The organism is Rhizobium sp. L9 (genome assembly GCF_002531885.1).
Classification (GTDB): Bacteria; Pseudomonadota; Alphaproteobacteria; order Rhizobiales; family Rhizobiaceae; genus Rhizobium.
The window spans coordinates 1-115,343 of the sequence record NZ_NWSZ01000007.1; the positions used below are offsets into that span (position 1 = coordinate 1).

Here is a 115,343-nt window from a genome sequence, read left to right on the forward strand (position 1 = left end):
ATGTTCTTCACGTAGTCGGCATGGCCGGGGCAGTCGACGTGCGCGTAGTGGCGGGCCGGCGTCTCATACTCGACGTGCGCCGTCGAGATCGTGATGCCGCGCGCCTTCTCTTCCGGAGCCGCGTCGATCTGGTCGTACGCCTTGAACTCACCGAAGTACTTCGTGATCGCTGCCGTCAGAGACGTCTTGCCGTGGTCAACGTGGCCGATCGTGCCGATGTTGACGTGCGGCTTGTTGCGCTCAAACTTACTCTTTGCCATTTGAATGCTTCCTGTGAACGAAATGGTGGCCCCGGCGAACCGGTTTAGTGCCGCCGTTTAAGGCTTTCGGCGAAATTGCGCAAGACTTAATTGCAGACGCCAATCTTGGCGTGACAGCGCATATGGGAGACAATTCGCCGCCTGCAAGGCGATTCGCCGCGGCCCCTCCAAAAATCGCTGGAATCTCAGAGAAAATCGCACGGATCACCAAGGATGAGCCGCGGCCGCCGGCATTGACATCCCTCGCCTGCGGCAATGGCGGCCGGCGTCTCCGCCACGGCTGGAAACAGCGCGCGTGACGATCGCGACTGCGATCGCGTCAACTGGCTTTAAGGGAGACTGGAGCGGGTAGCGGGAATCGAACCCGCGTATTCAGCTTGGAAGGCTGCTGCTCTACCATTGAGCTATACCCGCGGGATGGTCAGATCCGATGACGAATGGTGGAGAGAGTTGGATTTGAACCAACGTAGGCTGAGCCAACGGATTTACAGTCCGTCCCCTTTAACCACTCGGGCATCTCTCCAGTTTTTCGTCCGGATCTTGAAGACCAAGTTCGTCAGGCTTCGAAGCGTTGCCGCCCGTCGTCTGCGCCGCGTATATGACCGGAGCATTTCCGTCTGTCAACACGATGACAATGGAAAAAACACGAAAAATTTCATTCGCCGCCGAAAGCCGGCATATGAAAGAAAGCCTATGCGGCAGCGAACGCCATGGCTATAAAGCCGCATGAGCAAAGACAACAAATCCGGCGGCAAGGCCGCGACAGAGCCATCCGCCAAGGATACGCACTACGCCAATCTGAGGCGCGCCCACCGTGACGCCAAGCGCGAACGCGGCGAGATCCCGACACCCCAGCCACAGAAGCGCCGGCGTGGAGCTGAGGACTGGAAGCCGCCGGCGCTCGCGCCCGACCAGGTATATCTCTATGGCCTCCATACAGTGCGCGCCGCTCTCGACAATCCGGAGCGCAAGAAGATCAAGCTGTTTACGACACAGAATGCGCTCGCGCGCCTGGAAATCGACGTCGAGACGCTCGGCATTCCCTTCGAAATCGTCTCGCCGCACGAGATCGACAAGGTGCTGGGTCCCGAGGCGATCCATCAGGGCGTCATGCTGGAAACGCGGCCGCTACCGATGCGCCGGCTCGAAGCGCTAAAGGACAGCCCTCTCCTGCTCGTGCTCGATCAGGTCACTGATCCGCACAATGTCGGCGCGATCATGCGCTCGGCCGTCGCCTTCAATGCCGGGGCCGTTATCACCACCCAGAGACATAGCCCGACCGAGTCAGGCGTGCTCGCCAAGTCCGCCTCCGGCGCCCTGGAACTGATACCTTATATACAGATCACCAATCTCGCCGATGCACTCGGCGAATTGCACAGGCTCGGCTTCTCCACCATCGGCCTCGATTCGGAAGGGCCGGCGCCGCTCGAAGGCACCTTCTCAGGCGATAAGGTGGCGCTGGTGCTCGGCTCGGAGGGCAAGGGGCTCAGGCAGAAGACACGCGAAACCGTCAACGCGCTTGCCCGCCTCGACATGCCGGGCGCAATCAAATCGCTGAACGTCTCGAATGCAGCGGCGATCGCGCTTTATGCGGCGCGGCTCTATCTGAAGCCATAGGTGGGCCAACAAGCGACCAGCTCAATTCAAGCGACCGCAGTCATCGCGCCAGGGGGAAGTGTCATGATCCGTTTCGTCGTCCGGCTTTCGGCTGCGGCAGCAGCCCTCCTTGCTTGTGGCCTGGCCCAGGGCCAGGAGATCGATGCCGATATTGTTAAAATGCAGGCCGGGACCTATCTCTTTGCCCCGCAAGACGGCCGCGCGGGATGCCGGATGACGCTTGAAACCGGTACGGCGATCGGCGGCTATTCGCTCTCTGGCCAGGAGTCTTGCACTACGCCACTGCCGGCGCTCGCCGAGTCCTATGCCTGGAATTTCGACGGCAATGGCGGCCTCATTCTGATCGATGCGATGCGCAAGGTCATCGCCCGTTTCGTCGAGAACGAGGGTTCAGCGATGAAAACGGAAGACGAAACACCGCTCCTGCTGATCTCGGCACCCGATGGTGTCGATCACTTGCCGACCTTCAGGAGCCTTGCCGGGACATGGGCAATGCAAAGACCGGGCGGCGAAAAGCTCTGCAGCGTGACACTCGACGGCACCGTCGATACGGACGGCCATGCACCCCTATCGCTTTCCGGAGACTGCGCCGCCAATGTCGCCGGGCTCAAGCTCACCATATGGGATATCGATGGTTTCGGGCTGACGCTGATGAGCCATGACGGTTCGTCGCTCAGCTTCGACATGCGCGCCGACGGCAATTTCGACAAGTCCAGAGAAGAAGGCGGCAAGCCACTTTCGCTCGTGCGCCACTGATCCCGGCGCATGGCTCGAGCCGGAGAAATCCACTTTTTGCCTTGGAATGACCTTCTGGAGCATTATGATCGGGCGGCGATCGATCCGTAGCGACCGGTCATAAGCAAGAAGGAGCGATTCCCATCATGGCCATTCGACCGCTGATTTTCGGTATCCTCTTCATCGCGGCCTTTGTGGGAATCATTCTCAGCATCATTTGGGTGGACACGTCGCATCCCGTTCACCAGGCCGATCCCTTGTCGCCGACGGCGCCTGGCCCCGCGACGCCGGGGCCGGTGCAATAGGCCGAGAGGAACGCGGACGGCAATCGCGCGTTAATCCCCGATCGAACGAGGATTGAACGCTTATGCGCATAATGATCGTCATCGTCGCCGTCATGGTCGCCTCGGTGCTCAGCATCGCGATGATGTCACCTTCCGGTGCCGGACAGACCGGTAATGGCGACAGGATCGAGGCCAAAATCAACGAACCCCTCGCGCATTGAACCGGAACGACGGGTAGCTGAGACCGACTGTTCTTCAGCTGCAATAGAACCAGGGCATGTCGCGATCATATTGGCACCACTCGAGGGAAATGGCTGCGGTCAGCAAATATGCGCGAACTTCATGGCTGGTTCCTCATTGAGGATGGGGAGACACTGCGCCGTCGCGGCTGAATTGCCGCTGAAACAGTCCTTCGGACGGGGTTCATTAAGGAAAAACGCGCCGGAGCATTATCGAAACCAGTCCGCCTTCGTTCTCAACGAAACTACGACGCGACAGTCTTCGCTTGGCCGCTCTCTTCGGCTCGCCGAGCCGAAGCTCACGAGCGTAGGCTGGTGCCCCCGGCAGGGTTCGAACCCGCGACCCCCTGATTACAAATCAGGTGCTCTACCAACTGAGCTACAAGGGCAATAGCTGCCCAACTAACAGATTCTGCGATCCTGTAAAGGAAAATCCGTGGGAGCGCCGACAAGTCTGCGTGTATTCAAAACGCCTTGTCTTGCAAAACGGCCTTGTCGCAACTGCCATTTATCCTTTAGCTAGAGCAGCTTCACAAAGGGCATTGTATGGGCCGTTCATTCCAGACGCTTTCCTTTATCGCCTCGCCGACGATGGAGGCGCTCGCAGCGCGCGAAGAGCTGATTCGCATCTATGGCGACGTGCCTCAGGACAAGGCCGATGTCATCGTCGCACTGGGCGGCGATGGCTTCATGCTGCAGACGCTGCACAGCACCATGAATTCGGGCAAGCTGGTCTACGGCATGAATCGCGGCTCGGTCGGCTTTCTGATGAATGATTACAGCACGGAACGGCTTCAGGAGCGTATCTGCGTCGCCGTCGAAAACGCCTTCCGCCCGTTGAAGATGACGACGGCCAATGCCGACGGCACGAATTCCACAGCGCTCGCCATCAACGAGGTTTATCTTTTCCGTCAGTCTTATCAGGCCGCCAATCTGAGGGTGGTGGTCGACGGGCGCGTACGTCTGGAGGAGCTGATCTGCGACGGGCTGATGGTGGCCACCCCAGCGGGATCGACGGCCTATAACCTTTCCGCCCATGGCCCCATCCTGCCGCTCGAGGCGCCACTGCTCGCCATGACGCCGGTCAGCGCTTTCAGGCCGCGGCGCTGGAGGGGCGCCCTGCTTCCGAACAAGGTGACTGTCGACATCGACGTGCTCGAACCGGTGAAGCGGCCGGTGAATGCGGTGGCAGACAATACGGAGGTCAAATCGGTGCTGCATGTCCGCATCGCCCAGTCGGAGCATATGACGGCGCGTATCCTCTCCGATCCGGACCGCTCCTGGTCCGACCGCATTCTCGCCGAGCAGTTCAAGGATTGAAATGATGGCAATGCGCCTGACATTGATGGCGACGGTTTTCCTTGCTGGATGCTCGGCCGCGATCGCCGCTCCCGCGCAGGACGTCATCCTGCCGGCTTCTGTGATTTTCGCGACCAGCACCGGCTACTGGGAGGATGACGGCAACGCACCTAATGTCGAGCGGGCGCCCACCGCTGCCGAAAGCGTGTCCGCCCCTCAGCAAAAGCGCCACGGCTATTACAAGCTCTTTGCCGTGCGTCAGCCGGACAGGACATCGAAAGTCTATCTTCAGCAGATTGCCCAGACCGAGACCGGTCCGGCGATTGCCTCGACCATCGAGCTGCAGGAGATCAGCGACCTGAAGCCATACGTGACCGATATCCGCCCCGAAAACTCGAGCGGCATCATCAAGCAACCCGGCCTCTTCGCTACGATCTATCTAAAGACCGATCCCGCAGCCGAGCCGGACGGCTGGACCGTGCTGATTGACGAACTCGGCGACATCACCATCGAGAAAGCGACCAATTGAGCAGCGAGACGCTGTTCGCACAGGCGAGGAAGATGAAACTCGGCTTTCGCGAGGGCATCCTCTATGACGACCGGAGACTGGACTGGGACGCAGCCGGTCCAAGGCCCGTCCGCTGGTCGCTATGGTATCCGGCTGCCGATAACGCCCAGGAATGCGAGATCCAGGAGAGAAGCTGGTTTCGGAAGGCGGCGGTCGCTCGCGACGCACCGATTCGGCCCTCAGACAGGCCTTATCCCCTCGTCCTGCTGTCACATGGCACTGGTGGATCTGCGGCCGGACTGGAATGGCTGGCGCGACGCCTGGTCGATCGCGGATTTGCAGCGCTCGGCGTCGATCATCACGGCAATACAGTGAGCCCTACCGCGCCGAAGGTTTTGCCTGTCTCTGGGAACGGGCGCCAGATCTGAGCTTGATGCTCGACCGCTGTCGCGACTGGCTTGGCCATCTTGCCGGTCGGATCGATGCGGACCGTGTATTCGCGGTCGGATTTTCGGCCGGAGCCTATAGCGTCATGTTGCTTCTCGGCGCCGTCACCCAGTTCTCGCAGTTCGAGCCGTCACGGCTGAAGCCGGGTGGTCCACGCGGCCCGAGGGAATTTCCCGACCTCGCCGATCATATTCCCTCACTGCTTCGCACCAGCGATGTTTTTCGCGAATCATGGTCCCGCATGTCGCGATCCTATCGGGACGACAGGATCACAGCGGCGGTCCTCTGCGCGCCGGGTCGCTCCGTTCTCAGCTTCGGCGCCGAAAGCCTGAAAGCTGTCGTGGCGCCCGCTCTTATCCTTGTCGGCGATGCCGATAAGGCGGCACCGGCTGAGGAATGTTCTTGCTGGCTGCATGAGCGCCTGACACGCAGCGCCCTGAAAATCCTCGACGGCGGCCTCGGGCATTATATCTTTGTGCCGGAGGGAACCGGGCTCGGCATGGCCTTTGCCGCCGAGCTCTTCACCGATCCGCCAGTCATCGAGCGGGGGGCCGTTCATGACGAGATTGCCGCTCTATCGGCGGCGCTGTTTCATGGCGGCGATGGCGGCGCGATAGGCTGAACAAAGAAAGGCCCGTTTCCAGGGCTTTCTGATTTCCAAATGCTGATTGTCAGTCGACATCCTCGACGACCGCATCGGCGGCGCCGCTGATGCGGTGGGCAAGGGCCGCTTCCATGAATTCGTTCAGATCGCCGTCGAGCACGTCATCCGGAGCGGTGCTGGCGACGCCTGTGCGCAGGTCCTTGACCAGCTGGTAGGGTTGCAGCACGTAGGAGCGGATCTGATGACCCCAGCCGATATCCGTCTTGGAAGCGGCTTCGGCGTTGGCGGCCTCTTCGCGCTTCTTCAACTCTGCTTCGTACATCCGGGCACGCAGCATTTCCCAGGCCTTGGCACGGTTCTTGTGCTGCGAACGTTCCTGCTGGCAGGCCACCACGATCCCGGTCGGGATATGGGTGATGCGCACGGCCGAGTCCGTCGTGTTGACGTGCTGGCCGCCGGCACCTGACGAACGATAGGTATCGATGCGGCAATCGCTTTCGTTGATGTCGATGTTGATCGAGTCGTCGACGACCGGATAGACCCAGATCGACGAGAAGGACGTATGGCGCCGCGCATTGCTGTCGTAGGGGGAAATGCGCACCAGACGATGTACGCCCGATTCAGTCTTCAGCCAGCCATAGGCATTGTGGCCCTTGACGAGCAGGGTGGCGGACTTGATGCCCGCCTCTTCGCCGTCATGGACTTCGAGAAGCTCGACCTTGAAGCGCTGGCGTTCCGCCCAGCGGGTGTACATGCGCAACAGCATGTTGGCCCAGTCCTGGCTTTCGGTGCCGCCGGCGCCGGAATGGACTTCGAGATAGGTGTCGTTGCTGTCGGCCTCCCCGGAGAGCATCGCCTCCACCTGACGGCGCGCGGCCTCGGCCTTCAGTGCCTTCAAGGCATCCTCGGCCTCTTTGACGATGCCTTCGTCGCCCTCTTCCTCGCCGAGTTCGACCAGCTCGACATTGTCTTTCAGCTGCTGTTCCAGCTGCCGGACGCCGTTAATGCCGTCATCGAGCTGCTGACGCTCGCGCATCAGCTTCTGGGCCTCCTGCGCATCGTTCCAGAGGTTCGGATCCTCTGCCTTGTTGTTCAACCAGTCCAGTCGTCTTATTGCCTGGTCCCAGTCAAAGATGCCTCCTCAGCAGGGTGATAGCCTGCTTGGTTTCATCGACCACGTTTTCGATTTCCGCTCGCATTTTCCTGCTTCTCTGTAACGGTCTTCTTCAAGTGCTGGTGACATAGAGACGCCTGCCGCGGATGTAAAGAGCCGGGGCGGGTTTCCAAAACTGGGTGAAGACTCAGAAGAGTCCTGGCGTGCCGGTCTGAACGGCCTGGTTGGCTTGCGGCGAGGTCTTCAGGATCTCCTCCGGCGCCATGGTGCTGTCCATGCCGATGACGGAGAAGCTGTCGGCAGGTCCGGTGCCGGGCTTGAAGGCCTCGACGATCGTGTTCGGATCGCCGTCGGCGGCGGCCATGCCGGTCTTGCGGTCGATCGGGATCAGGTTCATGCCCTGTGGAATGACGAACTTCGATTCCGGCATGTCCTTGACGGCGGCCTGCATGAATTCGTTGAAAATCGGGGCGGATAGACCGCCGCCGGTGCCGCCGCGGCCGAGCGGGGCCGGCGTATCGAAGCCCATATAGAGGCCGGCGACGAGATCCGGCGTGAAACCGACGAACCAGGCATCCTTTTCGTCATTGGTGGTGCCGGTCTTTCCGGCGACGTCGCGACCGCCGAGATCAATCTTGCCGGCGGCGGTGCCGCGCTGGATGACGCCCTGCATCATCGAGGTGATCTGGTAGGCAGTCATCGGGTCAAGGACGGTTTCGCGGTTGTCGACGACATTCGGCTCTTCCTGGTTCTGCCAGTCGCCGGCATTGCAGCCCTCGCAGAGGCGCTCCTCATGCTTGAAGATCGTCTTGCCATAACGGTCCTGGATACGGTCGATCAGGGTCGGCTTGATCTGCTTGCCGCCATTGGCAATAACCGAATAGGCCGAGACCATGCGCAGCACTGTCGTGTCGCCCGCGCCGAGCGACATCGAGAGAACCGGCAGCATGTGATCGTAGATACCGAAGCGTTCGGCATATTCGGCAACGATATTCATGCCGAGATCGTTGGCGAGTCGCACCGTCATCAGGTTGCGCGAATGCTCGATGCCTGAGCGCAGTGTCGACGGGCCGCCGACTTCGCCGCCGTAGTTTTCGGGCTTCCAAACCTGGCCGCCCGAGACGATCTCGATCGGCGCGTCCATGATGACGGAGGCCGGCGTATAACCGTTATCCATCGCCGCGGCGTAGACGAAAGGCTTGAACGAGGAGCCCGGCTGGCGCATCGCCTGAGTGGCGCGGTTGAATTCGGACTGGCCATAGGAGAAGCCGCCGACCATGGCGAGCACGCGGCCGGTCTTCGGATCCATGGCGACAAGCCCGCCCTGTACCTTCGGCGGCTGGCGCAGACGGTAGGAGGTCGACGCGTCGTCACCGAGCTTCTCGACATAGACGACATCGCCCGGGCTCAAGACACCGGCCGGCGATTTCGCCGTCTTTCGGGAGCCATCCGCCGAACGGTAGGCCCATTGCATGTTCTTGGCGTCGATGGTGCCGCGCTGACGGTCCGCCGCAACCTTGCCGCTCCCGTCCTTGGCCGGCTGCAGGCCGATATCGACATTGTTATCGGACACGGCGAGGACGACGGCGAGCCGCCATTCCGGAACGTCGGTTAGCGCGGGAATATCGGCAAGCGCCTTGCCCCAATCGCCGCTGGAGTCGATCTGCTTAATGGCCCCATGGAATCCACGGCGCTCGTCATAGGTCACGAGGCCATCCTGCAGCGCCTTGCGGGCGGCGAGCTGCATTTGTGGGTCGAGCGAAGTGCGCACGGAAAGGCCGCCCTCGTAAAGAACCTTCTCGCCATATTGATCGATCAGCTGGCGGCGCACGGCTTCGGCGAAGTAATCGGACGCGAAGAGCGAGGGACCGTTGCTGCGGGCGGTGACGCCGAGCGGCTGCTTCTTGGCTTCCGCGCCGTCGCTCTGGCTGACATAGCCGTTCTCGACCATGCGATCGATAACCCAGTTGCGACGCTCGAGCGCCGCCTCAGGATGGCGGAACGGATGATAATTGGCCGGGCCCTTCGGAAGCGATGCCAAATAGGCGGCCTCGGCGACAGTCAGCTCCGTAACCGACTTATTGAAATAGGTCAGCGCCGCGCCGGCGATGCCATAGGAATTCATCCCGAAGAAAATCTCGTTCAGGTAGAGTTCGAGAATCTTGTCCTTGCTGTAGGCCTGCTCGATACGAAAGGAGAGGATTGCTTCCTTGATCTTGCGGTCGATCGTCTGGTCCGAGCTCAAAAGGAAGTTCTTAGCCACCTGCTGGGTGATTGTGGAGGCACCGACGGGACGGCGGCCCGAGCCGAAATTCTGCAGGTTGACGAGGATTGCGCGGCCGAGACCGGTGAGGTCGACGCCCGGATGGTTGTAGAAATTCTTGTCCTCCGCCGACAGGAAAGCGGCTTTCACGCGGTCGGGAATGGCCTGGATCGGCAGGAAAAGACGCTTTTCTTTGGCATATTCGGCCATGAGAGCGCCGTTGCCGGCATGGACGCGGGTCGTCACCGGCGGCGCGTAGCTGTTCAGTACGGCATAGTCCGGAAGATCCCTGGCGACATTGGCGAGATAGATAGCAATACCCGCCGCAGCGACCAGAAACAGGACGCAGGCCATTCCGAAGAAATATCCAAGAAGTCTAAGCATATTTTCAGCTACCGGTCTCTTCGATCCGCAATCGGCGCAGACGCAACGATTGCACAGATCGAGACAATTTGCACGTTGCGCGCGGCTTACTCCATGAGCGCTACCGCCACAAGCCGATTCCGCGCCTCAAGCTAGGAAACATAAGCCGGAGTAACGGCGCGAATGTGAGCAAAATAGGGCTCGGCCCGCCGCAATCGTCGCCGCGGCAGCGTTTCATTGGGACTGTCACATCCAAGCAACGCCCTTGCCCGCCGACAAGCCGAAGCACGGCGTTCAGAACGAGATTCATCTGATGGGTCCAAGTCTCTGTTTTCATGGATTTCGCCAGAGCGAACTATTAGAATCTTTGGGCGGCGCTCTTATCCGCCATTCGCCACAACGCCGGTACGGTATCGCTTCACCGCCTCGGTCAGGAGATCGGCGATCCTGGTTCGCCAGGTTTCGTCGAGCAGCAGTTTTTCGTCTTCAGCATTCGACAGGAATCCGAGCTCGAGCAGGATCGACGGCACGTCGGGGGCCTGCAGCACGCGGAAGCCGGCGTGGCGGTGCGGATTGTTGATGGTGCCGACCTGGTCCTTGAAGGAATTCAGCACGCTTTCGGCCAGCGAGATCGAAAAGGCCTGCGTCTCGCGCCGCGTCAGATCGAGCAGGATGTCGGCGACCTCGGGCGGCTCGGCGACTACCTCCTTGCCGGCGATCTGGTCGGAAAGGTTTTCGCGCTCGGCAAGATCGGCTGCGAGCTTGTCCGAGGCCTTGTCCGAAATCGTATAGACCGTTGCGCCGCGGATATCCTTCTGTTTCAGCGTATCGGCATGCAGTGAAATGAACAGGCCGGCATGGTTCTGGCGGGCGATCAGCACGCGCTGGGAGAGCGACAGGAACTCGTCGTCGCTGCGCGTCAGGAACGCCTTGATGCCCGGCTCCTTGTTCAGCCGGTCGGCCAGAGCCCTGGCGAAGGCAAGCGTCACCTGCTTTTCCTCGGTCTTCGTATCGACGCCGATTGCGCCGGTATCGATGCCGCCATGGCCGGCGTCGACGGCAATGACGAAATCGCCGGGGGCGGCTTTCTCCGGCGCCGGAATGGCGCTCGTCGTCTGAGCCGCCTCGGTCCGATCATCCCACGATTGTGTCTTCACCAGTTCGGCAAAGGCCTCCTTATCGATCATTTCGGCGTCGAGCACCAGGCGATGACCCCTGCCCGCCTCGTCGGCCTGCACCTTGGCGAGCGAGAGCTTCACCGGCCTTGCCGCTGTCAGCACGATGCGGGCGCTCTCCTCATCCATCTTGCCGTAGCGGATATCCTTGAAGAGGCCGCGAGCGGCCAAATCCTTCCCCGGGAAACCGAAGGCGGTGGCCGGCAAATCGACGACGATCCGCTCCGGATTGGCGATATAATGGACGGAGAAACGCGGTTCGCGGTCGAAATCGATGACGATGCGCGTCCTGGCGTCATCGCCGATGATGCGCGCCCCATAAGCGAGCAGCGGATCCTTCGTCTCGGCCGAACCCGCGAGGCCAGGCAGGAGGCAACCTGCAATGAGCACCGCCGTCTGAACCCGCCTTGCGAATGTCGATCGCCGCGTTGCGGACTGCGCCGCGATCCGAGCCCTCTTAAACAATAAACCGTCACACCCTATTTGTAACCGCGATGGACCTGATATGGCCGGATCGACGCTCGATAGCGAGACGCCTTGCGACCTGCCGAATCGCGGTCACTTGCCCCCAGTTTCTATGCGATTCGAAATCCATCAATATTATGGCACATTTGGCTTTTCCCTTGCTATTGTGACAGAGAAAACATACAACGCATTTTAGGGTAGAAGTGTTGACGGGATAGAGTCGCCGCAAGGGCTGCCAGCCAGATCTGGACCTGGCGCCACATCGGTCATCGTCCGCCGTCTCATGCGCTTCAACCCGGGAACTGGATCCTGATTTTCCGGCTTCTGTCGGAACTTCATTGGTGGATCAGCCACCACGCTCTCAGGGAGCAACCCTCATCGGACCCGAACCGGGTCTTCGTATTTGTCGATCACGCTTGGTTGTTGATGGTTTCGCAGCAGGTTTTATCTGAAGTGTACAGGCCCCGGACCGAAACGGTTCCGGCTGCGGTCTGGCTGCTGCTCTTCCCTTCGCGTCAAGCGCGACTTTCAATATCCGGCGCGGCCACGGTGGACCGCATTCTTTCTGTTTCAACAGCAGTCGGGAATGCGCTCTCGCGGCCACGCCGAGGAGCACAGCTTACATGGCAGACAAAATGCTTATCGATGCGTCTCACGAGGAAGAGACGCGCGTCGTTGTCGTTCGCGGGAACCGCATAGAAGAATTTGACTTCGAGTCGCAGCACAAGAAGCAGATCCGCGGCAATATCTATCTTGCAAAGGTAACGAGGGTCGAGCCCTCGCTGCAGGCCGCCTTCGTCGATTACGGCGGCAACCGGCACGGCTTCCTAGCCTTCGCCGAAATCCATCCCGATTATTATCAGATACCGCTCGCCGACCGTCAGGCACTGCTTCGGGCCGAAGCCGAGGAGCATCGCCGCGACGAAGACGTCGAACACGTCGAAACCGCACCGGTCGTCGATCTTTCGACCCAGGACCAGCCGGATGTCGGCATCGTGCCGGCAGAGGCACCGGCTGCCGTAACGAAAGAGGCCGCGGCGGAAAAGGTTGCCGTAACGGCAGAGGCGGCAGCATCGCCTGAAGCCGCCGAGGAAGCGCCAGCCAAGAAGGCAAGGCCGCGCCGGAGCCGCAAGAAGGTTGCCGAAACGACCGCGACCGAGGATGCCGTTCCGACTGACGTCGAAGCCGAAGGCGCTGCAAGCGTCGACAACGACGATGACGCCCCTGCCGGCGGCACGATGGCCGCGATGGTGGAAACCGACACGATCTCCGAGGACATCGACACCAGCAAGCGTCGCCACGATGACGACGATGACGACGATGATCACGGTGAAGAGGAAGTCATCGAATCCGTCGGCGCCGAAGACGCGATGGAAGAAGTACCGGACCGCGTGCAGCGCAAGCCGCGCAAGCAGTACCGCATCCAGGAAGTCATCAAGCGCCGCCAGATCCTGCTGGTGCAGGTCGCCAAGGAAGAGCGCGGTAACAAGGGTGCCGCTCTCACCACCTATCTCTCGCTTGCAGGCCGCTATTCGGTTCTGATGCCGAACACGGCGCGCGGCGGCGGCATTTCCCGCAAGATCACCAATCCGCAGGACCGCAAGCGCCTGAAGGAAATCGCCCGCATGCTCGAAGTGCCGCAGGGCATGGGCGTCATCCTTCGCACCGCCGGTGCGAACCGCACCAAGGTCGAGGTCAAGCGCGATTTCGAATATCTGATGCGCCTGTGGGAAAATGTCCGCACTCTGACGCTGGCGTCGACCGCTCCCTGCCTCGTCTATGAAGAGGGCTCGCTGATCAAGCGCTCGATCCGCGACCTCTACAACAAGGATATCGGCGAAATCATCGTTGCCGGCGAGGAAGGCTATCGTGAAGCGAAAGACTTCATGAAGATGCTGATGCCGAGCCATGCCAAGGTGGTTCAGCCCTACCGCGATATCCACCCGATCTTCTCGCGCTCCGGCATCGAGGCCCAGCTCGACCGCATGCTGCAGCCGCAGGTGACGCTGCGTTCCGGCGGCTACCTGATCATGAATCAGACGGAAGCGTTGGTTTCGATCGACGTCAACTCCGGCCGCTCGACGCGCGAACACTCGATCGAGGACACCGCGCTGCAGACGAACCTCGAAGCCGCGGAAGAAATCGCCCGCCAGCTTCGCCTGCGCGACCTCGCCGGCCTGATCGTCATCGACTTCATCGACATGGAAGAGAAGCGCAACAACCGCGCCGTCGAGAAGAAACTGAAGGAATGCCTGAAGAACGACCGCGCCCGCATCCAGGTCGGCCGGATCTCGCATTTCGGCCTGCTCGAAATGTCACGCCAGCGCATCCGCGCTTCCGTTCTTGAATCGACGACCCAGGTCTGCTCGCATTGCGGCGGCACCGGCCACGTCCGTTCGCAGTCCTCCGTCGCCCTGCATGTGCTGCGCGGCATCGAGGAATATCTGCTGAAGAATACGACGCACAACATCACCGTGCGCACCACGCCCGACATCGCGCTCTACCTGCTCAACCACAAGCGCCAGACGATCGTCGATTACGAAGCGCGCTTTGGCGTAGCGATCATCATCGATGCCGACGGTTCGGTCGGCGCACAGCACTTTGCGATCGACCGCGGCGAGCCTGTCGAAAACCCAGTCAAGATCGAAAGCCTCTTCAACTTCGCAGCCATCCCCGAGGATGAGGACGACGACATCGTCATCGAGGCTGATGAGGACGAAGACGAAGAACTCGAGGAAAAGGCTGCCGCGACCGAACGTCCCGCTGCGCGTTCGGAAGGCGAAGGTGAAGGCAACCGCAAGCGCAAGCGTCGCCGCCGCCGTCGTGGCCGCAACGGCAATGCCGAGCAGCCGGCAGCCGCTGCAGGCGAAGCTGGCGACGAAGAGGAAGATGGCGACGATGAGGGCGCTGAGGGCGACGAAACCGCCGCCGCTGCACCCGAGAGCCGCGCCGAAAACGAGGAATCGCAGCGCCGCAAGCGCCGTCGCCGCGGCAAGCGCGGCGGTCGCCGCAATCGGGAGGACGGCTCCGAGCTGACGGCCAATGAAGCCGGCGAAGGCAGCGGCAGCGAGGATGAAGACGACGGCATTTCGGATGACGTCGCTCCAGGTGAAGCCGCAATTGTCGAGACGGTTCCCGAACAGGCCGGCGAGAGCCAAGCTGTAACGGCTGCCGTCGAGGATATGGCCGTCATCGCCGAAGAGGTAAAGCCTTCCCGTGGCCGCGGCCGCCGCAAGCCCGCCGCAGCGCCGGTCGAAGAACCAGTAGCGGAAGCAACACCCGCCGTTGAAGCCGAACCGGAGGTGGTCGAAGCCTCCGCCGATCTCGCAACGCCCGCCCAGGAAGAAGCAAAGCCGGTTCGCGCCAACCGCGAATCCAATATTTCTTCCTCAGAGCCGACGGTGAAATCCGCCCGTACCGAAAATGGCGAAAGCGACGAAGGCAAGCCGAAGAAAGCCGGCTGGTGGCAGCGCCGTGGCTTCTTCTGAACGCTGATTTTCGGACGTAAATGATGAGATCCGGCTGCGGCGACGCGGCCGGATTTTCGTTTATGGCGGCGGCATCAGGATCGACTTTCAGCAAGGCAGCGCGAGTACGTGTATTACTGAGATCACACACATGGGATGCGACCGTGCGAACGACTCTGGATATCGATAGGGGCTTGCTCGAAGCGGCAATGGCCGCCACGGAATTGGCGACGAAAAAGGCCACGATCGAACAGGCCTTGCGAAGCCTCGTCGACAGGCACCGTCAGAAGAATGCGATCGAAGATCTCGCAATGATCGGCTGGGAAGGCGACCTCGACGAGATATGTCAATATCCCCCGCTGACAATCAGGCGGCCGGGGGATAGAGCAGATCGACGATGTAGCTGGCGTCGAAGCGGGAGTCGAGCATGCCGTAGGTGGAGCGCCAGCCTCCAGCCAGGCGCGTCTCTATGAAGGCATCGGCAATGCGCCCTGCCCCGAGCCGGTAGAGCTCGGCGGCGCCGGCGGCAAGAGCCAGCTGCTCGACGAGCAGGCGTGCCGCGCCCTCGTCCTGTTCGCTGAGGGCGATTGCGGCGCGTAGCACGTCGATCGTTTTCTTCCCGGCGGGGCCGAGATCGCGAGCGAGGCCCGCAAAAACCGTTTCGAACAGATCCTTGCCACGGTTGAGCACGCGCAGCACATCCAGCGCCATGACGTTGCCGGAGCCCTCCCAGATGGCATTGACGGGAGCCTCCCGGTAATGACGGGCGATCGGCCGCTCCTCGATGTAACCGTTGCCGCCGATGCATTCCATCGCCTCGTAGATCAGCGCGGGTGCGATCTTGCAGCACCAGTATTTGGCGACGGGAGTCATGACGCGGGCATAGGCCGCTTCTTCGGCATTGCCGCGGGCCTTGTCGAAAGCATCGGCAAGACGGAAGGACAGCGCGGTGGCGGCCGCGACATCGAGCGCCATGTCGGCCAGCACGCGCGTCATGATCGGCTGATTGACGAGCATCCTGCCGAAGACGCTGCGGCCGCGCGTGTGATGCACGGCCTCGGCCAGCGAGGCGCGCATGATGCCGGAGGAGGCAAGTGCGCAATCAAGCCGCGTCAACGTCACCATGTCGAGGATGGTGCGGATGCCGGCATCCGGGCCGCCGAGCAGGAAACCGAAGGTATCGGTGAACTCCACCTCTGAAGAGGCGTTGGACCGGTTACCGACCTTATCCTTCAGTCGCTGGAACTGCAGTCCGTTCGCTGACCCGTCCTCCAGCAGGCGAGGCACGAGGAAGCAGCCCATGCCCTCCTTCGTCTGCGCCAGCATGATGAAGGCATCGCTCATCGGAGCCGACATGAACCATTTGTGGCCGGAAAGCCGGTAGATGCCTTCACTGACCTTTTCGGCAGCACTGCGGTTGGCCCTGACATCGGTGCCGCCCTGCTTTTCGGTCATGCCCATGCCGATCGTCACCGCAGACTTCTGCATAGCGGGCCGGTTGGACGAATCATATTTGCGCGACAGGATCTTCGGCGCCCAGTCCTTCTGCACCGCAGGGGACGCCGACAGCGCGGCCACCGAAGCGCTCGTCATCGTCAGCGGGCAGAGATGGCCAGATTCCAGCTGTGCCGTCAGGTAAAATCGCGCGGCGCGGACCTTGTGGCCAGCGTCCTTCGCCTCGATATCGGCCTGCGGATCCCAGACGGAGGAATGCAGGCCGACCGACATGGAGCGACGCATCAGCGCGTGCCAGGCGGGATGGAATTCAACGACATCGAGACGTTCGCCGCGCGGACCATGGGTGCGCAGCTGTGGCGCCCCCTGGTTTGCCATGCGCGCCAGCTCCTGTGCCTCCGGCGAGGTGACGTAGCGGCCGATATTTTCCAGATCTTCACGGATGCCGCGCGGCAGGGCCGCCGTCAGATCGACAATCAGAGGATCGGATCGATAGGCATTGATGCCGGACCACAGGCTCGGCTGGTTGAGTTCTGCGAGTTTGTCGTCAGTCCGGTTTGCGGAGGTCATTGTTCGCTTCTAGTGCAAGAACCCGGCAAGGAAAACCGGAAGTTATGATTCGCTTCATTCTGCTCTATCGGAATTCGGGCGAAAATGCATGGGGACATAAGCCTTTGCCCACAGCGCGTGCTTGCCCCGGCGGGCGGCACTCATTATAGACCCGCAAGAGACAGCAAGAGGCAGGGTCATGGTCTTTTTCCCCCACCGCCACCTCATTGGCATCAAGGGCCTCACCGAGCAGGATATCACCTATCTTCTCGACAAGGCGGACGAAGCCGTCAAGATCAGCCGCCAGCGAGAAAAGAAGACGTCGACGCTGCGCGGACTGACACAGATCAACCTCTTCTTCGAGGCATCGACCCGCACACAGGCCTCCTTCGAGCTTGCCGGCAAGCGGCTTGGCGCCGACGTGATGAACATGTCGGTCGGCAATTCCTCGGTGAAGAAAGGCGAAACGCTGATCGATACGGCGATGACGCTGAATGCGATGCGTCCGGACGTGCTGGTGATCCGCCATTCAAGCGCCGGTGCGGCCGCGCTTCTAGCCCAGAAAGTCTCCTGCTCGGTCGTCAATGCCGGCGACGGGCAGCACGAACATCCAACCCAGGCGCTGCTCGACGCGCTGACGATCCGCCGCGCCAAGGGCAAGCTTTCGCGGATCACCGTAGCGATCTGCGGCGACGTGCTGCACTCGCGCGTGGCGCGCTCCAATATCCTGCTGCTGAACGCGATGGGCGCACGCGTGCGCGTCGTCGCGCCCGCCACGCTGCTGCCCGCCGGCATCGCCGAGATGGGTGTCGAGGTGTTCCACTCGATGAAGGAAGGATTAAAGGACGCCGACGTCGTGATGATGCTGCGGCTGCAGCGCGAACGCATGTCCGGCGCCTTCGTGCCGTCGGTGCGCGAGTATTATCACTTCTACGGACTCGACGCAGAAACGCTGAAAGCAGCGAAGGACGATGCGCTGGTCATGCACCCCGGGCCGATGAACCGCGGCGTCGAGATCGCCTCCGAGGTGGCCGATGGTCCGCAGAGCGTCATCGCCGAACAAGTGGAAATGGGGGTCGCCGTGCGCATGGCCGTCATGGAGACGCTGCTCGTCTCGCAGAACCAAGGTCCCCGAACCGACGGAATGATGGCATGAGCAACTCGATCGTCCTCAAGAATGTCCGCATCGTCGATCCCTCGCGCGATCTCGACGAGATTGGAACGATCATCGCTAAAAATGGCGTGATTCTTGCCGCCGGCAGCGGGGCGCAGAACCAGGGCGCGCCGGAAGGCGCCGTCGTGCGCGACTGCACCGGCCTCGTGGCGACCCCCGGCCTCGTCGATGCACGCGTCCATATCGGCGAGCCCGGCGGCGAGCACCGCGAGACGATCGCCTCGGCGAGCCGGGCGGCGGCAGCCGGCGGCATCACCTCGATCATCATGATGCCGGACACCGATCCCGTCATTGACGACATCGCGCTGGTGGAATTCGTCAGGAAGACGGCGCGGGACACGGCCAGCGTCAACGTCTATCCGGCAGCCGCCCTCACCAAGGGTCTTGCCGGCGAGGAGATGACGGAGATCGGCCTTTTGATGCAGGCGGGCGCCGTCGCCTTCACCGACGCCCATTCCAGCGTCCCTAACACACAGGTGCTGCGCCGAATCATGACCTATGCGCGCGAGTTCGGCGCCGTCATCTCCTGCGAGACCCGCGACAAATATCTCGGCGCCAATGGCGTCATGCATGAGGGACTTTTCGCCAGCTGGCTGGGGCTCTCCGGCATTCCGAAGGAAGCCGAGCTGATCCCACTCGAACGCGATCTCAGGGTGGCAGAGCTGACGCGCGGCCGTTATCACGCCGCGATGATCTCCGTGCCGGAATCGGTCGAAGCCATTGAACGCGCCCGGGGCCGTGGCGCCAAGGTGACCTCGGGCATCTCGATCAACAATCTGGCGCTCAACGAGAACGACATCGGCGAATACCGCACCTTCTTCAAGCTCTATCCGCCGTTGCGCCCGGAGGATGACCGGGTCGCGATGGCCGAAGCGCTTGCGAGTGGCGCGATCGACATCATCGTCTCCTCGCACGACCCGCAGGACGTCGACACGAAGCGCCTGCCGTTCGCAGAAGCGGCCGATGGCGCAGTCGGATTGGAAACGATGCTGGCAGCGGCCCTCAGGCTTCACCATGGCGGCCAGGTCGGCCTGATGCGGCTGATCGACGCCATGTCCACCCGCCCGGCACAAATCTTCGGCCTTGAGGCCGGCACGCTGAAGCCGGGTGCTGCGGCCGATATCACGCTGATCGATCTCGATGAGCCTTGGCTTGTCGCTAAAGACATGCTTCTCTCCCGCTCGAAGAATACGCCTTTCGAGGATGCACGCTTCAGCGGGCGAGCGGTTATGACCTACGTCTCCGGAAAGCTTGTCCACGCAGTTTAAGAATCGACACCATCGCCGTTCATCCCCAGAGGGAAAAGGGCCGGACTTGAGGATAGCCACGGAGGGCTGAGGGGGCACATGTTATCCAATCTCATGTCATGGCAGATCACGCTGCCGATCGCACTTGCGGCTGCCGTCATCGGTTATCTCCTCGGCTCAATCCCCTTCGGCCTGATTCTCACCCGCGCCGCCGGCCTCGGCGATGTGCGCAGCATCGGCTCCGGCAATATCGGCGCGACCAATGTGCTCAGAACCGGAAATCGCAAGCTCGCCGCGGCAACCCTGCTGCTCGACGCCTTGAAGGCATCGGCGGCAGCCTGGATCGTCGGCTATTTCCTCGGTGAAGAGGCCGCGATCATCGCCGGCTTCTTCGCCTTCATCGGCCATCTCTTCCCCGTCTGGATCGGCTTCAAGGGCGGCAAGGGTGTCGCCACCTATATCGGCACGCTGCTCGGCGTCGCGCCGATCATGGTGGTGCTCTTCGCCGCCATCTGGCTGGCGGTCGCCGTCACCACCCGCTATTCCTCGCTGTCGGCCCTTGTCGCCATGCTCGTCATTCCCGTTGCCTTGTTGATATTGGGCAATGAAAAGGTCGCGGCCGTCATGGCGGTCATGACGCTCATCTCCTACTGGAAGCACAAGGCGAATATTTCGCGCCTGATGGGCGGAACGGAAAGCAAGATCGGGGCGAAGTGATAATGGATGCGCGGAGCGCGGGATCCACAGGCACGGTGCTCAGCGAAAGGCAGAGGATTGCCTGGCTGCGCCTGATTCGTTCCGACAATGTCGGCCCTGCAACTTTTCGCGATCTCATCAATCATTTCGGTTCGGCCGAAGCGGCACTCGCGGCGCTGCCAGAGCTTTCGGCGCGCGGCGGCGCGACACGGGGCATCCGCATTGCCAGCGAAGCCGAGGCGCACCGGGAACTGGAGGCGGCGCATCGTTTCGGCGCCCGCTTTGTCGGCATCGGCGAGCCGGACTATCCGCAGGCGCTGAAACAGATCGACGGTGCACCGCCGCTCCTTGCCGTCAAGGGCGCGCTTGCCGCCGCCAAACGACCGGCGGTCGGCATCGTCGGTTCCCGCAACGCCTCGGCCGCAGGCGCCAAATTCGCGACGATGGTGGCGCACGACTGCGGCCGGGCGGGTTATACCGTGGTCTCCGGTCTGGCGCGCGGCATCGACACGGCAGCGCATCGGGCAAGCCTCGGCACGGGCACGATCGCCGCCCTTGCCGGCGGCCTGGACAAGCCCTACCCGCCGGAGAATATCCGTCTGATCGAAGAGATAACCGCCGGCAACGGCCTGGCGGTGAGCGAAATGCCTTTCGGCTGGGAGCCCCGCGCCCGCGATTTCCCGCGCCGGAACCGGCTGATTGCCGGCATTGCGCTCGGCGTGGTGATCGTCGAAGCGGCGATGCGCTCGGGCTCGCTGATTACGGCACGCCTCGCCGGCGAGTTCGGCCGCCTGGTGTTTGCCGTGCCGGGCTCGCCGCTCGATCCGCGCTGTCACGGCACCAACGGCCTGCTCAAGGACGGCGCCTCGATCGTTACAGAACCTGCCGATGTCATCGAGGCCTTGGCGCCGCTTGCGCAACTCGACCTCTTCCCTTTGTCGACGGTGGAGGAGCCGGCACGCGAGAGCAGGGCAATAACGATGCCGCCCGGCGATGCGGACCGGATGCGTGTCATCGGCGCGCTCGGACCGACGCCTGTCGAGATCGACGACGTCATCCGCCACACCGGCCTATCGGCATCCGCGGTTTATCTCATTCTCCTCGAACTCGACATATCAGGCAGGCTGCACCGGCATCAGGGCGGTTTCGTCTCGCTTTCCAATTGACGCTTGCGCGGTACGAGGGGGCGGCTTGCAAACGCAGGAACCGCCTGTCGAAAACGATAGCTCTACAGCCAGAAGTTAAATTCCGTTGCGAATCGTGTTCTGATTGCACCAGATGCAGGAGGTAAAATTGTAGCAAACCCCTTGACCGCAGCGATTTCCCTGTCCATGTCGGAGGGCCAGTATCCAAGTTGCGCTGCGTGTTGCGCTGGCTCCCACGCCGGCGTGGCTGTTTTTTAGAGAATCATCATGAATGTTGTAGTGGTGGAATCGCCTGCCAAGGCCAAGACGATCAACAAGTATCTGGGTTCGGGATACAAAGTGCTCGCCTCCTTCGGCCATGTGCGCGATCTGCCTGCCAAGGACGGCTCCGTTCTTCCCGATCAGGATTTCGAAATGCTCTGGGAGGTCGACGGTGCTTCGGCCAAGCGGATGAAGGACATCGCTGATGCGGTGAAGTCTTCCGACGGGCTCTTTCTCGCGACCGACCCTGACCGCGAAGGCGAAGCGATTTCATGGCACGTCCTTGACATGCTGAACAAGAAGCGGGTGCTGAACGGCAAGTCCGTCAAGCGCGTCGTCTTCAATGCAATCACCAAGAAGGCCGTCCTCGATGCGATGGCCGATCCGCGTGATATCGACGTGCCGCTGGTCGACGCTTATCTGGCGCGCCGCGCGCTCGACTATCTCGTCGGTTTCAATCTTTCGCCGGTTCTGTGGCGCAAGCTGCCGGGCGCGCGTTCGGCCGGCCGCGTCCAGTCGGTCGCGCTTCGTCTTGTCTGCGATCGCGAATCCGAAATCGAGCGCTTCATTTCGGAAGAGTACTGGAATATCTCGGCGCTGCTGAAGACGCCGCGCGGCGACGAATTTGAGGCAAGGCTGGTTTCGGCGCATGGCAAGCGGCTGCAGCCGCGGGCGATCGGCAACGGCGAGGATGCGGCCCGGCTGAAGGCATTGCTCGAAGGCGCCAGCTATGTCGTCGATACGGTCGAGGCAAAGCCGGTCAAGCGCAATCCGGGACCGCCGTTCACCACCTCGACGCTGCAGCAGGCCGCCTCCTCCAATCTCGGCTTCTCCGCCTCACGCACCATGCAGATCGCCCAGAAGCTCTATGAGGGTGTTGATATCGGCGGCGAGACGGTCGGTCTCATCACCTATATGCGAACCGACGGCGTACAGATGGCCCCGGAAGCGATCGGTGCTGCGCGCAGCGCCATCCTCGACCAGTTCGGCGAGCGCTACCTGCCTGAGAAGGCGCGCCTCTATTCCACCAAAGCGAAGAACGCCCAGGAGGCGCACGAGGCGATCCGTCCGACCGATTTCTACCGCTCTCCTGACCGCGTGCGCAAATTCCTCGATGCCGACCAGATCCGGCTCTACGAGCTGATCTGGAAGCGCGGCATCGCCAGCCAGATGGCGTCGGCCGAGATCGAGCGCACCACGGCCGAAATCACCGCCGACAATAAGGGCGAGAAGGCCGGCCTGCGCGCCGTCGGTTCGGTCATCCGCTTCGACGGCTTCATCGCCGCCTATACCGACCAGAAGGAGGACGGCGAGCAGAGCGATGACGGCGACGAGGATGGCCGTCTGCCGGAGATCAATGCGCGCGAGACGCTCGCCAAGCAGAAGATTAATTCGACCCAGCATTTCACCGAGCCGCCGCCGCGCTATTCGGAAGCCTCGCTGATCAAGAAGATGGAAGAGCTCGGCATCGGCCGTCCCTCGACCTATGCCGCCACACTGGCGACACTGCGCGACCGCGACTATGTGACAATCGACAAACGTAAACTCATCCCGCAGGCCAAGGGCCGGCTGGTGACGGCTTTCCTCGAAAGCTTCTTCACCAAATATGTCGAATATGATTTCACCGCCGACCTCGAGGAGAAGCTCGACCGGATTTCCGCCGGCGAATTGAACTGGAAGCAGGTGCTGCGCGATTTCTGGAAGGACTTCTTCGCGCAGATCGAAGACACGAAGGAACTGCGCGTCACCAACGTGCTCGATTCGCTAAACGAGGCGCTGGCGCCGCTCGTCTTCCCGAAACGCGAAGATGGCGGCGACCCCAGAATCTGTCAGGTCTGCGGCACCGGCAACCTTTCGCTGAAGCTTGGCAGATACGGCGCCTTTGTTGGCTGCTCGAACTATCCGGAATGCAACTACACCCGCCAGCTCTCCTCCGAAAATGGCGGAGAAGCGGAGGGTGTCTCGCTCAACGAACCGAAGAGCCTCGGCACCGACCCGACGACAGGCGAGGAACTGACGCTCCGTTCCGGCCGCTTCGGTCCCTATATCCAACGCGGCGATGGCAAGGAGGCCAAACGCGCCTCGTTGCCGAAGGGCTGGAAGCCTGAGGATATCGACTATGAAAAGGCGATGGCGCTGATCTCGCTGCCGCGCGATATCGGCAAACACCCAGAAACGGGCAAGATGATCTCCTCGGGCATCGGCCGCTACGGGCCGTTCCTCCTGCATGACGGTTCCTATGCCAATCTGGAAACCGTTGAGGATGTCTTCTCCGTCGGCCTGAACCGCGCCGTGACACTGATTGCCGAAAAAGCCAACAAGGCGCCGGGCCGGGGCGCGCGCGGTACGCCGGCGGCGCTGAAGACCCTCGGCGATCATCCCGAGGGCGGCGCCATCACTGTTCGCGACGGCAAATATGGCCCCTATGTCAACTGGGGCAAGGTCAACGCCACGCTGCCGAAGGGGAAGGATCCGCAAGCGATCACCATTGAGGAGGCGCTTGCGCTGATCACGGAAAAGGCCGGCAAGGCTCCCGCGGGCAAGGCGGCCAGGGGGAAAGCCAAGCCGAAGGCGGCCGCCGCCGAAGCCAAGACAACCAAGACGGCCGCCAAGCCGAAGGCAGCGAAGGCCAAGGCGCCCGCGAAATCGAAAAAGAGCTGACGTGAGCAGGACACCGCGCGACAGAACGAACCTCGCGGGCAAGCGCCCGGGCAAGATCGGCCGTGCCGGCAGGGATGCTTCCGCTGTCGAACCGCTGAACATCGTCCATGGCACGCTGCCCTCGCGCGAAGTGATCCTGCGTTTCATCGCCGATCATCCGCAGAAGGCTTCCAAGCGTGAACTCGCCAAGGCGTTCGGGCTGAAAGGCGACAGCCGCGTCGAGCTCAAGCACATGCTGCAGGAACTCGAGCAGGAAGGCATGCTGCAAAAGAGCCGCAAGTCGCTCATTCGTCCCGGCGCTCTTCCGCCCGTCACCGTTCTCGACATCACGACGCGCGACAAGGACGGCGACTTGATCGGCCGGCCGGCGGAATGGCCGGAGGAGCAGGGTGTGGCGCCCGCCGTCGCCATCCGCCAGCAATCGCCCGCAGGCCGCCAGGGTAAGGGCAAGGCACCCGTCGCCGGCCTCGGCGACCGAATCCTGGCGAAGATCTTCCCGGCCGTTGATCGCGGCGGGCCGGCTTATACGGCGCGTATCATCAAGGTGATCGACAGGCGCCGCGGTGCGGCGATGGGCGTTTTCCGCAGCGCGCCGGGCGGTGGCGGCCGCCTGTTGCCGATCGAACGGCGCGGCGAAGAGATGGTGATCGATCCCGACTTCACCGGCGGCGCCAAGGACGGCGACCTGGTCGAGATCGAAGTCGCGCGCCTCGGACGCTTCGGCCTGCCGCGAGCCAAGGTCCTTTCCGTCGTCGGCTCGGTCGGCTCGGAAAAGGCGATCTCGATGATCGCGATCCATGCGCACGGCATCCCGCATGTCTTCCCGCCGGCCGTGATCGCGGAGGCAGAAGCCGCAAAACCAGCGACGATGGCGCATCGTGAAGACTGGCGTAACATGCCGCTGATCACCATCGATCCGGCCGACGCAAAGGACCATGACGACGCAGTTTACGCCGAAGTCGATCCCTCGCCCGACAATCCTGGCGGCGTCATCGTCACCGTCGCGATTGCCGACGTCTCCTGGTATGTCCGCCCCAATTCGCCGCTCGACCGCGAAGCGCTGAAGCGCGGCAACTCGGTCTATTTCCCCGATCGCGTCGTGCCGATGCTGCCGGAGCGCATCTCCAATGATCTCTGCTCGCTGAAGGAAGGCGTCGACCGGCCGGCGCTCGCCGTGCGCATGAGCTTCTCGGGCGAAGGCCGCAAGATCGGCCATACCTTTCATCGCATCATGATGAAGAGTGCCGCTAAGCTCTCCTATCAGCAAGCGCAGGCGGCGATCGACGGAAGTCCGGACGACAAGACCGGACCGATGCTCGAGGCGATCCTGAAACCGCTCTGGCACGCCTATGGGGTGATGAAGCGCGGACGCGACCGGCGCCAGCCGCTGGAACTCGACATGCCGGAGCGCAAGATTCTGCTGAAATCAGACGGCACCGTCGACCGGGTCTTCGTGCCGCCGCGGCTCGATGCGCACAAGCTGATCGAAGAGATGATGATCCAGGCGAATGTCTGCGCCGCCGAAACGCTCGAGAAGAAGCGCCAGCCGTTGGTCTACCGCATCCATGATGGTCCAACGCTTGCCAAGCAGGAAGTTTTGCGCGAGTTCCTGGCGACACTCGGCATCTCGCTCGCCAAGGGCGGCAATGTGCGCGCCAACAGCTTCAACGGTATTCTGGCGAAAGCGGAAGGTACAGCGCATCAGACCATGGTCAATGAGATGGTGCTGCGCTCGCAAAGCCAGGCGATCTACAGTCCCGAGAATATCGGACATTTCGGCCTCAACCTGATGAAATACGCCCACTTCACCTCGCCGATCCGCCGCTACGCCGATCTCATCGTGCATCGCGCGCTCGTCGGTTCGCTCGGTTTCGGCGAAGGCGGCATCACTCCCGACGAAGAAGCCTCGCTCGACGATATCGCCGCCGAAATCTCGACCTTCGAGCGCCGGGCGATGGCGGCCGAGCGCGAGACCATCGACCGGCTGATCGCCCATCATTTGAGCACCCGCGTCGGCGAGGAGTTTACCGGCCGCGTCTCCGGAGTTACGAAGTCCGGGCTCTTTATAACCTTGCCGGACTATGGCGCCGACGGTTTCGTCCCTATATCTACGCTCGGCACCGATTATTTCATCTATGACGAGGCGCATCAGGCACTGTCGGGTGAAAAGACGGGCCTCGGCTATCGTCTTGGCGACAGCGTCACCGTGAAGCTTGCGGAAGCAATCCCGCTTGCCGGGGCCTTGCGCTTCGAGATGCTGAGCGAAGGACGCGAGATGCCGACGGCAGTGCGTTCCTTTCATAAGGCCGGCCGCCGCAACAGCGGCCAGGTCGGCAAGAAACCGGGAACGCGTCGCCCGCGCGGACGCCGCTAAGCCGCTGTGCCGAAAGCAGCAATGGTCCTATTGCGACGCTTCATGCTTTCTGCCTGAAAGAGGAAGATGCAATGAACACACCGACCGATCCGGTCGCCCGCTACAGGAACGGAGCCGAAGCCGAGCGTCCGCTCGGGCGTTCCATCATGCGCGGGCTGATGAACCGCTGCCCGGCCTGCGGCAAAGGCAAGCTCTTCCGCGCCTTTTTGAAACCGGTCGATCATTGCGCCGCCTGCGGCGAGGCGATCCATCACCATCGCTCCGACGACCTGCCGCCCTATATCGTCATCCTGGTCCTCGGCCACGTCATCGTCGGCGGCTACATGCTGACCGATCTGACCTTCGTGTTGCCGGTATGGGTCCATCTTGCCATATGGGCGCCGATCACGGTCATCGCCGCGCTCGTCTCGATCCAGCCGATCAAGGGCGGCGTCATCGGCCTGCAATGGGCGCTGCGCATGCATGGTTTCGGCGGCGAGAGCGAAAGTCCCGATGATTACGAGCTTCCCCGCCGGCCGGATTGAGCGCCTTCACCTTCCAGACATATTTAGCGTGTAGTGCCAGCGCTCCACCGACACGCGGGAGTCAACGATCTTTCAACGACTTGACATGGTAAGCTTTTCTTGTCTGAACAGGCTTTACATTCCGCAGATCACATCGGAAATACTGCGAAACGCCGCCCGTCACCTGGATTTGGCACATCTGTGTCCCTTCTCTGTGAGACGAGAGGTCGATTCGCCCGCGCAGCTTTCTAAGGATGGATAAATGTCTCAGCCGAGAACCGGCACACCGGGCGATGTCGAAGAAATCCATTGGCCTTCTCTGGTGGCAGCCATCTCGTCCATTTCAGCCGTCGGCATAGCAATCGGTCTCGGACTCCCGCTTCTCAGCATCATCCTCGAAAAACGCGGCATCTCGTCTACGCTGATCGGGCTCAACACGGCGATGGCCGGGATTTCGGCGATGGCCGCGGCCCCTGTTACCACAAAGCTCGCTCATAAATACGGCGTTGCGCCGACGATGCTCTGGGCGGTGCTGATTTCGGCGCTGAGTGCACTCGGCTTCTATTATGCCCAGGATTTCTGGATGTGGTTTCCGCTGCGTTTCGCCTTCCATGGCGCAACGACGACGCTGTTCATCCTCTCCGAGTTCTGGATCAACGCCGCCTCGCCGCCATCCAAGCGCGGCTTTGTGCTTGGCATTTATGCGACCGTGCTTTCCATTGGATTCGCCGCAGGACCCCTGCTCTTTTCGATACTCGGCAGCGACGGCATCTTTCCCTTTCTAGTCGGCGCGGGCGCGATCCTGCTTGCCGCCATTCCGATTTTCATCGCCCGTGACGAAAGCCCGGTGCTCGAGGAAAAGCCGGAATTGCATTTCATGCGCTACGTCCTGCTGGTGCCGACAGCGACGGCTGCCGTCTTCATCTTCGGCGCGGTCGAAGCTGGCGGGCTGTCACTTTTTCCGATTTTTGCCGTGCGCGCCCATTTCACCGAATCGCAGGCGGCGCTGCTGCTCACGATGATGGGCGTCGGCAACGTCATCTTCCAGATTCCGCTCGGCCTGCTCTCCGACCGCATCCGCGACAAGCGACCGCTTCTGGCAGGGATGGCGCTGATGGGCTTTGTCGGCTCGATGACGCTGCCGATCCTCGTCAACAACTGGCTGCTGATGGCCGGGATCCTGCTCTTCTGGGGCGGCTGCGTCTCCGGCCTCTACACGGTCGGCCTCAGCCATCTCGGTTCGCGGCTGACGGGCTCCGATCTGGCTGCGGCCAATGCCGCCTTCGTCTTCTGTTATGCGGTGGGAACCGTGGCTGGGCCGCAGGTGATCGGCGCAGCAATCGACGTCGCCGGAAATAATGGTTTTGCATGGGCGATTGCCGCTTTCTTCGGTCTTTATGCCCTACTTTCCGGCATCAGATTGATGTTCGTTCGAAAACGGACTTGACTTTTCGGGCGGGATTCGTAGTTTCGCGCCAGAATTTGCCGTGGAGCCCATCCGGCTTCCACGGCTTTCATTTTCTTAAAGGCAGGACGACCATGGCCAAGGCTACAACAATCAAGATCAAGCTGCTGTCGACAGCCGACACCGGTTTCTTCTACGTCACCACGAAGAACAGCCGTACGATGACGGACAAGATGACGAAGACGAAGTATGACCCGATTGCTAAGAAGCATGTCGAGTTCAAGGAAACCAAGATCAAGTAATCACTTGGCCTGACGGATTTCAAAAAGCGCGCGCCTTCGGGTTGCGCGTTTTTTATTGTCCTGGGACCGCCTTGGAAAATGATAGCGCAAACAGACAAACGCCGCCCTTCCATCTTCGGGAAGTGGCGGCGCTTTCTTGAAAGGGGGTCGGCCAGCATGCAAAACGGCACGAGGAACCGTTATGACTTGCCTACTAGCCGACCGACCCCACGACCCAGGAGATGCGGCGGACCTGAGCATCATGGGGTATCGACAGCTCCTCTGCGGAGCGCTTCTTTTATGAGCCGATAATTTGCGCAGAAATGAAAGAAAATCAACAAATTCTTAATGATGAATTTTCTGAGCTTGATTCTATGGTTAAAAGTCCAGTTTTGGAACATACAAAGATTTGACGGCTCTGCTTGACGGCTAAGCCTAATGACGTAGGGCTCGAAGAAGTTCGACAATATAACTTAATAACTTAAGCAGCCCCTCCCCCTACGTGAGGTGATGCCGCCACACTTTATTTGACCCTGTTGGAGGCGGGCATTTTTTATAGTCTTCATTTCATTTTTGGCTGTGCCGCGGCATTCAGGAGACTGTCGCGCCGCACCATATCCACAGCAACGCCGGGAGTCCATTTTTGGGCTACCGGGCTGCTAAATTTGGGCCCGCGTCGCATAGGCGAAAGTTAAAAATCGGTAACAAATCGCTTACCGCTGTGGAAAACCGCAAATGGCGCGTATGGCGTCCGAAGTGATTCGTCAGGCAGCCGCTGCGACCACGCGATTGCGGCCGGTATTCTTGGCCTCGTAAAGAGCAAGATCGGCCTGCTTCATCAACTGGTCGGGGGTCAACACCGCGCCGATGCGCGAGGCGATGCCGAAGGACGCGGTGACGCTCAGGGCCTCACTTGAGCGCTTCAGCATGAAGGGAGCGCTTTCGACAGCCGCGCGCAGGCGCTCGGCGACGGCTGCGGCAACTTCAGGCGAGGTGTCCGGCATCACCACGACGAATTCCTCCCCGCCGTAACGGCAGGCGAGGTCGGCGCCGCGGATGGTTGAACGGACGCGGTTTGCGAATTCGCGCAGCACTTCGTCGCCGCCGTCATGGCCGTATGTGTCGTTCACCTGCTTGAAACGGTCGATATCGGTGATCAGCACCGAAAGCGGCCGGCCCCGCGCCATCGACCGGTTGAAGAGCACGTTCAGGTGATTGTCGAGATAACGTCTGTTGTAAAGGCCAGTCAGTGGATCGGTCACGGCAAGCTCGATCGTCTGCTTGACGCTGGCGCGCAGACGATCGTTATAACGCTTGCGACGGATCTGCGTCAGGCTGCGGGCGACGAGCTCGTTGGGATCGACGGGGCGGATGATGTAGTCGTTGACGCCGAGATCAAGCGCGCGGACGACCATGTCGTCGGTGCCCTGCTCGGTGATGATCAGGATCGGGAGGAAGCGTGTGCGCTCCAACGAGCGCAGTTGCGAGCAGAGCCGAAGCGGATCATAATCGTCGAAATTGGCATTGACGATGACGAGATCGAACGCGTTCTCGGCCGCCTCGAAGAGGGCGGCCTGCGGATCGGAGAGCGCAAGCACATCGGCGATGGGCTTCAGCGCCCTGACGATGCGCTCTTGAGAATTGGCGCGGCCGTCGACCAATAGCACCTGGCCGGCCTCGTCGCCACGGCCTTCGGCTGCCCGCATGAGGTCGCCCATGCCCATCGTATGAGCGGTGTCGGCGCGGATGCGCAGTTCGTCACTCAACGTCTTCAGCCGCAGCAGGCTCTTCACCCGCGAGATCAACTGCAGATCATTGACCGGCTTGGTGAGAAAATCGTCGGCGCCGGCCTTCAGACCGCGTACCCGATCGGCCGGCTGGTCGAGTGCGGTGACCATGACGACTGGAATATGGGCGGTTTTCTGACTGGCCTTCAGCCGCTCGCAGACCTCGAAGCCATCAATACCGGGCATCATGATGTCGAGCAGGATCAGGTCGACCTGATTGCGCTCGCAGATCGCCAGCGCTTCGTGACCGTCGGCCGCGGTCATCACGTCGAAATACTCCGCGAGCAGCCGCGCTTCAAGCAGCTTCACGTTGGCTGGAATATCGTCAACCACCAGTATTCGCGCGGTCATAACGGTCTTTCCGATGCGTCAGGCATCGCCCAGATAGGTCTTGATCGTCTCGATGAATTTCGGAACCGAGATCGGTTTGGAAACATAGGCCTCGCAGCCGCCCTGGCGGATCCGCTCCTCGTCGCCCTTCATCGCGAAAGCCGTGACGGCGATCACGGGAATCACATGCAGCTCGTCGTCTTCCTTCAGCCATTTGGTGACTTCGAGGCCGGAGACCTCGGGAAGCTGGATATCCATGAGGATGAGGTCGGGGCGATGCTTGCGCGCCAGATCGAGCGCCTCCATGCCGTTTCTCGTCTGAATCGTGGTATAGCCGGACGCCTCGATCAGGTCGCGAAAGAGCTTCATGTTGAGCTCGTTATCTTCTACAATCATTACCTGTTTGGGCATGACAAGCTGTCCCTACGTCCGTTCGCGCAGTCGTTCGTCCCATGAGAAATGCACATGCGGATGAATAGCTCCGTGAAACCGATAGCTCACGCTAGCGGTATTTGGTTGAAGAAAAGGTAACTTACCCCTCAAAATGCAAAGCAACTTCAAGACTTCGAAACAACAGGCGGCCGACCCGCACGAGACGGCGATCGCCGTGCTCGGCTGGATTGCCGCCGATCCCGACATGTTCGGCCGCTTCCTCGCACTCACCGGCGTGGCGCCCGAGCAGGTGCGCAACGCAGTCAACGATCCGGGTTTCCTCTCAGGCATGATGGACTTCCTGATGAACCACGAACCGACGGCGATGGGCTTCTGCACGGCGAGTGGCCTCAGCCCGGAGACGGTGACGGCCGCCTGGCGGCATTTCTCCTCGCCGGGGCTCGATTCGGGAGAATACTGAGCGTGACAGAGTTCGATGTTTCGCACATCCGGCTCGGCGAGCGGCCGCTGATCGTCTGCGACGTCGACGATGTCGTCCTGCGGTTCATCGACCCCTTCCAGCTTTTTCTTCAGAGCCAGGGTCACGCGTTTCTGCCGCGCTCGTTCAAGCTTCACGGCAACATCGTCTCGAAAGCGGACGGCACGGAGATCGGGGACCAGCAGGTCAGCCGGTTGATCGAGGAATTCTTCGAGGCGCAGGAGCTGTGGCAGACGCCGCTCGACCGCGTAGTCGAAACGCTCGACCGGCTTTCGCGAGAGGCCGATGTCCTGTTTCTGACGGCCATGCAGCCGCGGTTCCAGGAGCAGCGCCGTCGCCTGCTCGACAGGATGGGCCTGCTCTTTCCGCTGCTTGCCAGCGAAGAGCCCAAGGGGCCGATCGTCCACGCCTTGCATGCCAGCCGCTCCCTTCCCGTTGTCTTTATCGACGATATGGCGCGCAATCTGCATTCCGTCAGGGATCACGTCGCCAATTGCCTGCTCATTCACCTGATGCCGGATTCGCCCGTCCATCGTTTCGCTCCGGCGGCAGCCGACGACATTACCCGCGCCACCGATTGGGCGCATGCGGCCGAGCTGATCGAGGCCCACTTCCTTTCCGGCACAATCAACCGCGGAGTTCCAGCCGCATGAGCGGACGGCCGTCCCTGCGTCTGGCAATCGTCTCGAAACCGGCTGCCTCGAAGATTGCCGTCGAGCCGATGCAGAGCGTCACCGATTTCGACTGCTTCGCATGATCGATCGGGCAGGCTTCGAGCAGCCGCGCGCCCTGGCGCCGGGCATGGTCGATCGCGCCGGCGAGCAGGCGATGACTTAATCCGCTGCCGCGCAGTTTCGGCAGCAGGAAGAAGCAGCTGACAGCCCAGATAGAGGGATCACGCGCATCATCCTCCTCCAGCGGCCGCGAGACGGTGCGCGGTGAATTGAACTGCGGCACGTCGTGGCGCGGCCCGACCTGCACCCAGGCGACCGGTCCGCCATCGGCATAACAGATGATCCCCGGCGGCGGCCCGGCCCCGATCCGTTCGCGCATATGCGCCTTGCGCTCGTCGGCCGTCATCGTCGTCCTCACCGCATGCGGCAAGCGCAGCGCGACACACCAGCAATTATAAAAAGCGCCCTGCGGGCCGAACAGAGTCTCGAAGTCGCCCCACCGGTCTGCCGTCACCGGCTCGACACGAAGATCTTTATCCAAAGGCAAAGCTCCCGTCCTCTCTTGTGATTCATAAGCTTAAGGCGTAGTGTCGCGCCGTTCAACCTTTGTTCTCACCATGACGCCCGCGCCTGACAAGACACCCGGCTTCTGTCGCGACTGCCTTGCCGAGCAGAAGGGTGAGGCGCGTCGTTGCCTATCCTGCGGCAGCCCGCGTCTGGTGCGCCATCGCGAGCTCTATCGACTGACACTTGCGCATATCGATTGCGACGCCTTCTACGCGGCGGTCGAGAAGCGTGACAATCCCGAACTTGCCGACAAGCCGGTCATCATCGGCGGCGGCAAACGCGGTGTCGTCTCCACTGCCTGCTATATCGCCCGTATCCACGGCGTGCGTTCGGCGATGCCGATGTTCAAAGCGCTGGAGGCATGCCCTCAGGCCATCGTCATACGCCCGGACATGGAAAAATATGTCCGGGTCGGGCGCCAGGTGCGCGCACTGATGCAGGAGCTGACACCGCTGGTGCAGCCGCTGTCGATCGACGAAGCCTTCCTGGAGCTGGGCGGCACGGAGAGGCTGCATCACGATCCACCGGCGCGTACGCTCGCCAAATTCGCTCGCCGCATCGAAAAGGAAATCGGCATTACCGTATCGGTCGGGCTTTCCTATTGCAAATTCCTCGCCAAGGTCGCTTCCGACCTGCAGAAGCCGCGCGGCTTTTCCGTCGTCGGCCGTGAAGAAGCGGTGGAATTTCTGGCGCCGCGTCCCGTCACCACCATCTGGGGCGTCGGCAAGGCCTTTGCTGCGACGCTGGAGGCGGACGGCATCCGCACCATCGGCCAGCTACAGCAGATGGAGGAGAATGACCTGATGCGCCGCTACGGCAGTATCGGCCAGCGCCTTGCGCGGCTCTCGCGCGGCATCGACGACCGCGAGGTGCATCTCAACGACGCCGCCAAGAGCGTTTCGGCCGAAACGACCTTCTTCGACGACATCTCGCGCCACGACGATCTGGTGCCGATCCTGCGCAACCTTTCCGAAAAGGTTTCCTGGCGGCTGAAGAAAAACGATATCGCCGGCCGGACGGTGGTGCTGAAGATGAAGAGCGCCGACTTCAAGACGCGCACCCGCAACCGCAAGCTCGAGGACCCGACCCAGCTTGCCGACAGGATCTTCCGCATCGGGCTCGAACTTCTCGAAAAGGAAACGGACGGTACGAAATTCCGCCTGATCGGCATCGGCGTCACCGATCTCGGCGATGCCACCCGCGCCGATCCGCCCGATCTGATCGACCGGCAGTCAGGCCGGCGGGCGGCGGCCGAAGCGGCGATGGACAAGCTGCGCGACAAGTTCGGCAAGAATACGGTCGAAACAGGCTACACCTTCGGCAGCGGCAAGCGCGATCACTAGAACATCTCGCGGTGCGCGCTTGTTAGAGATGCAAAATAAAAGCAATACCTTAGACCAAACAGATCAAACTTTGATTCATCCGGCATGCTTTGCCTTTTATGTATGCGTGTCGTCAGCGCGGAACCGCTGCACCGTTCCCGGCAAGCCGATGAGTCCTGGGTTTAAAATCTTCCTTAAACTTCGTCTCATAATGTGCCGGGCCAGTATTGCGTATGGTTGGGTATCATGTTCTCGCGTCTCGTCTTCGGCCTCGGCTTGCTGTCGGCCACCGCACTCGTGCACCCTGCTCTTGCCGCGGATGCACGAACGCTGCAGATCTTCGTCTCGAAGAACAAGCAGTCGCTTGTGGTTTATGACGGCACCGACGTCGTCGCGACCTCGAAGGTCTCGACCGGCAAGGACGGCCATACGACTCCGAGCGGCATTTTCTCGGTGCTCGAAAAGCAGAAATACCACGAATCCAACCTCTATTCAGCCGCCCCGATGCCGTTCATGCAACGGCTGACATGGTCCGGCATCGCGCTGCACGAATCCAATTCCGTGCCGCGTTATCCCGCCTCGCACGGCTGCGTACGCATGCCCGGCGCCTTCGCAAAAATGCTCTACCGAATGACCGAGCCCGGCATTCCCGTCATCATCAGCGACGACGAATTGGTGCCGCAGCCGATCGACCATCCGAACCTTTTCCGCCCCGATGCGCCGGCAGCGATGCCGCTCCTTTCGGATGTCGAGCTGCGGCCCTCCATCCCCGTCAGTCCCGGGACACCGGTGCAGGTGGCGATGAACGACACCGCCGCAATGCCGATGCCGGCGGCATCGCCGGTTACCGCGCCGGAGGTCCAGCCGCCGTCCGAGCCGATCAGCATGCTCGTCACGCGGCGAACGCTGCGCGAAACGGTGATCGACATTCAAACGATACTCAATCAGCTCGGCTTTTCCGCCGGCAGTCCGGACGGGCTGCTCGGTCCGTCGACCGTGCAGGCGATCAACGCCTTCAAGATGCTGCGGCCGACGGAATTTGCCGGCGACAGGAGCCTGGTCTCCGACAGACTTCTCGCATCGGTCTATTCCGCAGCCGGCAAGGGCGAGCCTCCGAACGGCGTCATCATGGTGCGGCAGGCCTTCAAGCCGATTTTCGAAGCGCCGGTAACGATCGCCGATCCGGGATTGGCGCTCGGCACGCATTTTTTCACGCTGCATGCGGTCGATGAACAGGCCGGAACGGCGGACTGGTTCGGCGTCACACTCAGCAACAACCTCTCCCGCGAGACGATGAAACGACTCGGCATCACCAGCCAGGAAAGCTCCATTGTCATGGGCAAGCCGATTGCCCTTTCGCTGAGCCGCATCACGATCCCCGACGAGGCCCGCCGCAGGATCGACGCACTGATCGCGCCCGGCTCGACGCTGACGATCTCCGACACCGGCCTTGGCCGGGAAACCGGCGAAGGCACGGATTTCATCACGATCACCCGTGGGTGACGAGATCAACCGGGTCGATCAGGATCAACTGGGTTGATCAGACAAGCTCGACGTCAACGACGCCGGGGGCGGCGCGAAGAGCGGCAGCAATCTCGGGGGTGATGCGGTATTTCTCCGGCAGCGCCACTTCCACCTCGCGTTTGCCCCCCTCCTTGATGACAATGAAGGAAACCAGACCGTCACCCTTAGCATTCAGATGGCCGGCAACCATCTTCAGCGGCCCGGAATCGCGGACATAAACGCGCAGCGCCTTCTGCATCTGCAGCGACTTTTCCTCAAGCGACTGGATCGTCTGGATGCGAAGACCGATACCTTCCGGCCGCTCCTCACCGGTTGCTGTCAGGAGGAAGGATTTTCCGGACTCGAGCACGTCGCGATACTGGTTCAGCATCTCCGAAAACAGCACCGCCTCGAACTGGCCTGAAGAATCGGAAAAGACGATAATGCCCATCTTGTTGCCGGTGCGGGTCTTGCGCTCCTGCTTGGAGATGACGGTTCCGGCAAGGCGTGCATTGGCGGCGCCCTGTTTGATGGCCGCTGAAAACTCGGCGAAAGTCTGCACACGCATCTTCTGCAGGATGTTGTTGTAGGAATCGAGCGGGTGGGCCGTCAGATAGAAGCCCAGCACCTGGAACTCCTTGAGCAGCCGCTCCGATGCCAGCCAGGGTGAATAGGGCGGCAAGGAGATCTTCTCCGGGCCCGAGTTTAGTGCGCTGCCGAAAATGTCCGATTGGCCGCTCAGCTTGTTTTCCTGGGCGCGCTGGGCATAACCGAGGATGCGGTCTAGGCCGGCGGAAAGCTGGGCGCGGTCGGTGCCGAAACAATCGAAGGCGCCGGCATAGATCAGGCTTTCGAGCACGCGACGATTCACCTGGCGCGGATCGATGCGCAGACAGAAATCCTCGATGCTGGCAAAAGGCTTGTCGCCGCGCACCTCGACGATGTGGTCGACGGCGGATTCGCCGACGCCCTTCAAAGCGGCGAGCGCATAATAGATGCGGTTGTCGCCGGTCTCGAAATGTCGGAAGGATGTCTGCACCGAGGGCGCAATCACCTCAATGCCCAAGCGCTTGGCGTCCTGCCGGAAATCATTGACCTTTTCCGTATTCGACATGTCGAGCGTCATCGAGGCGGCGAGGAACTCGACCGGATAATGCGCCTTCATATAGGCCGTCTGGTAGGAGACGATGGCGTAGGCGGCGGCGTGGGACTTGTTGAAGCCGTAGTTCGCAAATTTCGCCAAGAGTTCGAAGATGTTGTCGGCCTGCGGCTTCGAGACGCCGTTCTTGACAGCGCCGACGACGAAGCGTTCGCGCTGCTGGTCCATCTCCGCCTTGATCTTCTTACCCATGGCGCGGCGCAGAAGGTCGGCTTCGCCAAGCGAATAGCCCGACAGGACCTGGGCGATCTGCATCACCTGTTCCTGATAAACGATAACGCCCTGCGTTTCCTTGAGCAGGTGGTCGATCATCGGATGGATCGATTCCAGCTCTTCGTCGCCATGCTTGCGAGCATTGTAGGTCGGAATGTTTTCCATCGGGCCCGGGCGGTAGAGCGCCACCAGCGCGATGATGTCCTCGATGCAATCCGGTTTCATGCCGATCAGCGCCTTGCGCATGCCGGCACTTTCCACCTGGAACACGCCGACCGTCTCGCCGCGCGACAGCATCTCGTAGGTCGGTTTGTCGTCGAGAGGAATGGCCGCAAGATCGACTTTGATGCCGCGCTTGGCGACGAAATCGACGGCGACCTTCAGCACCGTCAGAGTCTTCAGGCCGAGAAAGTCAAACTTGACGAGGCCGGCCTGCTCCACCCATTTCATGTTGAACTGGGTGACCGGCATGTCGGAGCGCGGATCGCGATACATCGGCACCAGCTTGGACAGCGGCCGATCGCCGATGACGATACCGGCGGCATGCGTCGAGGCGTGGCGATAAAGCCCTTCGATCTTCTGGGCGATGTCGAGCAGGCGCGCCACCACCGGTTCCTTCGCCGCCTCCTCCTGCAGCTTCGGCTCCTCTTCGATCGCTTTAGAGAGCGGCGTCGGATTGGCCGGATTGTTCGGCACGAGTTTGCAGATCTTGTCGACCTGACCGTAGGGCATTTCCAGCACGCGGCCGACGTCGCGAAGTGCGGCGCGCGCCTGCAGCGAACCGAAGGTGATGATCTGCGCCACCTGCTCGCGCCCATATTTCGCCTGAACGTAACGGATCACCTCTTCGCGACGGTCCTGGCAGAAGTCGATGTCGAAGTCAGGCATCGAGACGCGTTCCGGATTGAGGAAGCGCTCGAAGAGCAGCGAGAAGCGCAGCGGGTCGACGTCGGTGATGGTCAATGCATAGGCGACGAGCGAACCGGCGCCCGAACCGCGACCGGGACCGACGGGAATATCATGCTGCTTGGCCCACTTGATGAAGTCGGAAACGATCAGGAAGTAACCCGGGAAGCGCATGCGCTCGATAACGCTGAGCTCGAACTCCAACCGCTCGCGGTAATCCTTTTCCTCGTAACCCGGCGACATGCCGAGGGTGGCAAGCCGCATGTCCAGCCCTTCCACCGCCTGGCGGCGCAATTCGCCCGCCTCGGCGCGTTCGGCCTCCTCGGCATCGTCGGTGGCGCCAGTGAAGCGCGGCAGGATCGGCTTTCTTGTCTTCAACACGAAGGAGCAGCGCCTGGCGATCTCGATCGTGTTCTCAAGCGCTTCCGGCAGGTCGGCAAAGAGCTTGGCCATCTCGGCCCGGCTCTTCAGGTAGTGATCCGGCGTCAGGCGAAAGCGACTGTCGTCGGAGACGATGGCGTTATGCGCAACCGCCATCAGCGCATCATGGGCGTCGTAATCGTCGCGGGTCGGAAAGAAGGCCTCGTTCGTGGCGACGAGCGGCAGGTCATGCGTGTAGGCAAGCCTGACGATCTTCTGCTCGTGCCTTTTGTCGTAGGTGCCGTGCCGCTGCAGTTCGACATAGAGTCTGTCGCCGAAGAGACGCTTCAGCGCAAGCAGCCGGGCTTCCGCCTGGCCGGGATGACCTTCCCTGACAGCCGCGTCGACCGGTCCGGTCAGGGCGCCGGTCAAGGCGATCAGACCTTCCGTGCCTGCCTCTCCCAGCCAGGAGGCTCTGACATGTATGGCCTGGTTGCTATCGCCGCCGAGATAGGCGCGGCTGACGAGATCGACCAGCCTTTCATAACCGGCCTCCGTCGCGGCAAGTAGAACGATCGATGGCAGCTTGATCAGGGCCTGCTGACCGCCGCGCTTCTCACTTTCCAATCCGTCTTCCATGTCGATGGAGACCTGACAGCCGATGATCGGCTGCAGGCCCTCGTCCATTGCCTTCTGGGAGAATTCAAGGGCGACGAAGAGATTGTTGGTGTCGGTAATGGCGATCGCAGGCTGACTGTCGCTGGTCGCCTTGTAGAGGATCTTCTTCAGAGGCAGCGCACCCTCAAGAAGCGAATAGGCGGAGTGGACCCTCAGGTGGATGAAGCCCGGCGTGCCGCCGGTCGCCTCACCCATTGAACCCTTTTCCGTCTCCGCCATGATATGCCTTCCCAATCAGCCGAAATGAATCGGATGCATTGTCGGCATTGAGGGCAATGATGTCCAGAAGAAGACCCGCTTGCGAACCGCATGACTGCCATGCGATCCCCTGAAAACTTTAGATCGCGATGACGATCAGCGAGAAGCTGGCAACGAACATTGCGATGGAGGTGAATGCTGCGATATCACGGATCATGTCAGTCATCTGGCTCTCCTTTACTCGTTATGTTTTCAATCTGTTCCATCTATGTTCCTATGTCAACAGGAATCTTTTCCTTTGCGCTTGCGTTTGAAAATGCCGGCTCCGGACTGCGAATCGAACCTCGCTTTCGGCGCTGGCTTTGAACATGCTCCGCGACCGGCTCGACATCGCCTGCCGAACGGATCCGTACAGCGCATTCGATGTCTGATGAACCTGCCCCAAGGCGATCGAGCGATGCACTCTTTTGTTCTTCTTATGTTCTCACCGTTCTGCTATATCCGTATCAGATGAGGCAGGAGGAAGATGATAATGCTCGACACCGTGATGCTGAACGACTTCATCGTAGAGGCGAAGGCCGCGACCTATGTCGGCGGTGGTGTGCCTCGCCCGCCCTGCCGGCCGGGCGCTCACGATATCGGCTACGAGCGCGGCGACTGGTCCTATCTCGACAGCTACTTCGGCGGCACCGATTTCGCCGGCCAGGAAGTGGTGTGGTTGGCCGGCGAACCCGTCTGGGTGATGAATTATTTCGGCCGCGTCGTCGCGTCCGATCTGATCGACGGCAGTGCCGCCGGAACGGTGATCAAGGCGGCGCTGTCGGCAATGTATCGGGAGGGCCGCTTTCTTGGCGGAATGGAATTCGATCATCCGTTCGGCCGCTATGTCGACCGCAGCGAAGGCGGCTGCGAGGGATTCAGCGGCCAGGAATGCATCATGGTCGAGGAGCGGAAGGCCTATGTGCTCGATTATCGCGGTGGGCTGGTTATTCTCTGATGTCCGACCAGGAGGTCGGCGAGATCAGCCCCTCATCCGCATGCCGGCACCCTTTCCCCGCTTGCGGGGCGAAGGGAGATGGCCTTACCCCTCCGTTCCCCACCTACCTCTCGCTGGGCAAGTCCCCTCGCCCCGTTTACGGGGAGAGGGTTAGGGTGAGGGGCAGGTGGTCAACCAAACAGCCATGGATAGCCGTCTCAAAAGTCGACGATCTTGCCGTCCGAAATCGTGACGCGCCGATCCATGCGGCCGGCAAGTTCATGGTTGTGGGTGGCTATGAGGGCGGCAAGGCCGGATTGGCGCACCAGCGCCTCCAGCGCATCGAAGACGTAGCTTGCCGTTTCCGGATCCAGATTGCCGGTCGGCTCGTCGGCAAGAAGCAGCGTCGGCGCATTGGCGACGGCGCGGGCGATCGCGACGCGCTGCTGTTCGCCGCCGGAAAGTTCAGCCGGGCGATGCGAACCGCGATGGCCGATGCGCATATAATCGAGAAGCTGGCCGGCTCGCTCCCGGGCCTCCTTCCAGGACAGGCCGGCGATCAGCTGCGGCATCATGATGTTCTCAAGCGCGGAAAATTCCGGCAGGAGGTGATGGAACTGATAGACGAAGCCGATCTCGCGTCGGCGGATCGCCGTGCGCTTCTCATCGGAAAGGCCATCGCAGGCAAGGCCGTTAATGGTAACCTCGCCGCCGTCGGGATGCTCGAGCAGGCCTGCGACATGCAGCAGGGTCGACTTGCCTGTGCCGGAGGGGGCGACAAGGGCGACGATTTCCCCTTTAGACAGCGAGAAATCCGCACCCTTCAGGATCGTGAGCAGCGTATCGCCCTGCCCGTAATGGCGCTCGACGCCGGTAAGCTTGAGGACGACGTTGCGGTTCATGAATGCGGCATTCCTTATTCGTAGCGCAGGGCCTGCACCGGATCGAGCCTGGAGGCGCGCCATGCCGGGAAGATGGTGGCGATGAAGGAGAGGCTGAGCGCCATGACGACCACCGAGATCGTTTCGCCGATATCCATCTCGGCCGGCAGCTGGCTGAGGAAATAGACCTGCGGATTGAAGATCACCGTGCCGGAGATCCAGGAGAAGAACTGGCGGATGGATTCGATATTGACGCAGACGAGAACGCCGAGCAGCACACCGGCAAGGGTACCGACGATGCCGATCGCCGCCCCGGTCATGAAGAAGATGCGCATGATGGCGCCGGCGCTGGCGCCCATGGTGCGCAGGATGGCGATATCGCTGCCCTTGTCCTTCACCAGCATGATGAGGCCGGAGATGATGTTGAGCGCCGCCACGAGCACGATCAGCGTCAGGATCATGAACATGACGTTGCGCTCGACCTGGAGTGCGGAGAAGAAGGTCTGGTTGCGCTGACGCCAGTCGGTAAGGTTGATCTGGCGGCCGGCCGCCTCTTCCACCTTCGGCCTCAGGGCGTCGATATCATCGGGATGATCGACGAAGAGCTCGATCGACTGCACCAGCCCAGCGGCATTGAAGTAGAGCTGCGCTTCCTCGAGCGGCATGAAGATGATCGAGGAATCGTATTCGGACATGCCGATCTCGAACAGGCCGGAAATCTTATAGGATTTGACGCGCGGATTGACGCCCATCGGCGTGATGTCGCCTTCCGGCGAGGTCAGGGTAATGAGGTCGCCGACGCGCAGACCCAGCTGATCGGCCATGCGGGTGCCGATCAGCACGCCCTCGCCAGAGGCATAGCCCACCATGTCGCCGGATTTGATGTTGTCGGAGATTGTCTTGAGTTTCGTCAGGTCTTCGGCGCGGGCGCCGCGCACCAAAGCGCCGGTGCTGCCGCCAGCCTGAGCGGAGGCAAGCACCTGCCCTTCGACCAGGGGCAGCGCCATCTTGACGCCCGGCACCGCCGCGAGTTTGGCGGTCAGGTCGGGGTAATCGGTAAAGGGGCCATCGACCGGCTGCACGATCATATGACCGTTGATGCCGAGGATGCGCGAGACGAGTTCGGTGCGAAAGCCGTTCATGACTGCCATGACGATGATCAGCGTCGCAACGCCGAGCATGATGCCGACGAAGGAGAAGCCGGCAATCACCGAAATGAAGGCCTCCTTGCGGCGGGCGCGCAGATAGCGCCACGCCACGAGGCGCTCAAAGGTGGAAAATGGCTTGCCAGCCGGACCCAAGCCGGATTTTGAACTCCGGTCCACTGCTGCCTCTGCCATTTCGCCTCCGTTTCCTTAAGCCACGAACCTGTTGATCGCCGCTTCGATGGTCATCGTTTCACGGGCGCCGGTCTTGCGGTCCTTCACTTCGACCTCGCCGTTCGCGACCGCACGCGGGCCGGCGATGATCTGGACAGGTACGCCGATCAGGTCGGCGGTCGCGAACTTCGTGCCGGCCCGGTCGTCGGTGTCGTCATAGAGCACATCCTTGCCGGCCTTTTTCAGCGCGGCGTAGATCAGCTCACAAGTATCGTCGCAGGCCTCATCGCCCGCCTTCATGTTGATGACGACGACATCGAAGGGTGCGACCGATGCCGGCCAGATGATTCCGTTGTCATCATGCGATGCTTCGATGATGGCGGGAACAAGGCGTGTCGGACCGATACCGTAGGAACCCATGTGGACGAAGTGTTCCTTGCCGTCGGGCCCCTGGACTTTCGCGCCCATCGGCTCGGAATATTTCGTGCCGAAGTAGAAGATATGGCCAACCTCGATGCCGCGGGCGGAAAGGCGCTCGGCTTCGGGAACGGCGTTGAAGGCAGCCTCGTCGTGCATTTCCGAGGTGGCCGCGTAGAGCGAGGTCCACTTGTCGAAGATCGCCTTCAGACCTTCGACGCTGTCGAAATCAGTGTTTTCGCCGGGAATATCGAAACCGACGAAGTCCTTATGGCAGAAGACTTCGGATTCGCCGGTATCGGCGAGGATGATGAATTCATGGCTTAGATTGCCGCCGATCGGGCCGGTATCCGCGCGCATAGGGATGGCGCGAAGGCCAAGCCGATCGAATGTTCTGAGATAGGCGGCGAACATCTTATTATAGGAATGCTCCGCCCCTTCGCGCGTCAGATCGAAGGAATAAGCGTCCTTCATCATGAATTCGCGCGAGCGCATGGTGCCGAAGCGAGGCCGGATCTCGTCACGGAACTTCAGCTGGATGTGATAGAGATTGAGCGGCAGGTCCTTGTAGGATTTGACGGAGGAGCGGAAAATATCCGTCACCATCTCCTCGTTGGTGGGGCCGTAGAGCATCGGCCGGTCCTGGCGATCCTTGATGCGCAGCATCTCCTTGCCATAGGCATCATAACGGCCGCTTTCCTGCCAGAGCTCGGCCGATTGCAGGGTCGGCATCGAAAGCTCAATGGCGCCGGCGCGGTTCTGCTCCTCGCGGATAATGGCGTTGACTTTGTCGAGCACACGCTTGCCGAGCGGCAACCAGGAGTAGATGCCCTGAGACTGCTGGCGGATCATGCCGGCGCGCAGCATCAACCGATGGGAGACGATTTCCGCCTCCTTGGGGTTTTCCTTAAGGATGGGCAAGAAGTAGCGAGACAGACGCATGGCGATTCCGGAGCAGTTGAGATCCCACTGGCGAGCGGAATCGAAGATACTTGTGAATGTGGGAGCGTTCATAGCCGCTTCGCGGCGGGAAGGAAACCCGCAACTGCTGTCGGCCGCCTCCCGGACACGCATGTTCGCACCCGCAAAATGAAAGGGCGTAAAAAAGCGCGTGTTTATAAGGACTTGAACGAAAATCTTGTCAACAGAAAAATTTTGCTAGGGTGTAGCAAAAATGCAAAAAAAGCTAATGACAAAGCCCAATCTTTGAGCTAGCTTTAGCTCACAAAACAGGCAAGAAGCTAAATTCTTGCTGTACTCGCGGTCAAGTCTTGGGAGGATCAGATCTTAGGCGCGCTCGTCGCAGCCCCGGCAACGGTTACAGATCACGCGATACTTAAAACAAGGCTTCTGGCCTTGTTTTTTTTTGGCTTTTCGCCCTCTCCTCCCATTCAAACTCCAGACAGCTTCCGTAAGGGGAGCATCTCATTCCGTTAGGCGAGCTCTCTGACGCGCCAGCATGACGCCAATATGCGAGCTCGATTTCCATGATAAGATTTGCATATGCTCAAACTTTGAGCAAAAGCTATCTCAATAGAAGCTAGGCCCGAGTTGTGGAAGGGCATCGAAGCCCCAGCCGAAATAGGTGTCGCAGACATACCAAATGCCATAGATCAGCGCCGAGATCAGCGTCGTCAGCGAAAAGACGAAGGCGGCGCGAAAGCGGGTGGGCGCGCTTGGCACGGTGCCGAGCACGATATCGTCGTCTTCCGCCTGGGTGCGCAGCCCGATCGGCAGAACGGCGAACAGCGTCATCCACCAGATGATGAAGTAGACGGCGAATCCCTGAAGGAAGGTCTGGAGCATTATCTTTCCCGGTGGTGTCTTGCCGACAGAACGCGTGAAGCGCAGTGCCGCTTGGAGCTGGCGCACTTATACGGCGGAATAGCGTGCAACTCAAAGCGAAGGAAACATTTCGCCTTCTTCGGGTCATTCTGCCGCAGCGAAATCGTGTCCGATTGTATTTGATTTAGGCCTGTTCGAGTTCGATCAGCGTGCCGAAGAAATCCTTGGGATGCAGAAAGAGCACCGGCTTGCCATGCGCGCCGGTCTTCGGCTGGCCGTTGCCAAGCACCCGCGCGCCGGCGGCGACCAGCCGGTCACGGGCGAGGATGATATCGTCCACCTCGTAACAAATATGATGCATGCCGCCGGACGGGTTCTTTTCGAGGAAAGTTGCGATCGGCGAGTCCTGCCCGAGCGGCTGCAGCAATTCCACCTTGGTGTTCGGCAACTCGACGAAGACGACGGTGACCCCGTGTTCCGGCAGAGGCTGCGGCTCAGATACCGCGGCCCCCAGCATGTCGCGATAAGCGGCCGTCGCCGCTGCGAGGTCGGGAACGGCGATGGCGATATGATTCACTCGGCCGAGCATGGTCAGACCTTGGTGACGAAGGCGGTGACAACGGGCTTTTTGCCCCAGGCGTGATTTGCGGCTGCGCGGATGGCACGGCGCACGGCCTCCTGCAGCATGTCGATATCCTTGCGGCGGGCACGCGGAATGCTTTCGATGGCGCTGATCGCCGCATCGTAGAGCGTATCCTCCATCTCCTCGCCTTCGTCATCATAAACCGGCAGGCCGATCGAGACGAGGTCGGGATCGCCGAGGATGTCATAACGCCCGTCGAGCACGATGCTGACCGCGACATGGCCGACATAGGAGAGTTTCTTGCGCTCGCCGATACCCATTTCGTCGAAATCGCCGATCAGCAGGCCATCCTTGTAGATGCGGCCATGCGGCGCTTCCGCGATCACCTCGACCGGGCCTGGCGCCAGCCGCAGGATATCGCCATTGCGCACCCGCGGCACGATCGCGATGCCGGACTGCTCGGCCAGCTCCTTATGCGCCGTCAGATGCGTCGCCTCGCCATGCACCGGCACGACGATTTTCGGCCGGGTCCACTCATACATCCGCTGTAACTCGTTGCGGCGCGGATGGCCGGAGACGTGGACGAGCGCCTCGGTATCGGTGATGATATGCACGCCCTGCTCGACGAGGCCGTTCTTGATGTCCTGAATCGCCTTCTCGTTGCCGGGAATGGCACGCGAAGAAAAGACGACGATATCACCTGCCGCAAAGGCCACATTGCGCATCTCGTCACGGGAGAGCTTGGCAAGGGCCGCCCGCGCCTCACCTTGGCTACCGGTCAAGATGACGACGACCTTGTCGCGCGGGATATAGCCGTACTCCTCCTCGGAAATGAAAGGTTTGACCCCTTCCATCAGGCCGATGTCACTAGCGACATCGACGACGCGCTTCAGCGAACTGCCGAGCAACAGCACTTCGCGGCCGGCCGCCTCGGCAGCCTCGGCTACGGTGCGAATACGCCCGACATTGGACGAGAAGGTCGTGATCGCCACCCGGCCCTCGGCATCCTCGATGATCTTGCGCAGGCTTTCCGACACATCCTTCTCGGACGGTGAAACACCGTCGCGCAGGGCGTTGGTGGAATCGCACATCAGCGCCAGCACGCCCTCGTCGCCAAGCTGGCGGAAGCGTGTCTCATCGGTCAGAGGCCCGAGCGAAGGCTCGTGGTCGATCTTCCAGTCCCCCGTATGGATGATGTTGCCGGCCGGCGTGCGGATCATCAGCGACATCGGCTCCGGGATCGAATGGTTGACGGCCACACCTTCGATGCTGAACGGGCCGACATTGATCGTGTCGCCTGCCTTGAACGGCGTCACCGGCACTTCGCCGATCGTTGCCTTCTCGAAGTTGCGTTTGGCTTCAAGCAGACCCGATGTAAAGGCCGAGGCGAAAACCGGAACATTGAGGCCCGGCCAGAGATCGGCGAGTGCCCCGTAATGGTCTTCATGGGCATGGGTGATGATGATTGCCTTGAGATTCTTTCGCTCGCTGGCAAGGAAGCGGATATCGGGCAGCACGAGGTCGACACCCGGCAAGTCAGGTCCGGGAAAAGTAACGCCGCAATCGACCATGATCCACTGGCGATGCTCGGGCGGGCCGTAGCCGTAAAGGGCAAGATTCATCCCGATCTCGCCGACGCCGCCCAGAGGCAGGAATACCAATTCGTCCTGTTTCGCCATAATTTTCGTTTTTTCCGCTATCTAAAAAACACATCACCGGCGGCAATAGACATGATCGTGCCAGCGCCGGTATCGAGCATCAACAAGCCATTATCATCAATCCCGGCGAATTGTCCGGAAATCGACCGGTCCGGTAAATTGACCGTGATCTTTTCCCCGATGCCACAGGCAATGGCGCGCCAGCGCGCGGTGATCTCGGCAATGCCGCGGCCCTGATCCCATATTTCGAGCACATCCGCCATCGCCGCGAAAAGATGAGCGAAAAGTTCCTCCGGCGAAGCCGCGCTCGCATGCTGGCGCAGGCAGGTGACGGGATAGAGCGGATTGTCCGGCATGACCGAGACATTGATGCCGATGCCAACGATCAGCGCATAACGGCTATCCGGCAGCCCCTCGCCTTCGACCAGGATGCCGCAGGTCTTCTTTCTGCCGATGAGAATATCGTTCGGCCATTTGACCTCAAGCGGTTCGCCGCCGGGGGGCAGTACCCTGCGGATGGCCTGGTGAACGGCAACGGCAACCGCCAGCGGCAGCGAGCCGAGGCGCTCCATCGGCGCCGGGTCGATCAGCAGAAGAGACGCGTAGAGATTGCCGCGTTCGGAAACCCAGAGCCTGCCGCGACGGCCGCGGCCGCCGGTCTGCCTCTCGGCCGTCACCCAGAGATTGCCGGGATCCCCCGCCCGGGCTCGGGCGAGGCATTCGCTGTTGGTGGACGATGTTTCCGACAGAGCCTCATGCCTGATATCGCCGAGCGATATCCGGCGTCGTCCGTCGGAGGCCATCAGAAGAGCGTCGCAGCGGCAAGCTCTGCCGCGCCGCCGATCGGGCCGCCGATGAGCACATAGGCGGTGACGAAGAGACCGGAGAGACCGAAGACCAGACGCAGGGCGCTGGAGACACGGGCGAATTCGCCGGTCGCTTCATCGAACCACATCAGCTTGATGACACGCAGATAATAATAGGCGCCGACGACCGAGGCGAGAACGCCGATGATGGCAAGCGCATAAAGCTTGGCTTCGATCGCAGCAACGAAGACGAAGTATTTGGCGAAGAATCCGGCGAGCGGCGGAATGCCGGCGAGCGAGAACATCAGCGCCGTCAGCACCACAGCCATGAACGGGTTGGTTGTGGAAAGGCCGGCGAGATCGTTGACGTTTTCGACGACGGTGCCGTCCTTGCGGCGCATCGACATGATGATCGCGAAGGTGCCGAGCGTCATGATCATGTAAATGACCATGTAAAGCATGACGCCGGAAACGCCGGTCTGGTTGCCGGCGGCAAGGCCGACCAGCGCATAGCCCATGTGGCCGATCGAGGAATAGGCCATCAGCCGCTTGATGTTCTTTTGGCCGATCGCGGCAAAGGAGCCGAGCAGCATCGAGGCGATCGAGATGAAGACGACGACCTGCTGCCAGTCAGCCAAGACCGGCTGAAAGGCGGTGATGACCATGCGTGTCATCATCGCCATAGCGGCAACCTTGGGGGCTGCGGCGAGGAAGGCGGTAACCGGCGTCGGCGCGCCTTCATAAACGTCCGGCGTCCACATGTGGAAGGGAACGGCCGAGATCTTAAAGGCGATGCCGGCGAGGATGAAGACCAGGCCGAAGATGAGGCCGAGCGAACGCGCGCCTTCAACCGAAAGCGCCTGGGCGATCTCGGCGAAATGGGTATGGCCGGTGAAGCCGTAGACCAGCGACATGCCGTAGAGCAGCATGCCGGAGGACAGCGCGCCGAGGACGAAATATTTGAGGCCGGCTTCGGTCGACTTCAGGCTGTCGCGGTTGATCGCGGCGACGACGTAAAGCGCCAGCGACTGCAGTTCCAGCGCGAGATAGAGCGAGATCAGGTCGTTGGCCGAGATCATCAGCAGGATGCCGAGGGTCGCAAGCACCAGCAGAACCGGGAACTCGAACTTGTCGAGCTGATTTTCGCGGGCATGCCCCATGGTCATGAACAGGGCGACCAGCGAACCGATGAGCGCCACCAGCTTCATGAAGCGCGAGAAGCCGTCAGCCATATAGACGCCGCCGAAGGCGAGGCCTTCCGCCGGCACAAAGAGCAGCCACAGACCGGATGCGAGCAGCAGGACGATGGCAAGGCCGGTGACGGCAAGGCCCGACCGCTCGCCTGAGAAGACGCCGACCATCAACAGGACCAGGGCGCCGACCGCGAGGATGAGCTCCGGCGCGGAAAGATGCAGACTGAGGAGAATTGTTTCAGCGGTCATGTCCGATAAGTCCCGTCATCATTTCATAGACAGCGCAACATTCTGCGCTGCGTGCACGGCGGCCGTGTAGTTGTTGACCAGCAGATCCACCGAGGCGGCCGTCGCATCGAAGACCGGAGCCGGATAAACGCCGAAGAAAATGGTCAGCGCGACCAGCGGATAAAGAATCAGCTGTTCGCGTCTCGAAAGATCGAGCAGCGCCTTCAGCTTTTCCTTCTCCAGGGCGCCGAAGATCACCCGGCGATAGAGCCAGAGCGCATAAGCGGCCGAGAGAATGACGCCAGTGGCGGCAAAGAGCGCGACCCAGGTGTTGACCCGGAAGACGCCGATCAGCGTCAGGAATTCGCCGATGAAGCCAGACGTGCCGGGAAGCCCGACATTGGCCATGGTGAAGACCATCATCGCCACGGCATATTTCGGCATGTTGTTGACGAGGCCGCCATAGGCGTTGATCTCGCGGGTGTGGGTACGGTCGTAGACGACGCCGACGCAGAGGAAGAGCGCGCCGGAGACGATGCCGTGCGAGAGCATCTGGAAGATCGACCCCTGAACACCCTGCATGTTGGCGGCGAAGATGCCCATGGTCACGTAGCCCATATGCGCCACCGAGGAATAGGCGATCAGCTTCTTGATATCATCCTGCATCATTGCCACCAGCGAGGTGTAGATGATGGCGATGACCGACATGGCGAAGACGAGCGGCGCGAAATAGTCGGAGGCGACCGGGAACATGCCGAGCGAGAAGCGGATGAGACCGTAGCCGCCGAGCTTCAAGAGCACACCGGCCAGGATCACCGAACCTGCCGTCGGCGCCTGAACGTGGGCGTCCGGAAGCCACGTATGGACCGGCCACATCGGCATCTTCACCGCGAACGAGGCGAAGAAGGCAAGCCAGAGCCATGTCTGCAGCGCCGGCGGGAACTTGTAGGCAAGCAGCGCGGTGATGTCGGTCGTGCCGGCCTGCCAGTACATCGCCATGATGGCGAGCAGCATCAGCACCGAGCCGAGCAGCGTATAGAGGAAGAACTTGTAGCTCGCATAGACACGGTCCTTGCCGCCCCAGACGCCGATGATCAGGAACATCGGGATGAGGCCCGCTTCGAAGAAGACGTAGAAGAGCACGATATCGAGCGAGACGAAGACGCCGACCATCATCGTTTCGAGGATGAGGAAGGCGATCATGTATTCCTTCAGGCGCTTCTCGATCGAGAGCCAGCTCGCGAGCACGCAGAAGGGCATGAGGAAGGTCGACAGAATGACGAACAGCATGGAAATGCCGTCGACGCCGACGTGGTAGCCGATGCCGGTGCCGAGCCAATCATGCTTTTCGAGCATCTGGAAGCCGGGATTGGCATTGTCGAAGCCGATCCAGATGAAGAGCGAGACGACGAAAGTGAAGACGGTGGTGATCAGCGAGATCCACAGCACGTTCTTCCGGCCGCTTTCGCTGTCGCCATTCATCAAGAGCAGGAGCACCACACCGACGAGCGGCAGGAAGGTGACCGTTGAAAGAATAGGCCAATCGGTCATCAGAAGGAACTCCCGAGCATCATCCAGGTAACGAGCGCCGCAATGCCGAGCAGCATGGCGAATGCATAGTGATAGAGGTAACCGGTCTGCAGGCGGACGACGCGGTCGGTGACGGCGACAACGCGGGCTGCCACGCCGTTCGGGCCATAGGTATCGATGACGCCGACGTCACCCTTCTTCCACAGGAAGCGGCCAAGCGCCCTTGCCGTGCGGACGAAGAGGAAGTCGTAGAGTTCGTCGAAGTACCACTTGTTGAGCAGGAAGTGGTAGAGCACCCGGTGCTGCTTGGCGAGGACGCGCGGCGTCTGCGGCGAGCGGATATACATGTACCAGGCTATGACGAAGCCGATCAGCATGGCGATGAACGGGCTCAGGCCCACGAGCGCCGGCACATGGTGGAACTCCTCGACCAGTTCGTTCTCGGCGCCGGTAAACAGCGCGCCCTTCCAGAACTCGGCATATTCCTCGCCGTAGAACCGGCCTTCGAAGATCACGCCCGCCAGCACCGCGCCGATCGCCAGGAGATAAAGCGGCACCAGCATGACCTGCGGCGATTCGTGGACGTGGTGCATGACCTCGTGCGAAGCGCGCGGCTTGCCGAAGAAGGTCATGAAGATCAGACGCCAGGAGTAGAAGCTGGTGAACAGAGCGGCAATGACGAGCAACGAGAAGGCAAAGCCCGCGACCGGCGAATGCGAGGCATAGGTCGCCTCGATGATCACGTCCTTGGAGAAGAAGCCGGCAAAGCCGATCGGCGTGAAGGGAATGCCGACGCCGGTGATCGCCAGCGTGCCGATGATCATCATCCAGAACGTTACCTTGATGTGTGGCCGCAGGCCACCCATGTAGCGCATGTCCTGCTCGCCATCGACGGCGTGGATGACCGAGCCGGCGCAGAGGAAGAGCAGCGCCTTGAAGAAGGCGTGCGTAAAGAGATGGAAGATCGCCGCGCCATAGGCCCCTACCCCCAGCGCCACGAACATGTAGCCGAGCTGCGAGCAGGTGGAATAGGCGATGACGCGCTTGATGTCGTTCTGGACCAGGCCGACAGTTGCCGCGAAGAAGGCGGTGATCGCGCCGATGACGGTAACGACGGTCAGTGCGTCGGGCGACAATTCGAAGAGCGGCGACATGCGGGCGACGAGGAAGACGCCGGCGGTGACCATGGTGGCGGCATGGATGAGGGCCGAGACCGGGGTCGGGCCTTCCATCGCGTCCGGCAGCCAGGTGTGCAGCAGGAACTGCGCCGACTTGCCCATCGCGCCCATGAATAGCAGCAGGCAGATGCCGGTCAGCGCATGCGCCTTGTCGAGCTGCATGCCGAAGAGGTTGAGGATCACTTCGCTCGCCTCGCCGCCGCCTTCATGCGGGGCGAAATTCGATGCATTAGCGAAGATCGTATCGAGGTTGATCGAGCCGAACAGCACGAAGACGCCGGCAATGCCGAGCACGAAACCGAAGTCGCCGACGCGGTTGACGATGAAAGCCTTCATCGCCGCGGCCGTCGCCGAAGGCTTCTTGAACCAGAAGCCGATCAGTAGATAGGAGGCGAGACCGACGCCTTCCCAGCCGAAGAACATCTGGGCAAGATTGTCGGCTGTCACCAGCATCAGCATGGCGAAGGTGAAGAGCGACAGATAGGCAAAGAAGCGCGGGCGATGCGGATCGGTATGCATGTAGCCGATCGAATAGATATGCACCAGCGTCGAGACCGTGTTGACCACGATCAGCATGACTGAGGTGAGCGTATCCACGCGCAGCGACCAGGAGACATCGATGCCGCCGGACTGGATCCAGCGCAGCACCTCGACCTTGATCGGCCCGCCTTCAAGATGGCCCATGCCGACGTTAAAGAAGACGATCCAGGAGAGGATGCCGGCGACGATCATCAGGCCGCTGGTGACATATTCCGAAGCCTTGGCGCCGATGGCGCGGCCGAAAAGGCCGGCGACGATCGCGCCGATCAAGGGAAGAAAGACAATAGCCTTATAGAGGAACATGAGCCACTCAGCCCTTCATCATATTGACGTCTTCGACCGCGATCGAGCCGCGGTTGCGGTAGAAGACAACGAGAATTGCAAGACCGATCGCCGCTTCGGCAGCCGCGACCGTCAGAATGAACAGCGCGAAGACCTGACCGACAATGTCGTTCAGGAAGTGAGAGAAGGCGACCATGTTGATGTTGACAGCAAGCAGGATCAGTTCGACCGACATAAGGATGACGATGACGTTCTTCCGGTTGAGGAAGATGCCGAAGACGCCGAGCGTGAAGAGGATGGCGCTGACCGTCAGGTAATGGGAAAGTCCGATGACCATGTTCTTTGTTCCTTGACCTGCCTTTAGACGCCCTGCCCGGGCTTGACCGACACCACCTCGACGGCGGTGGCGGGCGTGCGGGCAACCTGCCTTGAGATATTCTGCCGCTTGATGTTGGTGCGATGCCTCAGCGTCAGCACGATCGCGCCGATCATGGCGACCAGCAGCACCAGGCCGGCAATCTGGAAGAAATAGACGTAGTTGGTGTAAAGCACGTCGCCGAGAGCGGCCGTATTCGTACGCTCGCTGAGCGCCGGGATCGGCATGGCGACTGACTTGGCGATATCAGGCGAGATGACACTGCCGCCGATCACGACGATCAACTCGGCCGCCAGGATGATCCCGATCAACCCGCCGATCGGCGCATATTCGAGCACGCCTGCCCTTAATTCGGTGAAGTCAATGTCGAGCATCATCACCACAAAGAGGAAGAGGACGGCGACGGCGCCGACATAAACGACGAGCAGGATCATCGCCAGGAACTCGGCGCCGAGCAGCAGGAACAGGCCGGCCGCGTTGAAGAACACCAGGATCAGGAACAGAACCGAGTGAACCGGGTTCTTCGCCCAGATGACCATGAACGCCGACGCCACAGCGACAAAGGCGAAAAGATAGAAAAATAGAGCCTGCAGACCCATGTTGGTGCCTTTTTCATCTTCCCCCGGGCAGCCGGGAGTTTCCCTGCCCGATGAAGCTTCGCGGCACTCGCCGACAAAGCTCCTGTACATATTGACCGCGACAGGAGCGAGCGGCTCCATCACAGCATTTCAGATATCAATCAGCGATACGGCGAGTCGATCGCGATGTTGCGGGCGATTTCACGCTCCCACCGGTCTCCGTTATCGAGAAGGCGCGCCTTGTCGAAATAGAGCTCTTCGCGGGTTTCCGTCGCAAATTCGAAATTCGGACCTTCGACGATCGCATCGACCGGGCAGGCTTCCTGGCAGAAGCCGCAATAGATGCACTTCACCATGTCGATGTCATAGCGCACCGTGCGGCGTGTGCCGTCGTTGCGGCGCGGACCGGCCTCGATGGTGATGGCCTGGGCAGGACAGATCGCCTCGCAGAGCTTGCAGGCGATGCAGCGTTCCTCGCCGTTGGGATAACGGCGCAGCGCGTGCTCGCCGCGGAATCGCGGGGAGACCGGGCCCTTTTCGAAGGGGTAATTGATCGTCGCCTTCTGGCGGAAGAAATAGCGCATCGACAGAAAGAACGCGCCGAAGAATTCCTTCAGGAACAGCGAGTTGATGGAGCTGGACAAGCTTGCCATCTTCAACCTCCAATTTTGCCGGAAACGAGAGCAGGCATCATTACGCCCATCCCATCAGTTTCAGCACGAATGCAACGATAATCACCATAGCGAGCGACAGCGGCAGGAAGACTTTCCAGCCGAGACGCATGAGCTGGTCGTAGCGGTAGCGCGGGACGAAGGCTTTGACCATCGCGAACATGAAGAACACGAAGCATGCCTTCAGCATGAACCAGATGATGCCAGGGACCCAGTTGAGGATCCAGATATCGACCGGAGGCAGCCAGCCGCCGAGGAAGAGGATCGTCGTCAGCGAGCACATCAGGCAGACGGCGGCATATTCGCCTAGCATGAACATCATGTATGGCGAGGAGCCGTATTCGACCATGAAGCCGGCGACAAGTTCCGACTCCGCTTCCGGAAGGTCGAAAGGCGGGCGGTTCGTCTCGGCGAGCGCCGAGATAAAGAAGACGATGAACATCGGGAACAGCGACAGCCAGTGCCAGTCGAGGAACGAGGCCGGCAGGCCGAGCATGGTGCCGAGGCCATTGTGCTGCGCATTGACGATGTCGGTCAGGTTGAGCGAGCCGACGCAGAGCAGAACGGTGACGATGACGAAGCCGATCGAGACTTCATAGGACACCATCTGTGCGGCCGAGCGCAGCGCCCCGAGGAACGGGTATTTCGAATTCGAAGCCCAGCCGCCCATGATGATGCCGTAGACTTCGAGCGAGGAGATCGCGAAAATATAGAGGATGCCGACATTGATGTTGGCGATCACCCAGCCGTCGGCGAGCGGCACCACCGCCCAGGTCGACAGCGCCAGAAGCACCGTAACCAGCGGGGCCAGCAGGAACACGGCCTTGTTGGCGCCGGCCGGAATGATCGGCTCCTTGAAGACGAACTTCAGAAGGTCGGCGAAGGACTGGAACAGGCCGAAGGGACCGACGACGTTCGGACCGCGGCGCAGCTGCACCGCCGCCCAGATCTTGCGGTCGGCAAGCAGCACGTAAGCGATGAAGACGAGCAGGCAGACGAGAAGCAGCAGCGACTGACCGATCATGATGATCCCCGGCCAGACATAGGTTGAGAAGAAAGAATCCATGAGTTCCTGCCCTTACTCTGCCGCGACTTTGAAGTTGTTGCGGGCCAATGCCGAGCACTCGGCCATGACAGCCGAGGCGCGCGCTATCGGGTTCGTCAAATAGAAGTCTTTGACCGGCGACGCAAACCCTGACTTGTTCATCTTGCCGGCTTTTTTCGCGACTGCGGCAATTTGGGCGCTATCGGTTCCGGCGATCTCGTCGATGGCGGCGAAATGCGGGAAAGCGGCATAGAGCCGGCCGCGCAGCTCGCTCAGCGAATCGAAGGGAAGCTTCTTGCCGAGCACGTCCGACAGGGCGCGAATGATCGCCCAGTCCTCGCGGGCATCACCCGGCGCAAAGCCTGCGCGGTTGCCCATCTGGACACGGCCTTCGGTATTGACCCAGGTGCCGGACTTTTCGGTATAGGCTGCGGCCGGTAGGATGACGTCGGCATGGTGGGCGCCGTTATCGCCGTGCGAGCCGATATAGACGGTGAGCTTGGCCTTCTTGGCGGTGAAGTCGAGTTCGTCGGCGCCAAGCAGGAAGAGCACGTCCATAGCCGTCAGCATCTCGGCGGCGCTGACGCCCTTGGCACCGGGTACGAAGCCGAGGTCGAGGCCGCCGACGCGCGAAGCGGCAGTGTGGAGGACGGCAAAGCCGTTCCAGCCGTCGACGACCGCACCGACCGAACCGGCAAGCTTGGCGGCACTTGCGAGTACGCCGGCGCCATCGCTGCGCGACAGCGCGCCCTGGCCGATGATGATCATCGGCTTGGCGGCGTTCTTCAGGACGTCGGCGAAGGCATGACCGCCGTCGACCAGATCCTTCAGTGTGTCAGGTCCGCCGCCGAGATAGTCATAGGTGTAACGCAGTTCACTGGGCTCGCCGATGACGCCGATCGGGAACTTGCCGCGGCGCCAGCGCTTGCGGATGCGGGCATTGAGGATAGCCGCCTCGAAGCGCGGATTGGCGCCGATGATCAGCAGCGCGTCGGCCTGGTCGATGCCAGCAATTGTCGGGTTGAAAAGGTAGCTGGCGCGGCCGAGCGACGGATCGAGTGCCGTCCCATCCTGGCGACAGTCGAGATTGGCCGATCCCAGCGACTTCACCAGTTCGGAGAGCGCATACATTTCTTCGACGGAAGCGAGGTCGCCCGCGATCGCACCGATCTTGTCACCCGAGGTGGCGCTGACAGCAGCCTTGATGGCGCCGAAGGCTTCGGCCCAGCTCGCCGGCTGCAGGCGGCCGTCGCGGCGGACGTAAGGCCGGTCGAGGCGCTGCGTCTTCAAACCGTCCCAGATGAAGCGGCTCTTGTCGGAAATCCACTCTTCGTTGATCGCCTCGTTGACACGCGGCAGGATGCGCATCACTTCACGGCCACGGGTGTCGACGCGGATCGCCGAACCGACGGCATCCATGACGTCGATCGACTCGGTCTTGTTCAATTCCCAGGGGCGCGCGGTGAAAGCAAAGGGCTTGGACGTGAGCGCGCCGACCGGGCAGAGGTCGACGACGTTGCCCTGCAGTTCGGAGGTCATCGCCTGTTCGAGATAAGTAGTGATCTCGGCATCCTCGCCGCGGCCGATCAGGCCGAGCTCGGAAATGCCGGCAACCTCGGTGGTGAAGCGGACGCAGCGCGTGCAATGGATGCAGCGGTTCATCACCGTCTTGACGAGCGGGCCGATATACTTGTCCTCGACGGCGCGCTTGTCTTCCTGGTAGCGGGAGGTGTCGATGCCGAAGGCCATCGCCTGATCCTGCAGGTCGCATTCGCCGCCCTGGTCGCAGATCGGGCAATCGAGCGGATGGTTGATCAGCAGGAATTCCATCACGCCTTCGCGGGCCTTCTTGACCATCGGCGTGTTGGTGAAGACCTCGGGCAGTTCGCCATTCGGGCCGCCGCGGATGTCGCGCACGCTCATGGCGCAGGAAGCCTGCGGCTTCGGCGGGCCGCCCTTCACCTCGACAAGGCACATGCGGCAGTTGCCGGCAACCGACAGGCGTTCGTGGAAGCAGAAGCGCGGAACTTCGGCGCCGGCATCCTCACACGCCTGCAATAGCGTGAAATGATCCGGAACTTCGATCTCGTTGCCGTCAATCTTCAGTTTTGCCATCGTCGCTCAGTCCTGTTTCCCGTTTGCCTGAAGGCGGCAAACAAACCTGTTTTACAACATTCTCTTTACCGAGCCGGATCTTTCGTCCTGCTGGCAGCCGATGTCGCCCAAATTGTCTGTCGCGCGTTCCAGACGCGGAACCCGCACCGGCATCTGCAGCGTGAGGCCCCCGCCCCCTGCGCCGATCCGCCCTATCTCCGGCCGGTTGCACGGCCGGGCAGTTCATTTCCTTCTGCGGCCCCGCCCGACCAGAACCTTCGCCTGACCAATCCAGTCGTCGCGCGCGATGCGGCCGTTAAGGCCGAGCTCGGCGTCGAGCCGGGCGATATCCTCGTCGGTCCAGGCGGCAATATCGGCGAAGCCGCGAATGCCTTTGGTGTTCAACACCTGCTCCAGCTTCGGGCCGATGCCGGCGATCAGCTTGAGATCGTCGGCCTTTGCAGTCCGCTGAGCGGCTTTTGCATTCACAGCCGGCTTTGGCCGGCTCGCCGGCACCGGTTCGGCAGCCGGCTTGACGACTGTCAGCCTCGGCCCAGCCTTCCGCTCGACCGCAGGATTGTCGGCCGCGGGCTTGCTGAAAGCCTTGACGGCCGGGCGGATATTTTTCGGTCGGATATCGACTGCGGGCGCCGGTTCGTCGGGCGGCGTGTCATCAAGGGCTGCGGCGAGTTTGCCCGTCGTTTCCAGAGCGCCCTGGAAGGCTCCGAAAAAGGCGCTCGCCATCTGCGTCGAGAGGCCGAAACCGATTGCCGTTGCGGCGGCAAAGGCTGCGGCAGGGTGCGCCATCAGCGGATGCACAGGCATTGCCTGCGCGTTTTCCAGCATCTCGGCGGCAAGACGGCCGAAGCCGGCCGCGAAATCAGCGGTCTCTTCCTTCTTCCCACTCTTGGATGCCTTGTCCGTCATGATTACTCAGCCGCCTCCAAAACCGCCCCGTGGTCGAGCGCACTTGCCGTATACTGGTCGATGCGCTTTTCGATCTCGGGGCGGAAGTTACGGATCAGGCCCTGCACCGGCCATGCGGCGGCGTCGCCGAGCGCACAGATGGTGTGGCCTTCGATTTGCTTCGTCACCTGGAACAGCATGTCGATTTCGCGCTTCTGGGCATTGCCCTTGGCCATGCGCTCCATCACGCGCCACATCCAGCCAGTGCCTTCGCGGCAGGGCGTGCACTGGCCACAGCTCTCATGCTTGAAGAACGCGGAGATGCGGGCGATCGCCTTGATGACGTCGGTGGACTTGTCCATGACGATCGCGGCGGCCGTGCCGAAGGAGGAGCCGACACCGCGCAGGCCGTCGAAATCCATCGGGCAATCGATGATGTCCTTGGCCGGAACGATCGGGCAGGATGCGCCGCCCGGAATGACGGCGAGCAGGTTGTCCCAGCCGCCGCGGATGCCGCCCGCGTGGCGGTCGACCAGTTCGCGGAATGTGATGCCCATTTCCTCTTCGACGGTGCACGGCTTGTTGACGTGGCCGGAGAGCATGAACAGCTTGGTGCCGACATTGTTCGGACGGCCGATAGAAGAGAACCAGCCGGCGCCGCGGCGCAGGATCGTCGGCGCGACAGCGATCGATTCGACGTTGTTGACGGTCGTCGGGCAGCCGTAGAGACCCATATTGGCGGGGAACGGCGGCTTGAGCCGCGGCTGGCCCTTCTTGCCCTCCAGGCTCTCGAGCAGCGCGGTTTCCTCACCGCAGATATAGGCGCCGGCGCCGTGATGGACAAAGATGTCCATGTCCCAGCCGAGCTTGTTGTTCTTGCCAAGCAGGCCGTAATCATAACATTCGTCGATTGCCGCCTGTAGCGCTTCACGCTCGCGGATATATTCGCCGCGCACATAGATATAAGCGGTATTGGCGCCCATGGCGAAGCTCGCGACGACGCAGCCTTCGATCAGCGTGTGCGGATCGTGGCGCATGATATCGCGGTCCTTGCAGGTGCCGGGCTCCGATTCGTCGGCATTGACGACGAGGTAATGCGGGCGGCCGTCGCTTTCCTTCGGCATGAAGGACCATTTGAGACCCGTGGGGAAGCCTGCGCCGCCGCGGCCGCGAAGGCCGGAGGCCTTCATCTCGTTGATGATCCAATCGCGGCCCTTTTCGAGGATCTGCTTGGTGCCATCCCAGTGGCCGCGGCTCATCGCGCCCTTCAGGGACTTGTCCTTGAGGCCGTAGATGTTGGTAAAGATGCGGTCTTTATCTTGTAACATGCTTCACCTCTTACCGCGGCTTCTTGCCGAAGACCTTGATATATTCCGCTTCGCCGCCCTTGGCGAGCGCCTTGGCCTGCTTGACCCAGTCGTCACGCTCGATGCGGCCGCGGAAATTCAGGTAGCCATCGACCCATTCGCGCTCGGCCTTCTTCCAGCCTGCGACCTGCGAGAAGGTGAAGATGCCGATTTCATTCAATGTCGCCTCGATCTTCGGACCGACGCCGGAGATCATCTTCAGGTCATCCGGTGCGGCGGGCTTTTCGATGCCGGCTGGACGGTTCTTGTCGGTCAGGCTGGGCTTGGCCGCTGGAGCGGTTTCGGCCTTGGCCGCAGCAAGCGCCGGCTCGGCAGGCGCCGTGCCGGAAACCGGCTGCTGCGCGGCTGCCTTGGCATTCTTCGCTGCTGCCTTCGGCGCCGTCGCCGGCGTCTTCAAGGCGGCATTGGTCTCGGCATCGGTGCTCTTCGGGCGGCCGGCCTCGGAGGGCGGGACCGGCGCGCCGTCGACCGGTGCCGACACGGTTTCGGTATCGGCCTTCTTGGCGCGTGTCCTTGCCTTCGGCTCTTCCGTCGTCAGCGAGGTCGGGCCGCCTTCAGGTGCTGAGAATATCCGGTCGATCTGGGTGCCCGGCTTGATGCTCGCGCCATTGCCGGCGGCAAAGGTGTCGATGATCTCTTCGAGGCGCTCCGGCGTCAGGTCTTCGTAAGTGTCCTTGCCGATCATCACCATCGGGGCGTTGACGCAGGCGCCAAGACATTCGACTTCTTCCCAGGAGAGCGTGCCTTCGGCATTGCGCTCGAAGGGGTGCGCGTGGATCTTGCTCTTGCAGACCGACATCAGCGCTTCCGAGCCGCGCAGCATGCAGGGCGTCGTGCCGCAGACCTGGACATGGGCGCGCGTGCCGACAGGATGTAACTGGAACTGCGTATAGAAGGTCGCGACCTCGAGCACTCTGATATAGGCCATGTCGAGCATGTCGGCGATCTTTTCGATCGCCGCGCGCGTGACCCAGCCGTCCTGTTCCTGCGCCCGCATCAGCAGCGGAATGACCGCCGACTGCTGGCGGCCGGCGGGGTATTTCTGGATCGTCTTGTCCGCCCAGACCGCATTTTCATCGCTGAAGGCGAATGCGGCAGGCTGAAATTGATCTTCGGCTAATCGACGAACGGACATTCTTCCTCACGCCTTGTCAGTTTAGGGTTCCACACCGCGAAGCGGTCAAAGACTGCATTTCGCAGGCATAGGCCGACTGGTCTTTCTGCATAAATACGACGAATTTGCTGCCATTCGGAATGGCGGCCTTGATCTGATAGCCCTTGGACAAAAGCTCGCCCATGGACGATTGCTGCCCCGGCGGCGTCACTTCCTTATGACCCAGCGGCGTGCCGAGGGTGTCGGCCTCCTGGGCCGAAACCCCGGATGCCGCAAGAAGAATTGCGACGGCCAGCGGCAGAAGCTGCATCAGCGGTCCACCTCGCCGAAGACGATATCGAGCGAGCCAAGGACAGCAGCGACGTCGGCGAGCTGATGGCCGCGGCACATGAAGTCCATCGCCTGCAGATGGGCGTAACCCGGAGCGCGGATCTTGCAGCGATACGGCTTGTTCGAGCCGTCGGAGACGAGATAGACGCCGAACTCGCCCTTCGGCGCCTCGACGGCGGCATAAACCTCGCCGGCAGGCACGTGGTAGCCTTCGGTGTAGAGCTTGAAATGGTGGATCAGCGCCTCCATCGAGCGCTTCATCTCGCCACGCTTCGGCGGCACGACCTTGCCGTCGATCGACGAGAAAGGACCGGTCTTCGCATCCGAGAGCAGGCGATTGACGCACTGCTTCATGATGCGGACCGATTGGCGCATCTCGATCATGCGGATCAGGTAGCGGTCGTAATTGTCGCCGTTCTTGCCGATCGGGATGTCGAATTCGAGATCGGAATAACATTCGTAAGGCTGGGCGCGACGCAGGTCCCAGGCAGCGCCCGAACCGCGCACCATAACGCCGGAGAAGCCCCAGGCCCAGCAATCTTCCAGAGAGACGACGCCGATGTCGACGTTGCGCTGCTTGAAGATACGGTTGCCGGTCAAAAGGTCGTCGATGTCGTCGAGCGCCTTCAGGAACGGATCGCACCAGTCGCCGATGTCCTGCACGAGCTTTTCCGGCAAATCCTGGTGGACGCCGCCGGGACGGAAATAAGCCGCATGCATGCGCGAGCCGCTGGCGCGTTCATAGAACACCATCAGCTTTTCACGCTCTTCGAAGCCCCAGAGCGGCGGTGTCAGAGCGCCGACGTCCATGGCCTGCGTCGTAACGTTCAAGAGATGTGAGAGGATGCGGCCAATTTCCGAGTAGAGAACGCGGATCAGCTGACCACGGATCGGGATCTGGATACCGAGCAGCTTTTCCACGGCCAGCGCATAGGCATGCTCCTGGTTCATTGGCGCGACATAGTCGAGGCGATCGAAATAGGGCACCGCCTGAAGATAGGTCTTGGTCTCGATCAGCTTCTCGGTGCCGCGATGAAGCAAGCCGATATGCGGATCAACCCGCTCCACAATTTCGCCGTCAAGCTCCAGGACAAGACGAAGAACGCCGTGCGCCGCCGGATGCTGCGGTCCGAAATTGATGTTGAAGTTACGGACGTTATGTTCTGTCATTTGCAAGGCGCTCCGCTATTGCAGGCATCAGCCAGTGGGCAATAGGCAATAATGCAGTGTTTAGTTCTCACGTTCGTTCTGTCCATCCTGCAGGCGGCGAATGAGCGACCGCAGCATCTTTCCTACTTCCGTGATCAAGGAAAGCGCCAACTCGGTCTGCGACACCGTGGCTATTCCTACTCGCGCCGAGAGTATCAGATGCGTCTCCAATTCCTTCAGGGATCCTTGGGCGATTTTCAAATGGTGCACATACGCCCCGTTGCCTCGCGCCCGTAACCTTCCGCTATGTTTGCCGCGATGGACGCTGCTGAACGTCTTACCTGTGAGGTAAGGCCATAAATTTCCTCTTTGGGAAATTCTTTGGTGAGGCCGTAACATTCAACCGCGAGATCCATGGAGCGCTGCCACACCGTAAGATCCTGATAGGAATTAATCGCCGTTGCTATTCTCCCTTGTCACTACTGCCTATTGGCTTCTGCCTAATGCCTAAGAACTACTGTTTCGCCTTCTCATCGCCGGGGAGCACATATTCCGTGCCCTCCCATGGCGACATGAAGTCGAAGTTGCGGAATTCCTGCTTGAGTTCCACCGGCTCGTAAACGACGCGCTTCGCCGCGTCGTCATAACGAACTTCGACGAAACCAGTGGTCGGGAAGTCCTTGCGCAAAGGATGACCTTCGAAACCGTAGTCGGTCAGGATGCGGCGCAGGTCCGGATGGCCGGTGAAGAGCACACCGTACATGTCCCAAGTCTCACGCTCGAACCAGTCGGCGCCGGGATAGATGGGGCAAGCAGAGGGAACCGGCGTATCCTCGTCGGTCGCGACCTTGACGCGGATGCGCAGGTTCTTCTTCGGCGACAGCAGATGATAGACGACGTCGAAACGCAGTTCGCGCTGCGGCCAGTCGACGCCGCAAATGTCGATCAGGTTGACGAAACCGCACTTGGCGTCGTCACGCAGAAAGGTCAGGAGCGGGATCAGGTTTTCACCCGTCGCCGTCAGCGTCAGCTCGCCGTACTTCATCTGCGAGGCGACGATCAGGTTGCCGCGCGCTTCGCCAAGATAGGAGGCAAGCTCAGTCAGGGCTTCACTCATATGCCTTGTCCTTAACCCTTAGCGTTCGATCGTGCCGGTGCGCCGGATCTTCTTCTGCAGCAGAAGCACGCCGTAAAGCAGTGCCTCCGCCGTGGGGGGACAGCCCGGCACGTAAATATCGATCGGCACGACACGGTCGCAGCCGCGAACAACCGAATAGGAATAGTGATAATAGCCGCCGCCATTAGCACAGGAGCCCATCGAGATGACATAGCGCGGCTCAGGCATCTGGTCGTAAACCTTGCGCAGAGCCGGCGCCATCTTGTTAGTCAGCGTGCCGGCGACGATCATCACGTCGGACTGGCGCGGCGAAGCGCGCGGCGCAAAACCAAAGCGCTCGACGTCATAACGCGGCATGGAGAGCTGCATCATTTCGACAGCGCAACAGGCAAGACCAAAGGTCATCCACATCAGCGAGCCGGTACGGGCCCAGTTGATCAACTCGTCCGTCGAGGTGACGAGGAAACCCTTGTCGGCGAGTTCGTTGTTGATCTCGCCGAAAAATGCGTCGTTGCTGCCGATCGGCTTGCCAGTCGACGGATCGATGATCCCCTTCGGCTGCGGCGCGACGAGCGGCTGGTTGCTCACAGGGGTCACTCCCATTCCAGGGCTCCCTTCTTCCATTCATAGATAAAGCCGATGGTCAGCACGAGGAGGAAGACCATCATGGACCAGAAGCCGAACCAGCCGATGGCGCCGAAGGAAACGGCCCAGGGGAAGAGGAAGGCGACCTCGAGGTCGAAGATGATGAAGAGGATCGACACGAGGTAGAAGCGGATGTCGAACTTCATGCGGGCGTCGTCGAAAGCGTTGAAACCGCATTCGTAAGCCGAGAGCTTTTCCGAATCGGGCGCTTTGAAAGCCACGGCGAACGGCGCAATGAGCAGCGCCAGGCCGATAACGAGCGCAATGGCGATGAAGATAGCGATCGGAATATAGGAACTGAGCAGTTCAGTCATCATGTTCATCCTTGCTTGCCGGAGGCGCCAGGCGGCGCATTTGGGCAATTGCCCGACAAGCGAACGTGCGTTGCAACAAGCCGTGGTTAGCGCAGCCGACGCCGCGGCGCAAGACTTTTACAGAGGCAATTCGACGCGTCGCGGGCGGACATTATCAAGCAGATGCAACGATGTCGCGACAAATCCGCAGAAGTCGATTCAAGCTGCATGCCTGACCCCTGGAAACTGCATGGCTTTCGGAAGAGAATGGCGCGAGTGACGGGGCTCGAACCCGCGACCTCCGGCGTGACAGGCCGGCACTCTAACCGACTGAGCTACACCCGCGCATGACGGACGGAAGAGCCGGACGGCGGCGACTGAACGCCTGCTTTGAAATGGCGCGAGTGACGGGGCTCGAACCCGCGACCTCCGGCGTGACAGGCCGGCACTCTAACCGACTGAGCTACACCCGCACTTTATTTCAAGCAATCCGGATGCCTTCGCACCCTCACCAAAACGGCTGGCCGTTTCGATGAGCGGCTAACTACGGGGTTCGCCTTTTAGTGTCAAGCAGGTTTGGAGACAAAACCATGACAGTCGTTGAATTGTTTCGGCAAAGCCGCTGCAGGAAGAACGGAAAGCCGGCAATTCCAACCTCCGCAGCCGTAGCGAGGCACGATCGGAGCCGACAGCGCAGGCAAAATGCATAAGCCCGCGGCTCCCCCTCCCCTTTATCCACAGGCCGACCGAGCCCGTTCGGCAGCGCAGACGAGCAGACCACCGCCAAAAAAATCAAAAATTCTTCACAAACACTCTTGCGGTTTTGCCGCGATCCGCATAGATCACGGCCACCAACGCAGCAGGCCAATCGGCTTCGCCAGCGATGGGCGATTAGCTCAGTTGGTAGAGCGCCTCGTTTACACCGAGGATGTCGGGAGTTCGAGTCTCTCATCGCCCACCATTTTTCCTCTTGAGTTTCGAAGAGTAATGTCGAGCCGCAGTGATCTGCCGCGGATTGGCTCAATGCAGCTATCTGCCTCTGCAGAAGCTGTCTTACATGAACGCGATCCGACATTCGGCAAGACATTCCGGCACAGCATAGCTGTCCGGCAGGTCAAATGCGGCGCCGTCTGGGAAGCCAGGTTCCACCAAAACGGACTACTCCAGCCTCCGCGCACCTTCTATTGGGCGAATGGATGAGGGCGGGCAAAAATGAGACTATTCGTCGCCCGGAAGTCTCGCGCTTGAAGGCTTACCGCGCCGGGGGGTATTATGAGAACTCTATGCTCCGCATTGACGCTGTGCATTGCGATTGCCCTTTGCACGCCAAGCTCCATCTATGTCAGCCTGCCCGGATACGCCTTCAAGACGAATCCGAAATGCCAGCGCCACGTACCGAAGACGAAGTTTGACAGAAGGTGCGACCAGCCGATACTGGGCTTCAAGGACTTTACGCCTCCGCTTGTGACCGTCCTCGGGATCTGAAGATCCTGCTCGGCTGCCGGCAAATCATCCCTTCGCCAACTCCTGATCCACCGCCGAAACCAGCCGCGAATCATCTGCCGTCACATCGGGCGCGAAGCGGGCGGCGACTTTGCCGTCGCGGCCGATCAGGAATTTTTCGAAATTCCAGAGAATGTCGTCCTCGTCGCCGCCTGATATCCCGTGGGCATTCAGGCGTTCGCGCATCGGACCCTCGCCCGTCGTCTTCACGCCTGATTTGGTCAGCTGCCGATAGAGCGGGTGCTGGGCCTCGCCCTTGACCGACATCTTAGAAAAGATCGGGAAGGTGACGTCGTAGGTGGTGGTGCAGAAATCGAGGATCTCGGCGTCCGTGCCTGGTTCCTGGCCTTTGAAGTCGTTGGCGGGGAAAGCGGCGATGACGAAGCCGCGCTCGCGCTTTTCGCCATAGAGTCTTTCGAGCCCCTCATATTGCGGCGTGAGCCCGCATTTCGAGGCGACGTTGACAATCAGAAGCACCCTGCCCTTGTATTCATTCAGCGTGGTCTGTCGACCATCCACCGTCTTGACCGGAATATCCAGCACATTGCCCGTCATGGGAACCTCCAATTGGCACGGATCGTTCCGGGAGCTTAGCAATATCGCCGTCATTGTCATCAGGGTGAAGATCAACTCGGCGTCAGCATCCCGGCGTCGCCGTTTGGCGACACCGGGATAGCCCGTCAGGCGGGCGAGGTTTCCCGTACGTCATCGAGTAGGAAATGGACGACGAGATAATCCGTCTTGTAGTGGCGGCCGCTGTCCGAGACGGATTCGACGCTGCCACCATCCTTTGGATGCCAGGGATGATAATGAGGGTTGGTGGTGATGAGCGTGATGGCCTTGCCGGCGAACGGTCCTTCGCCCAAGCGGAAGCGCATCTCGGCGAGCGGCCAGATTCGCTCGTAATCTTCCATGGCGATGCGCGCCTTCAGCGCTTTCCGGTGCAGCGGCTCGCCGGCGCCTGCTTCTGCGGATGATTCCAGCATCACTTCTTCGGCATGGGCAATGATGGCATTGAACTCTTCGGGCCACATCCGTCTCATGAAGTCGCTCCTCCCAGGGCTCTTTCGTCATTCACAGGCGAAACTTAACCTTTTGTCCGCAAGAAGCAAATTCTTGTCATGCCGTTGTCATCCGCCTCGGCTGCTCCTACGTTCCCCTCGAACCGCACCAGGGCCGTCAGCCGCCCCAATCCCGAGATCAAAGATGAAGACACGTGAAGAAAGGCAGGCGCTGCGGGCGAGCATGCCGCGCACCCCGCTCAGCGCCCATCATATAGAAAACGCCCGGCTGCTGCCGGATCGGGGCGAACTGCTCTACCGGATCCCGAATGGCGGCATCGGCGTCGAGGTGGGAGCGGCCTTCGGCGAGTATACGGCGGAGATCCTGGAAAAGAATCGCCCGGCCCAGCTTTATCTCATCGATCCCTGGTCGATGGATCGCTACAGCTCCGGGCTCGACGCGATTCACACGAATTTCGCGGCCGAGATCGAGGCTGGCCGGCTGCACCTGATGCAAGGCACATCGCTCGACAAGCTCGCCGAATTCGAGGATGACTTCCTCGACTGGGCCTATATCGACACCGATCATTCTTTCGAGCTCACCTGGCAGGAGCTCCTGCTCTGCGAGAGGAAGGTGAAGCGCACAGGACGCATTGCCGGCCATGATTTCTGCACCGGCAACACCGTCAAACCGATCGTCTACGGTGTCGTCGAGGCGGTTGCGAAATTCTGCAAGGATTATGGCTGGCAATTCGAATTCCTGACGGTCGAATCACACGCGCATTTTTCCTATTGCCTGAAGCGCCTTTGATCAGTTCACGCCTTGCCGGAATATTGTTCGTCGCTGACCTTTTCCATCCAGTCGACATGGCTGCCGTCCAATGCCTCGTGAATGGCAATATGCGTCATCGCCGTGTCCGGGCCGGCGCCGTGCCAGTGTTTTTCGCCCGGCGCAAACCAGACGGTGTCGCCGGCGCGAATCTCGCGAATCTCCCCGCCCCAGCTCTGGGCAAGGCCCTTGCCTGAGGTGACGATCAGCGTCTGGCCGAGCGGATGCGTGTGCCAGGCGGTGCGGGCTCCGGGTTCGAAAGTGACGGAGGTTGCCTTCACCCTTGCCGGCGTCGGCGGCTCGATCAACGGATCCTGCCGAACGGCGCCGGTAAAATAGTCGGCCGGCGGCTTCGTCGAGGGGCTGGAGCCAGCGGGTTTGATCTCCATGATCGTTCCTTTCCATCCATGCTGTTGAAGCTTTACGGTGCGACGATATTTGATCGAGGCGACCGATCAAGACCAGATCGGCAATTGCCGCGCAGTTGCCCGCCTGATAGGCCAAAGCGTTCATAACCTAGGGAGATGTTCATGAAACACCATGCGTTTGGCCGCATGCCGTTCACCGTTACCAATGTCGGCTTCGGCGCCTGGCAGATCGGCGGCTCCTGGGGCGATATCAGCGAGGCGGATGGGCGGGCGGCGCTGAACGCCGCGCTCGATGCCGGTATGACGTTCGTCGACACGGCGGATGTTTACGGCGACGGCCGCTCGGAAAAGATCATTGCCGATGTCCTGAAGACGCGCGGCGGCGAGCGCCCGATGGTCGCAACCAAGGTAGGCCGCCGCCTCAACCCACATGTCGCGGAAGGATATACCAAGGCCAATCTCGAAGGCTTCATCGACCGCAGCGTCAAAAACCTCGCGGTCGACAGCCTCGATCTCGTGCAGTTGCACTGCCCGCCGCGCGAGGTGCTTTACCTCCCTGAGGTCTTCGAGGGCCTCGACGCGCTGCAGAAGGCCGGAAAGATCAAGGGTTATGGCGTTAGCGTCGAAAAAGTCGAGGACGGGCTGAAGGCGATCGAATATCCCGGCGTCGTCAGCGTCCAGATCATCTACAACATTTTCCGTCAGCGCCCCGACCATCTGTTCTTCGAGGAAGCACGTCGCAGGAATGTGGCGATCATTGCGCGCGTGCCGCTGGCAAGTGGTCTTCTCTCCGGCAAGATCAGCCGCGAGACGCAGTTTGCCAGCGACGACCATCGCAATTTCAACCGCCACGGCGAAGCTTTCGACGTCGGCGAGACCTTTGCCGGCGTACCTTTCGAGGTCGGGCTGCAGGCGGTCGAGGAAGTGCGCAAGCTGGTGCCGGCCGGCGTCACTATGGCCGCCTTCGCGTTGCGTTGGATCCTGATGGCTGAAGCCGTTACTGTCGTCATCCCCGGCGCCCGCAATGCCGAACAGGCGAGAGCCAATGCGGCCGCAGCCGATCTCGCGCCGCTCTCGCCCGATGTCATGGTGGCGACGCGCGAGATATACAATCGGCTGATCGCCCCGCATGTGCATCAGCGCTGGTGAGGCTGGAGCGAGTCGCTTTTATTGAAGGCTGCAGCGAGCCGAGGGCCCCTCATCTGGCTGCCGCCACCGACCGGGGTCGAGCCACCAGTTTCGACCCGTCCTCCGGACCCCCGCGAGCGGGGCGAAGGGATATGCCGCACGTGCTTCCTTCACCTCGACGTTGCGCTTGGCACGTCCCCTCGCCCCGTTTTAACGGGGAGAGGGTTAGGGTGAGGGGCAGCTTTCAGTTCGTGGCACTCAGTTCCACCGGAAAGAACAAGGTCTCGCCGGAAGAGTCGCTCACACCGTCATTATCGGTGACAGCGTAAGGCTTGCCGGAGGCGTCGAAGGTGAAGCCTTCGAGCTTGTCGAGCACATAGCCGTTCGTCACGGTCTTGAGTTCGTCGAGGAAGTCGTGTGCTTCGGTCTTCTTCACGACCGGCAGTTCGGCCCCGAGTTTGGCTGGCTTCAGTTCCGAGATCGCCACCTTGTAAAGCTTCTTCAGCCTGGCGCCGTCGCCGACGAGGTTGTCGCGCTCGATGATGTAAACGTTATCGCCGTGGGCGGAGATCTCGGACAGGCCGACCCAACCGCTTTCCGTCTTGTCGAGGGGATAGCGCACGGCGCCCCATTCCTTTTTCTTCGGATTGTAGGAGACGAGCTTGACGAAGCCCTTCTCGTCGTCACCCCACTCGCGCTGGACGACCATCCACAACGTGGCATCGTCGCCGGTGCCGACAATGGTGACACCCTCGAAGCCGTAGCGAATTTCGTTGGCGGCGAGTTCCCTAGGCAGAGCAATCTCGGCCTTGATGTCGCCCTTGGCATTGACGTTGTAGAGCGCATGCGGGACGAGGCGCTCGCTGTTTCCTTCCGAGGCGAGCCAGAAGGAGCCGTCGGCTGCTACCGCGATGCCTTCGATGTCGAGCTTCTGGGCCGGAGCGCCGTCACGCTTGACGACGAGGGCGTCGGTGATGACGGCCGGCTTCTTGGTTGCGTCGATCGTGTAGATCGTCGGCTGCGAGCCCAGAAAGCTGTCGCTGACGGCGTAGAGCATGCCCGGTTTGCCGGGAACGGCGGCAAGACCCGAAAGCGCTGCGAAACCGATCGGATTGCCGTCCTTCTCGGCGGAGACGATCTGTGGATAGGCTTTTTCGCCTTCCGAGCGCTCGTAGATCATCACGTGCGAGCGCACCCCGCCGTCCTTGCCGAGATCGAGTTCATTTGCGGTCGCAAAGAGATTACGCTGGGGGATAGCGACCCCGCCTTCCGGCGAAATGCCCGACGGCAGAAGCTGCACGAGTTCGGGGTCGGCGCCGGTATCCTTATAGACGCCGACGACCGAGGCGCGCTCGGCAAGCAGGAAGAAATACTGGTCATCGCCGAACTTGGCGGCTTCGAGGCCTTCCGGCTCGACGCCCTTCGATCCCGAACGGCTTTCCGGATAATGGCCGATATGGGCGACGGCGCGTTCGAAGGATGCGCCCGATTCGTAGAGGACCTTGCCCGTCTTGTCGAAGATGGTGAAGCCGCGCGAGCCGCCCTGATAGTCGCCTTCATTGGCGACGACGAGGCGGTTGTCGTCCAGCCACTTCACGGCGTCCGGCTCGCGCAGCACGCCCTTCGATTCGCTCCAGAATTTCAGAGCACCGTCGCGCTTCGTGTCGATGCCGGAGAGATCGACGCTGCCGGCGGTAAAGTGGGTCTTCACCTGAGCCGTGTTGGCGTCGATGATGACGATCTCGTTGTTTTCCTGCAGCGTTAGGGCAATTTCATTCAGGCCGTTGAAAGCGACGAATTCCGGCTCCGGATCTTCAGGGGCAACACCGGCGAGACCATTCAGCGCCACATGCTTGATGGTGCCGCAGTCGACGGTGCCGTTGTTGACCTGGAAAACGGCGAGCTCGCCGGCCGGCATCTGCGGGATCTTGCCGTCATTGACCTCTTCGTCGCGTTCGTTTTCGATCGCGATGGCGCCGAGCGTCTTGTCCTTGTTGAGGGCAATCGAATCCGGCTGGCCGCCGAGATCGCAGGTGTGCTCAATCTTTTTCGTCGCCACGTCGACGATCGCGAGGCGGCCGGAGGGTTTGGCCTTGCTTTCGGAAGTGTTGACGGCAACAAGCGCCTTGCCGGCGCTCGAGGTGACCGATGTCGGTTCGCCGTCCATCATCATCGCACCGTCGGCCTTCGGGGCCCTGGCGTCGGTAATGTCGATGAAGCCGATCGCACCGAGCGGGCTGTCGCTATAGATCAGCGTGTTGCCGTCGTCGGTTGCGGTGATGATTTCCGCGGATGTCGGCGAAAGCTTGTCCTTGTCAGCAGGCAGGTTCTGGGCGACCGGGAAGGAGGCGATGCGGTTGAAAACCGGTTCGGCCGCGGCCTGGACGGCAACGGATGCGAGAAGAACGGCAGCGAGCGCTGCCTTGCGCGATAAAATTGTCATGAAATCCCCCAATGTCGAAAGATCGAACAGAGGGGTTTTGCGGGACTGCCATGACAGAGACATGACAGCCCGCGCGTTTTCAGAGATCGGCGTCAGGCCGGCCGACTTTCCCGGCGCATCTCGTTTCGCATGATGAAGAGCGACGCTGAAAGAATGAGCGCGGCGCCCAGCCAGAGATAACCGGCCGGCGCATAACCGAAAAACAACCAGCCGGCGAGCACGTTCAGCGGCAGCTTCAGATCATCGAATGGCTGGACATAGGCGGCGTCGGCACTGGCATAGGCTAGGGTCAGCAGATATTGCGCCACGACCGTCAGGAGGCCTGCCAGAAGGAAGAGCGCGAGTGTCGTGCCTGTCGGTACGGCGAAGCCCGCCGCAAGTGCCAGACCGCCGTTGATCGGCGTCAGCAGCACCAACAGCCAGACGGTGATGGTCTCTGGCCTCTCGATACCGGTCAGGCTCTTGGTGATAAGCGAGGAGGCACCCCAGAGCAGCGCCGAGAGCACCGGCAGGAGCGCCGCCCAGGTGAAACTATCAGACCATGGCTGGAGGATGATCATCGCGCCAGCAAAACCGACACCGGTCGCTGCCCAGCGGGCCGGGCCGACGCGCTCACCGAGGAACAGGCGGGCGCCGAGAATGATGAAGAAGGGCGAGGTCATGACCAGCGCGATCGCCTGCCAGATCGGCACTGAGGCAAGACCGGAAACCCAGGCCTCGACACCAAGCGCAGCAAAGAGGACGCGCACGACGTGTCGCCGGGGATAGTCCGTACGCATGGCCGAAAGGCCTGATTTGCGCATGAAGGGCAAGGAGAAGAGGAAGGCGAAGGCATATTGCCAGAAGGCTGCGGAGGCCGGCGGAAAGGCGAGCTTCATGGTCAGCCACTGGGTGACGACGTTGAGCAGCGAGAAGGCGACGCCTCCAAGCACCATGAAAGCAGCGCCGGCAACGGCGCGAGATTGCGAGACTGCAAGGGAATTCTGATTCATGTCTTCCATCCGGAACTACAGCGCCGCGCGTCTTTCCAGACGCGCAAAAGACGCTCTAGCGCTTTTAATTGCTGCATAGTTCATCCTTAAATCGATTCCGATTTAAGGAATTATGCAGGCGACCAACATAAATCAGGACGCATGAGGCGACGGCGCGCAGAGGCCGGCAGTCCCCTGCCCGCTCACGGCCATGCTCATTCTCTTTCTTCCGGACTATACCGTCGGCTCCGGAATCGCACCGGATCTGCTGCCCCCTTCCCCGGCCGAAGCTTGAGAAGGCGCTCGCGGGCTCGGGCCACAGCCCTTACCGCCGGTGGGGACATTCACCCCGCCCTGAGAACAGCATCGTTCGTAAAACAAGGCGCTGCCTACGGCAAGCGGCAAAACAAAAGGGGTCCGGCAGCGCCGAACCCCTCGAAATCCTGCTCAGCCGTTCTCGTTTACGACTGCCGGACGATCAAATCAGCCGTTGACGGCGTCCTTCAGGCCCTTGCCGGGCGTGAACTTCGGCACGTTGCGGGCTGGAATATCGACTTCAGCGCCGGTCGACGGGTTGCGGCCCTTTGTTGCAGCGCGATGAGAAACGGTGAAGCTGCCGAAACCAGCGAGGCGGATATCGCCCTTGTTCTTGAGTTCGGCCTGGACAACGTCGAAAACCGCGTCAACAGCGGAAGCCGCGTCAGACTTCGTCAGTCCTGCCTTTTCGGCCACTGCGGACACGAGTTCATTCTTGTTCATGTTTCCACCCCTTTCTAAATGGTATGAAACGACTCAAATCTAAGCTAGGCGCAGAATAGGTTTCATCAGGCCCGCCGGGAACCCAAAAGCCCTGCAAATCAAGGAAAAGCAAGCGTCTCCATGACGTTTTCACAAAAAAGGCTGGCGTTTCCGCCAGCCTTTTTGCGTCTTTTGCTTCAATCGGGCATAAATGTGGCAAACGCCACTCAATGCGCGATCGTTGCGCCCGTATCATCGAGGCCTTCGACCGACGTGATGACGGGCGTTTCCACCGTGCCATCCCACTCGATCGGCTCCGGCCGACGGATCAGCGCATGCTTGATCACCTCGCCCATCCGCGAGACCGGGATGATCTCCATACTGTTCTTCACGTTATCCGGAATCTCCGCCAGGTCCTTTGCGTTTTCTTCCGGAATCAGCACTTTCTTGATGCCGCCGCGAAGCGCTGCCAGCAGCTTTTCCTTGAGACCGCCGATCGGCAGCACCCGGCCGCGAAGGGTGATTTCACCGGTCATGGCCACATGCTTGTTGACCGGGATGCCGGTCATGATCGAAACGATGGCGGTTGCCATGGCGACACCGGCCGACGGGCCATCCTTCGGCGTCGCACCTTCCGGCACGTGCACGTGGATGTCGTTCTTTTCGAACATCGGCGGTTCGATGCCGAAATCGACAGCGCGCGAGCGGACGTAGGAAGCCGCCGCCGAGATCGATTCCTTCATGACGTCCTTCAGATTGCCGGTAACCGTCATGCGGCCCTTGCCCGGCATCATCACGCCTTCGATGGTCAGCAGCTCGCCGCCGACTTCCGTCCAGGCAAGGCCGGTCACGACGCCGACCTGATCCTCGCCCTCGGCTTCGCCATGGCGGAAGCGCGGGACGCCAAGATAGTCGGCGATGTTGGCGGCCGTCACGTGAACGGACTTCGTCTTGCCCTTGATGATCTCGGTGACCGCCTTGCGGGCGAGCTTCATCAATTCGCGTTCGAAGCTGCGGACACCGGCTTCGCGGGTGTACTGCTGGCTGATCGCCATCAGGGCATCGTCGCTGACCGAGAATTCTTCCGGCTGCAACGCATGTTCCTTGATAGCCTTCGGCAGCAGGTGCCGCTTGGCGATCTCGCGCTTTTCATCTTCGGTGTAGCCGGCGATACGGATGATCTCCATGCGGTCCATCAGCGGTGCAGGGATGTTCAGCGTATTCGCGGTCGTGATGAACATCACATCCGACAGGTCGTATTCGACTTCCAGATAGTGGTCCATGAAGGTCGAGTTCTGCGCCGGATCGAGCACTTCGAGCAGGGCCGAAGACGGATCGCCACGGAAATCCATGCCCATCTTGTCGATTTCGTCGAGCAGGAAGAGCGGGTTGGACTTCTTCGCCTTCTTCATCGACTGGATGACCTTGCCGGGCATCGAGCCGATATAGGTGCGGCGGTGACCGCGGATTTCGGCTTCGTCGCGAACGCCGCCGAGCGCCATGCGGACATACTCACGGCCGGTCGCCTTGGCGATCGACTGGGCGAGCGAGGTCTTGCCGACGCCCGGAGGGCCGACGAGGCAGAGGATCGGGCCCTTGATCTTGGTGGCGCGAGCCTGCACGGCGAGATATTCGACAATGCGTTCCTTGACCTTGTCGAGACCGAAGTGATCGGCCTCAAGGATCTTCTCGGCATTGTTGAGGTCGGCCTTGATCTTCGACTTCTTGCCCCACGGAATGCCGAGCAGCCAATCCAGATAATTGCGCACGACCGTGGCTTCCGCCGACATCGGGCTCATCTGGCGCAGCTTCTTCAGCTCCGCCTCCGCCTTTTCACGGGCCTCCTTGGACAGCTTGGTCTTGGAGATGCGCTCTTCCAGTTCGCTCATCTCGTCGCGGCCTTCCTCGCCGTCACCGAGCTCCTTCTGGATCGCCTTCATCTGCTCATTGAGATAATATTCGCGCTGGGTCTTCTCCATCTGGCGCTTGACGCGCGAGCGGATGCGCTTTTCGACCTGCAGCACCGAGATCTCGCCTTCCATGAAGCCGAGAGCCTTTTCGAGACGCTGCTTGACGCTCGTCGTCTCCAGCATCTCCTGCTTCTCGGTGATCTTGATCGACAGATGCGAGGCGACCGTATCGGCGAGCTTGGAATAGTCGTCGATCTGGCTGGCGGCACCGACCACTTCCGGCGAAATCTTTTTGTTCAGCTTCACATAGCTTTCGAATTCGGAAACGACCGAGCGCGACAAAGCTTCCAGTTCGACAGGATCGTCATGGGGCTCCTCGAGCACATGGCCGAGCGCCTCATAGAAATCCTCACGGCTCGTATAAGTGTCGATCTCGGCGCGGGCGCGGCCTTCAACCAGAACCTTGACGGTGCCATCAGGCAGCTTCAGCAGCTGCAGCACGTTTGCCACGGTGCCGACATTGTGGATCGCCGAAGGGTCCGGATCATCGTCGCTGGCGTTGATCTGCGTCACCAACATGATCTGCTTGTCCGAGCCCATGACCTCTTCGAGCGCACGGATCGACTTTTCCCGTCCGACAAACAGCGGCACGATCATATGCGGGAAAACCACGATGTCACGCAAAGGCAGAACAGGGTAGGCAGTGCTGCTCGCTACAGACGTTTTCTTCGTCATTTTTTATCCTTTCCATCGTCCCGTTACCGGGCTCTTTGCACGGCCGCTTGGGATCGGCCGGCACTCTCACTTGGCCTACAAGTGGAGGTTCTTACTATGCTTTTCAAGCCACGCTAACGCCCGCGTTCCCCGTATATGACAGCTTCGTTACAACGGAACACCAGCACTATGAAACGCGTGGCTGGACCGGCGCTTACCACTTCCGACCCGGCTAAATACAACGCCAGCAATACACTCACGGAATCACTGCATCATTGCAAGCACCGCCCCTTGCGCAACATCGGCAAAGGCAAGCTCCAGTTCCCACCGGCAAAATACTAACAGCGCCTCGCATGGTTTTTCAAATAGAAAGGGGCTCGCCCATGGCAAGCCCCTTAAAATAACGGTGCGAAAACCATAAGATTACGCGGAAGCGTTGGCTTTTTCTTCCTGACGATCGGCATAGATGTAGAGCGGACGAGCCGAGCCGCGCACCACCTCCTCCGAGATGACCACCTCGCGCACGCCTTCCAGCGTCGGCAGTTCGAACATCGTGTCGAGCAGGATCTTCTCCATGATCGAACGAAGGCCGCGGGCGCCGGTCTTGCGCACGATCGCCTTGCGGGCGATTTCACGCAATGCATCCTCGTGGAAGGTGAGTTCCACATCTTCCATCTCGAACAGCCGCTGATACTGCTTGATCAGCGCGTTCTTCGGCTCGGATAGGATTTGGATCAGCGCGTCCTCGTCGAGATCCTCGAGCGTCGCCAAAACCGGCAGACGGCCGATGAACTCGGGAATGAGGCCGAACTTGACCAGATCTTCCGGCTCCAGTTCGCGCAGGACTTCGCCGACGCGGCGATCGTCCTGAGCTTTCACAGTCGCGCCGAAGCCGATCGAAGTCTTCTCGCCGCGGGCGGAGATGATCTTGTCGAGGCCGGCGAAGGCGCCACCGCAGATGAACAGGATGTTCGTCGTGTCGACCTGCAGGAATTCCTGCTGCGGGTGCTTGCGGCCGCCCTGCGGCGGAACGGAAGCGACCGTGCCTTCCATGATCTTCAAGAGCGCCTGCTGCACGCCCTCGCCCGAGACGTCGCGGGTGATCGACGGATTGTCGGACTTGCGCGAAATCTTGTCGACTTCGTCGATGTAGACGATGCCGCGCTGCGCGCGTTCGACGTTGTAGTCGGCCGCCTGGAGGAGCTTCAGAATGATGTTTTCGACATCCTCGCCGACATAGCCTGCTTCTGTCAGCGTCGTCGCATCCGCCATGGTGAAGGGAACGTCGATGATGCGGGCGAGCGTCTGGGCCAGATAGGTCTTGCCGCAGCCTGTGGGTCCGACGAGCATGATGTTGGACTTCGCCAGCTCGACTTCGCCGTTCTTGGAGGCGTGCGCCAGGCGCTTGTAATGGTTGTGAACGGCGACCGACAGGATCTTCTTCGCCTGCCGCTGGCCGATGACGTATTCATCGAGGACCTTGATGATGTCCTGAGGCGTCGGGACGCCGTCGCGGGACTTGACCATCGAGGACTTGTTCTCCTCGCGGATAATGTCCATGCACAATTCGACGCATTCATCGCAGATGAAGACGGTCGGTCCGGCAATCAGTTTCCGGACTTCGTGCTGGCTCTTTCCGCAGAACGAACAATAGAGGGTGTTCTTGGAGTCGCCGCCGTTGCTGCCGCTGACCTTGCTCATATCACTTTCCTTCCAGCACGCCGCATTTCAAGGCGAAATCGCGGTCCACTCTATCAGCTCCTGGCGGCACTCCGTTTCCGGAGCCTTTGCCGAGAAGGGCTTCAGGGGCTACAAACCGGTCCCAATCAACCATGTCAGGGTTCCGGTGGCAACGAATTCCCCTTCGAATGCCAAATGCTATGTCATAAAAATTCAACATAGCATTAATAGTTACTATTAGCGTCTTCGTCGCCAGTTGAAAGCCTTGTTCGATCACAAATGAGATAGAACTGTGGCGAGGAAAACACCATCCCAATTAATTACTAGGCCTGCTCGCCTTCCATCTCGAGGCGTGATGTCAGAACCTTGTCGATGACGCCCCAGCCCTGGGCCTCGTCCGCATCCATGAAATGGTCACGATCGAGCGTCTTTTCAACTTCCTCGTAGCTGCGGCCGGTGTGCTTGACATAGACCTCGTTCAGCCGGCGCTTCATCTTTAGGATGTCGCGGGCGTGGCGCTCGATGTCCGAGGCCTGGCCCTGGAAGCCGCCCGAGGGCTGGTGAACCATGATGCGGGAATTCGGCGTGGCGAAGCGCATGTCTTTATGGCCGGCCGCCAGCAGCAGCGAACCCATGGACGCGGCCTGGCCGATGCAGAGCGTCGAAACCGCCGGTTTGATAAACTGCATAGTGTCGTAGATCGCCATGCCCGCGGTGACGACGCCACCGGGAGAATTGATGTAGAGAGCGATTTCCTTCTTCGGGTTTTCCGCCTCGAGGAAGAGAAGCTGGGCGCAGACGAGCGTCGCCATGTGATCCTCGACGGCGCCGGTCAGGAAGATGATGCGTTCCTTCAACAGACGGGAATAGATGTCGTAGGAGCGTTCACCGCGGTTGGTCTGTTCGACGACCATCGGCACGAGGGCCATTGCGGTATCAACTGGGTTTCTCATGTGCGTCCTTTGTCAACGTCATGCCGGCACGCCGGGAATCAAAGAAAATGTCTTATCCCTACATAGAGTGTCCCTGCCCTCCTCTTCAAGACACGCATTGGGATAACGTTAAGAAGACGGGGCAGGGCCCCAGGGCTTGGGCGCCGACAGCCTCTTTCTCGCAAACTCCGGTCGGCCGCGAGCCCTCGATGTCGTCTCCCCTCGCTTTTCTCCATGACAGAATGAAGGAACTCCATTCGACAGCGCTCAAGCACGTTTACCCAACGGAAAGCCTATCGCCAGATACCGGCCGAAAATCATGCCGCAGTGCAACGACATTAAGGAAGTGGCGAGCTTCCTCCGCAAGAATGCGGGCCAACAGACAAGGTCGACGGGCAAGGGGTTGCTGCCGTGTTCAATATCGCTACAGGTCTCGCCATCTGGTGTTCGGAGGCCATGACGCTCGCTCTGGTGCTCTTCGTCGCCTGGCGCCACAATGTCAGAAATGAAGCCTATCTCTATTGGGGCCTGGGCTTCTTTCTGACTGCCATAGGCTTTGCGATGATCTCGCTGCGCAGCGAAATCCCCAGCCTGTTTTCCATCGAGGTGGGCAATGCCATCGCGCTTCTCGGCCAGAGCGCCTGGGTGGCGGGTTTTCTCGCACTCGACCGCAAGAAGATGGAATGGTGGGCTCTGCTGCCGCCGGCAATCTGGCTGGCCGGGGTCTTTCTGCCCTGGGTCAACACTGATTATTCCAACCGCGTCGTGCTCTATAATCTCGCTTCGGCGACGGGTGCCACGGCATTGGCCATGGCGGTCGCCGCCGGCGACATTCGCCGCGAGCGCACCCGCACTAAGCTTATGGGAGTGTTCGTCATCCAGGGCTGCCTGTGTTTCGGCTCGGCGCTGACGATGGCGGTTACGCTGCCAAGCGATATCGATGCGACCAATCTCGGCGGCGTCTCGGCCATGGCAAGCGCCTTCCTGCTCACCATCGCCTTCGCGCTTACCTGCCGACTGGTGATGGAGCGCTCCGAACGGCATCTGCGCGCCATGACGCTGACCGATTCCCTGACCGGCGTGCTCAACCGCCGTGGCCTGCTCGGCTATTTCGAGTCAATCCAGGAGAGAGCCCATAGCGAGCAGCGGGAGGTCGCGGTGATCCTTTTCGACCTCGATCATTTCAAGCGCGTCAACGACCGTTTCGGCCATCAATCCGGCGACGCGGTGCTCACCGCCTTCGCGCGCATGGCCCGGCAATATATTCCAAACAACATCTTCGGCCGCATGGGCGGGGAAGAATTCGCCGCCTTCGCAGCCGTCGCGGATCAGACGGAAGCCGAGGCGATCGCCGAAGCGATCCGTACCGAATTCTGCCGCCTTCCCGTCAGCACTGGCGAAGCAATCGTTCCGGTCACGGTGAGCATCGGCATCGCGCTCGCCTCCTCGATCGAAGCCAATATCGACAAACTGATCTCAGCCGCCGACCGGGCTCTCTATGCGGCCAAGGCCGCCGGCCGCAATTGCACGGTCACCTTCGGCGAAGAGGAAGCGGCGGCTCCAGCGCCAGCCACGCCGAGCACCACCGCTGGCGAACTCGTGCCCACGGTCGACGACCAGGTCGAGGCGCTGCGACGCATGGGCACGCTGTCACGGGCCGGTTAGCCGCAAGTCTGAAACAGATTCATTCCCCAGGCTTATACAAAAATCTCGATATGGTCAGCGCGTCTGATCGGGCGTGCCCGGCTTCCGCCGGCCTTTCTCTCCCGCATCTTTTACAGGTCGGAGAAATCCGTTAAGCCCCAACGCATGACCATACCGCCCTTTCTCTCGATCGATCGCGCCAGCCGCCATGTCTCGCTGGATGCTCGCAACCCGGCCTTCTATGGCAATCCGAACGCCGTCTATGCGGCTCTTCACGCCCACTGCCCGACCTTTTACTGGGAGGAGCAGAAACAGTGGTTCTTCACCGGCTACGACCATGTGAACGGACTGTTGCGCGACCGCCGCTTCGGCCGGCAGATCCTCCATATCGCCAGCCGGGAGGAGCTAGGCCTCGCCGAGCCGATGCCGCATCTTGAAAGTTTCGATCTCTCGGAACGTTACTCCCTGCTCGAGCTGGAACCGCCGGAGCACACGCGTCTGCGCACGCTCGTCAACCGCGCCTTTGTCTCCCGCCATGTCGAGAAGATGAAGCCGGAGCTTGTCGAGCTTGCCAATCGGCTGATCGACGGCTTTGCGGAGAAGCGCGAAGTCGAGCTGCTCTCGGCTTTTGCCGACATCATCCCGGTGACGATGATTGCCCGCATGATCGGCATCCCCGAGGATATGGGGCCGCAGTTGCTCGCCTGGTCGCATGCCTATGTGCGCATGTACATGTTCGGCCGCACACGCCAGCAAGAAGAAGAGGCCGAACGGGCGGCCAGAGAATTTTCCGACTATGTCAGAGGGGCAATCGCCGAACGCCGGGCAGAGCCTCGCGATGACCTGCTGACCCACATGATCCGCACGGAGCACAAGGGCCAGTATCTCACTGAAGAAGAACTCATTTCAACGACGATCGTGTTGCTCAATGCCGGCCATGAAGCGACAGTGCACCAGATCGGCAACTCCGTGCACACCATCCTCAACAGCGGTCGAGATCCGGCAGAACTCTTCCGGGACGATGCGGCGACGGAGCGCACCATCGAGGAGACCCTGCGCATCTGCGCGCCCGTCCACATCTTCCAGCGCTGGGCGCTCGAGCCCGCGGAGATCGATGGCGTCTCCTTCCAGCGCGGCGACAAGGTAAGCCTCATCCTCGCCGCCGCCAATCTCGACCCGGCGAAATTCACCGATCCCCTCGCCTTCCGGCCCGACCGCAACGAGGCGCCGAACCTCTCCTTCGGCGCCGGCATCCATTTCTGCATCGGCGCGCCATTGGCGCGGCTGGAACTTAACGTCGCGGTGCCGATCCTGTTCGAACGGCTTCCCGGCCTCAGGCTGGCAAAGACGCCCCTCGTCAAGGACGTCTATCATTTCCACGGGCTCGACCGCCTGGATCTCCGGTGGTGATCGGCACAGTATCCCAGATCGGCCGAAGTTCCGCCCAGCCTGCTGCCGCGATCTCGCGGCATTACGCTGCCTGTTCTTGAAGCCTGCTGGATATGTCGAGCGCCGACATCGGTTTTCCGATCAAATAGCCTTGCAGCTGGTCACAGCCGGCCTCCCGCAAGATCGCCGCCTGACGGCTATTCTCGATGCCCTCCGCCGTAACGGGAATCTGCAGAGCGGTCGCCAAAGAGATGGTCGCCTTGAGAACATCGGCGCCATTCGAGGCCTGGTCGAGAGCGGAGACCAGCGAGCGGTCGATCTTCATCCGATCAAAGCCGAACTGCCGCAATGCGCCGATGCTTGCATAGCCGCAGCCGAAGTCGTCGAGCGCGAATTTGATACCGACCTTTTTGAGGTGATCTATCGACCGACGCGCCTGATCCGGATTGGTCATGAGGACGCCTTCGGTGATTTCCAACGTCAGCCGCCTCGGATCGAAATCGAGTTCCTGCAGGAGGGAGATCACGTCGGCGGCAAATTCCGGATTGCAGAGCTGAACCGGCGAGACGTTGACGGACAGGGCCATACCTGGCCAATTTCTGGCGTGCTCGATCGATGTTTTCAGCATATGACTGCCGAGCGCATCGATGAGGCCGCATCTTTCGGCAAGGGGAATGAAAATTTCCGGACTGATATTTCCGGTCGCAGTCCGCCAGCGGGCGAGCGCTTCAAGACCGGTCACCGCGCCGGTCGTCGCAGAAACGAGAGGCTGGAATACGGCTTCGATCGCGCCATTGCTGATCGCACTCTTCAACAGAGCTTCCAGTTCGGCGATCCTTTGGCGCTCCCGATCCAGTTCGGGGTCATATTCGATCGCCCGGCCTTTGCCATTTTCCTTGGCGCGGTAGAGCGCCATATCAGCCCTGCGCAAAAGCTCCAGCGGCTCAATGTCTTCGTCACGGGCAGCAGCGCCGATGCTCGCTCCAACCTCGATCGTTCGCCCTTCAATTTTGAAGGGTTCGGCAAAAAGCGCCAAAATCGTGTCTTCTATCTCGTGACGCGGAGCAGTGCCGATCTGGACAAGAGCGAACTCGTCCCCCCCTAACCGAGCCGCAGCAACGACTTCGGGATGACAGGCGATCAGCGCCTTAGAGACCATCCGTATCAAATCATCCCCTACCGCATGGCCCCAGGCGTCATTGACCGCCTTGAACCCATCGAGATCGACCAGATAGAGCCTGGGCAGTGAAAGGTCCGAGCCTTCGAGGTCTTCCAACATGCAGAGAAGCCCATGCCTGTTCAGGAGGCCGCTCAGACTATCGTGATTGGCTTCGAAAATCGCTGCCTGCGCCAGTTGACGCAGACGCCGCGCCTCGGATGCGCCCACCAGCAGAACGCCGGCCAGGAATAGCACGAGGATGATGGTAGCGGCAGCAACAAAGGGATAGACCTGTTGGAACACAGCGCTTCCCGGCGCTTTGCTCGGCCAGACGAGATGGCCGATGACACCGCCCTTCATGTCCGTGATCGGCATGTTGAGCAGACCTGGCTCGGGCGCTGCGGCAAGGCGCAAGCCCTCGAGTTCGTGTTCGTTTGACAGCGTATTGAGAACGTCCGAGTTGAACTCTTTGTAAAAGCTCAGCACGCTGAGCTTCGGAAGCTCGCCTTCTTTCTCGAAAGGCTGGATTGGCTGTGATGCGATGACAGCGATGCCGGTTTCCGTCTTAATGAAATTGACCACCGGCGCCTGTGGGAAATCGATGGCCGTATTGATCTGCCGGTAGAAAGCTTCGCCGAAAAAGGCGCTTGGCTGGAAGGGCTCGCCTTTGGCATAGGCCGAGACGATCGACGAGCGATCGGGACCGGTCACGATGGCACCGTCATAGAGCGGGTAATCCTCGCTGGTCTTTCCCCAGTTCTCATAAGCCCAATCCGCGGCTCCGGGAGTTGCGATCGCCTTATAGGCATCATCCCATACGGCGTTGTCGGTTGTCGTCGCGCTCAGGCGGCTGACAAAGGCTGCGATCGCTGCGCGTGAGGCGCGACTGGCCCTGGCATCGTCGATTTCGTTCGCCGATCGGGTCATCGAGGCCACGACGTGGGCCATGAGGCCGGTCAGAACGAGCGCGACGACAAGGAAGAAAACGGTGGTCGCAATGATGGAAGACGTTTGGGTCCGAACGTGCCTGCCCGCAAGATTCGACGACATGCCAATCCCGAAAAGATGAATTTCAAGGCCATGTCTATAGTGACGGCAGGAGACATCATGTCCGCAATGCGCTGCAGATAAGGTCTAGCACTTGACGATTTAGGTTCGATTAATAGGCAACATCAAATGCCTTTTATCGGCGGAGGGGAAGCGGTTATTGCAGGAGAAACGGGTCACAATCGCAGCAAAGCGGGACAGGCCCGCCAACGTGAGAGTCGGCTCTGAGCCGCTGTTCAGACCTTGATCACATAGTCCTTGCGAGTCGTTTCAACGACTTCCCAGGTTCCCTTGAAGCCCGGTCTCAAGATCATCCGGTCACCCGCCTTGAGATGAACCGGCTCACCGTCGTCCTCCGTGACGATCGAATGGCCTGACAGCAGGCTGAAATATTCCCACTCCTCGTAGACGATCCGCCATTTGCCGGGTGTTGCCTCCCAGATTCCGGAATAAAGACCGCCGTCGATCTCCTCCAGATTCCAGGTGCGAAATTGCGGATCGCCGGAGACGATCCGAGCGGCCTCCGGGGCGCCGAACTCGGGTTCGACGCCATCGATGTTGAAGGTGATGAAATTCGCCGCAACCATCATAAACCCTCCGTCGCCAGTGTCTTTCGCGGCAAACGTCTGCGCGCGAATGTTCGAAATCTTTGCAACTTGTCTCTCGTCGCACAGGGCATTGACCGCCCTTGGGAACTGAGCCCTTTCCCATCACCTTCAGCGACATTTGTGAAGATCGCGGTTAGAATTGACGGCAATGCTTTCAGTTCGTGAGAATTTTGCCTGCCTTGGCAGCGGTCGTATCTGACGCATGCCAGGCTGACAGAAGCCGCTTGAAAGAGGGGCTATCTTGGCGCGGCTGAGCGCAGGTCCGGTCGCCGCTCTGTCACTCCGAGGGGGACAATTGTCAGAGCAGCGATACCCGCTTCATGGGCTGCAAGCAGAAGCGCCTCGCGGAATCGTTCCGGGCTAATTTTGCCGGTAATTGCATCGACACAGGCTTTTACGGCAGCGACGTATTCCTCGCCGTCATCAGAAGGCCAATCGTTGATCAGGAGATGTGCCGCATCGCCGAGCGTCCGGACGATCTTGCGTGTTGCCGGACCGCGCAAAGCAAGCGCGACCGGCGTGAATGCCCCTGATGTATTCCAGCACATCGTCCCCGACCCCTCAAGGCATGGTTACCGCAATCCTAACCGCGCAACATACGCTTGTTTTCTGAAATTTGGAATTGAAAACTGAGCAATAAAACTGCTTCACCGTGAAGTAGCGGGAACTAAAGAAAAGGGCTCAAGGCCTCCTATCCGAGCGCCCTGAGGCTCGGCAGCAATTGTTCCGACCGATTTGCAACTGGTCGCCACCGAAGCGCAGCCGCTCAGCGTTTGGCACGAAGCCCACAGCCGTCATGATGATCCAGTCAGTTCCTGCGGGTGCTGGTCACTCTGACATAATAGCCGTCGGGGTCGACAAGGCGAAAATCGCGCAGTCCCCAAGGCTGCATGGCGAGGGCGGAAAGCGGCCAGCCGCTCTCTTCCGCCTTGCGATAGGCATCCTCGACATCAGTGACCTTCAAGACGATCTCGACCCTGAGGCCGACCCTGTTGCCAATTTCGCCGCGTAACGGATGATCGCTCGAAAGGACGCTTCGCGAATTAATCGCGATAACGGCGTCGCCGTTTCTCAGCGTTGTATATTCCGTGCTCGCCGAGCCCTCGACTTCAAAGCCCAGGACTCGCTGGTAGAAATCAATCGATGTCTGAGGCGTTTGGACAAACAACTCCAAAGTCAGGTGCAACTGGGCCTCCCTCTCTATGCTTTTAGCAGAACAAGCAGATGAACGCCGCACTGGAACGGCCAAACTTCAACTGTCTGGTCCGGATCAAACAGGCTACCGCCGCAATTCGCAAAGGGCTCGTTCCGCTCCCTGTTCCAGCGTCAGGTTCGATGTGAGAATTTCGCAGCCGTATGCCGCTGCTTCATGCCGTAAGGCGGCCCAGTTCATCATATCCGGATTTGCCAACTCAGGCTGGCCTCGATCAATCGAAAGGCGCCTGGCTCGGGCCTCGTCGTCGCAATCGATCAAGAGAAAGGAATGCGAACCGATCCCGGCACGTTCGGCAGCTTCGGCCAGAAAGGAAAAGCGCGCCTGGTCCTCAAACAGGACGCTGCGCCCCTTTGTCAGGAGCGGCGACAGTGGAGCCATCCATTCGAAAACGGCCTCTCTCTGCCATCCTTCGACAGAGCCGAATTGATCAACCATCTCCTCGACGGGCGGAACGCCGATGCGGTCCTGGTAAAAGACGTCGATCTCTTGCCCATGCAGCCGCTCAACAGCTTCGGCGATTGTCGTTTTTCCGGCCCCCGATGCGCCAGTGAAAATGACGACAGGCATGATTGCTCCATCCGCGGCAGTCAGCAAAAGGTATCAGCAAGGTAGCGTCGGTCGTATTCCAAAGATCGTCGGGCCGACATTACGACGTCCGCCGCGAAGGCGAGCGAGAGCCGCCTCTTCAACGGACGCGGCACTTCAAAGGCGAAACGCCTTAGATCGTTCATCGAGCGCGCCGGCGTCTTCAGTCGCGAGGCTATTGCGCGAACTCTTGGACTACCGCAGCACCATCGTCACGTGAGCAGGCGCTGGAGGCCCTCGGTCAAGAACTGAGGCGACCCGCCAAAATACGAACAAGTCGCGTGACCTAACTCCGCCAATCAGAGAAGCACCATCTATCGCCTATTAGACTTTGTTACTGGTCTCGTATCCGATTTCGAGTGCGCTGAGATTTGCGATGTTCCCATGCCTCGGAGCGATTAATGGAGGGCTGCGGGCGCAGGCGCGATCAGGGGGAACCGCGCGATTAATATACTGGTGAGTTCCTCCTGGGTGCGATGGCCGCGATTGAAAAGGTCGATTGCCGCGCTGCAGATCATTTCCGATGTCTTGTCGTCCGGTTTGGCCTTGTAGTGCCTAAACCAAGATTGAACGGACAGCGAGAGCACGGCCCATTCTGTTTCTTGGACGCTCGTGATCAACATTCCTCATCTCCTCACAAGTTGAAACGCGGCAGCTTTGCAGGGCTTTACAAGTGAGCCTGCAATCCCATTTGTGCCGTGACGTTGAAGAATATCTCCTGCCATTCAGTGCGAGATGATCGCACGACCGCTGGAGGCCAGATGCTGTGTAATGGCGCGCCGGATTTCAGTAACCGTGTCGAAGAGCCTGTTGTCCAAGTCGATGACATTGAAGCGGACAGCGATGAATTTGAGGCGGTTTTCCACGGGGACCGCGATCCCGACTTCCTGACCATTGAATACGACAGCTTGCTTTTGCATAACAAACCTCGGGAGCGCCACACGGGAGCACCATCTTAGAAAAGTGGAACAAAGGGTTTACGACGCGTCAGATTGCCGTCGTAGGTCGGTATCGGATCGAGACGAGATCACGCATTCGCTGCACCACCGCGAAGAAACGAAGACGGACAAACAAAGTCATGATCCTCCCTCAAGCGAGGTCAAACGATCGCTGAGCAGCGCCGACAATCGCCGATATTTCGGAACTTCTCGCTAAAAAACGTAGTCGAGAAATTTCAAGTAAGCAACTGATTTTTGTATTTATTTAGCGTTTTAAATCGTATGACAATTACCGCAGGTGCGAAGTTATAGATGATGTACGTTCATCCAACCTGTCGTCGAGGCCGGCTGGTGGGACCGACGTAAGCGACAGGGCCGTTATTGGGCAGGTCGAAAACCCAGGACGAACGATAGCTAGCGCCAATGTTTGCGGGGCTAACCGGCATAACAGGGGCGATGTTCCGCTCCTGCGCTGCCTTCCAGAAGCTGTCGGGACCTACCTTCATGATGGCGGTACGCCTTCCGGCATGGCTTCTCGGACCTAAGTCCCTATCGCGAACCAAATTACCAGTTCGCTGTTTCCTTCGTATCACGAAGGAGGAATGCCATGAGCTTTGAGCCTGAAAGCCTAGCCAACGATCAGCTTGCGAGCGTGCAGGCCGCGGTGTCAGCGGAACCAGAGCTGGAAAGCTCGTCCATCTCTGTAAGCATGGTCGGCAGAAGCGTCCTGTTGGAGGGCTATGTGGCCGGCTACGGTGATCGGGAGAAGGCGACGGCGATCGCCGCTTTGATCGCGGGCCCGGAGAACGTGCATGATAGGATGCAGGACCGGGAAGAGATAAACGGGTAACGCGTCACCAAGCGGGAACTTTCCCACCGGTATTGTGCTCACCGCCGGTTCGCCGCCGCCTTATCCGCCTGGCTATATGACATGTTTGTGACATAGAGCTGTCCCATCACCGCGACGCAGGAAATCGGCCGACACTATATTGCTTGAGCGCGAAACAACGGTACGTACAACGTCGCCGCGGCGGACCGTGTACCAGGCTGCGGGAGTTTGCCTGACGGCTCGGGCGGACGAAACGCCTCTAGTGCTTGTGCGGAGCAAACGCACAGGTGACTGGGGGATTCCCAAAGGCACGACCGAGGATGGCGAGGCCAGTGCCCAGACCGCCGAGCGCGAAGCTTTCGAAGAAGCCGGAATAATTGGCTCGGCGGTCACGAAGCCAGTGGGTCATTTCGAATACGAAAAAGAGAGTAACGGCACCCAATACCACGTTACTGTCAATATCCTATCGGGAAGCGGCCTTGCGGTCGATATTCCGAAAGCGGAGTTCTGGAGCGGCTTTGCGTTCCGTTGCTGGGCAGCCCGCCCCGTTGTCCTCCATTGCAATAATTATGTCTGGTCCTTCCATGGCCGGCGTAATCTCAACGCTTCCGCCCTTGTCGTTCGGGAAGGCATACTTGAAAGCGTTCGTGACCACAATCAGACCGATTGACCAGGCCTTGTTGGAGGAAACGAGTAGTTGCGGGCTGCTGCCCTGAGGGCGATTGGTCTCACATCGCGCAGCAGATCGGCCAGCCCCTGCGCCAGCTATTCCAGGGTGTCGGGGATGTCGACTGACGCGCAAAAGCGAGGCCACGGCAGCCAGGACAATCAGATCTTCGAGAGCGCCTGCTCTAGATCGGCGATGATGTCCTTGACGTCTTCAATGCCGATGGAAAGCCGCACCACGTCGGGTCCGGCACCGGCGGCGATCTTCTGCTCGTCGCTCAGTTGCCGGTGCGTCGTCGAGGCCGGATGAATGACGAGCGAGCGGGTGTCGCCGATATTCGCAAGATGGGAGAAGAGCTCAACTCCTTCGACCAGCGTCTTACCAGCCTCATAACCGCCCCGGACGCCGAAGGTGAAGACAGAGCCTGCGCCCTTCGGCGAATAACGCTGCTGCATGGCATGGTTCGGATCGTCTTCGAGGCCGGCATAATTCACCCAGGCGATCTTGCTGTGCGCCTTCAGCCACCGGGCGACGGCGATGGCATTGTCGCTGTGGCGCTGCATCCTGAGCGGCAGTGTTTCGATGCCGGTGAGGATCAGGAAGGCATTGAAGGGCGAAATCGCTGGGCCGAGGTCGCGCAGGCCGAGCACGCGGGCAGCGATCGCGAAGGCGAAATTGCCGAAAGTCGCGTGTAGAACCATACCGTTATATTCCGGCCGCGGGCTCGACAGCATCGGGTAATTGCCTGACTTCGACCAGTCGAAGGTACCGCCGTCGACGATAAGGCCCCCCATGGAATTGCCGTGGCCGCCGAGAAATTTGGTCAGCGAGTGCACGACGATATCGGCGCCGTGCTCGATCGGACGGATGAGATAGGGTGTTGCCATCGTGTTGTCGACGATCAGCGGCAGGCCGTGGCGATGCGCAACGTCGGCAATGGCGGCGATATCGACGAAGGTGCCGCCCGGATTGGCAAGGCTTTCGATAAAGATGCCGCGGGTCTTGTCGTCGATCTGGCTTTCGAAGCTCGCCGGATCGGCGGAATCGGCCCATCGCACCTGCCAGCCGAAATTCTCGAAAGTATGGCCGAACTGATTGATCGAGCCGCCATAGAGCTTGCGGGCGGCGATGAAATTTTCGCCCGGGCGCATGATGGTGTGGAAGACGATCATCTGCGCCGCGTGGCCGGAGGCGACGGCAAGGGCCGCCGTACCGCCCTCGAGCGCGGCGACGCGTTCCTCGAGCACGGCCTGCGTCGGGTTCATGATGCGGGTGTAGATATTGCCGAAGGCCTGTAGGCCGAAGAGGGCGGCGGCATGATCGGAATCGTTGAAGACGAAAGCGGTCGTCTGGTAGATCGGCGTCACCCGTGCGCCGGTAGCCGGATCGGGCTGTGCGCCTGCGTGGACTGCCAAGGTGTTGAATCCAGGATCGTTCTTGGCCATGTCGCCCTCCGAATTGTTGCTCACAGGGCAGGATCATAGCTTGTCGCCGACGAAAGTTAACCGCGATCCGTTTCAACCCTTGGGCGTTCGGTGGAAAATCCGTCTCAGGGCAGCCCCCATCAGGCAATGAGACGAGGATATTCGATCGCCGGGCAGCGGTTCATCACCACTTTAATGCCGGCAGCCTCCGCCTTTGCCGCCGCGGCATCGTTGCGGACGCCAAGCTGAGCCCAGATCACCTTCGGCAACGGCCTCAGCGCCAACGCCTCCTCAACGACCCCATCGAGATATTCGGCGGCGCGAAAGACATCAACCATATCGATCGGCACCGGGACGTCGGCAAGACGGGCGTAGACGGTGCGGCCCTGTATCTGTTTGCCCGCCTGCCCCGGATTGACCGGTATGACCTCATAGCCGCGCGACAGCAGATAGCCCATTACGCCATTGCTGGGCCGGGCCGGATTGGGCGAGGCACCGGTCAGCGCGATGGTCTTTACCGACTGCAGGATTCCGGCGAGATAATCATCCGTGTAGGCGTCGTGATCCATTTCCGTTTCTCCATTCCGGCAGCGCCTTTGAGCCTGCCAGCATTTTTTTGCATTTCGGCAGAACCGGCTGCACGTGTTTGCGTATATAAGAGTTGAATGGCTCTGAGGATGATTCAATGAGAAAAATTGCTCTTGCCCTCATGCTTGTGCTCGCCGCATCACCGGCAGTAGCGATCTCGCGCTACAATCCGCTCACCATGAGCTGCGCCGGCGTGCGGGCGGCCATCCACAATGAGGGCGCCGTGATCTTCCGCTACCAATCTCCCCGCGGGCTGCCGCTTTATGATCGCTACGTGCGCAACAGCAATTATTGTGACGCGACCGATTATGCGGAATGGACCCATATCCCGACAAAGGACGATCCACGCTGCCCGGTTCTGAACTGCCAAAGCCTAGACAACCTTGACGGGATGCTCTTCGTTCCGCATCATCAGCTCTGACCTCCCCGCCGCCGCAACCCCTGCAGGCGCCGATCGCCTTCCGCGCTTGCAAACAGGCATCCAGTTCAATCGCGCGATGCGATTTCTCTGAGAACATACAATCTGAAGCTTCTTTTTTCGCGTATATCAAAGTTATAGAAGAATGTCTGTATTTCAGCAGCATAGAAAGATCCGCCATGGAATTCCCTCAGCTGCTTTCCCCTTCCATTCCCCATAAGGTCACCATATGTTCTCTCGTCCATTAGAAACATCTCATAGTTGAGAAGATCGCGTGGATTGAACGCATATCGCGCGCACGTAAAACTTGTCGTCATACCCCGCCATTGTTTGCAAATTAAAAGGATGATATTGGAGCCGAGAACGCATCCGCGGCCGCGGCAATGCATTTTCGTGCAAATATCAGTTGTCTTTACAGAATTCTGCCCCGTCGGGGCGAGGCGCTTCGCCTTCTTCCGCAGCACCGGATTTATCCCTTGCCTCTCGACGTCATCCTGCTCGTTCTGTTCGGTGCGTTGCTGCATGCGACATGGAACGCGATTGTCAAAGCGGGCAGCGATAAATCCCTGGATGCGGCGTTGATTTCGGCCGGCGGCGCAGTGTCCGCGTTGCCGTTTCTGGCATTTCTGCCATTGCCACAAAGCGCGGCCTGGCCGTTCATCGGCGCCTCGGCCATCCTGCAGTTCGCCTATTTCCAGCTGGTTGCCGCCGCTTACCGAGCCGGTGATATCGGCCTCGTCTATCCGCTGATGCGTGGTTGCGCGCCGTTGCTGGTCGCCGCGACAAGCGGCATCGTCCTGCGCGAACATCTTTCCGGCGCCGCTCTTGCCGGCATCATGACGATTTCAGCCGGCGTCCTGACGCTCGCCCTGGAGACTCGGCGCAGCAGCGGCCATGCGGTCGCCTTCTCGATTGCCAATGCGTTCGTCATCGCCAGCTATACTTTTGTCGACGGCATCGGCGCACGCCTTTCAGGCAATGCGGTTTCCTATACGTTGTGGATGTCGCTGCTGCCGCCGATACTGCTGTTTGCCTGGGCGGCATCCCAGCGCGGCAGCTTGACGGTGTTGCATCACGTTCGCCGAAACTGGTGGCGCGGCCTGATCGGCGGCGCGGGATCGATTGCATCTTATGGGCTGGCACTTTGGGCGATGACGAAGGCGCCGGTAGCGACCGTTGCCGCACTGCGGGAAACTTCGATCCTCTTTGCGCTGGTGCTCTCCGTTGCCGTCTTCAAGGAAAAAGCCGGCATCTGGCGTTACGTCGCCGGCGTCGTCATCGCGGTCGGCGTGCTGGTTCTGAAACTCGCCTAATCATTCGCCCTTCCATTCCGGCTTGCGCTTGCCGAGAAAGGCGCCGATCCCTTCCTGCGCGTCCTGCGTCAGCATGTTGTCCACCATCACCATAGCGGCATAATCATAGGCCGCCTCCACCGGCAGTTCGAGCTGCCGATAAAACGCTTCCTTGCCGATTTTCAGGATCAGTGGCGATTTGCCGGCAATCACGGCGGCATATTTGGAAACGACCTGCGCAAGATACTGCTTCGGCACGATGCGGTTGACGAGGCCGAAATCCTTGGCGGTCGAGGCGTCGATCGTCTCACCGGTCAAGAGCATCTCCATAGCCTGCTTACGATGCGCGGCACGGGAAACGGCCACCATCGGCGTCGAACAGAACAGGCCGATATTGACGCCCGGCGTGCAGAACGTCGAAGTGTCGGTGCAGATCGCCAGATCGCAGGATGCGACGAGCTGACAGCCGGCAGCCGTTGCAAGCCCATCGACCTCGGCGATGACAGGTTTTGGCAGATGCGCGATCTTCAGCATCAAATCGGCGCAGAGCCTGAAGCTTTTCTCGAAGAAAGCAGCGCCCTGATCTTCGTCGACGCGATGAGCCGTGAGTTCCTTAAGGTCGTGGCCGGCGGAAAAAACGGCGCCGGTCGAGGCGATGACGACGACGCGCACATCCAAATCCGCCTCCGCCTTTTCGAGCTCGGCCATCAGCGCTTGGAGAAGCGCGATCGACAGCGCATTAGCCGGCGGGTCGTTAAGAATGAGCCGCAGCACGCCGTCGCGCAACGAGCGGAGCAACAATCCGTCGGTCCTGTCCGCTTCCTTTCGGAAGGATACGATTTCAGCCATGATGCTGCTCCCTGCGCTCGATTTCCACACAGCCGTTCTGCCACACGGCGCCGCCCATTTCGAGCAGGATACGCCGTCGCAGTCAAAACCAGAACCATGATTTCGATCGCTCTGCCTTCGCCTGCGCAGGGGTCAGACCGATATCGCGAAGCTCGTCATCCGTGAGTTCCGACAGCTTGCGGCGGCTGCGACGCTTTTCGAGCCGACACTCTATGGCCGCCAGCAGCCGCCTGCCCCAGCGCGCCCTCTCGCGGCGTTTCAGCCGAAGGGCGCTGAGAGGTATCTCCAAGCTTTCGTCGAATTCCACGGTCATCCTTCATCCTTTCCTGACGGACGAAAGATGCGCTGGAAGACGCAGCGAAAGAAGCTTATGGGTATTATTATATGCATAAGGATTTCTTTGGCATGCTCCTCAATCTCGATCAGCTTGCGACCTTCATCAATGTCGCCGACCTCGGCAGCTTTACGGCTGCGGCCGACAAGGAAGGCATGACGCAGCCGGCCGTCAGCCTGCAGATCAAGGGGCTCGAACAGCGGCTCGGCGTCAGGCTGATCGAGCGCGTCGGGCGGCGGGCGCAACCGACGGCGGCGGGCATCGACCTGCTTTCGCATGCAAGGCGTCTGCTTCAGCAGGCAGCCGCGGCGGAAGAAGCGATGATGCCCCACAGGGATGGCGCCAGCGGCCGGGTGCGCATCGGCAGCGGCGGCACGGCATCGATCCATCTGCTTCCCCGCGCCATCGCCGCCGCCCGGCAGTCCATGCCTGGCCTCGAAATCACCGTCTCGATCGGGAATGCCGACGATATCCTGCGCGATCTGGAAGCCAACAGCCTCGACATCGCCGTTGTGGCCCTGCCGGCATCGGGACGGAACTTCGAGATCGAACCCTTCTACGAAGAGGAATTGCTGGCTGTCGCCCCCGCGGGCAGCCCCGTGCCCAAGGGTGGACCGGACCCGGCCTTCATGCGCGACAGGACTCTGCTGCTTTACGAGGGCGGCAATACGAGGCGGGCAATCGACGCGTGGCTAGCCGCCCCGGATATCAGGATCCGACCGGCGATGGAGTTCGGCAGTATCGAAGCGATCAAGGAACTGGTGGCCGTCGGACTCGGCTGGTCGATCCTGCCGGGGTTAGCGGTGAAGCGCGACCGCGCCGGTCTGCTGACGACATCGTCGCTGCAGCCGAAGCTGACACGCCGCCTCGGCATGGTTCTTCGCCGGGACAAACATCTGACACGCGGCCTCCGGGAAATGATAAAAAGCCTGCGTTCCTTTGAGGATTAGCGATGGTTTTCGACGGACGGCGGCGCAACGCTGAAACGTTAAACGGGCAAATATTCAGCCCGATTTGTGTGGTATCACAACACCACACAACTAAACGTTTGTTTTAACTTGTTCTTTTTTCCGACCGTCGAGAAAGCCGATATTGACCCTGTGTCACATTGCCTTTATACACCGCGACAGAACGCAGCCTGTCCGGGCTGCTTTCTTTTTGGCAGGTTCGCGCTTGCCAATCCAAGCAACAAGAAACGCCCTTAAAGCCCTCGGGCCAAGGGTCCTAAAAGAGAGTATTGACATGGCAACCTTCTCACAGAAGCCTGCAGAGGTGGAGAAGAAGTGGGTGATCATCGACGCCGAAGGGCTGGTCGTTGGCCGTCTCGCTTCCATCATCGCTATGCGCCTGCGCGGCAAGCACAAGGCAACCTTCACGCCCCATGTTGACGACGGCGACAACGTCATCGTCATCAATGCCGACAAGGTGGTTTTCACCGGCAAGAAGTATTCCGACAAGGTCTACTACTGGCACACCGGTTATGCCGGCGGCATCAAGGAGCGCACTGCGCGCCAGATCATCGAAGGCCGCTTCCCCGAGCGCGTCCTCGAAAAGGCCGTCGAACGCATGGTTCCGCGCGGCCCGCTCGGCCGTCGCCAGATGAAGAACCTGCGCGTTTATGCCGGCCCGAACCATCCCCATGAAGCCCAGCAGCCGGTCGCCCTCGACGTCGCCGCGCTCAACAAAAAGAACGTAAGGAGCGCCTGATCATGGCTGACCTCTCCTCCCTGAAGGATCTCGGCACGTCTTCCGAAGCTGCCGCTCCGGCCCACGTCCGCAAGGTCGACTCGCTCGGCCGCTCCTACGCGACCGGCAAGCGCAAGGACGCCGTCGCCCGCGTTTGGGTCAAGGCCGGCTCCGGCAAGATCATCGTCAACGGCAAGGACTTCACGGCTTACTTCGCCCGTCCGGTGCTGCAGATGATCCTGCGCCAGCCGATCGTCGCGGCTGCCCGTGACGGCCAGTTCGACATCATCGCAACCGTTGCCGGCGGCGGTCTTTCCGGCCAGGCCGGCGCTGTTCGCCACGGCCTGTCCAAGGCGCTGACCTACTTCGAACCGGGCCTGCGCTCGGTACTGAAGAAGGGCGGCTTCCTGACCCGTGACAGCCGCGTCGTCGAGCGCAAGAAGTACGGCAAGGCAAAGGCCCGCCGCTCCTTCCAGTTCTCCAAGCGTTAATCGTTTCGGACAGACGGAATTACGAAGGCCGGGGAAACCCGGCCTTTTTGTTTGGGCGTTTGAGGAATTCCGGCATCGCCTCGCCGGTCGCCATTGCCGCATTCCGGTTCTGCTGGTAGAAATCCGACAGATCGCTTCGCAAACGAGCGGAGCCGCAATCAAGGTCGCATCATGGGAACAACCAAGTCCGCAGACAACTAAGCCGCAACAACTTTGCGCTGTTGTTGCGGCATCTGTCCCAGCAAAATCCGATACTGATGAAAGACAGATCGCCGCCGAATGAAAATCATTTGAGCGGATCTTACCCATGTCTTATCAGAAAATTCCGTTGTGGAATTATTCCGTGCCGGCAAGCTTGTTGCTGATGGCTCCTTTCGACATCCTGGCGTCGCTTGCCATGGACATCTATCTACCGGTTGTGCCGACGATGCCCCAGGCGCTCGGCACCTCGCCTGAAGTCATCCAGTTGACCCTCAGCCTCTATATGCTTGTGCTCGGCGTCGGCCAGATTGTCTTTGGTCCGATCTCCGATATCGTCGGGCGGCGGCCCGTGCTGATCGGCGGGGCGGCACTATTTGCCCTTGCGTCCTGTCTGCTTGCCGGGGCCTCATCCGCACTTCTCTTCGTGGCCTTGCGATTGTTGCAGGCGATCGGCGCCTCGGCGGCTCTTGTCGCCACCTTCGCAACAGTGCGCGACGTCTACGCCGAGCGGCCGGAAAGCAGCGTGATCTATAGCCTGCTCGGTTCGCTGCTATCGCTTGTGCCTGCGTTCGGGCCGGTCGTCGGCGCGGTGATTGCCGACCACTATGGGTGGCGAGCCATCTTTCTCGTCATCGGCCTGCTGTCGATCATTGCAACTCTCAATGCCAGCATGCGCTGGCATGAAACCCGCCCGGTTACGTCGGCGACAACCATCGCAATAGGTCCGATCCTCGCGAGCTTTCCCTTCTGGATCTACACGACCGGCTTCAGCGCAGCGATGGGAGCTTTCTTCGTCTTCTTCTCGACCGCGCCCCGTATCCTGATCGATCGGGCCGGTTTTTCCGGCATCAGCTTCAGCTTCATCTTTGCTTCAGTGGCATTGGTGATGATTGTGACGGCGCGCCTTGCCAAACGCTTCGTCACACGCTGGGGCATCGCAGGCAGCCTCGCAAGAGGCATGGCGCTGCTGCTTGTCGGCGCGGTGATGCTTGCCATGGGAGAGATGCTTTTGCAGGAACCGCTTGTCCGCCTCATTCTGCCGATGTGGATCATCGCCATCGGCATTGTCTTTGCGACAGCCGTTACGGCCAATGGTGCGCTTGCCGCATTCGGCAATAGCGCGGGAACGGCCGTGGCGCTCTACTTCTGCGTCGAAAGCCTGCTGGTCGGTGCTGCAGGCACATTGTTCGTGATTCTGCTCGACGGCGACACGGCCTGGCCGCTGGCGGCCTATACCGGGGCGGCAGCGCTGATAACCCTGGCTGGATTGCGCCAGCTTGCCCGGAAGGCCGTCTGAGGCCGCAGAATTGCGGCAGCGCCAACCGCAGAGCGACCGTCAAGCGGGGATCGCTTGAAATCTCGGCGCACCTCGCCTACCCCTTACCTGCCCCGAAAGGAAACATCCATTCCTTTTCGGGGATCGGGCAGTCGTGACCGGTGGCCAGGCGATATAAGGTCGACATCGAATGCGATTATGCTCGCGCGGACAGAGAAGGAGCCCCCCTTGGCGAACAAGACCATCGATCATGCCTTCACAGCGACCAACCTCACTTCGGCCGCCAGCGATCCCACCTTTGCCGGCGCTCTGTCCTTCATGCGCCGCCGCTTCACCAAAGAACTTGCCGGCGTCGATGTCGCCGTCTGGGGCATCCCCTTCGACGCCGCCACATCGAATAGACCGGGCACGCGCTTCGGCCCGCAGGCGATTCGGCGCGCCTCGGCGATATTCGACAACGATGCGCAATATCCCTTCAACCGCGAACTGTTTGCCGACATGGCGGTGATCGACTATGGCGATTGCCTGCTCGACTACGGCAACCATCAGGACACGCCCGGCGCCATCGAACGCCAGGCCAATGCGATCCTCGACAGCGGCGCCTTTCTGCTGACGCTGGGCGGCGATCATTACGTCACTTGGCCGCTGCTGAAAGCCCATGCGGCAAAACACGGGCCTCTCGCGCTGGTGCAGTTTGACGCTCACCAGGACACCTGGTTCGACGAAGAGCGGCGCATCGACCATGGCTCCTTCGTGGCGCGTGCCGTGCGTGAAGGCATCATCGATCCCGACCGCTCGATTCAGATCGGCATCCGTACTCATGCGCCGGAGGATTGCGGCATCAATATTCTCTATGGTCATCAGGTCGAGGAGATGAGCGGCGGCGACATTGCCTCAGCGATCATCTCTCATACGCGCGGCGCCCCCGCCTATCTCACCTTCGATATCGATTGCCTGGATCCTGCCTTTGCCCCAGGCACCGGCACGCCGGTTGCCGGCGGTCCGTCGAGCGCCAAGATCCTCTCGGTGCTGCAGCGTCTGCACCAACTCGATATCCGCGGCGCCGACGTGGTCGAAGTGGCGCCGCCTTACGACCATGCCGATATCACCGCCATTGCGGGGGCAACGGTGGCAATGTATATGCTTGGCCTTCATGCCGAGCGGCGCGCCATTGCGGCGTCACAAGGCTGATTTATCATCGTTCAAATTGAATCCGGAAATCCTCAGAACCCATTGAAAGCGCAGGTCTAACATGGCACCGAAAATCTTCATCGATGGCGAACACGGCACAACGGGTCTGCAGATCCGTACGCGCATGGCCGGCCGCCGCGATGTCGAGCTTCTGTCCATTCCCGAGGACGAGCGGCGCAACGCCGCCATGCGCGAGGACATGCTGAACACCGCCGATATCGCCATTCTGTGCCTGCCCGACGACGCGTCGAAGGAAGCGGTTCAGATGGTTTCGGGCAACAACAACGTCCGCGTTATCGACACCTCGACGGCCTTCCGCGTCAATTCCGGCTGGGCCTATGGCTTTGCCGAAATGGACGGTGCACAGGCCGACAAGATCAAGGCCGCCCGTTTCGTCTCCAATCCCGGCTGCTATCCGACAGGCGCGATCGGCCTCATTCGGCCGCTGCGCGCCGCCGGCATTCTGCCGGATGGCTATCCGGTGACGGTCAACGCGGTTTCCGGTTATACCGGCGGCGGTAAGCAGATGATCGCGCAGATGGAAAACCCGGATCATCCGGATGCGATCACCGCGCCGCATTTCCTATATGGCCTGCCGCTCACTCACAAACATGTGCCGGAGATGACCGTGCACGGCCTACTCGACCGCGCACCGATTTTCTCGCCGTCGGTCGGCAAATTCGCACAGGGCATGATCGTGCAGGTGCCGCTGCATCTCGACGATCTCGCCGAGGGCGCGACGATGGAAAGCATCCACGCGGCACTGGTTTCCCATTATGCCGGACAGGGCATCGTCACCGTCGTGCCGCTCGCCGAAAGCAAGGCGCTCCCCCGCGTCAACGCCGTCGAGCTCGAGGGCAAGGACACGATGAAACTCTTCGTCTTCGGTACGCCGGGTGGTTCCCAGGTCAATCTGGTGGCGCTGCTCGACAACCTCGGCAAGGGTGCCTCGGGTGCTGCCGTGCAGAACATGGACCTGATGCTCGCCAGCTAAGGCCATGATGCTGGATAGGCTTGTCGCCGACATGCAGACGTGGCTTGCCGCCGCCCTGCCCGGTCACGGCATTTATGCGCTGGTGGCGGTTGCCTTGATAGCCGGGCTAGCCCGCGGCTTTTCCGGTTTCGGCGCAGCGTTGATCTTCGTCCCGCTCGGCGGCGCCATCGTTGGCCCGAAGCTGGTCTCGCCGATCCTGCTCGTCATCGACGGCACCGCCACACTTGGGATGATCCCGCCCGCCTGGCGCGACGCCAACCGGTCCGAAGTTTTCGTCATGGCGGCTGGTGCGGCACTCGGCGTCCCGGCCGGCACGGCGCTGCTGGCGCTGCTCGACCCGACGCTGCTGCGCTGGAGCATCACGATCATCGCCATCAGCCTGCTCGCGCTTCTCCTATCGGGATGGCGCTACCAAGGCGCGCCGTCAGCGCCGCTCAGCAGCGGCGTCGGCCTGATCGCCGGACTTTTCAGCGGCGCCGCGCAGCTCGGCGGACCGCCTGTCGTTGCCTACTGGCTCGGCGGCAAGAGCGACTTCGCGCGCGTCAGAGCGAATGTCGTGCTGTATTTTTCGATCTCGTCCGTCTTCAGCGCCATCAGCTATTATATCGGCGGTCTGTTCGTGCCCGCTGTCTTCGCCCTCACCGTCGTTATCCTGCCGAGTTATGCGCTGGGTCTCTATGGCGGCTCGAAACTGTTCGGGCTTGCCGAGGAGCGGACCTTCCGCATCGCCTGCTACATGCTGATCGCAGCGGCAGCCATCATCGGCATGCCGCTGCTCGACGGCGTGCTGCGTTAGAACGAATGACAGCCTCCCGCTTTCAATCGCGTTCGGTGATCATCGTCTCGTGCGGGTATTCGCCGTAAAAGCCACGCCAGTTGGCGACGGCGAAACCGAATACAACAAGCGCGCCGGCCTGATGCAGCAGGCCCCAGTGAAGCGGCACCTGCATCAGCAGCGTGGCAATGCCGATCGCCGCCTGAACGGTCACCAGCGCGAAAAGCACGACGGCGCGGCGGGCATGGGTGGTCCAGGGTGCGGCGCGAAGGGCGATCACCATGTTGATCAGCACCAGTGCGAAGAGCGTATAGGCGCCGATGCGGTGGATGAACTGCACTGTCTTCGGGTTCTCGAAGGCATTGATCCAGAAGGGCTGCTGAATGAGCAGATCGGAGGGAATGACGGCGCCATCCATCAATGGCCAGGTATTGTAGGAAAAACCGGCATCGAGTCCCGCCACCAGGGCACCGAGATAGATCTGGAACAGCGCGAAAATGGCGATCACGGCAGCGAAGCCGCGCGAGCTGCGTGCCGGCGCCGGATCGTTGGAGTGCGGCGACAGCCCGCGCATGATCCACATGCAGCCGGCAAAGATTAGGCAGGCCATGACGAGATGTGTCGCCAGCCGGTACTGACTGACATCAGTGCGAATGGAAAGGCCTGAGGACACCATCCACCAGCCGATGAAACCCTGCAGGCCGCCGAGCGCCAGGATGCCGACGAGCGGCCATCGCAGGCGTTTCTCGATCCGCCCCGTCAGCCAGAAAAAAAGAAGCGGCAGCGCGAAGATCACGCCGATGCCGCGGGCGATCAGCCGGTGCGCCCATTCCCACCAGAAGATGCTCTTGAATTCGTCGACGGTCATGGAACTGTTCAATTGCTGAAATTCGGGAATGCGCTGGTAGAGGCGGAACTCCTCTTCCCATTCCGCGGCCGACAGCGGCGGAACGACGCCATGGATCGGCTTCCACTCGGTGATCGAGAGGCCGGAATTGGTCAGCCGCGTTGCCCCTCCGACGAGCACGAGACAAAAGAGCGCCAAAAGCACAAAGCCGAGCCACAGCCGCAAGGCGCGGCGGTTGCGTTTCTGCTTGCATACTTCGCTCAGGATCGCCTGTTCCGTGGTGAGGTTCGCGACGGCCATGATGTCTCCTTCTATCCGGCAGTTGATTTGCCCCACCGGCTCATGCAAAACAAGCCCCGAAGCTTTGCGGCATGCCGTCGCGCCGCTCCGCGCTACCCATACAAGAGATAAACAATGCCCGTCCGCCTTCGCAAATTCATCGGCACGATCCTTATCATCGTGCTTGTGCTCGTCTATGCGCTGGTGGCGAACACGATCGCGGTGGCGACGCTCGGCAACGCCGCCTGGTGGGGGCACCTGCTCTATTTCCTGCTGACCGGCCTGCTTTGGGTATTACCGGCAATGGTGATCATCAAGTGGATGGCCGGGCCGCGGCAACAGTAGGCCATTAACGGCCGAATAACCGTGATCGGCGGAAAACCCCGCGGATGGGTGGCGGTTAAACCAAATATATGTCCTGCACACCTACCTTCCCGTTCAGCATTTTGACCGGAGAGTTCCCGTGCAGACGCAAAAGCTCGATATTGATGAACAGTCGTCAGATGATGGCGCGCTGGCCGATATGGCGATCTCACGCCTACGCCAGGTGAGTATGAAACTTGCCATGGCAAAAATCGAGATCTCGGTTTTCGACGCGATGCAGCCACTGGAGGATGATTGGCGGGCTCTGGAGGTCGATGATCTCCATTCGCTTCATCAAAGTTATGATTGGTGCGCCGCCTGGGTCAATGCCTTTCAGCGGCCGCTGGTAATTCTCAAGGGCACCTATGCCGGCGAGACAGCCTTCATTCTGCCGATCGAGATTGTCAAATTCCGTGGATTGACCGTCGCAAAGTTCATCGCTGCCGATCACAGCAATATCAATACCGGTCTGTTCTCTGGCAATTTTGCCGAAAGTGGCGGCAGCATCGACGCGCAAAAGTTCGCGGCGCAGCTTCGGCAGGCCTTGAAGGGCCATGCAGATCTGCTGCTGCTGCAAAACGTCCCGCTTGAATGGCGCGGGCGGCAGACCCCGCTCACCGGGCTGCCGATGGTGCAGAACCAGAACCACGCCTATCAATTGCCGTTACTCTCCAATTTCGAGGAGACGCTGAAGCAGCTCAACGCCAAGAGCCGACGTAAGAAATTCCGCGTTCAGTCGAGGCGTCTGGAAGCAGCCGGGGGCGTCGACTACGTCATTCCACAAACATCGCAAGAGCAACACCACCTGCTCGACATCTTCTTCCGTTTGAAGAGTGCCCGCTTCGCGAGCCTTGGCCTGCCCGACGTCTTCGCCGATCGCGAAACTCAGGCCTTCCTGCACGGCCTCATCGACAAGCGAGATGATGCGAGACAATATTTCGCCCTGCAGATGCATGCGCTGCGGCTGAAGGGTGAAAATAAAGACGGGATCGCCGCGATATCAGGGATTTCGCGCAAGGGCGACCATGTCATATGCCAGTTCGGGGCGATCGACGAAGACCTTGTACCGGATACAAGCCCCGGCGAGTTCCTATATTGGCAGGCGATCGTAGGGCTGCATGGCAGAGGTGTCGCGCTGTTCGATTTCGGCCTCGGCGACCAGACCTATAAGCGTTCCTGGGCACCAGTGGAGACCGAGCATTATGACGTGGTCCTGCCGGTCTCGCCGTTCGGAGTCGCCGCAGGCGCCGCGCACCGGATCGTCACCCGTAGCAAGGCGCATATCAAGGCGCGTCCCAAACTCTATAAATTGGCCCAGGGCATCCGCGCACGGATCGGCTGAAATCGCTGAACACTTTCGCGCGACATGCTCTAGGCAGCCTGCCCGAGCTCCTGCTCGTCCGCTTGGCCGCCCGACATCAGCACGACGCGCTGATAGCCCGCCGCCTGGAACTCCGTCATCAGGGTAACGAAGATCGTCTCCTCTAGCTGCGGCAGGGAGAGGATAATTTCAACATCCCGGCTGCGCGTCAGCCGCGAGACGCCGGCGACATCGGCCGCACCGCATTCGACCACCACGACGTCGTAGGCGGCGGCGAGCGCATCGAGCAGCAGCGACAGCCGGTCGACACCGCGCATGGCGCGGCGCACGTCGCTCTGGCCCTGCGGGATCAGATGGGCATCGGAAAGCCGATCGCCATGGATCGTGTCGCCGAAGGCGGCCTCGCCGCACAGCAGATCGGTGACACCAAGAGCTGTCTGGTCCTCAGCCATCAGTTCTGTGGGATAGCCGGAGCCGGTCATATCAATCAGAATGACGCGGCGGCCGGCATCGGCGAGCATGCGCGTCAACGCAACAGTCGCCGCCGAACCGTTGTCACCAGCTGGAGATATGGCGATTGCCAGCGGCGCGCGGCTGCCCGTGAGGTAGTCCGCAACGGAGGCAATGGAAAATTCATTGTCGTCCTCCGGCGCCTCTGCGGCGGCCGCCGTTTCTTCGATCCCGTCCTTTCCGTCATCCTCCGTGACAACGGCGAGCATGCTCGGCTGGACGGGCCTTCTGGCGGCCGGGGCGGCCTGCGCCACTTCCCTGTCTTCCGCGACCGTTTCCGCCTTGACTGCGTCACGGGACATATCGACGGCACGAAGCGCCCGACCGCTGAAGAGTTCGGCGAGCATGGTGACGATGGCGCTCAGGATCAGCGTCGCGACGGCGGCGACGACAACGATCGGCACCACCTTCGGGAAATAGGGATCGACCGGCTCGATTGCCCGGGAAACGATACGGGCGTCCGCCGGGCTGGAATTGCTGTCGGCGCGCGAGGCGGCCTCCCGGTAACGCACCAGATAGGTTTCGAGCAGCTGGCGCTGGGCGTTTGCCTCGCGCTCCAGCGCGTTGAGGCCAACCTCGTCTTCGCCGGCACGGGCGCTGTTGGCCTGAACCGCGTCCTTCTGGCGCTCGAGTTCGCTTGCGCGGAGGTCGGCAACCTTGGCCTCATTTTCGATGCTTGCGAGGATCTTCTGCGTCTCCTGGCGGATTTGGCCGCGAATATCGGAGAGCTGGGCGCGCAGGCTCTTCAGCCTCGGATGACTGTTGAGGAGGCTGGTTTGCAGATCCGATATTTGCGACTGCAAGCCCGATTCCGTCGCCTTCAGCCGCTGGATCGCCTGGGAAGACATGATGTCAGGCAGCGTATCGGAGGCTTCGCCCGATGACAGCGCATTGCGCACCGCCTGCGCCCTCGCCTCGGCATTGGCCTTGTCGCCCCGCACGCGGGTGAGTTCTGCGGAGATGTCATTAAGCTGCTGGGCGGGGAATGTGGTCGTGCCGTTCGTTTGCAGCAGACCGTGGTTGGTGCGATATTCGGCAACCTTCTTCTCGGCCTCGCTGACCTTCTGCCGCAGGTTTTCGATCTCCGGCTCGAGCCAGCGCGTTGCTTCCGAATTGGAGGCGAGCTTGGCGCCGCTCTGGGTGGAAAGGTAGACATTCGCCATGGCGTTCGGGATGGCGGCCGCGAGCTTCGGATCCTTCGACGTGAAATTGATGCCGATGACGCGCGAACCCGGCACTTGGTAGACCTGCAGCCGCTCGACGAAAGCGTCGATTACCCGTTCTTCCGGCGGGTTCTCGATCGGATTCTTCTTCAAATGCAGCTTCACCAGGATGCTGCTCATCGCCGAGCCGTTGGCGGCATCGTCGAATTCCGGCAGATTGTAGAGTTTCAGGTCGTTGATCACCTTCTTGAGGAGATCAGCCGATTGCAGGAGCTGCACCTGGCTGGCGATATTCAGCTCGTCCATCAGCGGCCCGGCGCCGGCTTCGTTCGCCTGCTGAGTGCTGGCGAAGGCCGGCGCGCGGGGTTCGATGAGGATGCGTGTTTCGCTGCGATATTGCGGCGAGATGATCTTGGCGCCGGCAAAGGCGACGCCGGCCGCCGCGAGCGTGATCGTCAAAATCCTGAGCCGGCGCGCCCAGACGGCGCGAACCAGCTGGCCGAGGTCGATGTCCACATCCTGATCACGCACTACGCCGGACATGCTCTTACTCCACAACAAACGTGCCGCAAGCGTAAACGACCATGGTAACGCAACGGTTAATGGTGATCCTGCCAAGAAATAGCGGCGATCGGCAAAGAACTGCGAATTGTCATACGCCTTTTACCCGGCATTAACCCTAACGGATCGATAACGGCTGCACCGAGTTCATTTTCTGTGAGCACAAGCGGATGTCTATCGCCCCGCCCAATATCCTTTTGGCCCTGAGCCTTGCAGCCATCACGGCGGCATTGGGCGGATGCACGACGTATAAGCCGGCTCCGAAAGCCTTCAACGAGGCGACCATCCAGCCCTATACGCTTGATAGCGGCGACCGGCTGCGCATCACCGTGTTCGACCAGCAGAGCCTGACCAATACCTACACCGTCGATCAGGCCGGTTATATCGCCTTCCCCCTCATCGGTCAGGTCCCTGCCCGCGGCCGAACCCTGCAGCAACTTTCAGGGCAGATCGCCCAGAAACTGCAGCAGGGCTATCTTCGCGATCCCGATGTCACCATCGACGTCGACCGCTACCGTTCGATCTTCATCATGGGCGAAGTCGGGCAGCCTGGCCAATATGCCTATGTTCCGGGCATGACCGTACAGAATGCCATCGCCGTTGCCGGCGGCTTCTCCAGCCGCGCCAACCAAAGCATGGTCGACGTTACCCGCAAGATAAACGGACAGGTCCTGACCGGTCGCATCAGCATATCCGGCCCGATCATCGCCGGCGACACGATCTACGTTCGCGAACGGCTCTTCTGAGCAATGACAAGAGAGAGGCCGCTCCGCATTCTCCACTGCTTCAGGTCGCCGGTCGGCGGAATTTTCCGCCATGTCCGCGATCTGGTCGAGGAGCACAGCAAGGCGGGCCATCACATCGGCATCCTTTGCGACAGCTCGACCGGCGGCGAGCACGAGGACAGACTGTTCGACGATATCCGCCCATATCTGTCGCTCGGCCTGACGCGCGTGCCGATCCGCCGCTCGGTCAGCCCGTCCGATATCGCGACGATGTGGGATACGTACAAGAAGATTAAAAGTTTGCGGCCGGATGTGCTGCACGGGCACGGCGCCAAGGGCGGCGTGCTCGCGCGACTTGCCGGCTCAGCCCTGCGGGTGAACAGGTATCGCGTAGCCCGCCTCTATACCGCGCATGGCGGAAGCCTGCATTATTCGCGCTCCTCATTCACAGGACAGTTCGTCCTCAGGATGGAGCGCCTGCTGGAATATTTCACCGATGCGCTGGTCTTCATCTGCGAATACGAGCGCGACACCTATACCCGTAAGGTGGGCAAGCCGCGGACGAAGACGAAACTGATCTATAACGGCATCGGAGAGCGCGAATTCGAGCCGATCCACACCCGGTCGGATGCCGTGCATTTCATTTATGTCGGAATGCTTCGGGACCTCAAGGGTCCCGATCTGTTTGTCGATGCCTTCGCCAAGACCGAGCGGCTGCTCGGCAGGCCCCTTTCGGCGCTGATGATCGGCGACGGACCTGACCGGGACCGCTACCGCGAGATGATGATCGAGCGCGGCCTCGGCAAACGGATCGGCATGCTGCCGGCAATGCGTATCCACGAAGCCTTTGCCATGGCGCAAAATCTCGTCGTCCCCTCTCGCGCCGAAGCCATGCCCTATATCGTGCTCGAAGGGCTGGGAGCCGGCAAGACGATCATCGCCAGCCGCGTCGGCGGCATTCCCGAGGTGCTCGGCAAGGACAGTCCGGCTCTTGTCGAGCCAGGCAATTCCGACGATCTCGCCCGCGTCATGGCGGAAGCCCTCAGCACGCCGGGCTGGCACGCCAGAACAATGCCGTCGCATGAGGCGGTAAAGGCCGTGTTTTCCTCCACGGTGATGGCTCAGGATGTGCTGAAGCTGTACCATGAACTCGTCAATCGCGCCGGACAGGCAGTGTCGGTCGCCCTGTAAATATTTCTTAGGGGCTTTCTGGTATTCGCTTGCTGACAACGAGCGATAAAACCCCATGAACAAATTGGAAAAGAGCGATCAATTCGACGTGGAAGCGCTGCGCAAGCAAATTTCCGACATCGAGGCGCGCCGCAACGCAGGTCAGGCGCACTCCGCCGAACCGGTCGAAATCAATCCTTATGCCCGGCAGATCGCCGAACAGTTCCGCGACGGTACCCGTTCGCCTGTCATTATTATCGGTCAATTGCGGCTGCTGGAATTCCTGGCGCTCTTTTTGATTGCCCTGATCGTCCACTACTTCTGGCCGGGCGACGGCAGCGATCCCCTGCTGGTGCGGGCAGGCATGGCCGCGATCGCTTCGGCCTCGACCGTCATCGTCCTGCAACTTGCCGACACCTACACCATTCCCGCACTCCGGGCGAAGCTGCGGCTGATGCCACGCATTCTAGCTTCATGGACGATCGCGCTTGTGCTGACCATCGGCCTGTTCGCGCTCATTCGTGGCACGACATGGGCGATGGCCGATGCCTATGTTCCCTGGTTTGCCGCCGGGATGCTGTTTCTCTCTGCCGAGCGTTTCCTTGTCGCCTACGGCATCCGCAATTGGGCGCGCAACGGCATCATGGAGCGGCGCGCCGTCATCGTCGGCGGCGGCGAACCGGCCAAGGAGCTGATCCGCATCCTCGAACAACAGGCCGACAACGACATCCGCATCTGCGGCATCTTCGACGACCGCGGCGAGAAGCGTTCGCCGATCATGGTCGCCGGTTACCCGAAGCTCGGCACAGTGGCGGAACTCGTCGAATTCGTGCGGCTGACGCGCATCGACATGCTGATCATCGCCCTGCCACTTTCGGCTGAGGCGCGTATCTTCGATCTCCTGAAGAAGCTCTGGGTCCTGCCGGTCGATATCCGGCTTGCGGCGCACGCCAACCGCCTGCGCTTCCGGCCACGCGCCTATTCGCATGTCGGCGCTGTTCCGATGCTCGACATTTTCAAGATGCCGATCCGCGACTGGGATTCCGTCGCCAAACGTGGCTTCGACATCTTTTTCACTCTGGTCGCGCTTGCGCTGCTCTGGCCGCTGATGGCCGCAACCGCGGTCGCCATCAAGGCGACCTCGGAAGGCCCCGTCTTCTTCATGCAGAAGCGTCACGGCTTCAACAACGAAGTCATCAACGTCTTCAAGTTTCGCTCGATGTACACAAACATGGCCGATCCTACGGGCAAGGCCGCGGTGACCAAGGGCGACCCGCGTGTAACTCGCGTCGGAAGGTTCATCCGCAAAACCTCGATCGACGAGCTGCCGCAGCTTTTCAACGTGCTGCGGGGAGATCTCTCGCTGATCGGTCCGCGTCCGCATGCGGTTCTTGCCCAAGCGCGCGACCGCGCCTTCGCCGATGTCGTCGAAGGTTATTTCGCCCGCCACCGCGTCAAGCCGGGCGTTACCGGTTGGGCGCAGATCAACGGCTGGCGCGGCGAGGTCGACAATGACGAGAAGATCAAGTTCCGCACGGCCTACGACCTCTATTACATCGAGAACTGGTCGCTCTGGTTCGATCTCAAAATCCTATTCCTGACGCCGATCCGGCTGCTCAACACGGAAAACGCCTATTGAGCGCGGTCGAGGCGACATATTCGCGTGTCGCCCAGCCGCAACGGGCGGCGCTGGGGCTCATCGGCTCGGCCTTCGTTGCCTTTGGCGTTTTCCTCTCCGGGTTTGTCATCGATGAGCCGGCGCCTTATGAACTCTGGATGGCGGTGCTGATTGGCCTCTGGTTCATCCTGGGCCTCAGAATTTCGCGCAGCGTTGCGCCGTTGCTTGCCCTGCTGCTCACTTTCAATATCGGCGGCATGCTGTCGCTGACCCAGATGAAGGACCTCGCAACGGCACCGATGTATATTGCCGTCTCGACGTTCCTGGCGCTGACCGCGGTTTTCTACGCGGCGATCATCGAGGACAGCCATAAGCGGCTGCCGCTGATCTTCAACGCCTGGACCATGGCTGCCGTCGTCACGTCGGCGCTCGGCGTGCTCGGCTATTTCCACGCCTTTCCGGGCTCGGAAGTATTTACTCTTTATGATCGCGCCAAAGGCGCGTTCCAGGATCCGAACGTCTTCGGCCCGTTCCTGGTGCCGCCGTCGCTCCATCTCGTCCACGGCATTCTGGTCGGCGATCTGAAGAAATCGCCGTTGAAGGCGGCGGCCCTTCTCGTGATTGCCCTCGGCATATTTCTCTCCTTTTCCCGCGCCGCCTGGGGTCTCTTTGCGCTCGGCGTCATGCTGTTGATTTTCATCATGCTGCTGAAGGAGCGCAGCGGCGCCTTCCGCTTGCGAGTGCTGATCCTGTCGCTGGCCGCGATCATCTTGCTGGTCGCATCGCTGCTCGTGGCGCTGCAGATCCCAAAGGTCGCGGAGTTGTTTTCGACACGCGCCCAGCTTGTGCAGCAGTATGACGGCGAACATCTCGGCCGTTTCGAGCGCCACAGGATCGGTTTCACCATGATGATGGAGCGCCCGCTCGGCATCGGCCCGCTCGTGTTCGGCACGATGTTTCCCGAGGACGAGCATAACATCTGGCTGAAGTCGCTCACCTCCTATGGCTGGCTCGGCTTCGTCAGCTATGTCGGAATGCTCCTCTGGACGCTCATCCTGGGTTTCCGGAACCTGCTTCACGACCGGCCCTGGCAACCCTTCCTGATGATTGCCTGGATCTCCGTTCTCGGCCACGCGGCGATCGGCAACGTCATCGACATTGACCACTGGCGCCATGTCTATCTGCTCTTCGGCACGGTCTGGGGCTGCGCGGCGCTGGAAGTGCGCCACAGGCGAGGCCGAACTCCCAAAGGAACGGCGTAGTCTGCCGCCTGATCACGGGCCTATTTCGTCGCGCCTGCCGTCAGGCCGGCAATAAACCGCCGCTGGAAAACGAGATAGGTCAGGATTAGCGGGGCGATGACAATGACGGCCCCGGCGGTCAGAACCGGCGTGTTGACGGTATAGCGCCCCTGGAAAAACAGCATACCGAGGGGCAGCGTCCGATAGGCGTCGTCATTCACCAAAATGAACGGAATCAGAAACTCATTCCAGGTCCAGATGAAGAGGAACAGCGCCAGTGTCGACATCGCCGGCACCATCAGCGGTACGACGATCTTGCGTAAAATATAGAATCGCCCCGCGCCATCGAGGACGGCCGCTTCCAGAATTTCTTCCGGCAATTGCTGCATCGCGCTGGCAAGAAAGATCGTCGAGAATGGTATCGACATCGCGATCTGCGGCACGATGACGGCCAAATAGGTGTTGATCAACCCAAGATACCGCATTTCATAATAAAGCGGGATGATGAAGGCCTCCGCCGGCACCATCATGCCGAGTGTCAGGATAGCGAACAGGGTGCGCCTTAGCGGAAAGGACAGATAAGCGAAGGCAAAACCCGTCAGCAGGCCCAGAAGGACGCTTGCCGCAACGACAGGAATGACAACGATGATCGAATTCCAGAAGTAGATGTTGAAATGCCCGGCGTTCCAGGCATCAAGGTAATTTTCGAAATGCGGATAGGCCGGCAGCGCGAATGCGCCCTGCAGAACGTCGGCCTTGCTCTTGATCGAGGTCAGCAGCAGAAGCAGGAAGGGCGTGATCGTTACAGCTGCAAGAAGCCAGAGGACAAGGCGAAGAAAGAGCGGGGCGGCGGGAATGTTGGACTTACGGCTCATCAAGCTATTCCTTTACTTTTTGAGCCCACCAGCCGGTGAATTGCAAAATTGATGGCGAATGTCAGCAGCGCGCCGACAATGGCGATGGCCGCAGCCGCGCCGAACCGATTGAGCTCGAAACCGAGCTGATACATGTAGATATTCGGTACGAGCGTGGCGTTGGCGGGTCCGCCGCGGGTCATTGTAAAAATCAGGTCGAAGCTTTTGATCGAGGCGATGACCGTCAGCAGCAAAACCACCCTGATCTCCGGCATGAGAAGCGGCAGGGTTATCCAGAAAAACGTCTTTCGCGCCGAAGCGCCATCGACTTTGGCAGCATCAAAGAGCGATGGATCGATGCGCTGAATTCCCGTGAGGAAAATGACCATGCAGAAACCGAAGAAATACCAGGTGGCAACGATCCCGACCGCGGGAAGCACGAAGTTGAAATCTCCCAGCCAAGGGAGTGCGAACATGCCTAAGCCCACTGCTCTCAGAAACTGGTTGAACGGGCCGAATGCAGGATTGTAGAGCCATGCCCAGATGATGCCCAACACGGCAGTCGGCATGATATATGGGAGGAACAGGAATGTCCGCAGAGCGAGCTGTTCCCGTTGCTTCAGATTCCAGACGCAGGCGGCAAGACCTATGCCGAGCCCGAGCGGCAGGACGCAGTAGAATATCATCAGCTCGGCATTGTTGCGCAAGGCGATGTAAAAACGATCATCGGAAAAGAGATCGATGTAATTGCCGAGGCCAACCCATTTGGGCACGGTCAAGCCATCCCAACTGGTCAGGCTCAACCCCAGAGCCGCGACAATCGGCCCGAAGACAAAGGCCGCGTAAAGCAGCAATCCGGGGAAGAGATAGATCCAATTGGTATGTTCGGAGCCATCAAGTGGGGAGCGCTTCATTCCGGTACTCCATGAAGCCAAAGCTATGGTCGTCGTGCAGCAAGCCTGAGATCGCGGCGCTGATTTCTTGAAATGATGTCGACGGGACGCAGGCCGCGGAAGGTCGCGGCCTGCGTCCGCGCCATTTATTTCTGACCCTTCAGGTAAGCCTGATAATCCTTGTCCATGGCATCGACAAAGGCTTCAGGCGTGATCTTGCCGGACAGGAGAAGCGGCGTGTTATCGTCGATTGTCTTCAACATCGTCGGGCTCGACCAATCGGGATAGTGGCCGAGAGCATCATTGGCGTTGAGCGTCTTCCACATCTCGATGCCGGCGCTCAGCAGCGGCGTGAGCTTGGGCTTCGCATCCGCCGCAAGCGACGTTGCCGGAAGATAGCTGGCATTGGCCCAGGTTTCGGCAGCCTTTTCCGAAACCATGTAGTCGATATATTCACCGGCCAGGTCCTGCGTTTTCTGATCTTTGGCAAGGCTCGTTATCGCCCAGGCAAGATCCACGCCGCCGACGCTCAGCGGCTTGGTAATGCCTTTCGGGGCAGGAATGGCCATGAAGCCTATATCCTGGTTGTGCTGCATATCACCGAAATACCAGGTTCCCGAGATCAGGAATGCGCCCTGCCCTGATATGAAAAGCTGGACGGCGTCGTCACCCGAAATGCCCTCGAAACCGGGATAGAAATAGCCGCCCTGCGCCCACTTCTGCACCAGTTTTGCGGATTCGATGTTGCCCTTGGTGTTCCAGGAGCCTCCCCTGCCATAGATCAGATCATCAAGCTCGGCGCGATTGCTTGCGTCGATATGGGCTTGATCGATGGCGCCAATCATGTGCAGGGCCAGATGCTGCTTTGCGCTGCCCATCATGAATGGCGCAACGCCCTTTTCCTTCAGCTTGTCGAGATCGGCCAGGAGTTCCTCGAAAGTCTTCGGCAGCGCTATGCCGGCATCGTCGAGGATCTTCTTGTTGTAGTATAGGCCGACGATCTCGGCGAGGCCTGATATGCCGTAGGTCTTACCGACGCCAAACTTTGGCCCATCCCAGCGATCTCGCGCCAGCACGGAATCGGACTGCCGCTTATCCCAGCTGTATTTCTTGATGTAGTCGTCAACCGGCAGGAGCAGTCCTTCCTTGACCATCGCGCCCATATCGCCGGCGCCCTGGTTGACTTTCGTGACGACCGGGCCGTTGCCTGCCGAAACCGCAAGCTTCAGCGTCAACTTCATGTCATCGAAGGTGCGGGCGGTACGCTTGATCGTAACGCCGGGATGCGCAGCCTCGAAGTCCTTGTTCAATTGCTCGATGACCGCACTCTGACCTTCATAGGTCTGGTCGTCCCATACAGCCAGATCGTCAGCGCGCGCCGCCGCCGAAAGGCTGAAGCTTACAAGCGCAGCGCCGGTCAGCGCGACAGCTGCCTTCCATTGGCTTGCCGACAGAATGTTGATCGATTTCACGCTACTTCTCCTCTGTTCCACCTTTATTCGGTTTATTCTCCACTCCCCGTTCAGGCCGGGCGCCACGCACCGGCCGAACGTTTTCTTCCCTCAGAGCTTTGCCGGGCTGGCGAATCTGAGGTAATCGTCAATGCATCAGCCTTCTCGCGGCCTGAAATGACAAAGCCACGCAGGAGGTGGCAATGTGATGGACACCAATTGCTTCATCCGTCCGGCGATTGATGCGGATATCGACGCCCTTTTCGATATCTGCCTGAAAACGGCGAATGGCGGAGACGATGCGAGCGCGCTTTACAGCGACCCGCATCTGCCCGGCTACATCTGGTCGGTACCCTATCTCAAATTCGCCAAAGACTTCGCCTTTGTTCTCGTCCAGAACGACCGCCCGGTCGGCTATGTCGTCGGCACTCCGGATACCAGCGCGTTCGACAGAGACTTGCAGGCGAACTGGTGGCCGTTCGTGCGCCGGGAGATCGCGGGACTGACGCCCGCCCTTCCGCGCGACGCCGACGTGATCGAGCGAATTCACAATCCCCGCAGCGGAACGGCGTGGCTTCAAGACAAGTACCCCGCGCATCTCCACATCAATATTCTTCCCGGGCGTCAGGCAGCCGGCTGGGGACGCAGGATGATCAGCACCGAGCTTCAGGCGCTCAAGGATCATGGGGTCGGAGCCGTACATCTCGGCGTCGATCCGAACAACGAACGCGCCAGGGGCTTCTACCGCCACCTCGGCTTTTCGGAATTCGAACGGGATGGCGGCGTCGCCTTCGCAATGCGGATCGATTAGGGATTCGGCTAGAGTTGACGACGCCGTAGAGTTCATGACATCGGCTCCGCATTTGCGGCGTCCAGCCCATATTTGAGAACCACCGCCGCCGGCATGGCGCTCCAGCCCTGGAGCAGCGAGCCGCGCCCGTAAGGCGGCGAGAAATATTCCACCGCGCCGATCCAGCCGTTGTCGAGGCAGGTTTCCCACCAGCGCGTCAATGCGTAGCGCGCGCCTCCAAGTCCGTGGCGAAGGCGTTCTTCGGCGTAGGCGCCGTCCCAATAAGGCCAGTCCGAGCCGTTATGGTAGCGGTAGGGAAAGGCGGTCTTGGATCGCAAATCGCTTTGCCGCTTGAATGGTGGATAGGCGCACATCACACCCCAACTGCCATAGGGCTGTTCCTGATTGTTGCGCGTTTCCAGTCTGGTTTCAAACGCTCTCAGGAGACCGACAGCCTTCTCCTCTGAAATAGCACTAAATCGCGACAAGGTCAGGCTGTCGAGAGCCAGATGATCCTCGACAAAAGAGCCAGGCGTTCCGTAGTCGAGATATCCTCCCGTTGCCGGCACGAAGAGCCTGGCTTCGATTTCCCGGCGAGCAAGCATTGCGGTTTTGCGCGCATGTTCGGCAAGGCTCGCATCGTGCCCCTCGCCCAGTCTCGCCACCGCATCCATCGCGCCGACGAAGAGGCCGAGATCATAGGAGACAAGGCCGTCACGGAAGACATTGTCGGCCCAATCTCGGTCGTTGCGCGGCTTCAGCGGCAGAACGCTGTCGGGACCGGCCAGACTGACATAGCGATCCATGATCGCCCTCACTGTCGGCCAATGAAACTGCACCTCGGCCACGTCTTTCGTAACGCCGAAATAATCATCCAGAAAAAGAATGAAGAAAAGCGGACTGTCGAAGTGGTCGCTCCACCAATCCTGCGGACGATTATGATATTCCGGAACTGCTCTTTTGTGGTTTTTGGGATTGGCCTTGCAGTCGGCGACGAAGCTCTGCCAGGCATCTGATTGCGCCGGTCCCGTCAGAATAACGCCGCTCGGGGCCTCTCCGTCGGGCTGGATTCCCTTGGCGAGCAGCCGGATCTCGTCGCGCACCGCCTCCGGAGCAAGCGTCAGAAGAGGCTGCATCGTCCAATAGCCATCGCGGTAATAGGTCCGCGCCGGAGCGCTATAGGCCTGTCCGGCGGCAAGGCCGGCGAAGGCGCCGTTTTCGTCGCGCCTTATGCTGGAAAGGGCCGCATGTATGCCCTGGCTGACCATGCTGCGCATCAGCGGGTCGGCCTCAGGCATCATGTCGCAACGCGCCACATATTCCTCGGCTTCGGTGATAATGGCTTCACTGGTGAGATCGAGCGCTCTCTCGGCTTCATTTCTCGAGGCACCGCCGGCAATCCGCAGATCGGACTCTTGAGCTTCCACGATAAGGGCGCCCCAGCCCATTTCGAAAATCTGCCGATGGCCGCTGCGGGACACCTTCGCTTTCGCGTCTCGCCCATCAGGCTCGTGCCACC

The 115,343-nt window shown here is 60.6% G+C and carries 102 protein-coding genes, 6 tRNA genes, 3 pseudogenes and 1 riboswitch (1 of these 112 running past the window's edge); of the genes and pseudogenes, 47 read left to right on the forward strand and 64 right to left on the reverse strand.

The genetic code is table 11. The features are described from left to right. The 3 genes from CO660_RS08340 to CO660_RS08350 all read right to left on the reverse strand — a co-directional run. Nucleotides 1-260, reverse strand: a 260-nt coding sequence (locus CO660_RS08340; RefSeq protein WP_245421308.1) for a GTP-binding protein, incomplete at its 3' end; no start/stop codon positions are given. A gap of 340 nt (nt 261-600) precedes the next feature. Then, nucleotides 601-674 (reverse strand) — tRNA-Gly (locus CO660_RS08345). Nucleotides 675-698: 24 nt separating this feature from the next. Further along, nucleotides 699-783 (reverse strand) — tRNA-Tyr (locus CO660_RS08350). Between the two features lie 203 nt (nt 784-986). On the opposite strand from CO660_RS08350, the gene rlmB reads away from it, so the two are divergent. The 4 genes from rlmB to CO660_RS33235 all read left to right on the forward strand — a co-directional run bounded on the left by rlmB (nt 987) and on the right by CO660_RS33235 (nt 3,117). Next, a complete protein-coding gene (gene rlmB / locus CO660_RS08355; RefSeq protein WP_097598337.1) occupies nt 987-1,877 on the forward strand; it encodes a 23S rRNA (guanosine(2251)-2'-O)-methyltransferase RlmB in 891 nt (296 codons plus the stop codon). A 63-nt stretch (nt 1,878-1,940) separates the two neighbouring features. Then, nucleotides 1,941-2,633 carry an AprI/Inh family metalloprotease inhibitor gene (locus tag CO660_RS08360; protein WP_097598338.1) on the forward strand — a complete coding sequence of 231 codons (693 nt, stop codon included), beginning with the start codon at nt 1,941-1,943 and terminating at the stop codon, nt 2,631-2,633. 125 nt (nt 2,634-2,758) lie between these two features. After that, complete coding sequence (locus CO660_RS33230; RefSeq protein WP_176536253.1) at nt 2,759-2,917, forward strand: hypothetical protein; 159 nt, start codon at nt 2,759-2,761, stop codon at nt 2,915-2,917. A 62-nt stretch (nt 2,918-2,979) separates the two neighbouring features. After that, nucleotides 2,980-3,117: a hypothetical protein gene (locus CO660_RS33235; RefSeq protein WP_176536254.1), complete on the forward strand. Its 138-nt coding sequence runs from the start codon at nt 2,980-2,982 to the stop codon at nt 3,115-3,117. Between the two features lie 331 nt (nt 3,118-3,448). Here CO660_RS33235 and CO660_RS08365 read toward each other — a convergent pair. Next, nucleotides 3,449-3,524, reverse strand: a tRNA-Thr gene (locus CO660_RS08365). Nucleotides 3,525-3,681: 157 nt separating this feature from the next. Between CO660_RS08365 and CO660_RS08370 the strand changes: the two genes are divergently transcribed. The 3 genes and pseudogenes from CO660_RS08370 (at nt 3,682) to CO660_RS08380 (ending at nt 6,011) form a co-directional block, all read left to right on the forward strand. After that, entirely contained in the window at nt 3,682-4,455 is a 774-nt protein-coding gene (locus CO660_RS08370) for an NAD kinase (protein ID WP_011424966.1), read from the forward strand. Nucleotides 4,456-4,459: 4 nt separating this feature from the next. Further along, the gene (locus CO660_RS08375; protein WP_097598529.1) at nt 4,460-4,963 is read left to right on the forward strand and encodes a hypothetical protein; all 504 of its coding nucleotides are present in this window, start codon (nt 4,460-4,462) and stop codon (nt 4,961-4,963) included. Between the two features lie 32 nt (nt 4,964-4,995). After that, nucleotides 4,996-6,011 (forward strand): annotated as a pseudogene (locus tag CO660_RS08380) (dienelactone hydrolase). Nucleotides 6,012-6,060: 49 nt separating this feature from the next. Here CO660_RS08380 and prfB read toward each other — a convergent pair. The 3 genes from prfB to CO660_RS08395 form a co-directional block, all read right to left on the reverse strand. Further along, nucleotides 6,061-7,192 (reverse strand): peptide chain release factor 2 gene (prfB, locus tag CO660_RS08385; protein WP_176536255.1). Its coding sequence is split into 2 segments (ribosomal slippage): nt 6,061-7,122 and nt 7,124-7,192, totalling 1,131 coding nucleotides; the frame shifts between segments, so codons are not numbered across the junction. A 102-nt stretch (nt 7,193-7,294) separates the two neighbouring features. Beyond that, nucleotides 7,295-9,754 (reverse strand): penicillin-binding protein 1A, encoded by a 2,460-nt coding sequence (locus tag CO660_RS08390; protein ID WP_097598340.1) that lies wholly within the window; start codon nt 9,752-9,754, stop codon nt 7,295-7,297. A gap of 359 nt (nt 9,755-10,113) precedes the next feature. Beyond that, nucleotides 10,114-11,373, reverse strand: a complete 1,260-nt coding sequence (locus CO660_RS08395) for an N-acetylmuramoyl-L-alanine amidase (protein ID WP_097598341.1) — start codon at nt 11,371-11,373, stop codon at nt 10,114-10,116. Nucleotides 11,374-11,996: 623 nt separating this feature from the next. On the opposite strand from CO660_RS08395, the gene CO660_RS08400 reads away from it, so the two are divergent. Then, nucleotides 11,997-14,861 carry a ribonuclease E/G gene (locus CO660_RS08400; protein ID WP_097598342.1) on the forward strand — a complete coding sequence of 955 codons (2,865 nt, stop codon included), beginning with the start codon at nt 11,997-11,999 and terminating at the stop codon, nt 14,859-14,861. Between the two features lie 143 nt (nt 14,862-15,004). Beyond that, nucleotides 15,005-15,184: pseudogene (locus CO660_RS33760) on the forward strand (type II toxin-antitoxin system VapB family antitoxin); the annotation flags it as partial. 22 nt (nt 15,185-15,206) lie between these two features. Here CO660_RS33760 and CO660_RS08410 read toward each other — a convergent pair. Beyond that, nucleotides 15,207-16,865 (reverse strand): acyl-CoA dehydrogenase family protein, encoded by a 1,659-nt coding sequence (locus CO660_RS08410; RefSeq protein WP_097598344.1) that lies wholly within the window; start codon nt 16,863-16,865, stop codon nt 15,207-15,209. 178 nt (nt 16,866-17,043) lie between these two features. On the opposite strand from CO660_RS08410, the gene CO660_RS08415 reads away from it, so the two are divergent. The 9 genes from CO660_RS08415 (at nt 17,044) to rpmG (ending at nt 28,612) form a co-directional block, all read left to right on the forward strand. Next, the gene (locus CO660_RS08415; protein ID WP_085777805.1) at nt 17,044-18,000 is read left to right on the forward strand and encodes an aspartate carbamoyltransferase catalytic subunit; all 957 of its coding nucleotides are present in this window, start codon (nt 17,044-17,046) and stop codon (nt 17,998-18,000) included. Continuing rightward, nucleotides 17,997-19,286, forward strand: a complete 1,290-nt coding sequence (locus tag CO660_RS08420) for a dihydroorotase (protein WP_097598345.1) — start codon at nt 17,997-17,999, stop codon at nt 19,284-19,286. Before CO660_RS08415 ends, CO660_RS08420 begins: the two co-directional genes overlap by 4 nt. Nucleotides 19,287-19,364: 78 nt before the next feature. Continuing rightward, nucleotides 19,365-19,982, forward strand: coding sequence for a glycerol-3-phosphate 1-O-acyltransferase PlsY (gene plsY / locus CO660_RS08425; RefSeq protein ID WP_085777803.1), 618 nt, complete (start codon nt 19,365-19,367; stop codon nt 19,980-19,982). Nucleotides 19,983-19,984: 2 nt separating this feature from the next. After that, nucleotides 19,985-21,127, forward strand: coding sequence for a DNA-processing protein DprA (gene dprA, locus CO660_RS08430; RefSeq protein WP_097598346.1), 1,143 nt, complete (start codon nt 19,985-19,987; stop codon nt 21,125-21,127). 246 nt (nt 21,128-21,373) lie between these two features. Continuing rightward, nucleotides 21,374-24,028, forward strand: coding sequence for a type I DNA topoisomerase (gene topA / locus CO660_RS08435; RefSeq protein ID WP_097598347.1), 2,655 nt, complete (start codon nt 21,374-21,376; stop codon nt 24,026-24,028). A 1-nt stretch (nt 24,029) separates the two neighbouring features. After that, a complete protein-coding gene (rnr, locus tag CO660_RS08440; RefSeq protein ID WP_097598348.1) occupies nt 24,030-26,402 on the forward strand; it encodes a ribonuclease R in 2,373 nt (790 codons plus the stop codon). A 71-nt stretch (nt 26,403-26,473) separates the two neighbouring features. Beyond that, complete coding sequence (locus CO660_RS08445; RefSeq protein WP_097598349.1) at nt 26,474-26,926, forward strand: DUF983 domain-containing protein; 453 nt, start codon at nt 26,474-26,476, stop codon at nt 26,924-26,926. A 241-nt stretch (nt 26,927-27,167) separates the two neighbouring features. Further along, a complete protein-coding gene (locus CO660_RS08450) occupies nt 27,168-28,352 on the forward strand; it encodes an MFS transporter (protein ID WP_097598350.1) in 1,185 nt (394 codons plus the stop codon). A gap of 92 nt (nt 28,353-28,444) precedes the next feature. Then, nucleotides 28,445-28,612 (forward strand): 50S ribosomal protein L33, encoded by a 168-nt coding sequence (gene rpmG / locus CO660_RS08455; protein ID WP_003587245.1) that lies wholly within the window; start codon nt 28,445-28,447, stop codon nt 28,610-28,612. 743 nt (nt 28,613-29,355) lie between these two features. Here the strand turns inward: rpmG and CO660_RS08460 are convergent. Together CO660_RS08460 and CO660_RS08465 are read right to left on the reverse strand one after the other, a co-directional pair. Further along, on the reverse strand, nt 29,356-30,729 hold the full coding sequence (locus CO660_RS08460) for a PleD family two-component system response regulator (protein ID WP_097598351.1): 1,374 nt from the start codon (nt 30,727-30,729) through the stop codon (nt 29,356-29,358). An 18-nt stretch (nt 30,730-30,747) separates the two neighbouring features. Beyond that, the gene (locus tag CO660_RS08465) at nt 30,748-31,119 is read right to left on the reverse strand and encodes a response regulator (RefSeq protein ID WP_003547430.1); all 372 of its coding nucleotides are present in this window, start codon (nt 31,117-31,119) and stop codon (nt 30,748-30,750) included. A 133-nt stretch (nt 31,120-31,252) separates the two neighbouring features. On the opposite strand from CO660_RS08465, the gene CO660_RS08470 reads away from it, so the two are divergent. Both CO660_RS08470 and CO660_RS08475 read left to right on the forward strand, forming a co-directional pair. After that, nucleotides 31,253-31,561, forward strand: coding sequence for a DUF3572 domain-containing protein (locus CO660_RS08470; protein WP_097598352.1), 309 nt, complete (start codon nt 31,253-31,255; stop codon nt 31,559-31,561). Further along, nucleotides 31,558-32,232: a hypothetical protein gene (locus CO660_RS08475; protein WP_097598353.1), complete on the forward strand. Its 675-nt coding sequence runs from the start codon at nt 31,558-31,560 to the stop codon at nt 32,230-32,232. The genes CO660_RS08470 and CO660_RS08475 overlap by 4 nt, the downstream gene beginning before the upstream one ends. On the opposite strand, the gene CO660_RS08480 is transcribed toward CO660_RS08475, so the two are convergent. Then, nucleotides 32,207-32,794: a GNAT family N-acetyltransferase gene (locus CO660_RS08480; protein WP_097598354.1), complete on the reverse strand. Its 588-nt coding sequence runs from the start codon at nt 32,792-32,794 to the stop codon at nt 32,207-32,209. The two genes, CO660_RS08475 and CO660_RS08480, sit on opposite strands and share 26 nt — an antisense overlap. Nucleotides 32,795-32,870: 76 nt before the next feature. Here CO660_RS08480 and CO660_RS08485 point away from each other — a divergent pair, with 76 nt between their 5' ends. Together CO660_RS08485 and CO660_RS08490 are read left to right on the forward strand one after the other, a co-directional pair. Then, nucleotides 32,871-34,163, forward strand: coding sequence for a DNA polymerase IV (locus CO660_RS08485; RefSeq protein WP_097598355.1), 1,293 nt, complete (start codon nt 32,871-32,873; stop codon nt 34,161-34,163). 225 nt (nt 34,164-34,388) lie between these two features. Next, nucleotides 34,389-35,645, forward strand: coding sequence for a L,D-transpeptidase family protein (locus tag CO660_RS08490; RefSeq protein ID WP_097598356.1), 1,257 nt, complete (start codon nt 34,389-34,391; stop codon nt 35,643-35,645). 37 nt (nt 35,646-35,682) lie between these two features. Here the strand turns inward: CO660_RS08490 and dnaE are convergent, their stop codons facing one another. Further along, complete coding sequence (gene dnaE, locus CO660_RS08495; protein ID WP_097598357.1) at nt 35,683-39,180, reverse strand: DNA polymerase III subunit alpha; 3,498 nt, start codon at nt 39,178-39,180, stop codon at nt 35,683-35,685. 511 nt (nt 39,181-39,691) lie between these two features. On the opposite strand from dnaE, the gene CO660_RS08500 reads away from it, so the two are divergent. Beyond that, nucleotides 39,692-40,156 carry a DUF5680 domain-containing protein gene (locus CO660_RS08500; RefSeq protein WP_097598358.1) on the forward strand — a complete coding sequence of 155 codons (465 nt, stop codon included), beginning with the start codon at nt 39,692-39,694 and terminating at the stop codon, nt 40,154-40,156. Nucleotides 40,157-40,353: 197 nt separating this feature from the next. On the opposite strand, the gene CO660_RS08505 is transcribed toward CO660_RS08500, so the two are convergent. The 26 genes and pseudogenes from CO660_RS08505 to CO660_RS08630 all read right to left on the reverse strand — a co-directional run bounded on the left by CO660_RS08505 (nt 40,354) and on the right by CO660_RS08630 (nt 64,693). Beyond that, entirely contained in the window at nt 40,354-41,037 is a 684-nt protein-coding gene (locus CO660_RS08505; RefSeq protein WP_097598359.1) for an ABC transporter ATP-binding protein, read from the reverse strand. Nucleotides 41,038-41,051: 14 nt separating this feature from the next. Further along, complete coding sequence (locus CO660_RS08510) at nt 41,052-42,356, reverse strand: lipoprotein-releasing ABC transporter permease subunit (RefSeq protein ID WP_097598360.1); 1,305 nt, start codon at nt 42,354-42,356, stop codon at nt 41,052-41,054. Nucleotides 42,357-42,371: 15 nt separating this feature from the next. Next, nucleotides 42,372-43,694 carry a proline--tRNA ligase gene (gene proS, locus CO660_RS08515; protein ID WP_097598361.1) on the reverse strand — a complete coding sequence of 441 codons (1,323 nt, stop codon included), beginning with the start codon at nt 43,692-43,694 and terminating at the stop codon, nt 42,372-42,374. A 588-nt stretch (nt 43,695-44,282) separates the two neighbouring features. Continuing rightward, nucleotides 44,283-44,558 carry a DUF1467 family protein gene (locus CO660_RS08520; RefSeq protein WP_020921013.1) on the reverse strand — a complete coding sequence of 92 codons (276 nt, stop codon included), beginning with the start codon at nt 44,556-44,558 and terminating at the stop codon, nt 44,283-44,285. A gap of 163 nt (nt 44,559-44,721) precedes the next feature. Further along, nucleotides 44,722-45,126, reverse strand: a complete 405-nt coding sequence (mce, locus tag CO660_RS08525) for a methylmalonyl-CoA epimerase (RefSeq protein WP_097598362.1) — start codon at nt 45,124-45,126, stop codon at nt 44,722-44,724. 2 nt (nt 45,127-45,128) lie between these two features. After that, on the reverse strand, nt 45,129-46,799 hold the full coding sequence (locus CO660_RS08530; RefSeq protein ID WP_097598363.1) for a ribonuclease J: 1,671 nt from the start codon (nt 46,797-46,799) through the stop codon (nt 45,129-45,131). Between the two features lie 17 nt (nt 46,800-46,816). Further along, nucleotides 46,817-47,581 (reverse strand): biotin--[acetyl-CoA-carboxylase] ligase, encoded by a 765-nt coding sequence (locus CO660_RS08535; protein ID WP_097598364.1) that lies wholly within the window; start codon nt 47,579-47,581, stop codon nt 46,817-46,819. Then, nucleotides 47,581-49,026, reverse strand: coding sequence for an NADH-quinone oxidoreductase subunit NuoN (nuoN, locus tag CO660_RS08540; protein WP_097598365.1), 1,446 nt, complete (start codon nt 49,024-49,026; stop codon nt 47,581-47,583). Before nuoN ends, CO660_RS08535 begins: the two co-directional genes overlap by 1 nt. Nucleotides 49,027-49,044: 18 nt before the next feature. Beyond that, on the reverse strand, nt 49,045-50,556 hold the full coding sequence (locus CO660_RS08545; RefSeq protein WP_097598366.1) for an NADH-quinone oxidoreductase subunit M: 1,512 nt from the start codon (nt 50,554-50,556) through the stop codon (nt 49,045-49,047). Continuing rightward, a complete protein-coding gene (nuoL, locus tag CO660_RS08550) occupies nt 50,556-52,556 on the reverse strand; it encodes an NADH-quinone oxidoreductase subunit L (protein ID WP_097598367.1) in 2,001 nt (666 codons plus the stop codon). The genes CO660_RS08545 and nuoL overlap by 1 nt, the downstream gene beginning before the upstream one ends. Before the next feature lie 7 nt (nt 52,557-52,563). Beyond that, nucleotides 52,564-52,872: an NADH-quinone oxidoreductase subunit NuoK gene (nuoK, locus tag CO660_RS08555; protein WP_010066755.1), complete on the reverse strand. Its 309-nt coding sequence runs from the start codon at nt 52,870-52,872 to the stop codon at nt 52,564-52,566. A 23-nt stretch (nt 52,873-52,895) separates the two neighbouring features. Continuing rightward, nucleotides 52,896-53,510 (reverse strand): NADH-quinone oxidoreductase subunit J, encoded by a 615-nt coding sequence (locus CO660_RS08560; protein ID WP_011424932.1) that lies wholly within the window; start codon nt 53,508-53,510, stop codon nt 52,896-52,898. 140 nt (nt 53,511-53,650) lie between these two features. Then, nucleotides 53,651-54,142, reverse strand: a complete 492-nt coding sequence (nuoI, locus tag CO660_RS08565) for an NADH-quinone oxidoreductase subunit NuoI (protein ID WP_004680064.1) — start codon at nt 54,140-54,142, stop codon at nt 53,651-53,653. Nucleotides 54,143-54,182: 40 nt separating this feature from the next. Then, nucleotides 54,183-55,226, reverse strand: coding sequence for an NADH-quinone oxidoreductase subunit NuoH (nuoH, locus tag CO660_RS08570; protein ID WP_064801830.1), 1,044 nt, complete (start codon nt 55,224-55,226; stop codon nt 54,183-54,185). Between the two features lie 12 nt (nt 55,227-55,238). Continuing rightward, a complete protein-coding gene (gene nuoG, locus CO660_RS08575) occupies nt 55,239-57,320 on the reverse strand; it encodes an NADH-quinone oxidoreductase subunit NuoG (protein ID WP_097598368.1) in 2,082 nt (693 codons plus the stop codon). Nucleotides 57,321-57,542: 222 nt separating this feature from the next. Beyond that, complete coding sequence (locus CO660_RS08580; protein WP_097598369.1) at nt 57,543-58,226, reverse strand: 5' DNA nuclease; 684 nt, start codon at nt 58,224-58,226, stop codon at nt 57,543-57,545. Nucleotides 58,227-58,228: 2 nt separating this feature from the next. Beyond that, nucleotides 58,229-59,533, reverse strand: a complete 1,305-nt coding sequence (gene nuoF / locus CO660_RS08585) for an NADH-quinone oxidoreductase subunit NuoF (RefSeq protein WP_064801825.1) — start codon at nt 59,531-59,533, stop codon at nt 58,229-58,231. 10 nt (nt 59,534-59,543) lie between these two features. Further along, a complete protein-coding gene (locus tag CO660_RS08590) occupies nt 59,544-60,707 on the reverse strand; it encodes an NADH-quinone oxidoreductase subunit E (RefSeq protein WP_097598370.1) in 1,164 nt (387 codons plus the stop codon). Nucleotides 60,708-60,723: 16 nt separating this feature from the next. Then, nucleotides 60,724-60,996: a hypothetical protein gene (locus CO660_RS08595; RefSeq protein WP_085777776.1), complete on the reverse strand. Its 273-nt coding sequence runs from the start codon at nt 60,994-60,996 to the stop codon at nt 60,724-60,726. Further along, the gene (locus CO660_RS08600; RefSeq protein ID WP_097598371.1) at nt 60,996-62,186 is read right to left on the reverse strand and encodes an NADH-quinone oxidoreductase subunit D; all 1,191 of its coding nucleotides are present in this window, start codon (nt 62,184-62,186) and stop codon (nt 60,996-60,998) included. The genes CO660_RS08595 and CO660_RS08600 overlap by 1 nt, the downstream gene beginning before the upstream one ends. Before the next feature lie 60 nt (nt 62,187-62,246). After that, nucleotides 62,247-62,632: pseudogene (locus tag CO660_RS08605) on the reverse strand (four helix bundle protein). A 47-nt stretch (nt 62,633-62,679) separates the two neighbouring features. Then, entirely contained in the window at nt 62,680-63,282 is a 603-nt protein-coding gene (locus tag CO660_RS08610) for an NADH-quinone oxidoreductase subunit C (RefSeq protein WP_097598372.1), read from the reverse strand. Between the two features lie 18 nt (nt 63,283-63,300). Then, a complete protein-coding gene (locus CO660_RS08615) occupies nt 63,301-63,885 on the reverse strand; it encodes an NADH-quinone oxidoreductase subunit B (RefSeq protein WP_064801815.1) in 585 nt (194 codons plus the stop codon). Continuing rightward, nucleotides 63,876-64,241: an NADH-quinone oxidoreductase subunit A gene (locus CO660_RS08620; protein WP_010055493.1), complete on the reverse strand. Its 366-nt coding sequence runs from the start codon at nt 64,239-64,241 to the stop codon at nt 63,876-63,878. Before CO660_RS08620 ends, CO660_RS08615 begins: the two co-directional genes overlap by 10 nt. Before the next feature lie 247 nt (nt 64,242-64,488). Next, a tRNA-Asp gene (locus tag CO660_RS08625) sits at nt 64,489-64,565 on the reverse strand. A 51-nt stretch (nt 64,566-64,616) separates the two neighbouring features. After that, a tRNA-Asp gene (locus CO660_RS08630) sits at nt 64,617-64,693 on the reverse strand. A gap of 412 nt (nt 64,694-65,105) precedes the next feature. Here CO660_RS08630 and CO660_RS08635 point away from each other — a divergent pair. Continuing rightward, nucleotides 65,106-65,181: transfer RNA gene (locus CO660_RS08635), tRNA-Val, on the forward strand. Between the two features lie 311 nt (nt 65,182-65,492). Continuing rightward, nucleotides 65,493-65,705 (forward strand): hypothetical protein, encoded by a 213-nt coding sequence (locus CO660_RS34450; protein WP_085777772.1) that lies wholly within the window; start codon nt 65,493-65,495, stop codon nt 65,703-65,705. A 24-nt stretch (nt 65,706-65,729) separates the two neighbouring features. Here the strand turns inward: CO660_RS34450 and CO660_RS08645 are convergent, their stop codons facing one another. Then, nucleotides 65,730-66,278 (reverse strand): glutathione peroxidase, encoded by a 549-nt coding sequence (locus tag CO660_RS08645; protein WP_097598373.1) that lies wholly within the window; start codon nt 66,276-66,278, stop codon nt 65,730-65,732. Nucleotides 66,279-66,403: 125 nt separating this feature from the next. Continuing rightward, on the reverse strand, nt 66,404-66,766 hold the full coding sequence (locus CO660_RS08650; RefSeq protein ID WP_085777770.1) for a hypothetical protein: 363 nt from the start codon (nt 66,764-66,766) through the stop codon (nt 66,404-66,406). Nucleotides 66,767-66,929: 163 nt separating this feature from the next. Between CO660_RS08650 and CO660_RS08655 the strand changes: the two genes are divergently transcribed. Then, nucleotides 66,930-67,535, forward strand: coding sequence for a class I SAM-dependent methyltransferase (locus tag CO660_RS08655; RefSeq protein ID WP_097598374.1), 606 nt, complete (start codon nt 66,930-66,932; stop codon nt 67,533-67,535). Nucleotides 67,536-67,540: 5 nt separating this feature from the next. Here CO660_RS08655 and CO660_RS08660 read toward each other — a convergent pair whose 3' ends face one another. After that, complete coding sequence (locus tag CO660_RS08660; RefSeq protein WP_097598375.1) at nt 67,541-67,942, reverse strand: cupin domain-containing protein; 402 nt, start codon at nt 67,940-67,942, stop codon at nt 67,541-67,543. A gap of 141 nt (nt 67,943-68,083) precedes the next feature. Between CO660_RS08660 and CO660_RS08665 the strand changes: the two genes are divergently transcribed. Then, the gene (locus tag CO660_RS08665) at nt 68,084-69,070 is read left to right on the forward strand and encodes an aldo/keto reductase (RefSeq protein WP_097598376.1); all 987 of its coding nucleotides are present in this window, start codon (nt 68,084-68,086) and stop codon (nt 69,068-69,070) included. 223 nt (nt 69,071-69,293) lie between these two features. Here CO660_RS08665 and CO660_RS08670 read toward each other — a convergent pair whose 3' ends face one another. From CO660_RS08670 to clpP, 6 genes are all read right to left on the reverse strand, one after another. Further along, on the reverse strand, nt 69,294-71,492 hold the full coding sequence (locus CO660_RS08670; protein WP_097598530.1) for an esterase-like activity of phytase family protein: 2,199 nt from the start codon (nt 71,490-71,492) through the stop codon (nt 69,294-69,296). A 92-nt stretch (nt 71,493-71,584) separates the two neighbouring features. After that, nucleotides 71,585-72,484, reverse strand: a complete 900-nt coding sequence (locus tag CO660_RS08675; protein WP_097598531.1) for a DMT family transporter — start codon at nt 72,482-72,484, stop codon at nt 71,585-71,587. A gap of 192 nt (nt 72,485-72,676) precedes the next feature. Next, nucleotides 72,677-72,829: riboswitch (FMN riboswitch) on the reverse strand. A 117-nt stretch (nt 72,830-72,946) separates the two neighbouring features. Further along, nucleotides 72,947-73,222 (reverse strand): DNA-binding protein HupB, encoded by a 276-nt coding sequence (hupB, locus tag CO660_RS08680; RefSeq protein WP_003558438.1) that lies wholly within the window; start codon nt 73,220-73,222, stop codon nt 72,947-72,949. A gap of 206 nt (nt 73,223-73,428) precedes the next feature. Continuing rightward, on the reverse strand, nt 73,429-75,846 hold the full coding sequence (gene lon, locus CO660_RS08685; protein WP_085777766.1) for an endopeptidase La: 2,418 nt from the start codon (nt 75,844-75,846) through the stop codon (nt 73,429-73,431). Between the two features lie 402 nt (nt 75,847-76,248). Then, nucleotides 76,249-77,526 (reverse strand): ATP-dependent Clp protease ATP-binding subunit ClpX, encoded by a 1,278-nt coding sequence (gene clpX / locus CO660_RS08690; RefSeq protein WP_004680013.1) that lies wholly within the window; start codon nt 77,524-77,526, stop codon nt 76,249-76,251. 302 nt (nt 77,527-77,828) lie between these two features. After that, a complete protein-coding gene (gene clpP, locus CO660_RS08695) occupies nt 77,829-78,458 on the reverse strand; it encodes an ATP-dependent Clp endopeptidase proteolytic subunit ClpP (RefSeq protein WP_038688182.1) in 630 nt (209 codons plus the stop codon). 390 nt (nt 78,459-78,848) lie between these two features. Between clpP and CO660_RS08700 the strand changes: the two genes are divergently transcribed. Both CO660_RS08700 and CO660_RS08705 read left to right on the forward strand, forming a co-directional pair. Next, on the forward strand, nt 78,849-80,102 hold the full coding sequence (locus tag CO660_RS08700; RefSeq protein WP_097598377.1) for a GGDEF domain-containing protein: 1,254 nt from the start codon (nt 78,849-78,851) through the stop codon (nt 80,100-80,102). Nucleotides 80,103-80,246: 144 nt separating this feature from the next. Further along, nucleotides 80,247-81,491: a cytochrome P450 gene (locus CO660_RS08705; RefSeq protein WP_097598378.1), complete on the forward strand. Its 1,245-nt coding sequence runs from the start codon at nt 80,247-80,249 to the stop codon at nt 81,489-81,491. Between the two features lie 61 nt (nt 81,492-81,552). Here CO660_RS08705 and CO660_RS08710 read toward each other — a convergent pair whose 3' ends face one another. The 7 genes from CO660_RS08710 to CO660_RS08740 all read right to left on the reverse strand — a co-directional run bounded on the left by CO660_RS08710 (nt 81,553) and on the right by CO660_RS08740 (nt 87,005). Beyond that, on the reverse strand, nt 81,553-83,679 hold the full coding sequence (locus CO660_RS08710; protein WP_097598379.1) for an EAL domain-containing protein: 2,127 nt from the start codon (nt 83,677-83,679) through the stop codon (nt 81,553-81,555). 233 nt (nt 83,680-83,912) lie between these two features. Then, complete coding sequence (locus CO660_RS08715; RefSeq protein ID WP_097598380.1) at nt 83,913-84,266, reverse strand: cupin domain-containing protein; 354 nt, start codon at nt 84,264-84,266, stop codon at nt 83,913-83,915. A 254-nt stretch (nt 84,267-84,520) separates the two neighbouring features. Then, nucleotides 84,521-84,832, reverse strand: coding sequence for a DUF982 domain-containing protein (locus tag CO660_RS08720; RefSeq protein ID WP_097598381.1), 312 nt, complete (start codon nt 84,830-84,832; stop codon nt 84,521-84,523). A 260-nt stretch (nt 84,833-85,092) separates the two neighbouring features. Next, the gene (locus tag CO660_RS08725; protein WP_097598382.1) at nt 85,093-85,470 is read right to left on the reverse strand and encodes a VOC family protein; all 378 of its coding nucleotides are present in this window, start codon (nt 85,468-85,470) and stop codon (nt 85,093-85,095) included. A gap of 93 nt (nt 85,471-85,563) precedes the next feature. Continuing rightward, nucleotides 85,564-86,067: an AAA family ATPase gene (locus CO660_RS08730; RefSeq protein ID WP_097598383.1), complete on the reverse strand. Its 504-nt coding sequence runs from the start codon at nt 86,065-86,067 to the stop codon at nt 85,564-85,566. Nucleotides 86,068-86,483: 416 nt separating this feature from the next. Beyond that, a complete protein-coding gene (locus tag CO660_RS08735) occupies nt 86,484-86,708 on the reverse strand; it encodes a hypothetical protein (RefSeq protein WP_085777758.1) in 225 nt (74 codons plus the stop codon). A gap of 102 nt (nt 86,709-86,810) precedes the next feature. Further along, complete coding sequence (locus tag CO660_RS08740) at nt 86,811-87,005, reverse strand: hypothetical protein (protein ID WP_064711990.1); 195 nt, start codon at nt 87,003-87,005, stop codon at nt 86,811-86,813. A 625-nt stretch (nt 87,006-87,630) separates the two neighbouring features. Here CO660_RS08740 and CO660_RS08745 point away from each other — a divergent pair. Further along, on the forward strand, nt 87,631-87,873 hold the full coding sequence (locus CO660_RS08745; protein ID WP_097598385.1) for a BON domain-containing protein: 243 nt from the start codon (nt 87,631-87,633) through the stop codon (nt 87,871-87,873). Nucleotides 87,874-88,060: 187 nt separating this feature from the next. Next, nucleotides 88,061-88,522: an NUDIX domain-containing protein gene (locus CO660_RS08750; protein WP_245421309.1), complete on the forward strand. Its 462-nt coding sequence runs from the start codon at nt 88,061-88,063 to the stop codon at nt 88,520-88,522. A gap of 158 nt (nt 88,523-88,680) precedes the next feature. On the opposite strand, the gene CO660_RS08755 is transcribed toward CO660_RS08750, so the two are convergent. Continuing rightward, nucleotides 88,681-89,964, reverse strand: a complete 1,284-nt coding sequence (locus CO660_RS08755; protein WP_097598387.1) for an O-acetylhomoserine aminocarboxypropyltransferase — start codon at nt 89,962-89,964, stop codon at nt 88,681-88,683. A gap of 119 nt (nt 89,965-90,083) precedes the next feature. Beyond that, complete coding sequence (locus CO660_RS08760; protein ID WP_097598388.1) at nt 90,084-90,512, reverse strand: CoA-binding protein; 429 nt, start codon at nt 90,510-90,512, stop codon at nt 90,084-90,086. Nucleotides 90,513-90,628: 116 nt separating this feature from the next. Here CO660_RS08760 and CO660_RS08765 point away from each other — a divergent pair, with 116 nt between their 5' ends. Together CO660_RS08765 and CO660_RS08770 are read left to right on the forward strand one after the other, a co-directional pair. Beyond that, a complete protein-coding gene (locus CO660_RS08765) occupies nt 90,629-90,952 on the forward strand; it encodes a hypothetical protein (RefSeq protein ID WP_097598389.1) in 324 nt (107 codons plus the stop codon). Nucleotides 90,953-91,425: 473 nt separating this feature from the next. Continuing rightward, nucleotides 91,426-92,262: an EamA family transporter gene (locus CO660_RS08770; protein ID WP_097598532.1), complete on the forward strand. Its 837-nt coding sequence runs from the start codon at nt 91,426-91,428 to the stop codon at nt 92,260-92,262. On the opposite strand, the gene CO660_RS08775 is transcribed toward CO660_RS08770, so the two are convergent. Next, on the reverse strand, nt 92,263-93,090 hold the full coding sequence (locus CO660_RS08775) for an enoyl-CoA hydratase (RefSeq protein WP_097598390.1): 828 nt from the start codon (nt 93,088-93,090) through the stop codon (nt 92,263-92,265). 82 nt (nt 93,091-93,172) lie between these two features. Continuing rightward, nucleotides 93,173-93,403, reverse strand: coding sequence for a DUF1127 domain-containing protein (locus CO660_RS08780; protein WP_085777752.1), 231 nt, complete (start codon nt 93,401-93,403; stop codon nt 93,173-93,175). 71 nt (nt 93,404-93,474) lie between these two features. Between CO660_RS08780 and CO660_RS08785 the strand changes: the two genes are divergently transcribed. The 7 genes from CO660_RS08785 to CO660_RS08815 all read left to right on the forward strand — a co-directional run bounded on the left by CO660_RS08785 (nt 93,475) and on the right by CO660_RS08815 (nt 100,059). Next, a complete protein-coding gene (locus CO660_RS08785; protein WP_176536256.1) occupies nt 93,475-94,374 on the forward strand; it encodes a LysR family transcriptional regulator in 900 nt (299 codons plus the stop codon). Between the two features lie 292 nt (nt 94,375-94,666). Continuing rightward, nucleotides 94,667-95,131 carry a 50S ribosomal protein L13 gene (gene rplM / locus CO660_RS08790; protein WP_011424898.1) on the forward strand — a complete coding sequence of 155 codons (465 nt, stop codon included), beginning with the start codon at nt 94,667-94,669 and terminating at the stop codon, nt 95,129-95,131. A gap of 2 nt (nt 95,132-95,133) precedes the next feature. Next, nucleotides 95,134-95,601, forward strand: coding sequence for a 30S ribosomal protein S9 (rpsI, locus tag CO660_RS08795; RefSeq protein WP_011424897.1), 468 nt, complete (start codon nt 95,134-95,136; stop codon nt 95,599-95,601). Between the two features lie 307 nt (nt 95,602-95,908). Beyond that, nucleotides 95,909-97,099 (forward strand): CmlA/FloR family chloramphenicol efflux MFS transporter, encoded by a 1,191-nt coding sequence (gene cml / locus CO660_RS08800; protein WP_097598391.1) that lies wholly within the window; start codon nt 95,909-95,911, stop codon nt 97,097-97,099. 207 nt (nt 97,100-97,306) lie between these two features. Further along, nucleotides 97,307-98,269, forward strand: a complete 963-nt coding sequence (speB, locus tag CO660_RS08805; protein WP_097598392.1) for an agmatinase — start codon at nt 97,307-97,309, stop codon at nt 98,267-98,269. A 61-nt stretch (nt 98,270-98,330) separates the two neighbouring features. Next, entirely contained in the window at nt 98,331-99,263 is a 933-nt protein-coding gene (gene argC / locus CO660_RS08810) for an N-acetyl-gamma-glutamyl-phosphate reductase (protein ID WP_097598393.1), read from the forward strand. A gap of 4 nt (nt 99,264-99,267) precedes the next feature. Beyond that, a complete protein-coding gene (locus CO660_RS08815) occupies nt 99,268-100,059 on the forward strand; it encodes a sulfite exporter TauE/SafE family protein (RefSeq protein WP_097598394.1) in 792 nt (263 codons plus the stop codon). Nucleotides 100,060-100,081: 22 nt separating this feature from the next. Here CO660_RS08815 and CO660_RS08820 read toward each other — a convergent pair whose 3' ends face one another. Beyond that, nucleotides 100,082-101,185 (reverse strand): COX15/CtaA family protein, encoded by a 1,104-nt coding sequence (locus CO660_RS08820; protein ID WP_097598395.1) that lies wholly within the window; start codon nt 101,183-101,185, stop codon nt 100,082-100,084. 114 nt (nt 101,186-101,299) lie between these two features. Between CO660_RS08820 and CO660_RS08825 the strand changes: the two genes are divergently transcribed. Both CO660_RS08825 and CO660_RS08830 read left to right on the forward strand, forming a co-directional pair. Beyond that, the gene (locus CO660_RS08825) at nt 101,300-101,509 is read left to right on the forward strand and encodes a DUF2842 domain-containing protein (protein ID WP_097598396.1); all 210 of its coding nucleotides are present in this window, start codon (nt 101,300-101,302) and stop codon (nt 101,507-101,509) included. A gap of 118 nt (nt 101,510-101,627) precedes the next feature. Next, nucleotides 101,628-102,869, forward strand: a complete 1,242-nt coding sequence (locus CO660_RS08830; RefSeq protein WP_097598397.1) for a GNAT family N-acetyltransferase — start codon at nt 101,628-101,630, stop codon at nt 102,867-102,869. A gap of 29 nt (nt 102,870-102,898) precedes the next feature. On the opposite strand, the gene CO660_RS08835 is transcribed toward CO660_RS08830, so the two are convergent. After that, nucleotides 102,899-105,064, reverse strand: a complete 2,166-nt coding sequence (locus CO660_RS08835; RefSeq protein ID WP_097598398.1) for a Wzz/FepE/Etk N-terminal domain-containing protein — start codon at nt 105,062-105,064, stop codon at nt 102,899-102,901. Between the two features lie 188 nt (nt 105,065-105,252). Here CO660_RS08835 and CO660_RS08840 point away from each other — a divergent pair, with 188 nt between their 5' ends. From CO660_RS08840 to CO660_RS08855, 4 genes are read left to right on the forward strand one after another with little or no spacing between them, the layout of a single operon-like run. After that, a complete protein-coding gene (locus CO660_RS08840) occupies nt 105,253-105,828 on the forward strand; it encodes a polysaccharide biosynthesis/export family protein (protein ID WP_097598399.1) in 576 nt (191 codons plus the stop codon). A 3-nt stretch (nt 105,829-105,831) separates the two neighbouring features. Beyond that, nucleotides 105,832-106,998, forward strand: coding sequence for a glycosyltransferase (locus CO660_RS08845; protein ID WP_097598400.1), 1,167 nt, complete (start codon nt 105,832-105,834; stop codon nt 106,996-106,998). A gap of 55 nt (nt 106,999-107,053) precedes the next feature. Further along, nucleotides 107,054-108,616 (forward strand): undecaprenyl-phosphate glucose phosphotransferase, encoded by a 1,563-nt coding sequence (locus CO660_RS08850; protein WP_097598401.1) that lies wholly within the window; start codon nt 107,054-107,056, stop codon nt 108,614-108,616. Beyond that, the gene (locus tag CO660_RS08855; protein ID WP_097598402.1) at nt 108,613-109,857 is read left to right on the forward strand and encodes an O-antigen ligase family protein; all 1,245 of its coding nucleotides are present in this window, start codon (nt 108,613-108,615) and stop codon (nt 109,855-109,857) included. Before CO660_RS08850 ends, CO660_RS08855 begins: the two co-directional genes overlap by 4 nt. Nucleotides 109,858-109,877: 20 nt before the next feature. Here the strand turns inward: CO660_RS08855 and CO660_RS08860 are convergent, their stop codons facing one another. The 3 genes from CO660_RS08860 to CO660_RS08870 form a co-directional block, all read right to left on the reverse strand. After that, nucleotides 109,878-110,711, reverse strand: a complete 834-nt coding sequence (locus CO660_RS08860; RefSeq protein ID WP_097598403.1) for a carbohydrate ABC transporter permease — start codon at nt 110,709-110,711, stop codon at nt 109,878-109,880. Continuing rightward, entirely contained in the window at nt 110,711-111,604 is an 894-nt protein-coding gene (locus CO660_RS08865) for a sugar ABC transporter permease (RefSeq protein ID WP_097598404.1), read from the reverse strand. Before CO660_RS08865 ends, CO660_RS08860 begins: the two co-directional genes overlap by 1 nt. 125 nt (nt 111,605-111,729) lie before the next feature. After that, entirely contained in the window at nt 111,730-113,076 is a 1,347-nt protein-coding gene (locus tag CO660_RS08870; RefSeq protein ID WP_085777737.1) for an extracellular solute-binding protein, read from the reverse strand. 166 nt (nt 113,077-113,242) lie between these two features. On the opposite strand from CO660_RS08870, the gene CO660_RS08875 reads away from it, so the two are divergent. Next, nucleotides 113,243-113,845, forward strand: coding sequence for a GNAT family N-acetyltransferase (locus CO660_RS08875; RefSeq protein ID WP_097598405.1), 603 nt, complete (start codon nt 113,243-113,245; stop codon nt 113,843-113,845). 32 nt (nt 113,846-113,877) lie between these two features. On the opposite strand, the gene CO660_RS08880 is transcribed toward CO660_RS08875, so the two are convergent. Further along, nucleotides 113,878-115,343, reverse strand: partial view of a glycogen debranching protein gene (locus tag CO660_RS08880; RefSeq protein WP_097598406.1) — the 3' portion only. It continues 292 nt past the right edge of the window; the window shows 1,466 of its 1,758 coding nt (coding positions 293-1,758); its start codon lies off the right edge, out of view; it ends in the stop codon at nt 113,878-113,880.

Bases quoted from the DNA above. Each gene is read 5' to 3' on its own strand.
- rlmB (WP_097598337.1), top strand. From the start codon at position 987: ATGAGCAAAGACAACAAATCCGGCGGCAAGGCCGCGACAGAGCCATCC.
- CO660_RS08360 (WP_097598338.1), top strand. From the start codon at position 1,941: ATGATCCGTTTCGTCGTCCGGCTTTCGGCTGCGGCAGCAGCCCTCCTT.
- CO660_RS33230 (WP_176536253.1), top strand. From the start codon at position 2,759: ATGGCCATTCGACCGCTGATTTTCGGTATCCTCTTCATCGCGGCCTTT.
- CO660_RS33235 (WP_176536254.1), top strand. From the start codon at position 2,980: ATGCGCATAATGATCGTCATCGTCGCCGTCATGGTCGCCTCGGTGCTC.
- CO660_RS08370 (WP_011424966.1), top strand. From the start codon at position 3,682: ATGGGCCGTTCATTCCAGACGCTTTCCTTTATCGCCTCGCCGACGATG.
- CO660_RS08375 (WP_097598529.1), top strand. From the start codon at position 4,460: ATGGCAATGCGCCTGACATTGATGGCGACGGTTTTCCTTGCTGGATGC.
- CO660_RS08390 (WP_097598340.1), bottom strand. From the start codon at position 9,754: ATGCTTAGACTTCTTGGATATTTCTTCGGAATGGCCTGCGTCCTGTTT.
- CO660_RS08400 (WP_097598342.1), top strand. From the start codon at position 11,997: ATGGCAGACAAAATGCTTATCGATGCGTCTCACGAGGAAGAGACGCGC.
- CO660_RS08410 (WP_097598344.1), bottom strand. From the start codon at position 16,865: ATGACCTCCGCAAACCGGACTGACGACAAACTCGCAGAACTCAACCAG.
- CO660_RS08415 (WP_085777805.1), top strand. From the start codon at position 17,044: ATGGTCTTTTTCCCCCACCGCCACCTCATTGGCATCAAGGGCCTCACC.
- CO660_RS08420 (WP_097598345.1), top strand. From the start codon at position 17,997: ATGAGCAACTCGATCGTCCTCAAGAATGTCCGCATCGTCGATCCCTCG.
- plsY (WP_085777803.1), top strand. From the start codon at position 19,365: ATGTTATCCAATCTCATGTCATGGCAGATCACGCTGCCGATCGCACTT.
- dprA (WP_097598346.1), top strand. From the start codon at position 19,985: ATGGATGCGCGGAGCGCGGGATCCACAGGCACGGTGCTCAGCGAAAGG.
- topA (WP_097598347.1), top strand. From the start codon at position 21,374: ATGAATGTTGTAGTGGTGGAATCGCCTGCCAAGGCCAAGACGATCAAC.
- CO660_RS08445 (WP_097598349.1), top strand. From the start codon at position 26,474: ATGAACACACCGACCGATCCGGTCGCCCGCTACAGGAACGGAGCCGAA.
- CO660_RS08450 (WP_097598350.1), top strand. From the start codon at position 27,168: ATGTCTCAGCCGAGAACCGGCACACCGGGCGATGTCGAAGAAATCCAT.
- rpmG (WP_003587245.1), top strand. From the start codon at position 28,445: ATGGCCAAGGCTACAACAATCAAGATCAAGCTGCTGTCGACAGCCGAC.
- CO660_RS08460 (WP_097598351.1), bottom strand. From the start codon at position 30,729: ATGACCGCGCGAATACTGGTGGTTGACGATATTCCAGCCAACGTGAAG.
- CO660_RS08465 (WP_003547430.1), bottom strand. From the start codon at position 31,119: ATGCCCAAACAGGTAATGATTGTAGAAGATAACGAGCTCAACATGAAG.
- CO660_RS08470 (WP_097598352.1), top strand. From the start codon at position 31,253: ATGCAAAGCAACTTCAAGACTTCGAAACAACAGGCGGCCGACCCGCAC.
- CO660_RS08485 (WP_097598355.1), top strand. From the start codon at position 32,871: ATGACGCCCGCGCCTGACAAGACACCCGGCTTCTGTCGCGACTGCCTT.
- CO660_RS08490 (WP_097598356.1), top strand. From the start codon at position 34,389: ATGTTCTCGCGTCTCGTCTTCGGCCTCGGCTTGCTGTCGGCCACCGCA.
- dnaE (WP_097598357.1), bottom strand. From the start codon at position 39,180: ATGGCGGAGACGGAAAAGGGTTCAATGGGTGAGGCGACCGGCGGCACG.
- CO660_RS08500 (WP_097598358.1), top strand. From the start codon at position 39,692: ATGCTCGACACCGTGATGCTGAACGACTTCATCGTAGAGGCGAAGGCC.
- CO660_RS08505 (WP_097598359.1), bottom strand. From the start codon at position 41,037: ATGAACCGCAACGTCGTCCTCAAGCTTACCGGCGTCGAGCGCCATTAC.
- CO660_RS08510 (WP_097598360.1), bottom strand. From the start codon at position 42,356: ATGGCAGAGGCAGCAGTGGACCGGAGTTCAAAATCCGGCTTGGGTCCG.
- proS (WP_097598361.1), bottom strand. From the start codon at position 43,694: ATGCGTCTGTCTCGCTACTTCTTGCCCATCCTTAAGGAAAACCCCAAG.
- CO660_RS08520 (WP_020921013.1), bottom strand. From the start codon at position 44,558: ATGCTCCAGACCTTCCTTCAGGGATTCGCCGTCTACTTCATCATCTGG.
- mce (WP_097598362.1), bottom strand. From the start codon at position 45,126: ATGCTCGGCCGAGTGAATCATATCGCCATCGCCGTTCCCGACCTCGCA.
- CO660_RS08530 (WP_097598363.1), bottom strand. From the start codon at position 46,799: ATGGCGAAACAGGACGAATTGGTATTCCTGCCTCTGGGCGGCGTCGGC.
- CO660_RS08535 (WP_097598364.1), bottom strand. From the start codon at position 47,581: ATGGCCTCCGACGGACGACGCCGGATATCGCTCGGCGATATCAGGCAT.
- nuoN (WP_097598365.1), bottom strand. From the start codon at position 49,026: ATGACCGCTGAAACAATTCTCCTCAGTCTGCATCTTTCCGCGCCGGAG.
- CO660_RS08545 (WP_097598366.1), bottom strand. From the start codon at position 50,556: ATGACCGATTGGCCTATTCTTTCAACGGTCACCTTCCTGCCGCTCGTC.
- nuoL (WP_097598367.1), bottom strand. From the start codon at position 52,556: ATGTTCCTCTATAAGGCTATTGTCTTTCTTCCCTTGATCGGCGCGATC.
- nuoK (WP_010066755.1), bottom strand. From the start codon at position 52,872: ATGGTCATCGGACTTTCCCATTACCTGACGGTCAGCGCCATCCTCTTC.
- CO660_RS08560 (WP_011424932.1), bottom strand. From the start codon at position 53,510: ATGGGTCTGCAGGCTCTATTTTTCTATCTTTTCGCCTTTGTCGCTGTG.
- nuoI (WP_004680064.1), bottom strand. From the start codon at position 54,142: ATGGCAAGCTTGTCCAGCTCCATCAACTCGCTGTTCCTGAAGGAATTC.
- nuoH (WP_064801830.1), bottom strand. From the start codon at position 55,226: ATGGATTCTTTCTTCTCAACCTATGTCTGGCCGGGGATCATCATGATC.
- nuoG (WP_097598368.1), bottom strand. From the start codon at position 57,320: ATGGCAAAACTGAAGATTGACGGCAACGAGATCGAAGTTCCGGATCAT.
- CO660_RS08580 (WP_097598369.1), bottom strand. From the start codon at position 58,226: ATGACGGACAAGGCATCCAAGAGTGGGAAGAAGGAAGAGACCGCTGAT.
- nuoF (WP_064801825.1), bottom strand. From the start codon at position 59,533: ATGTTACAAGATAAAGACCGCATCTTTACCAACATCTACGGCCTCAAG.
- CO660_RS08590 (WP_097598370.1), bottom strand. From the start codon at position 60,707: ATGTCCGTTCGTCGATTAGCCGAAGATCAATTTCAGCCTGCCGCATTC.
- CO660_RS08595 (WP_085777776.1), bottom strand. From the start codon at position 60,996: ATGCAGCTTCTGCCGCTGGCCGTCGCAATTCTTCTTGCGGCATCCGGG.
- CO660_RS08600 (WP_097598371.1), bottom strand. From the start codon at position 62,186: ATGACAGAACATAACGTCCGTAACTTCAACATCAATTTCGGACCGCAG.
- CO660_RS08610 (WP_097598372.1), bottom strand. From the start codon at position 63,282: ATGAGTGAAGCCCTGACTGAGCTTGCCTCCTATCTTGGCGAAGCGCGC.
- CO660_RS08615 (WP_064801815.1), bottom strand. From the start codon at position 63,885: ATGGGAGTGACCCCTGTGAGCAACCAGCCGCTCGTCGCGCCGCAGCCG.
- CO660_RS08620 (WP_010055493.1), bottom strand. From the start codon at position 64,241: ATGACTGAACTGCTCAGTTCCTATATTCCGATCGCTATCTTCATCGCC.
- CO660_RS34450 (WP_085777772.1), top strand. From the start codon at position 65,493: ATGAGAACTCTATGCTCCGCATTGACGCTGTGCATTGCGATTGCCCTT.
- CO660_RS08645 (WP_097598373.1), bottom strand. From the start codon at position 66,278: ATGACGGGCAATGTGCTGGATATTCCGGTCAAGACGGTGGATGGTCGA.
- CO660_RS08650 (WP_085777770.1), bottom strand. From the start codon at position 66,766: ATGAGACGGATGTGGCCCGAAGAGTTCAATGCCATCATTGCCCATGCC.
- CO660_RS08655 (WP_097598374.1), top strand. From the start codon at position 66,930: ATGAAGACACGTGAAGAAAGGCAGGCGCTGCGGGCGAGCATGCCGCGC.
- CO660_RS08660 (WP_097598375.1), bottom strand. From the start codon at position 67,942: ATGGAGATCAAACCCGCTGGCTCCAGCCCCTCGACGAAGCCGCCGGCC.
- CO660_RS08665 (WP_097598376.1), top strand. From the start codon at position 68,084: ATGAAACACCATGCGTTTGGCCGCATGCCGTTCACCGTTACCAATGTC.
- CO660_RS08670 (WP_097598530.1), bottom strand. From the start codon at position 71,492: ATGACAATTTTATCGCGCAAGGCAGCGCTCGCTGCCGTTCTTCTCGCA.
- CO660_RS08675 (WP_097598531.1), bottom strand. From the start codon at position 72,484: ATGAATCAGAATTCCCTTGCAGTCTCGCAATCTCGCGCCGTTGCCGGC.
- hupB (WP_003558438.1), bottom strand. From the start codon at position 73,222: ATGAACAAGAATGAACTCGTGTCCGCAGTGGCCGAAAAGGCAGGACTG.
- lon (WP_085777766.1), bottom strand. From the start codon at position 75,846: ATGACGAAGAAAACGTCTGTAGCGAGCAGCACTGCCTACCCTGTTCTG.
- clpX (WP_004680013.1), bottom strand. From the start codon at position 77,526: ATGAGCAAGGTCAGCGGCAGCAACGGCGGCGACTCCAAGAACACCCTC.
- clpP (WP_038688182.1), bottom strand. From the start codon at position 78,458: ATGAGAAACCCAGTTGATACCGCAATGGCCCTCGTGCCGATGGTCGTC.
- CO660_RS08705 (WP_097598378.1), top strand. From the start codon at position 80,247: ATGACCATACCGCCCTTTCTCTCGATCGATCGCGCCAGCCGCCATGTC.
- CO660_RS08710 (WP_097598379.1), bottom strand. From the start codon at position 83,679: ATGTCGTCGAATCTTGCGGGCAGGCACGTTCGGACCCAAACGTCTTCC.
- CO660_RS08715 (WP_097598380.1), bottom strand. From the start codon at position 84,266: ATGATGGTTGCGGCGAATTTCATCACCTTCAACATCGATGGCGTCGAA.
- CO660_RS08720 (WP_097598381.1), bottom strand. From the start codon at position 84,832: ATGTGCTGGAATACATCAGGGGCATTCACGCCGGTCGCGCTTGCTTTG.
- CO660_RS08730 (WP_097598383.1), bottom strand. From the start codon at position 86,067: ATGCCTGTCGTCATTTTCACTGGCGCATCGGGGGCCGGAAAAACGACA.
- CO660_RS08735 (WP_085777758.1), bottom strand. From the start codon at position 86,708: ATGTTGATCACGAGCGTCCAAGAAACAGAATGGGCCGTGCTCTCGCTG.
- CO660_RS08740 (WP_064711990.1), bottom strand. From the start codon at position 87,005: ATGCAAAAGCAAGCTGTCGTATTCAATGGTCAGGAAGTCGGGATCGCG.
- CO660_RS08745 (WP_097598385.1), top strand. From the start codon at position 87,631: ATGAGCTTTGAGCCTGAAAGCCTAGCCAACGATCAGCTTGCGAGCGTG.
- CO660_RS08755 (WP_097598387.1), bottom strand. From the start codon at position 89,964: ATGGCCAAGAACGATCCTGGATTCAACACCTTGGCAGTCCACGCAGGC.
- CO660_RS08760 (WP_097598388.1), bottom strand. From the start codon at position 90,512: ATGGATCACGACGCCTACACGGATGATTATCTCGCCGGAATCCTGCAG.
- CO660_RS08765 (WP_097598389.1), top strand. From the start codon at position 90,629: ATGAGAAAAATTGCTCTTGCCCTCATGCTTGTGCTCGCCGCATCACCG.
- CO660_RS08775 (WP_097598390.1), bottom strand. From the start codon at position 93,090: ATGGCTGAAATCGTATCCTTCCGAAAGGAAGCGGACAGGACCGACGGA.
- CO660_RS08780 (WP_085777752.1), bottom strand. From the start codon at position 93,403: ATGACCGTGGAATTCGACGAAAGCTTGGAGATACCTCTCAGCGCCCTT.
- CO660_RS08785 (WP_176536256.1), top strand. From the start codon at position 93,475: ATGCATAAGGATTTCTTTGGCATGCTCCTCAATCTCGATCAGCTTGCG.
- rplM (WP_011424898.1), top strand. From the start codon at position 94,667: ATGGCAACCTTCTCACAGAAGCCTGCAGAGGTGGAGAAGAAGTGGGTG.
- rpsI (WP_011424897.1), top strand. From the start codon at position 95,134: ATGGCTGACCTCTCCTCCCTGAAGGATCTCGGCACGTCTTCCGAAGCT.
- cml (WP_097598391.1), top strand. From the start codon at position 95,909: ATGTCTTATCAGAAAATTCCGTTGTGGAATTATTCCGTGCCGGCAAGC.
- argC (WP_097598393.1), top strand. From the start codon at position 98,331: ATGGCACCGAAAATCTTCATCGATGGCGAACACGGCACAACGGGTCTG.
- CO660_RS08815 (WP_097598394.1), top strand. From the start codon at position 99,268: ATGATGCTGGATAGGCTTGTCGCCGACATGCAGACGTGGCTTGCCGCC.
- CO660_RS08820 (WP_097598395.1), bottom strand. From the start codon at position 101,185: ATGGCCGTCGCGAACCTCACCACGGAACAGGCGATCCTGAGCGAAGTA.
- CO660_RS08825 (WP_097598396.1), top strand. From the start codon at position 101,300: ATGCCCGTCCGCCTTCGCAAATTCATCGGCACGATCCTTATCATCGTG.
- CO660_RS08835 (WP_097598398.1), bottom strand. From the start codon at position 105,064: ATGTCCGGCGTAGTGCGTGATCAGGATGTGGACATCGACCTCGGCCAG.
- CO660_RS08840 (WP_097598399.1), top strand. From the start codon at position 105,253: ATGTCTATCGCCCCGCCCAATATCCTTTTGGCCCTGAGCCTTGCAGCC.
- CO660_RS08845 (WP_097598400.1), top strand. From the start codon at position 105,832: ATGACAAGAGAGAGGCCGCTCCGCATTCTCCACTGCTTCAGGTCGCCG.
- CO660_RS08850 (WP_097598401.1), top strand. From the start codon at position 107,054: ATGAACAAATTGGAAAAGAGCGATCAATTCGACGTGGAAGCGCTGCGC.
- CO660_RS08860 (WP_097598403.1), bottom strand. From the start codon at position 110,711: ATGAGCCGTAAGTCCAACATTCCCGCCGCCCCGCTCTTTCTTCGCCTT.
- CO660_RS08865 (WP_097598404.1), bottom strand. From the start codon at position 111,604: ATGAAGCGCTCCCCACTTGATGGCTCCGAACATACCAATTGGATCTAT.
- CO660_RS08875 (WP_097598405.1), top strand. From the start codon at position 113,243: ATGGACACCAATTGCTTCATCCGTCCGGCGATTGATGCGGATATCGAC.